The 115,343-nt window shown below is 41.2% G+C and carries 63 protein-coding genes and 2 tRNA genes (1 of these 65 running past the window's edge); 20 read left to right on the top strand and 45 right to left on the bottom strand.

Translation table 11 applies throughout. The features are described from left to right. The 24 genes from EV194_RS11350 to EV194_RS11235 form a co-directional block, all read right to left on the bottom strand. A protein-coding gene (locus tag EV194_RS11350; protein WP_132434156.1) for a glycoside hydrolase family 88 protein crosses the window boundary here: on the bottom strand, positions 1–178 show its 5' portion. 887 nt of this gene lie to the left of the window's left edge; 178 of the gene's 1,065 nt are visible here — the first part of the coding sequence; its start codon is at positions 176–178; its stop codon lies off the left edge, out of view. A 205-nt stretch (positions 179–383) separates the two neighbouring features. Continuing rightward, positions 384–1,184, bottom strand: a complete 801-nt coding sequence (locus EV194_RS11345; RefSeq protein WP_132434155.1) for a hypothetical protein — start codon at positions 1,182–1,184, stop codon at positions 384–386. A 245-nt stretch (positions 1,185–1,429) separates the two neighbouring features. After that, positions 1,430–3,157 carry a RagB/SusD family nutrient uptake outer membrane protein gene (locus tag EV194_RS11340; protein ID WP_132434154.1) on the bottom strand — a complete coding sequence of 576 codons (1,728 nt, stop codon included), beginning with the start codon at positions 3,155–3,157 and terminating at the stop codon, positions 1,430–1,432. Positions 3,158–3,365: 208 nt separating this feature from the next. Then, entirely contained in the window at positions 3,366–6,590 is a 3,225-nt protein-coding gene (locus EV194_RS11335) for a SusC/RagA family TonB-linked outer membrane protein (RefSeq protein ID WP_132434153.1), read from the bottom strand. Positions 6,591–7,479: 889 nt separating this feature from the next. Further along, a complete protein-coding gene (locus EV194_RS11330; RefSeq protein WP_132434152.1) occupies positions 7,480–7,809 on the bottom strand; it encodes a DUF805 domain-containing protein in 330 nt (109 codons plus the stop codon). 84 nt (positions 7,810–7,893) lie between these two features. Continuing rightward, positions 7,894–8,943, bottom strand: coding sequence for an AI-2E family transporter (locus tag EV194_RS11325; RefSeq protein WP_165921875.1), 1,050 nt, complete (start codon positions 8,941–8,943; stop codon positions 7,894–7,896). A 1,149-nt stretch (positions 8,944–10,092) separates the two neighbouring features. Next, the gene (locus EV194_RS11320; RefSeq protein ID WP_132434150.1) at positions 10,093–10,755 is read right to left on the bottom strand and encodes an O-methyltransferase; all 663 of its coding nucleotides are present in this window, start codon (positions 10,753–10,755) and stop codon (positions 10,093–10,095) included. Positions 10,756–11,013: 258 nt separating this feature from the next. Continuing rightward, positions 11,014–11,087: transfer RNA gene (locus tag EV194_RS11315), tRNA-Pro, on the bottom strand. 15 nt (positions 11,088–11,102) lie between these two features. Then, positions 11,103–11,189: transfer RNA gene (locus tag EV194_RS11310), tRNA-Ser, on the bottom strand. Between the two features lie 256 nt (positions 11,190–11,445). After that, the gene (locus EV194_RS11305; RefSeq protein WP_132434149.1) at positions 11,446–12,501 is read right to left on the bottom strand and encodes a VOC family protein; all 1,056 of its coding nucleotides are present in this window, start codon (positions 12,499–12,501) and stop codon (positions 11,446–11,448) included. Positions 12,502–12,528: 27 nt separating this feature from the next. Beyond that, positions 12,529–13,323 (bottom strand): SDR family oxidoreductase, encoded by a 795-nt coding sequence (locus EV194_RS11300; protein ID WP_132434148.1) that lies wholly within the window; start codon positions 13,321–13,323, stop codon positions 12,529–12,531. 71 nt (positions 13,324–13,394) lie between these two features. After that, positions 13,395–15,839 (bottom strand): DUF5686 and carboxypeptidase-like regulatory domain-containing protein, encoded by a 2,445-nt coding sequence (locus EV194_RS11295; protein ID WP_243699398.1) that lies wholly within the window; start codon positions 15,837–15,839, stop codon positions 13,395–13,397. Positions 15,840–15,879: 40 nt separating this feature from the next. Beyond that, a complete protein-coding gene (locus tag EV194_RS11290; RefSeq protein WP_132434147.1) occupies positions 15,880–16,470 on the bottom strand; it encodes a CDP-alcohol phosphatidyltransferase family protein in 591 nt (196 codons plus the stop codon). 99 nt (positions 16,471–16,569) lie between these two features. Then, the gene (locus EV194_RS11285) at positions 16,570–17,679 is read right to left on the bottom strand and encodes an SDR family oxidoreductase (protein ID WP_132434146.1); all 1,110 of its coding nucleotides are present in this window, start codon (positions 17,677–17,679) and stop codon (positions 16,570–16,572) included. A gap of 437 nt (positions 17,680–18,116) precedes the next feature. Then, positions 18,117–18,794, bottom strand: a complete 678-nt coding sequence (locus EV194_RS11280; RefSeq protein ID WP_132434145.1) for a diacylglycerol/polyprenol kinase family protein — start codon at positions 18,792–18,794, stop codon at positions 18,117–18,119. A 336-nt stretch (positions 18,795–19,130) separates the two neighbouring features. After that, on the bottom strand, positions 19,131–19,856 hold the full coding sequence (locus EV194_RS11275) for a phosphatidate cytidylyltransferase (RefSeq protein WP_132434144.1): 726 nt from the start codon (positions 19,854–19,856) through the stop codon (positions 19,131–19,133). Positions 19,857–19,867: 11 nt separating this feature from the next. Next, positions 19,868–20,665: a sulfite exporter TauE/SafE family protein gene (locus EV194_RS11270; RefSeq protein ID WP_132434143.1), complete on the bottom strand. Its 798-nt coding sequence runs from the start codon at positions 20,663–20,665 to the stop codon at positions 19,868–19,870. Between the two features lie 104 nt (positions 20,666–20,769). After that, complete coding sequence (locus EV194_RS11265; protein WP_132434142.1) at positions 20,770–21,510, bottom strand: outer membrane lipoprotein-sorting protein; 741 nt, start codon at positions 21,508–21,510, stop codon at positions 20,770–20,772. Further along, entirely contained in the window at positions 21,507–23,774 is a 2,268-nt protein-coding gene (locus EV194_RS11260; RefSeq protein WP_243699397.1) for an efflux RND transporter permease subunit, read from the bottom strand. The genes EV194_RS11265 and EV194_RS11260 overlap by 4 nt, the downstream gene beginning before the upstream one ends. Before the next feature lie 318 nt (positions 23,775–24,092). After that, a complete protein-coding gene (locus EV194_RS11255) occupies positions 24,093–27,389 on the bottom strand; it encodes a TonB-dependent receptor (protein WP_165921874.1) in 3,297 nt (1,098 codons plus the stop codon). Between the two features lie 1,386 nt (positions 27,390–28,775). Continuing rightward, complete coding sequence (locus tag EV194_RS11250) at positions 28,776–29,708, bottom strand: energy transducer TonB family protein (RefSeq protein WP_132434141.1); 933 nt, start codon at positions 29,706–29,708, stop codon at positions 28,776–28,778. 4 nt (positions 29,709–29,712) lie between these two features. Beyond that, positions 29,713–30,102, bottom strand: a complete 390-nt coding sequence (locus tag EV194_RS11245; protein WP_232468307.1) for an ExbD/TolR family protein — start codon at positions 30,100–30,102, stop codon at positions 29,713–29,715. A gap of 11 nt (positions 30,103–30,113) precedes the next feature. After that, complete coding sequence (locus tag EV194_RS11240) at positions 30,114–30,812, bottom strand: MotA/TolQ/ExbB proton channel family protein (RefSeq protein WP_079558967.1); 699 nt, start codon at positions 30,810–30,812, stop codon at positions 30,114–30,116. A gap of 68 nt (positions 30,813–30,880) precedes the next feature. Continuing rightward, positions 30,881–35,251, bottom strand: a complete 4,371-nt coding sequence (locus tag EV194_RS11235; protein WP_132434140.1) for a translocation/assembly module TamB domain-containing protein — start codon at positions 35,249–35,251, stop codon at positions 30,881–30,883. Between the two features lie 318 nt (positions 35,252–35,569). Here EV194_RS11235 and tsaD point away from each other — a divergent pair, with 318 nt between their 5' ends. From tsaD to EV194_RS11215, 4 genes are all read left to right on the top strand, one after another. Further along, positions 35,570–36,586: a tRNA (adenosine(37)-N6)-threonylcarbamoyltransferase complex transferase subunit TsaD gene (tsaD, locus tag EV194_RS11230; RefSeq protein ID WP_132434139.1), complete on the top strand. Its 1,017-nt coding sequence runs from the start codon at positions 35,570–35,572 to the stop codon at positions 36,584–36,586. A 529-nt stretch (positions 36,587–37,115) separates the two neighbouring features. Beyond that, the gene (locus EV194_RS11225; RefSeq protein WP_132434138.1) at positions 37,116–37,415 is read left to right on the top strand and encodes a PqqD family protein; all 300 of its coding nucleotides are present in this window, start codon (positions 37,116–37,118) and stop codon (positions 37,413–37,415) included. A 329-nt stretch (positions 37,416–37,744) separates the two neighbouring features. Continuing rightward, positions 37,745–37,975: a hypothetical protein gene (locus tag EV194_RS11220; protein ID WP_132434137.1), complete on the top strand. Its 231-nt coding sequence runs from the start codon at positions 37,745–37,747 to the stop codon at positions 37,973–37,975. An 18-nt stretch (positions 37,976–37,993) separates the two neighbouring features. Next, on the top strand, positions 37,994–38,878 hold the full coding sequence (locus EV194_RS11215) for a hypothetical protein (protein ID WP_132434136.1): 885 nt from the start codon (positions 37,994–37,996) through the stop codon (positions 38,876–38,878). A 523-nt stretch (positions 38,879–39,401) separates the two neighbouring features. Here EV194_RS11215 and EV194_RS11210 read toward each other — a convergent pair. The 4 genes from EV194_RS11210 to EV194_RS11195 all read right to left on the bottom strand — a co-directional run bounded on the left by EV194_RS11210 (position 39,402) and on the right by EV194_RS11195 (position 77,159). Further along, complete coding sequence (locus tag EV194_RS11210; RefSeq protein WP_132434135.1) at positions 39,402–50,129, bottom strand: glycine-rich domain-containing protein; 10,728 nt, start codon at positions 50,127–50,129, stop codon at positions 39,402–39,404. A gap of 579 nt (positions 50,130–50,708) precedes the next feature. Further along, complete coding sequence (locus EV194_RS11205; protein ID WP_132434134.1) at positions 50,709–63,974, bottom strand: beta strand repeat-containing protein; 13,266 nt, start codon at positions 63,972–63,974, stop codon at positions 50,709–50,711. Positions 63,975–64,321: 347 nt separating this feature from the next. Next, complete coding sequence (locus EV194_RS11200) at positions 64,322–74,191, bottom strand: hypothetical protein (RefSeq protein WP_132434133.1); 9,870 nt, start codon at positions 74,189–74,191, stop codon at positions 64,322–64,324. Positions 74,192–74,744: 553 nt separating this feature from the next. Next, positions 74,745–77,159: a hypothetical protein gene (locus EV194_RS11195; protein ID WP_132434132.1), complete on the bottom strand. Its 2,415-nt coding sequence runs from the start codon at positions 77,157–77,159 to the stop codon at positions 74,745–74,747. A 390-nt stretch (positions 77,160–77,549) separates the two neighbouring features. Here EV194_RS11195 and EV194_RS11190 point away from each other — a divergent pair, with 390 nt between their 5' ends. Further along, positions 77,550–78,023 carry a S24/S26 family peptidase gene (locus EV194_RS11190; RefSeq protein ID WP_132434131.1) on the top strand — a complete coding sequence of 158 codons (474 nt, stop codon included), beginning with the start codon at positions 77,550–77,552 and terminating at the stop codon, positions 78,021–78,023. Between the two features lie 434 nt (positions 78,024–78,457). Here EV194_RS11190 and EV194_RS11185 read toward each other — a convergent pair whose 3' ends face one another. The 8 genes from EV194_RS11185 to EV194_RS11150 form a co-directional block, all read right to left on the bottom strand. Then, the gene (locus EV194_RS11185; RefSeq protein ID WP_132434130.1) at positions 78,458–79,717 is read right to left on the bottom strand and encodes an adenylosuccinate synthase; all 1,260 of its coding nucleotides are present in this window, start codon (positions 79,715–79,717) and stop codon (positions 78,458–78,460) included. A 231-nt stretch (positions 79,718–79,948) separates the two neighbouring features. Beyond that, a complete protein-coding gene (locus tag EV194_RS11180) occupies positions 79,949–80,401 on the bottom strand; it encodes a Fur family transcriptional regulator (RefSeq protein ID WP_132434129.1) in 453 nt (150 codons plus the stop codon). Between the two features lie 420 nt (positions 80,402–80,821). Continuing rightward, entirely contained in the window at positions 80,822–83,050 is a 2,229-nt protein-coding gene (locus tag EV194_RS11175; RefSeq protein ID WP_132434128.1) for a RelA/SpoT family protein, read from the bottom strand. A gap of 122 nt (positions 83,051–83,172) precedes the next feature. After that, positions 83,173–84,459, bottom strand: a complete 1,287-nt coding sequence (locus EV194_RS11170; RefSeq protein ID WP_132434127.1) for a M16 family metallopeptidase — start codon at positions 84,457–84,459, stop codon at positions 83,173–83,175. A 64-nt stretch (positions 84,460–84,523) separates the two neighbouring features. Next, on the bottom strand, positions 84,524–85,765 hold the full coding sequence (locus EV194_RS11165) for a M16 family metallopeptidase (protein ID WP_132434126.1): 1,242 nt from the start codon (positions 85,763–85,765) through the stop codon (positions 84,524–84,526). A 239-nt stretch (positions 85,766–86,004) separates the two neighbouring features. Continuing rightward, positions 86,005–86,169: a hypothetical protein gene (locus tag EV194_RS11160; RefSeq protein ID WP_207916017.1), complete on the bottom strand. Its 165-nt coding sequence runs from the start codon at positions 86,167–86,169 to the stop codon at positions 86,005–86,007. Positions 86,170–86,209: 40 nt separating this feature from the next. Further along, entirely contained in the window at positions 86,210–87,145 is a 936-nt protein-coding gene (locus tag EV194_RS11155; RefSeq protein WP_132434125.1) for an NAD(P)H-dependent flavin oxidoreductase, read from the bottom strand. Positions 87,146–87,208: 63 nt separating this feature from the next. Beyond that, positions 87,209–89,611, bottom strand: coding sequence for a TonB-dependent receptor (locus EV194_RS11150; protein ID WP_132434124.1), 2,403 nt, complete (start codon positions 89,609–89,611; stop codon positions 87,209–87,211). Between the two features lie 379 nt (positions 89,612–89,990). Here EV194_RS11150 and EV194_RS11145 point away from each other — a divergent pair, with 379 nt between their 5' ends. After that, positions 89,991–90,800, top strand: coding sequence for a hypothetical protein (locus EV194_RS11145; RefSeq protein ID WP_132434123.1), 810 nt, complete (start codon positions 89,991–89,993; stop codon positions 90,798–90,800). A 159-nt stretch (positions 90,801–90,959) separates the two neighbouring features. On the opposite strand, the gene EV194_RS11140 is transcribed toward EV194_RS11145, so the two are convergent. After that, positions 90,960–91,343: a co-chaperone GroES gene (locus EV194_RS11140; protein ID WP_132434122.1), complete on the bottom strand. Its 384-nt coding sequence runs from the start codon at positions 91,341–91,343 to the stop codon at positions 90,960–90,962. A gap of 58 nt (positions 91,344–91,401) precedes the next feature. On the opposite strand from EV194_RS11140, the gene EV194_RS11135 reads away from it, so the two are divergent. From EV194_RS11135 to EV194_RS11105, 7 genes are all read left to right on the top strand, one after another. Then, the gene (locus EV194_RS11135; protein ID WP_132434121.1) at positions 91,402–93,189 is read left to right on the top strand and encodes a chloride channel protein; all 1,788 of its coding nucleotides are present in this window, start codon (positions 91,402–91,404) and stop codon (positions 93,187–93,189) included. Between the two features lie 178 nt (positions 93,190–93,367). Further along, the gene (locus tag EV194_RS11130) at positions 93,368–93,775 is read left to right on the top strand and encodes a HEPN domain-containing protein (protein ID WP_132434120.1); all 408 of its coding nucleotides are present in this window, start codon (positions 93,368–93,370) and stop codon (positions 93,773–93,775) included. Further along, positions 93,754–94,071 carry a nucleotidyltransferase domain-containing protein gene (locus EV194_RS11125; RefSeq protein ID WP_132434119.1) on the top strand — a complete coding sequence of 106 codons (318 nt, stop codon included), beginning with the start codon at positions 93,754–93,756 and terminating at the stop codon, positions 94,069–94,071. Before EV194_RS11130 ends, EV194_RS11125 begins: the two co-directional genes overlap by 22 nt. A gap of 33 nt (positions 94,072–94,104) precedes the next feature. Then, a complete protein-coding gene (gene glyA / locus EV194_RS11120) occupies positions 94,105–95,382 on the top strand; it encodes a serine hydroxymethyltransferase (RefSeq protein ID WP_132434118.1) in 1,278 nt (425 codons plus the stop codon). A gap of 263 nt (positions 95,383–95,645) precedes the next feature. Beyond that, positions 95,646–96,584, top strand: a complete 939-nt coding sequence (locus EV194_RS11115; RefSeq protein WP_132434117.1) for a serine/threonine protein kinase — start codon at positions 95,646–95,648, stop codon at positions 96,582–96,584. A gap of 1 nt (position 96,585) precedes the next feature. Beyond that, complete coding sequence (locus EV194_RS11110) at positions 96,586–97,419, top strand: SDR family oxidoreductase (RefSeq protein ID WP_132434116.1); 834 nt, start codon at positions 96,586–96,588, stop codon at positions 97,417–97,419. Positions 97,420–97,478: 59 nt separating this feature from the next. Continuing rightward, a complete protein-coding gene (locus EV194_RS11105) occupies positions 97,479–98,618 on the top strand; it encodes a metallophosphoesterase (protein ID WP_243699396.1) in 1,140 nt (379 codons plus the stop codon). A 24-nt stretch (positions 98,619–98,642) separates the two neighbouring features. Here the strand turns inward: EV194_RS11105 and EV194_RS11100 are convergent, their stop codons facing one another. Together EV194_RS11100 and miaA are read right to left on the bottom strand one after the other, a co-directional pair. After that, positions 98,643–100,043, bottom strand: a complete 1,401-nt coding sequence (locus EV194_RS11100) for an adenylate/guanylate cyclase domain-containing protein (protein WP_132434115.1) — start codon at positions 100,041–100,043, stop codon at positions 98,643–98,645. 250 nt (positions 100,044–100,293) lie between these two features. After that, positions 100,294–101,217: a tRNA (adenosine(37)-N6)-dimethylallyltransferase MiaA gene (miaA, locus tag EV194_RS11095; RefSeq protein WP_132434114.1), complete on the bottom strand. Its 924-nt coding sequence runs from the start codon at positions 101,215–101,217 to the stop codon at positions 100,294–100,296. A 277-nt stretch (positions 101,218–101,494) separates the two neighbouring features. On the opposite strand from miaA, the gene EV194_RS11090 reads away from it, so the two are divergent. Together EV194_RS11090 and smpB are read left to right on the top strand one after the other, a co-directional pair. Beyond that, entirely contained in the window at positions 101,495–102,082 is a 588-nt protein-coding gene (locus EV194_RS11090; RefSeq protein WP_132434113.1) for a YIP1 family protein, read from the top strand. 4 nt (positions 102,083–102,086) lie between these two features. Beyond that, positions 102,087–102,545: an SsrA-binding protein SmpB gene (smpB, locus tag EV194_RS11085; protein ID WP_132434112.1), complete on the top strand. Its 459-nt coding sequence runs from the start codon at positions 102,087–102,089 to the stop codon at positions 102,543–102,545. 45 nt (positions 102,546–102,590) lie between these two features. Here smpB and EV194_RS11080 read toward each other — a convergent pair whose 3' ends face one another. After that, positions 102,591–102,878 carry a hypothetical protein gene (locus EV194_RS11080; RefSeq protein WP_132434111.1) on the bottom strand — a complete coding sequence of 96 codons (288 nt, stop codon included), beginning with the start codon at positions 102,876–102,878 and terminating at the stop codon, positions 102,591–102,593. Positions 102,879–103,011: 133 nt separating this feature from the next. On the opposite strand from EV194_RS11080, the gene EV194_RS11075 reads away from it, so the two are divergent. Together EV194_RS11075 and EV194_RS11070 are read left to right on the top strand one after the other, a co-directional pair. Then, positions 103,012–103,587: an RNA polymerase sigma factor gene (locus tag EV194_RS11075; protein ID WP_132434110.1), complete on the top strand. Its 576-nt coding sequence runs from the start codon at positions 103,012–103,014 to the stop codon at positions 103,585–103,587. Continuing rightward, positions 103,575–104,975 carry an outer membrane beta-barrel protein gene (locus EV194_RS11070; protein WP_132434109.1) on the top strand — a complete coding sequence of 467 codons (1,401 nt, stop codon included), beginning with the start codon at positions 103,575–103,577 and terminating at the stop codon, positions 104,973–104,975. The genes EV194_RS11075 and EV194_RS11070 overlap by 13 nt, the downstream gene beginning before the upstream one ends. A gap of 650 nt (positions 104,976–105,625) precedes the next feature. Here the strand turns inward: EV194_RS11070 and floA are convergent. The 4 genes from floA to EV194_RS11050 all read right to left on the bottom strand — a co-directional run bounded on the left by floA (position 105,626) and on the right by EV194_RS11050 (position 110,032). Then, positions 105,626–106,630, bottom strand: coding sequence for a flotillin-like protein FloA (gene floA, locus EV194_RS11065; RefSeq protein WP_132434108.1), 1,005 nt, complete (start codon positions 106,628–106,630; stop codon positions 105,626–105,628). A gap of 5 nt (positions 106,631–106,635) precedes the next feature. Further along, positions 106,636–107,097 (bottom strand): NfeD family protein, encoded by a 462-nt coding sequence (locus EV194_RS11060; protein ID WP_132434107.1) that lies wholly within the window; start codon positions 107,095–107,097, stop codon positions 106,636–106,638. Between the two features lie 9 nt (positions 107,098–107,106). After that, positions 107,107–107,382, bottom strand: coding sequence for an ATP-dependent Clp protease adaptor ClpS (locus EV194_RS11055; RefSeq protein WP_132434106.1), 276 nt, complete (start codon positions 107,380–107,382; stop codon positions 107,107–107,109). 64 nt (positions 107,383–107,446) lie between these two features. After that, entirely contained in the window at positions 107,447–110,032 is a 2,586-nt protein-coding gene (locus tag EV194_RS11050) for a tetratricopeptide repeat protein (RefSeq protein ID WP_132434105.1), read from the bottom strand. Positions 110,033–110,275: 243 nt separating this feature from the next. On the opposite strand from EV194_RS11050, the gene bcp reads away from it, so the two are divergent. The 3 genes from bcp (at position 110,276) to EV194_RS11035 (ending at position 113,411) form a co-directional block, all read left to right on the top strand. Continuing rightward, positions 110,276–110,725, top strand: coding sequence for a thioredoxin-dependent thiol peroxidase (bcp, locus tag EV194_RS11045; protein WP_132434104.1), 450 nt, complete (start codon positions 110,276–110,278; stop codon positions 110,723–110,725). Between the two features lie 503 nt (positions 110,726–111,228). After that, positions 111,229–112,248 (top strand): recombinase RecA, encoded by a 1,020-nt coding sequence (gene recA / locus EV194_RS11040; protein ID WP_132434103.1) that lies wholly within the window; start codon positions 111,229–111,231, stop codon positions 112,246–112,248. A 323-nt stretch (positions 112,249–112,571) separates the two neighbouring features. Next, a complete protein-coding gene (locus EV194_RS11035; protein ID WP_132434102.1) occupies positions 112,572–113,411 on the top strand; it encodes a CvfB family protein in 840 nt (279 codons plus the stop codon). Positions 113,412–113,692: 281 nt separating this feature from the next. Here the strand turns inward: EV194_RS11035 and EV194_RS11030 are convergent, their stop codons facing one another. After that, positions 113,693–114,838, bottom strand: a complete 1,146-nt coding sequence (locus EV194_RS11030; protein WP_132434101.1) for a glycoside hydrolase family 26 protein — start codon at positions 114,836–114,838, stop codon at positions 113,693–113,695. Positions 114,839–115,343: the final 505 nt, after the last annotated feature.

Below are 115,343 nucleotides of genomic sequence, written 5' to 3'. Positions count from 1 at the left end.
CATGTTCCCAGTTCTGTTTTTGAGTGGTGAGCATTGCCATTTTTACCTTTTCGCGAATGGGTGTATAAAAGTCGGCAACGTCGGATTGTGATTTGACACATCCCTTTAAAAGAGAGGCCGGAGCTACAACCAAACCACCAAATAATCCTAATCTTGAAATAAAATCTCGTCTAATCATACAATTGAATGTAAGAGTTTTTGCAATTCAGAGTTATAATCAGAATTACACAAAACAACTGATTATTTATTCAACAATACCGAAAAAAGAGAATCCTGAAAACCTGTTACATACTCGCCAATTTTGACATAGAAGATTCTGCGATTGATATTAATTCATCAATCTGTTGACAGATTTTCAGGATTCCTCCTCTATCGGAAACGACCTAATCTTCAGCCGGTTTAAAAACCCAGACCCAACCGGGGCTCCAGGCCACGGGTGTATTAAATAATACAAGCCTGTCTTCGGTAAGCTCCAGTATCCGGTAGTTTTTCAGACCATCCACATGCTCTCCCCCGCCTTCAACACCAAGAATATTGGCTTCACCAATTAGCCTGAGTTCGCTAAAATCTGAGTTAAAAACCCAAGTTGTGTTACCAACAGCCTCTGCATCCGGCGAAGCAAAATAAGTGAAGTTTGGTTGACCTTCCAGGTCAAAAATCATGCGACCTGTTTCATCAGAGGGGCCATCGTCAGGTTGCCACCAAAAAGCGGCCGGATCGGCATCTGTCATATACCACCATCGCGTGATATCAGATTTGTCGAACACCCATGTTTTACTTCCATCGCCCACCAGGTTTCTCCATTGCTCAGGCACCTCATTATCGAGTTGAGTAATTTCAACATCAATGGATTTCACAACATACTCTATATCATTCATATTGTTACCAATGTAACCAGATGAGACCACATAACTAAAGGTTTGTGTTCCTGTGATGGGATACAACACTTCCACTTCATTGCTGAACCCCTTGCCTATGGTATAATCCCAGTAACCGGTTATACCCGGAGTTTTTAATTTGAGAGTGAACAGATTACTTCCCGGTGCAGAGTGTTCCACTGCCAGTTCAATATCATCAGGGTTAAAAGCATTCTTTAACAGATCCCTGTCTTCAATAGGATCGCATGCTATAACAAGAATGGAAACAGATGCGATGACAAGATATATATTTTTAAATATTTTCATTTGTCTGTTGTTTAATACAGTTAAACATATTATTTCTGTTTGAGGCTGTTATATAATAAAATCTTAACTATCCTTATCTTTCAAAATCGTAAACACTACAAAATAATTCATCACTACATCCCGGGTGGATTTTAAGCCTCCCCCAAGGGGGAGGCTTAGAGGTGTGAAAGCGTGTTTACTCACAAATTGTAATTATTGAATATGAATATTCGACAATTTAGACAGCCATATTTTCGAAATCGCTTTTACCATCCGGGATTTTGAGTATACAAACCATCGGAAAGGCGAATTTCAGATTCCGGAATTGGCACCAATCCTTTTGTTTCCGGACGATAACTTACTGAATGTACTGCTTCAACACCGTTATTGATAACAGGTGCAGCCTGTGAGAAATAGTTGTTGCCACTGTTTTCAACATCTCCCCAGCGAACCAGGTCAAACCAACGAATTCCTTCAAAGGCGAATTCATGCTTACGCTCAACTTTTAAAGCCTCCAAAGAATAGCTGACCGGCTCCAATCCGGCACGTGCACGAACTGCGTTCAAGCCATCGGCAGTTTCAGAAAGTTCAGAATGCATCAGTAAAACATCAGAAAAACGGAGGTAGTAAAAATCCTGAGCAGACCAAAGCATATAGCTATCACTGGTACTTCCGGGACGGTAGATGTAATAAAACATCCCTTTTACGCCTTCTTCACCATCATGTCGCAGCTGAATGTACTTTTTGTTGACCAATTCAGTTTGCTGAACTCCATTATTTGCATCGGGATTGTATGCTTCAACACCTTCGTCATTGGCATTAAGATCTAACACAGAACCTCGTTTCCGGGGATCATCGTTTGACCAATTGTTGTAAAAATTAGGATTAACTGTACCCCATCCCCAGCCTTGTCCATAGGGGCCAACATCCTGTCCACGAACAGAGAAAAACAAAACTGCCCAATTTCGGTATTTCGTATTGCTCCAATCGGCAAAAGCGTATCTTTTAGCAAACATTACCTCAGTGTTTCCGGTTCCAATATTTGAGTTCGGACCATCTTGTCCAGCCCATTGAAGACCTTCATTCTCAGCCCATGGCAAAACGGTTTCACCAGCACTTTGATTGATATGTGAATAGGGCCACAAATTTCTAAAATCAGAAACCAAAGCATAACCACTGTTATCAATTACATCTTCAAGATGCTCAACGACATCATTACGAGTAATGACCGTTCCATCCGGCAAAGTGATTTGAGTGGTTGGTTGATTTTCAATGTTGGTCATATAACCGGTGTAATGTAAAAATGTACGAGCCAAATAGGCTTTGGCTGTCCATCGGTTTCCATGTCCATATCGGTTAACAGAGATGGTGTTTACATCAACTTCTGCCATCAGGGTAGCTCCTTTATGAAAATCAGAGGCTATTTGGCTGAAAGTTTCTGAAAAAGAAGACCGTGGCACAAACCTATCGGCATCAGGAGCCAGAATTAAAGGCATTCCGCCAAAAAAACGTGCAGCCCTGAACATTAAAAATCCACGCATGAAATAAGCTTCTCCCAAAGCATTGTCAAGGTATGTTTCAGCATCCTGTTCTGATGCAAAATATTCAGAAAAACCGGCATCCTCACTTTCCAGGGCGGCTATAATGCTATTTGCACGAAATACACCTCTGTATGTTTCGAGCCACAAAGGATGATAAGTATCTTCTGCAGGATCGGCAAACGATGCGGCATTGTGTGCGAAAGCATCATCTGCTCCACCACCTGCAAATACTAAGTCGCTGAACATGCTGGCAGCAATGTGCTCATCGGCCAGTCCTGTGTTTGTCTGAACAAACAACGCATTGTAAACGCCGGCCATTGCTTCATCTATATCAGTTGGAGTCCGATAAAAATTATCGGTACTTTTATTGAATAGGTTTTTGGTGCTCAAATGATCATCACAACTGGTGATGAGAATTGCACCTATAGCGATTAAATACAATAATTTTCTCATAATAAAATGCTTCTGTTTTCAACAATTAAACCAATAAAGGCATCAATAGATCGTTAGTCCCGAGATATTCGGGATTAGATTACTAGATATAAGATTTAAGTAAATACCTTATCATCATCTGATTGAACAACACGACTAAATACCTATAAACACTTGACTATCTGGCATATAAAAAAGTTCAACAAGCTATTAAGGCATAAAATAGTGATTAAAAAGTCACGTTTATACCCAGCATAACAGTACGCGGCAGCGGGTACAATCCAAGGTCAATACCTGACGCCCAATCGTCCGGTGCATACCCAACCTCAGGATCCATTCCATCATACTTAGTAAATGTGTACAGATTATTTACAGAAACGTATAACGAAGCTCCCTGCACCCAATCCACAGCATTCAGATAGCGATCAAATCGGTATCCAAAGGTGAGATTGTTTATTCTTAAATAATCGGCATCATACATATAGATATCAGAAATATAATTTCCATTGGCGTTTGGCAACGCGCTCAGGCGAGGATATCTGTTAGATGTGCCTTCACCATGCCAACGGTTAAATACCGATGTTGGATAGTTTTGCATTGGTGATCCGGCAAAATCGCGATATGATTGCATAACCTGCATTCCAAATTTTCCTGCTAAAGTGGTATTCACGTAGAAACCTCTGAATTCGGCATTTAACTGCATTCCTAGTTCAAAATCAGGATGAGGACTACCCAGTTTCACTTTGTCTGCTTCATCAATAACACCGTCCCCGTTTTGATCCACAAAACGAACATCTCCAGGACGTCTTGGGGTATCAGGCTCAGAACCAATAACAATAGTAGTCCCATCGGCAGTTACATATTGATCAACTTCAGCCTGGTTCTGGAAAATACCATCGGTTTTATATCCGTAAAAATATCCGATTGGCTGACCAACCTCCACTCTATACACGTAGGAAGTTCCTTGCGACAAGACATTGGTCTCTCCGGTTATAAGACCCTCTGCATTGGCTAAACGAGTCACCTTGTTTCTATTTTGAGCTCCGCTCAGAGTCACGCCATAACGAAACTCTCCTACCCTGTCATTCCATGACAGCATTATTTCAAATCCTTTATTTTCAACATCTCCACCATTTATATATGGGGCAGATGCTCCAAATGTTCCCAAAATGGGCGCCCTAACCAACCAGTCTTTGGTTGTTTTTTTATACCAATCCAGATTCAAACCTAACCGATTATGAAGGAAATTTGCATCCAATCCAATATTCAACTGCTCTGAAGTTTCCCAGGTCACATCCGGATTTGGGATGTTTTCAGGAATAGCCGTGTTTGCAGAGACCAGTTTATCAGGACCGAAATAGTAACCACGTTCCAAATAACTGATGTTTGAAGAGTAAATAAAGTTAGGAATTGATTGATTTCCATTTTGACCCCACGATGCTCTTACCTTACCAAATGTCATCCAGTCCAGGTTATCCATAAAATCTTCGTCGGTAAATATCCAGCCACCCGAAACTGATGGAAAGTATCCCCATTGATTACCTTTCGCAAAGTTTGAAGAACCATCGGCACGTATAGTAGCATCAAACAGATAACGCTCCATATAGTTGTAAGAAACCCTTCCCATATACGACATCAACCCTCCTCTTTGAGCGGCCCAGTCAGCACCCGTTGCTGAAATATCTCCTACTGATTCAACTGATTGTACGTTGCGCAAATAAGCATGCTGTGGCAAACCAAAATCGGTTCCAGCCTTCATCGCTTCCATGCTGGTGTTTAATACATTTCTGACCATTTCTGAACCTACCAGAAAATTAAATCTGTGATTTTCCACTCTGGTATCGTAAGTCAGCGTATTTGTCCAGGTATAAACAGTTCCCTGATTCATACTCTGAGTCACATTGTCTCTGGAGCGACGGTCAAGATTGGCGCGTTCATAAACAGATTTGTATGATCTGAAATGTCCAAACCACCCGTTCAGACCAAAAGAAGATCGGTATTTAAGATCAGCCACCGGTTCAATGACAGCATAAACAGCACCTGAATAGGTATTTCCTTTCCCCCAATTATAGTTATGCCTGTCGTACATGGTTCCAATGGGGTTGTGTTGATTTCTGTCTATCCCCTCAAGCGTTGGTCCATAACCATAAGTCAAACGGTTAAGTGCGCCCATATCGTAATGAGCAGGCATCATAGGATTTGTCACAATGGCATTGTGCAAATCGTTCCAGTAAATATCGCCGGTTGCCACGCTCCTGTTGCGACTGTTGGTAAAAGTAAAGTTTTCTCCAACTGTGATGATGTCACGCTGATCGTTCTTAAACAGCACCATCTCGCTGTTAAAGCGTGCCGTTAATCTGCGATAACCGGCATCAGTTATATCTCCCCCAATAATTCCGGTCTGTTCCAGATACGAAAAACCCATGGCATAGGTAATATCCTCCGACGAGCCGGTAATATTAACAGAGTGACTTTGAACAGGAGCATTGGATTTTGTAATTTCATCCACCCAATCAGTTCCGGTCCATCCATTTTGAAGACGATTCCAAACATACTGTCCGTAAGCCTGACCCGGATTACCTGGATAGTTCTGATCGAAATAGGTATTTCCGTTGATGATCCGATTTTCCCAATTGTATGGATCTGCACCATCATTTATACGGGCTTCATCGAAAATGTACATGTACTCCTGCGCGTTAAGCACCGATGGCTTTTTGTATAGGTTTTGAACCCCAAAGTAAGCATCGTAGGTAACCCTTGTTGAAGCGCCAGGTTTACCTTTTTTGGTTGTTACAAGAATAACCCCGTTTGCAGCCCGGGATCCATAAATTGCGGCTGAGGCCGCATCCTTTAACACATCAATGGATTCAATGTCTGATGGATTTAAATAATCGATATTAGACATGGCGATTCCATCTACAATGTAAAGTGGACTAGCATTTCCAATGGTTCCCATCCCACGGATGGTAACCTTGGTACCTGCTCCTGGAGCACCGTGATTTCTTACAATGCTTACACCGGGAGCAACCCCCTGAAGAGCTTCCATGGCTGTTGCAGTGTTTTGTTCAGCAATACGATCTCCCCCAACATTTACATTGGCTCCAGTAATAAGTGCACGACGCTGCACGCCATAACCTATTACAACCACCTCATCAAGGTCGGCAAAAGAGTCACGCATAATGACATCAATTTGGGTTTGAGAACCAACCGTAATTTCCTGGGTTTCCATTCCAACAAAAGAGAAGACCAATTCTGATGCCTCTCCTTCAACATTAATGGTAAACCTTCCGTCAATATCAGTAATTACCCCGTTGCTCGTTCCTTTTTCAAGAACTGCAAGCCCGGGAACGGGCTCATTGGTGGTGTCGTAAACAACACCACTGACTCTATGCTGCGCATAAGAAGTCAGGCCCAAAATCAAGCAAAATAACAATACCAGACTTTTTCTTTTCATAGCTTCGATGTTAAATTAAATAATTGATTGGCATATAAATAGGCACACATCGTGTGCTGTCTCTCTCCTAATTAATTCTGATTAGTTCAACTCTGTTGACGATTCTCATGGCTCGTTTTATGTGTCCATAATTTGTTTTTTATTGGCTCCCGAGGTCTTGGGAGAACATCCATGAATAATCATTGGCTACGCCGATCTTCGATTCACCTGTGTGTCAATTTTCCTTAACATGGATGATTCATGCTCTTAATTTGATCCAAACCAAAATATTTATACAAAGTTGTTAATTTTTATTTTATCGTGCAAGCGTTTGCATTTGTTTTTTGTTCTATAATTCACACGCAACAAATATAAAAGTCTATATAGTGAAATAAATGTGATTTATGCCTTTATATATAAGCCCTATTAATAATGCAATTGATTGCCTTCTGTTAATTTTCTATGCAATTCTCAGAACAATCGACTAATTACACCAACATCATAATTAGCCCATGATTAACTATTGGAAGATTTTTTGAGAAGAAAAAAGCCGACATCAGGTTAAACCTGATGCCGGCTGTAAACTTTAGAGAGTGACATATATTGGGGAATAATCAGGAATAAAAAATAGCAGTTAATACATCTTCTTACTATTTGACCAAAATACCTTATCCAAGTTGAGAGGGTATATTTGTAGGACTGGAATAGCGGATAATACTTTGATGTCAATCAAAGTTTCGGTAGCGTGATTGATCAGTGAATTAGCATTCACATCGGCATGTTGAAACAGGAAAAGGGAAATAGAAGATGAATTGCAGCGGAATCATTTAAAGTGGAACAAAAGACATGAGGCAAGCCTGGAGTATGACGGCGTGTAGCACAAATTTCAAATTCGCACTAACGGATTGTCTTAAGTTGTCCTTCTATAATTCCCAATCCCTTTTGGATTAGGTCCATATTCATTAATTCCATTCTCACTGTCAGCAAATAGCATCCATAAACCGTAAAAAGGGATTATTTGAAACCACCCACTATTTCCTCTGTCGTGACATCTTTTTGATCCCTGAGCTAACCTAAACCAATATGCAGGAATTAATAGAACATAGATAATACCTTCGCCTACACCTGTAAAGCCAACAAAAAAGCCGACAACTAAAATGAACGCAAACATAATTATGACGCTTAAACCGTATTCTAATCTTCTGATACGTCCTACAAATGAGAATGGACTATTAAACATTTTTCATATTTAAATTGTAAAACTTATAATTCATGCGGATTATTCCCATTACTAAATCCTCTTCTTTACAACTGAAATCTTTTTTTAATCAATCTCACCATCTCCTGTCATCAAAATAGCAAAAGGCCTAAATCGGGGCATTTTGGAAAAGGCAACAACAACAATCACCATCAGCGGAACACTCAGAAACATACCCACAATTCCCCATATAGCACCCCACAACGCCAGAGAAAGAATAATTACCAATGGGCTAAGGTTTACGCTGTTGCCCATAACCCTGGGGTCTACAAAATTCCCTATCACAACCTGTATTGCGCCCACAAACAGTAACACAAGGAGTCCCGGCCCAAACTCCCCGAACTGCAACAAGCTGAAAAGTACGGGCAGGGAGGTAGCCACATACGAACCCAAAATCGGTATATAATTGAGCAGAAATATCAAGAATGCCCAAAAAACCGGAAAGTCTACGCCCACAGCAATTAGAACAATATAGCTCAAAACGCCGGTTGATAAACAAATAAGTGTTTTCAGCACCAGATACATTGAAACTGATCGCTCAATCTTTTCTATCATAAGGTAAGTATCTTCAAACTTTTGGGTATCGATAAAAGCCTTCTGGAGCTTATTTCTAAAAGAAGTTTCTTCAATAAAAATAAAGATGGTATAAACAATCATCATAAAGATGGTGCCTACCAATCCTGATGAAAAATTGAAAAGTGAAAAGGCTACTGAGCCAAAATCAAAATCCTGAAAATAGATTTTAACTGAGGCCAAAAGATCAATATTGAATGTTTCATTAATTCTGTTTATCAGCACATCTATATTGGTCAGATACTTCTCGTAAGAAACGGCAAGTATTCTAAGGTTGGACAAAACAATATTAACAATAAAGTTTAAAGCCTGAAGTATTAACAGAAAAGAGATCAAATTTTTAACCCATTCCGGAACTTTGCTTTTGACAAAACCGACGCGATTCATAAAAAGTCTTATCTGCTTAACAATAAGCCAAAGCAGCAGCGCAAAGACAAAGGGCATAATCAGATCCTTGCCAATAATCAGGATATATACGGTGGCCATAAAAACAATAAAAATACCGGCTAAACTTTTGAAATCTACATGTTTACTTGTCTGCATAAAGTTTTTAAATTGTGACTTGTTTTTATAATACATAGTTGCAATTAGCTGGCTGTTAGACGAAGTGACAGACAGTTTGCGGAAAAGTTAGTTATAAATTTTAAATGATCATCCATAATTATAACTAAATTCATTTTTACAGCTAACACTTACTACTAGCAGCCAAATTATACTTCTCCCTAGTCGCTGCAGTTAAATTAATTGGATATATTTAATTTATTAGATTTTAATCAAACCTGTATCAAGGCACCTACGAATTTGTTTTTCGATTATGATTTCCACTAATCTGAAACAGTGGTACAAAAAATGATGTGAGAACAATTAATTAGAATATCAAGGCTATTAAAATGTCCATCCAATTGCTAATCCTCCCCATGGAAATATAAAAGGGCTGCCCATGAAGTCATTAATATAAACTGGTGTTAAACCTATTTTACAAAACAGCCCCCTCAGGTTTCTGGTATCTATATCCGATACGAATTATCATCACCAAATCGGTACTATTAAAATCATATGCAACACCTACACCAGTCTCATAATATTGTTTAAATCCATATAAATAATTAATCTGAGGAGAAACGCTTAAAATATAATCGTATGTTAAATCTGAAGATGGAAGATATTGAGCTCCAAGACCAACTGAAGCATTATTCTTTTCTTTTGTATATATAAATCTGTCATACGAGATATTGTATAAACACCCGGCATTACCTAATAATTCAACATAAACGGAATTTTTAGTTTTGTTGCTATTATCAATATTAGTGTCAGTCTGTCAGGAAATAAAAAGGAAAAACAGCAAAATCGGTTCCATTTTTTGCCTCTTTTTGTCTTGAAAGCTTTTATGATTAATGCACCATGTATTCATTTAAGCTTAATTACATTATTCAATAAATCGTTAGTCCGGAATATCTCGGGATCAGATATTAGATTTAAGATGTGATCAAGGTTTTCATTATCAGATAATTACATTTTTGCTTACAAGTTTATATATAGCTAATAATTAGGCAAATAAAAAAAATTAACGAACTATTAATTTAAGAAATGTAATCTTACTTTGAAACAGAAGTAGAAAAAGAACTCTACGTTGGTGAAACCTACAACCTGGATCAAAAAATAAGGGAGTACATCAACCACAAGTAATCCGGACTACTTCTTTATACTAATTGAAAGCCCGTTTCCGGAATCGTCAAATGTTGTTGTATAATTTGGGTGATTAAGCAGGTAATTTACATACTCTGCCATATTGCCCGACCTCAGCCTGTCACGGTAATAAACGTTATGAGTAACATAGAATCCCCCTGAGATCAAATTTGGATCCACGGCAATAAAATAATTCTTGTACCAGTTTTTATCCGCATCACTGAATACAAAATCAAAAGGGCCTTTCAGCTCAGGAACCAGGTGATGGGCATTGGCTAGTCTGGCATCAATATACTCCGACAGGCCTGCTTCTTTAAAATTCTCAAGGGCTTGTTTGTACCGGGATTCATTTATCTCAACAGTTATCAACTTCCCCCCGGTTTTACTAAAAGCCCAAGCTATCCAAATAGCAGAATGCCCGGTAGATGTTCCAATTTCAAGTCCACTCTGAAGCTTATTTTCAATGATCAGGTTGTATAATATTTGACCATCAATGGTTGGCACATTTAAATCGCGCCATTGTCCCTCACGGCTGTCTAAAAACTTTTGCACACGGGCATCTAGTTCCGGATTCTCCTTTAATTCCTGACCGTTGGCAACAGGCATGAACAGCCAAAACAGAATCAGGATTTGCAAACCGGTTGACCGCAATAACAATTTGAACTTCATAACAGCTTAATTTTATTGACTATGCGTTTATAACCTGTAACAAACTGAAAGTTGAAAATGTTTTTGAATTTCAATAAGATCATCTTACTCCCATCCGGAAACCGGAGTGATCCGGAATTCTGCTTCTAGGATCTAGAGGTTTAAGGATTTAGATTGTTTTGACCTGGGGATTGGTTGTGAAGTGGGTGATCATTAAAACACAAAAGCCTGCAAATCATACGATTTGCAGGCTTTTGATTGGGATTGCTTTCCCTTTTGTCGGGGTACCAGGATTCGAACCTGGGACCCCCTGGTCCCAAACCAGGTGCGCTACCGGACTGCGCTACACCCCGAATTTAATTACTTAGCGGAGAGAGGGGGATTCGAACCCCCGGTACGGTTACCCGTACGGCAGTTTAGCAAACTGCTGGTTTCAGCCACTCACCCACCTCTCCAATAAGATATATGAACTTTTTAAAAATTCATTCATTTATTGCTCCGCCGCAGGCGGATGGATTAAACTCACCATATGGTGAATGTTCCTAACTTGTCATGAACGTTGCAATCTGTGGCGGAATTGCGAGTGCAAATGTATAAAATAGATTCTATTCTCCAAAAGAAATACTTTAAAAAAAGAGAGAATAATATTTTTTTTGTGCCAACTATTTTACTTGACGTTCATTTATAACCAGATAGCCAAAATCACTTTTTTTAATCCCTGATTCGTTTTAACTGCATGGTCTTAATCATCCACGCAGGAAGAGAGCTTTCAGGATCCCGCTCTTTAAGGTTCATATACCATCCCAGATTTTTTATAATTGGTAATTTATGTGCCTCCACAAATTCAATTGGCGTTCCATCGGGGTCTGAAATGTATGAAAATTGCCCGGCAGCTTCCCCCATATCAAAACTATCGGCACTGTTTACGGTAAACGGATAACCCTTTTGCGTACACTCTTCTTCCAGCAGGCTCATACCCTTTACATCAAAACAGATGTGTATAAAGCCCAATTCGCCCCAAATACGGTCTTTAAAAATATATCCGGGTTCTCTGTCCAAAGCCTGCACCAATTCAATCTGTCCGGGGCCTAAAAGCTTACTAAACGAGCCAGAACGAGGCTTGTGCTTTAACAATACCCGGCGGCACTTCTGTTCTCCTCCCGGAATCATTGCCCAATCCTGAAATACCCCGCTTTCATCATATACCACCTCATCGTAATTAAGTATATCGGAATACACCTCCCTGGCTTTTTCAATATCCGACACACCAATAACCGCTCCGTAAACTCCTCCCGTTGGAGATTTCTCTTTTTTGAAATACGCCGGCTCTTCAACAATTTCAAAAATGTTGTTGTAGGGGTCTCTGAGGAAGTAGTGTTCTCTTCCGTCGGGTGTTTTGGTTATTTCACCAATCACACCGGCATTTTGTTCGCTGTGCACCTTGTAAGCCCGGTTAATGTTACGGGTCTTCATTTTGCAGATAAAAATGCCGCAATCGCCCAAACGAACATCAAAAACCGGAGGTTTTGGCGTGAAGCCCGTGTGTTGCCACACTTCAAATCCTCCGCCGCCTTCCATATTCAAAGCGATGGCTGCATATCTCTCACACTCCTGTCCGTTGGTATAATGAAGCATTAATTTGGCTACAGCGGTATCCTCCAGTACATTGATGTCCATTCCAAAGGTTTTTCGGTACCATTTCCATGCTTCGCGTGCATCCTTCAGTCCAATTCCTATTTGTTGTATTCCGCAAATATTTTTCTTCATAATTCTGTTGATTATTGGTTTTGGGATTCAGTTCTTAACCTTCGATGCCAGTCGGTAAAAGAGCCAAGGAAAAAATCGGCGAATATAAACCATCACGACTTCCATTTTTCCTATCAGCACATCTTTTTTTCTGTTTCTGATGGCTTTTATGATTTTTTTGGCACACAAATCGGCTGGCATGCCCTGAGCCTGACCATCATCCATTTTCTTGTAGGATTCGCCCGTATGCGTTACTGCATTTATTGATATGTTGGTATGGATTCGCCCGGGTGAAACAATGGTCACATCAATATTGAACGGCTGCAATTCAAAGCGCAGTGCTTCAAAAAAACCCTGAAGCGCATGCTTGGAGGCTGCATAAGCCGTGCGAAGGGGGAACCCAAATTTCCCGACCACACTGCTGATGACCACAAGGTGCCCATTTTCTCTTTTTACCATAAACGGGAGAAGCAATTTTGTGAGATGTATGACTCCGAAAAAATTAAGTTCCATAATCTCCCTGTCGATGGAAACGGGTGTATCCTTTGCAAGTGAACGCTGGCTTCGACCAGCGTTGTTGATTAGCACATCAACTTTTCCTGTTTGGCCAACCACCGATTGAACGATGGCATCCATCCCGTCAGGATTGCTTAAATCCATTGGTTGAACCAGGCACACATCGGTTTTTTCAAGGCATTTTTTCTTTACGAGTTCAAGTTTCTCCCGGTTTCGGGATGTTAAAACAAGGCTTGCGCCTTCGTTGGCGAAGGCGTAAGCCAGCTCTTCACCTATTCCCGAAGATGCTCCCGTAATCCATATGACTTTATCTCGAAAATTGTTCATTATCAAAACTTAAACTCAAAACTTTAAATTTAGCATTTACCCCCGACAATCCAAAAAGAGAAAACAAACTATTAGAAACTCATCTCCGCCCTCATCCGAAAGCCGCTGGAGTCTATAAAATCTAGACCACGATAGGTTCCTCCCAACTGACGCACGTACTCCAATCGTAAAAATTTAAACACATTGGTAACACCAAAACCTATTTCAGCATAAGGTTTTGTAAAATCAGTTGAAAAATAGTCCGGAAGGTCGAACACCCCATTATAGGCACTGTTCAATGTTCCGTAATGGCTTTTTATGGATACGATTTCACGCAGCTTCAAATCCCTGATGAGTGGAATGCGGTTCAAAATGATGCCGCCTCCATTAAAATGGACGTGGGTGTTGGTGTAGGCATTGTGCGCAAAAGAGGCATGATGCAACAGGTTATACCTGTCGCGGGAAAAGCCCAAAGACATGGAGCCCACCGGCTGATTAAGCAACTCATAGGGAGCATCTCCAAATAAATATCCGGCATTAAACAGGTAATTCATAAATATTTGCCCCATGTTAATCCGCCCCTGAATGGATCCATGAAAATGGGTGTACAGTCCCTGTCCCCCATCTCCGGGAATATGAACCTGTCCCATATCCATACTGAGATTTATAACAGGAATGGGACTGACATAATATATACGGTCGAAAAAGAATTTGTCGTAATGCTGACCAAAAGGAATTCTGAAATTCATCAACATTCCGTAGTTCCGATAGTTTTCATGGTCAACACCATCGCTGGTAAAACGCACAAAGGGGGTGGCCGTAGTTGAGTGATAGTATGGCGAAACCTCCAGGTGCATGTCATTGTCGGCATTGAACTCAAAATGCATGTCAAAATTCTCAACCTCCTTGAGATATGGATTGCGCTCCCGCTGTGTCATAATGGCAATAAAATTGCCGGTTCCCCTGTTATTGGGGTTATTTTTGATGTATCGCAGATATTTTTCGTTGGAGATGAGCAGGTAGTCGTTGGCATAACTAAACCGGAACAAAAACCTGTCGGTATCTCCTGGTTGCCATGCAAAATTGCCACCGTACTTAAACTCCTCGCTTTTGGTTCCATATCCAAGAAAACCACCCACCGAAAAGTTTTCCGAAACTTTTTCGCTGGTTCTCAGGGGAACCGAAAACCTGTGGCCTTCAATAAGGTTTGAGCTGTAAATATCGAACACCGGTCCCACATCTAGTTTTCCCACATTGAAGAATCCGGTTAAAGCAACCCCTCCAACGGCATCAATACCTTTTACCAGGTTCATATCGCGGATTTGTCCCACGCGATAGTAATTCTCCTCATCAATTCGTCGGGAACTGAATTCCGGCTGCCGGCTCCAATCTTGGACCCGTATGTCGTCCAACCGGTCAGATTTAGAATACTTGGTGTGTTTATTAATCAGCCAATTCCCACTTGAAACTACATCCACCCTTTCGGATGTATATTTCGCCACCGAATCACGATTAAGGGTCAGCGACATATTCATTCTGGTCTCCTGTTCATCGTAAAAAATACGCCCGTCGGGAAGGCGGTGGTAGGCAACATATGCACTGAAACCATTAACAAAATTAAGGTTGGCTTCGCGTGAAATATGGGCCTCAATTTCCGTGAGCGCGTAGCTGCCGGCTTCAATGGTGAGATTTCCGGTAAACAAAGGATTGTATCTGTTCCGCGGTACAAATGAAAGATTAAGATACAGCTGGTCGTCAACAAAAATGGAATCATTAAAATAGAAATTGTAATAGAGCATGGCAGAACTGTTCAGCGGAGAAATAAACCCGCGATCGAGCACAAAAATCTGATCTCGATAAAAATCCAGTTCAACCATGGTATTATTGAGAATGTAGGTTTCAATAAACGGCACAATACGTGGAAAAATGCTCTCTTTTTTGGTGTGAATCACCCGCTCGTCTAACGAAGCCTCTTCGGCCAGATAAACAGGCGTATAACGAATTCGTTCATTGTCGGATTCAACAGTAATCTCCTTAATATTGCCCGATAATCTGGAAACTCTCGAAGCGGTATCAATGGCCATAAAAACCGAAGTATTGGCAAGTGAACGGTAATCTGAAACACCGCGTATTTGTGCGATGTTTGTTCGCTTGTTTTCCTGAATTTTGTCGAAAATCTGCCTGGCCAGTGGCACATCAGGTCTTACCGTAACCTCCCCTATTTCGGTAATATTATTTGTGAGATAAACAGCCAATTCATTAATGCGCCCATGGCTTATGGGAACCTCTTTGGGAAGATAACCAACTGACGACACCACTACGGTGTCGCCCCCGGCTACCGGAAGGTTAAACCTTCCGTCTTCATCGGTCAACATTCCCTGCAAAGTTCCTTTTATCCAAACGCTTGCAAACGGAACCGGTTCACGGTTATCCGCATCTTTTACATAACCGCTCACCTGCTGCCCAAACAGGCCAAATCCTGCAAGCAGAAAAAACAACAAAGTGAATATTCCCCGTCCGCACATTATCTTTTTCATACAATATAGCACCATCATATGGAATGTCGCCGCTAGAGAATTATTTACCAGACTCCTTCAAAAGCCAGTACAAACCTTTTACTCCAATCCGGATGTCATCCAGCTTAAAGAGAACAAAAACCTTTTCAATATAGGCAATGGTTCCCCATCCCAAAGCGAGGTAATACATCCATGGATAAAACCCGAAAACAAACAGGATAAAAAAGAATATCCCCTGAATATATCCTGCTGTTACAGCGGAATAAAGATGTAAGCCCGGAATTTTACCGAAACGAGCAAAAGATACGATGTAGCTGATGACAAACACAGATAAAAACGCCCACAGAATCCATGCGTGAGGCTCAATCTCTGTCCATTTAAACAGGAACAATCCCAGCAAGGCAAGAATGTATGTCAATATATCTCCAAGGTTATCGAGAGCTGCACCAAAGTTGGTTTGCACCTTCATTAAACGAGCCAGGTTGCCGTCCAGAATATCGCTCACAAGACTGATGCATAAAAATATCACAAACAGACTCTCATGTCCGGTCAGCGCAAAATACAATATAACCGGTGCAACCAACACTCTGTATAAACTAATGAGGTTAGGCAGGTTTACAACGTTTTCACCATTAATTATTAATTTCTTCATTATGAGGAAAATTATATACTGTTTAAGTTTAATTGGAACATTATCTCTTTCGGCACATCAGAACAAAACCGGAAATTAGAGCACATATCCCTCTGAATTTCAAGCTTCGGCTTTAATTCTTTTCTTCTTTGGCCTTGAAATATCATTGATAAAATACTCTAGCATGTTATATACGGACTGTTCGTTGATTTCATGGCCATTGGGCGCCATTACCTGGTCTTTATAGGTGGTATCAAAAGCCAGATTGGTATCAATATAGGCGCCCGTAAAAGACATCCCGGCCGAAATAACCCGCTCTACGGCACTCATATCCTCACGGCTCAAATGCCTGACCGGCTTTAAATTGACCGGCAACAATTGGTTCAACGAGTTAATAATAAGGTGATTGCTGGTAGATGTTTTAGCCACCAGATTGACAATGACCGGTAAGTTGTCCAAATCAACGGTTCTCATCAAAAAATTCACAACAGTATCAATTGGAATCAGATTTTGCGATGATTTGGGGTCTACATCAACACGGATGGTTGCATCGGGGTACCTTTTTGCCAATCCGTAAATGCGTTTGGCAAAATCAAAAATGCCGTAATCGGTTTTAACGATGCCCGTTTTATGTTCTCCAACCACTTGCGACAATCGCAAAATATGTGCATTTAAACCGGTCTCTTCAATTTGTTCACGCACAATATTTTCAGCATATCGTTTGGACTGTTCATAGTAATTCCGAAATGCAGAAATATCCTGATTCTCATAAAACTGCTCCTTAAATACTGTTGATGTTTTACCGCAGGAATATGCGGTGCTGATGAAAAAAAACCTTGAACTTTTATCTGAATACCGTTTAAAAATATCCAGTGAATTTTTCACACCATCAATATTGGTGGTGAAAATCTCTTTCTTTGATTTCTCATCGTATTTTAAACTGGCCGCAAAATGAAAATAATCAACATTACCTCCAAATATTTTGTTTAACTCCACCGGAGTTAATGCAAAATCATTATCAAACAGGGAATAATCAAACACTTCAAGATTTTCATATTTAGCAGACTGATTGTCGGTTAATCTGGCCAAAGCATTCAGCATCTTTTTTCCGGCAGTCTCATTCTTGCCTGAACGAACCAATGCCATTACATGATAATCCTTATCAACAAGACTTTTAATAAAATTCGATGCCACATACCCATTTGCGCCATTAACGACTATTTTCTTCATATTTTTCCTTTTCAGTGTTTACATCAGTTGAAATATATGATAGTATAAATCAATATTTAATCAAGTAAATTTACTAACAATTGTTCAAAATAGCATGGTTATTATTTTGGAGTGGAATAATAACCGCTTAAAGCGCATAAAATGAGCTTTAAACTCGTTTCATATTAGGATTCTCAAGTTTAGTGAAATCAATATTATATAAATGCTCAAGCCGCACGGACTCTTACTTTTTTTCAATAGCAAAAAATGCCACCGCTGACATGAAAAAGGCTAAAAATCAATGTGATTTTCTAAAAACCGTGAACTCGCTTCGCTCAAACAACACGGTTTTCTTAACGAAAAACCCATCGATTTTCTTAACACCTTTTTCCTGAGGCGGAAAGTACTCTCCCACTTTCAAAAGCTAAATAAGCTAATACACATATCGGTTATCTATTTCATAAAAAGAACAACAACATCAGCAGCACGCTAAGGGGGATGCTCAGATTATCAGAACCTCTCCAACTAAACAGCTCGGCAAATGTGCTGACAATTGCAATCACAGCTGCAATCCAAAATGTCTTAAAATCGAATAACTCTCTGTGAAAATATAGTGCAATCAGGCTGATTACGAAACTTGTCACAAAAAAGGCTCCAGAACCAAGCCATGTTTTCTCCAGCTTTTTGCCAAGAATCTTTATTCTGCCATTTCCATTTTTTATATTAATTCCTAATATGGCGGCCATGGGGTCGCAAATGGCAAGAATCAACATTGGCAATATATATAGAAATTTACTATCCAGTAAATTAGATATCAAAAAAGTGACATAAATGGATAATGGCAGCAAATAACTTCCAATCGATTTTCGTTTGATACCGTGAATGGAGTTCAGATATTTTTTACTGTACTGCGTAACAAACAACCCAATAAAAAAGAGTGTTGCCAGCACCAAAATGTGCCAATGCGTGGGGAATATATAGGGAAAAGGAACGGTTGCCAATGTGGCAGTAAAATGTGCAAACTTACGGGTAATCTCTCCGTCAATTTTTAACCTCCGGTAATTCAACTCATTAAAAACCAACAGCAAAATAATTCCAACTAAGTAAACAAACGATAGTACAATGATATTGTCCATTTATGATAGATTTTGTCTTAATTTCTGATGTATATAGTATTTATATTCTTGTGTCAGGTCAAATGCGAATAGTCTCCTTGGCTCACCCCTAACCCCATAGGAGAAACCTCCAAACGCATCAGGTTAACCCGATATTTAATAATTAATTTGACACTTGTAATAGTTCGTTATTTTCTTATTCACCTAGTTATCATGCGTTTAAGAACCCCTCATGGTGTTGTGCAATCAACTGAGAATAAGAAATTACTTATGTCTAATCCCGCTGAGCGGGACTTCGCTGTGCTCAGTATTTTTTTAATAATCTAAAAGTCTAACGAACTATTGACATTTGTCCAATTATCCTGTAATCAACATAAAGAGTGCAACCCAGGCTCCTCCTGCTATCAAACTATCAAACCTGTCAAGAAATCCTCCGTGACCTGGAATCATGTTGCTAAAATCCTTCACCTCGAAGCGGCGCTTATAAAATGAAGCAGCTATATCGCCCCAAAAAGCAAAGAAAAGCACACCTGTCGAAAGAACATAAAGCTGCATAATAGTGCCGTCAAAAAGCGTTCTCATTAAAAATGCACTTATTAATGCCACAACAGCACCGCCAACAAGACCTCCAAGGGTCTTGTTGGGACTCACCTCAGGCATAATCTTCCGCTTGCCCCATAACTGACCGGTTATCTGACTAAAACTATCAAAAATAGAAAGAATCAGGAAACTAAACAAAATCAACTCTTTATGAAGCAACCCAAACCACAGAAACCCTCCAGCAACCAATAAATACACAAACAATGATGTATAAAAAAAGGTTTTATGGATAAATCTATTCTTAACAAACAACCCGAATATTTCAAACATCCCAACCACTACAATCACAATGGATAAAAGTCTGAAAACAACAGGTTCTATGGTGATTCCAAAAAACAGAATATGAATAATGATAAAATAGGTGAAATACTTGGTATAGCTTTTACGTGCAGTTTCTTTATCGCGCTTGCGATTTATGAGATAAAACCCGAATCCACCAAGAATAAAATAGATTAGAATTATGAAATAAATGGTCTGTATCATGTTGTTATATATTATCTAAGTATCATTAAGATTCCCAGCAATACCATCACTGCTGCGTATATGTATCTGATTTTGTTTTCCGATTTATCAACACTCTGAGAACTATTGAGAAAAAAGGGTCCCAATACCGCACCAATGGCCGAGCCACTGGTTAGAAAAAACACCAGGGTTAAATCAATCTGCCCCAGTAAAAAATGGGCTCCAATGGCGAAAAAAGTATTGACCAAAACCACCATCAAAGAGGTGCCAATCACCATTTTTAAAGTCATTCGCATGGAAAACAAACCAGCCAAAACAGGAGCCGTACCACTTGTTCCAAATGTACCGGTAATAACACCGGCGAAAAAACCCAGGAAACCACCTCGCACATTGATGCTTTTAACCATGACACCTGTTGCTTTCCCTTTCAACTCGTTTCGCCTTTTGCGGAGCGTATCAAAAAATATATTGAGAGCTATCACAACGGAATAAACACCAAATGCCATTTTTAACTGCGCACCACTGATGTACCCGGCAATGGCAGCTCCTGAAAATGCTCCAACTACCCCCACCATTGAAAACAGTAATCCGGCACGCAAGTTAACATTTCCTTTGCGGAAATGAGCAACTGCACCTACCAAACAGATGGGTAGCGTGGCTGCAAGGGAGGTAATTACAGCCGTTTGTGTTGGCGCTCCAACAACAAGAGTCAACAACGGCAGAAACACAAATCCGCCACCTCCTCCAATCATGGTTCCCAAAAGACCAACGATAAACCCGATAATGGGAAGCAGGTAGTAAACCGGTTCTATGGAGGAATAAAAAAACACTGTTTATTTTCTTATATTGAGCTGATGAAATATTTATCTGTTGAGTTAATGAGTTGTTGAATAATTGAGACTGGAGAAATAATCTCTGGTCAATCAAACATCTGTCAAAGCGTATAATCTTCCTTGGAAGGATTAAGAATAGGTTGTACCGAACGAATTCTCATCACCGATTGTTCATTGCTCTGCAGATTGGTTGATTGAATCTCACCAGGAAACAATGCTCCGCTATGATGGCTCACAACATGATAATCTGACATTTCTGTCACCATTGATTTTACGCCCGCAGCGTTAAATCGCTCTATGCGATTTAACAAAACCTCATCAACTGATATCCAAACATAAAACCAACCTTCATCATCGGTTGACTCCAACTTCAGTTTATGATGTTCCAATCCATTCAACATCTCCCTTGTTTCCATCGAAAATCCATAATTTTTATAAGCATCAAAATTTAACTGGTCAAGGGGAATTTCACTCCCCATAACCGTTGGGTTGTCGTACGAACGCAAACGTTGAACCCTTCCGGTTGCAGGCATAAAAATCTCAACTGTCCCACGATTCTCTTCACTTCCCGAGGTAACAATTTTAACTCCTTTCACCTCATCGGGTGAAAGCAATTCAACTTTTACATAACGCACATCATCAATATTGGATGTAAAAACATCCATTTCCCTTACCCGACTGTTTCCTCTGCGATTGGTGGATTCAAGTTCAATTTCAAGATGGATGTTCTGCCTGGCAATTTTTTCTAACGACTCGCGAAACAACTCCTTTGGAGTTTGCGATTGCAAACTCCAAAAATTGCAAAACAGCAATGCAGCTATAATTAGAATTAATCTGTTCATTTTGATTTACTTTGTTTTTGTAAAAAAGCCGGATTTGTGAGTGTTATTAACGCAGGAATCAACAACAAGGCACTCATCAGGCAGGCAAAAATTGAAACCGTTACCAACACACCGAAAAAGCGCAATGGTGCGAATCCCGACAACATCAACACAGAAAAGCCAACCATTACCGAAAAAGCATTATAGATAATGCCTCTTCCGGAGGTAACGAGAGTGTTGTGAATGGCAAGGGAATTATCAGACAATTTAGCAAACTCTGTTTTATAACGCCATAAAAAATGTATGGTGTAATCAATTCCAACTCCAATCATAATGGACGAAAGAAGCGCGGTAACAATATCCAAAGCAATTCCCAAATACCCCATCACACCAAACAAAAACAATACCGAAAGCAGCAAAGGCAATATGCCTTTAAATCCGGCAGCCGGTGATTTAAAAATCACCGATAACAGAATAAGTATGATGAGCAAAGCCAGTGCAAGTGATGCTATCTGACCGTGAATCACCATTTCGGCCATCTGAATTTTTGACAACCCCGGACCTGCAATGGCCACCAGCCGAGGGTCGTTTAATGTGATTTGATGCAGTGCATCAAGCACTTTTTTCCCTGTCTGATTGCTGCCATCGGTCATGCTAATCAGCATCCTGGCATTGCTGTAATCAAAATCAACCAGTTGGGAAATCTCCCCCTGAAATCCAAGCATGGATGCAACTTCAAGATACTGAATCGCTTCAGCATTTGACTGAGGGAGCGCTCCGTATCCGGCTTCATCAGGTTCGTATAACCCATGACTTAACTCCCGAAAGAAAACGGATGGAGAAATAACGTGGCCAACTTCGGGAATATCTGATGCGGCAGAAGCATACTGCTCCATTTTTCCAAGTGCATCGGGTGACAATACATCACCGTTGAACAATACGGATACGTATTGTGACCCTCCAAATTTTTCGTTCACCAACTCAACACTTTTGCTGATGTCTGATTTCCCTAAAAAATAACCTTCGATGTTGGTATCAATTTTAATAAAAAAGATGCCAAAAGTACTAACAACGGCAATAATGATAAACAATGCCACAACACGACGTGGATATTGTATAACCCACCGCGCAAACTGCAATAATATGCGGTTGATGAATGTTTCTCTTTCTATCTGCACCTTTCTTTGTACGATTCGTCTTTTCCCGTAAAAACTCAGAAGCACGGGAATCAGAAAGATGCTCATTAAAAAGGCGAGCAAAATCCCCAAAGAAGCAAGCACTCCCAACTGAGCAGCCGGAGCCATTTTGTGGGTAAGTAATCCAAGCATTCCCCCAATTGTTGTCAGTGCGGTTATTAAAATTGGCTTGCGCAAGTCACGGTATATTTCCATGGCTATGGCTCCCATGCCGTTGAAATTGCCAGTGCGGCATTTTTCCTGATACAGGTTGATTAAGTGAATGCCATAATCGTTGGCAATGGCTATCAACATAATGGGCAGCAAAACCGACACCAATGAGATTTCCCACCCCATAACAGCCATAAAACCGAATGAGAATAAGATGGACAGAACAACCACCGAAAAAGGGAGCAAAACCCCTTTCCACTCTCTGAAAGAGAGATAAAGCATCAGCACCATTAATGCCAACGCCGTTGGCAGCAACAATTTTAAATCGCGATTGATGTATGATTTAATGGAAGTCCGCAAATACGGCAAGCCTCCAATATAAACAGCCTCCCTGCCGGGATTCTCTTCAATTACATCCATCAACCCCGCCACCAACTCATCATCAACAGCACCCACTGTTTTAGTCACAATAATGGCAGTGGATGTAAAATCCGCAGAAACAAACCGTCGTGCAGCCTCGCTATTTTGAATGGCGAACTTTAATGCATTTAGTTCTTTATTTTCAATTTGCTCTTCATCAATTATTGGAATCTGAGTGGTATATCCATCCACCAAGGCAAGGGTAAAAACTTCCTTTATCGAAGTGGCATTCTCAACCCCATCCAAAGCGATCAGGCCTTCTGTTAATCTTTCAATTCTATCTAGCGTTTCTTGGTTTAGAATGATTTCCTCACCGGTAAGTATTACCATCAATTTTTCATTGCCACCAAAAATACTGTCGAGCACGTTCATATAGGCACGGTTGCCAACCTCACCGGGAATGTAGTCGTCAAATCCCGGATTAACCTTTAATCGGGAAAACTGGGTAACCGCCAATACGGCCAAAATAAAAATGGCAAGAACAAATAAAAGCCGGTATTTCCCAATTAGTTTATCCACGTTAGATGATTTTATTAATGTGATTAACAGTCACATTTCACCGGTTTTTGAACCCGGCAAAATCAATGAAAACTAGTTTGGTAATCAGAAGAAATTCGCAACAACCTGATGAATGTTACAAAAATATTAAATGAATTTTGAGAAAGGGCAAATGTAGCAATAAAAATGAAAGTGAGGAATTGAATTGAGAAGTATAAAGTGGGAGGTAAATACAAATAGGTGTTTTACAATCTGATAAATATTTTAGAACTTTGCTATGAATATAACAAAAAAGGCCCGCATGGTTTGCAGGCCTTTTTCCGTCATTTAAGTGATCTATTAGAAAAAATATTTTGCACCGATTTGGAGTTGCCAAACCTGACTTCTGTGATAATATGTTGAGTATGTCTCTTTCAGGAAATTTCCATCAGAATCCCGAACCATAGAGAAGCTGGGGACCCTATTTTCGTCCATTCCTTCATAAGTAAGGATTTGGCCGCTATTTCCAGCAAACATATTTTTGTAAACACCCCATTTATTGTTGATTAAGTTTCCAAAATTAAGGAAGTCAAGTGTCAGCTGCAAGGTATTCTTTCGCCCACTAACGTCTATACTGAAATCCTGAGTGAAACGCAAATCAAAGCGGTGCGCCCATGGTGCTCTGGCAGCATTAGCTTCTGCGTAACCGCCTTGGTTGTTGCTCAAATATTTATCTTGTGCAACAAAAGCAAAGAAAGCATCTTCATCTTCCCGACTCACAAAATTGATTTCACCTCTTTCTCTGGGAATATAAATCAAGTCGGTTGCAATGCCATCACCATTCATATCATTGGTATAAGTAAAACTGTTGCCATATGGTGAAGAACCGGTATAAAATAGATTCACTGAAGTTGCCATGTGATTCCTTGCATAAGGAATTCTATAGGATGCTGAAGCAATAACCTTAGAGGGAACTACAAACTGAGAGCGCTGTAACTTTGGCAGATGAGGACCATCAACCTGAATGAGTCCGGAATAAGCTGAGCTTGCATTACTTCCCGGCATACCTGAAATTTCTTTTGATTCGGTAAGGGTGTATGCAAACATCAGGTTTAAATTTTGGATTGGCTCTGCAAAAACAGAGATATTCCCAATAGCTCCCCATCCTTCACTGGTATTTGAAAGAACGTATGCATTTCGAGACGCATAAGTCAAGTCGTTACTTGCGGGGTAAATATACCTATCATCAGCACCACTGAAACGTTGCCAATTATCATCAGGTTGTCTTAGGTTATAATTCTTAAGCATTACACCGTTGATGGTTTTTGTATATATACCTTCCAAACTTACTGATAGCGGGAATGTTGTGGGAAGATCAAAGTCTATCGCTATGGATGTTTTCCAAACCTGAGGCATCTGAAAGTCAGGATCTATTGCATTAACATCACGCGGAAGAACACCATCTTCCGGGGAGATGGTATTTGGCAGACCCAATGTGCTGATCATTTCATTTACATCTGTGATTATTGGTCCTGCGAGTCTTACCAGATTAGGGTCAACACGATCGACGTTTCCATCGGAGTCATATGTTGTAACGGCAGCATAACTACCTTGAACCATTCCTGAGTTAGTTGGCATGTTGGTAAAAAACACTAAAGGCAACCTGCCTGCAAACATACCGGTACCACCACGGAACTTTATGCTTTGATCTTCAGTTAAATTCCAAACAAATCCTACACGTGGCGAAAATTGAATATTTGCTGAAGGCCATTCACCTGTATCAATTCTTTTACCACCATAATCCAACTCATAAATGGCGTTATTACGTATGATATTATCAACATACTTCATATAATCAGCACGCACGCCAAATGTTAACTTTAAGTCAGGATTAACGCTCCATTCATCTTGTACATAAATTCCAAACTGGTTAAAAGCAACTTCTGCAGCCGGATTCTTTTCACCATCATAACCATACGTAAGTGCGAAGTCCCTCGGAGCTGCCTGATTCAAAAAATCATCGATACTGGCATAACGGTAATAACCGGTTCCGTTTCTCATGTATGCGTTATTCGCCATCTGATATTCATAGCTTGCGCCAATGGTCAATTTATGGTCATTCAGATATACATTTGTATTATTTACAATATTGAAGATGTTATTGTTAACACCATTATTCCAGGTAAACAACTCATAGCCAGCAGACATGTATGGTTCGAGTATTTGCGAACCATCTTCGTTTACACCGTACATAATATCAATGAAGGGAAAAGGGCTGGAATTAGAACCACGCATATCCTGAATTTCAGTGTAAGTTACTAAGAATTGATTGGAAATATTGTTTGACAACCGACTGTTCAGATCAAACGAAACTGAATTCACGATATTATCAACGGAATAAATAGAATTTGAAAAAGCCATGGAGTGTTGTGAGATTCTGTTCATAACTCTGTTACGAAATCCCGCGTCGGTAGAATTTCCATTTGTTTGGCTCCATGTTTGGTTTTTGGTATGATTATAACGCACACTTAACTTGTGTGCGTCATTAATATTCCAGTCCAGGCGAGCCAAAAACTTCCTGTTGCTTTTATCGGCAGGATAGTCCGAGTAAGAACCCGGATCATACCCGTAATTGTCAATCAGGTGCTGCCTAACACGTTGCATATCGGCTACACTCGTGCGCGAAAGCATAAGATCGGTATTGGCAACTCCATTCTCTGAGGGTCTCCAGAACACAACCTGTTCAGGTTGTTTTTCATATTCAGCGTTAACAAAGAAGAACAACTTGTTTTCGATGATTGGACCTCCTAAGGTTGCCCCATATATGGTTCTGGATTCTTTATCACGATCACCAAAATCAACATCGCCAATTCTATTCCCCCTCATATCCTGATTGGTGTAATAAGTATAGGCTGAACCTCTAAAGGTATTGGTTCCTGATTTTGTAATTGCATTAATCCCACCACCAATAAAATTAGTCTGGCGAACATCAAACGGGGCAACAACAACCTGAATTTCCTCTATGGCATCCAATGAGATTGGATTGCCTCCTCCTGGTAGATTTGCACTCAAACCAAAATTATTATTGAAGTTGGCTCCATCTACGGTGAAATTGGTTGAGCGACCGTCGCCACCTGCAAATCCCATACCATTGGCATAGGGAGAAATTCGTGCAATATCCGAAATACTCCGATTTATGGTTGGCATCTCGTTCATCTGCTGGTTAGAAATATTGGTCATTGCACCCGTTTTGTCAGTTTGAAAAGCAGAAGCTTTTCGGCCAACAACCATTACTTCACCAAGTTCATAAGTTCCCTCTGTTAAAACAGCATCCAATGAAAATGTTTGACCTAGATACAAAACTATCTCAGAAAACGTTTCCTTAGGATATCCAACAAAAGAGTATTCTACACGGTAAGGTCCCCCCGGGCGCATACCGTGCAGGTTATAAAAGCCTTCGGAATTAGTGGTAGCACCATATTGTGTTCCTGATGGTTCGTGTAAAGCAACAACTGTTACTCCAGGTAGTGGCTCATTGTTGTCATCAAGTACCCTTCCATTTATCCCCGAAGTTGTAACCTGACCAGTTAAAGGCTGAAAAAGCCATGACATCACAAGGATGCCAAACAGTAATGCAAAAATCCTTGAATTTCCCATTTGATTAAAAAAGTTTAATGAATTAATTAAGTTTGGAAAAAATAAGCTATACCTGGTTAAATCTTTCGCAATTTAAACCATTCTTTATTATTATTCCATACCTCAAAGATACCGGCATTCCAATGTTACATGGTTAAAATATTTACAAGAAAAGATTAAAGAAAAATCAAATCAGAATAAACATTTGATATTCAAACACATTTAAGATACGTCTGTTTTACAAGACTTCAATCGAAAGCTCCAAACTCCTATAAAATAATGATTTAAATCATATTAATTCAACACAAACAACAACTGTTTAATGTATGTAAGTAGTTTGATCTTTATTTATAATATAGAATAAGTAACTGATAAAATTTTGTTTCTTAAGAATTCCATAGATCTATAGAATTTAGAAAGATAGGATAGATTAGAAAGATGAAACGAATCCCGAATACCTCAGGATATAATCTAAAGATCTTTTTAATCAATTCAATATAATATTAAACAGTCTATAAAAGTGGCATTGTAAGCATTCTTGCCGTTGATAAAATTTCAAACTACAAGGTAAGACCAACCTTACTATTAATCATGAAAAACTTATTAAGCAAGCTGAAAGAGAAGGATTTGCAAGCTAACTGAACGACACAGCCCGTCCAAAAAAAGGATATAAAAACAGAAACGGGACCGCCTCGTTTGACGTATCCCGTTTCTAACCTTAACCCTAACCCAAAATTATGAAAAACCTATTTTATTTAATGAAACAAATAAAATACAACTTTAGTTGAAATTTGGGATTCAATGAGATTGAATCCCAAATATTCTTTTTACCCTAACCTTAAAATTATGAAAGAACTTTAATCCTTTAATCTGTGTCATTCATCAAATTATACTGCAAGTTTATCAAATTTGTTTCAATCACAGATTGATTTTAACAATAATTAACCGCAATAAATGATCACTTTTTTCAACCGCTTCTAAACCTGTGAATTCATCAACAAACACATCTTACATAAAAAGTATCAAAAAAGATAATTTTTAAAAATTGTAAAAAACGTAACCTTGTCAATAACCAATAAAAACAAGAACTTCGACATATTGACAAGAATCCTGTCTAAACACCCATGGCTCTAAACTTTACATCTCCACAGAAAGTTCGCAAACCTGATGATAAAATCTAACACCAGATGCAGCAAATCAATGATTTTTGTCATAAAATATGAAATCCTCATTTTAAAAATAACCCTCTTTTAATTCATTCCAAATTAAAAATGGTACATTAACATAGAATTAACAGGAGGCATTGTTCACAAAACGGTTTGGACAACTAAATGGTTACGGAATAAATATGCAAAAGGGCTTCGCGGTTGCGAAGCCCTTTTAATAATAACTTATGAAGCAATTGTTCTAATTAAGAATAAAATGATAACTTATGGTTCCTGTTTGAAACGCAGGAGCATTTGGATCACGGTTAAAACGGGCTTTCATGGCAGCTTCCCTTGCTACCCGCCACAAGTAAGAATTTTGAGTTGTTGTTCCTCGCAGAATAGGCTGAGCATTCGTCACGACCCCATTCCTGTCAACGGTGATTTCAACCACAACGATTCCTTCCTCCTGTATATTATACTCAGGTCTGGGTAACGCTCCTGACAAGCTCCTTCCGGAAAGACTAAATGACGAACCGGATTGGCCTAAACCTGTGCCTGTTGTACCGGAGGCAGAAGGATCACCGGATAAATGTCCCTGTGTTCCAATGCCCTGTGTGTCTCCCTGCGACTGGTCGGCTCCACCGGTACCACTAAATGCCCTGCTTGCAGCGTCCCGGGCAGCCTGCGCCTGTCGTTCCTGCTCTTCACGTCTTCTTCTCTCCTCTTCTTCTCTTCGTTGGCGTTCCAGCTCTTCCTGCCGTTGCCGTTCTTGTTCTATTCGTCTTTGGCGTTCTTGTTCCTCACGTCGTCGTTGCTCCTCAAGTCTTTCCCTTTCCTGTGCTTCACGGCGTGCTTTCTCCTCGGGAGAAACAGCAGGCGCTTCATCTACATTTTGAGTCATCACCTGTTCCCTGCTTGGCTGAGGACTAGAAGGCACAGGAGGTGAAGCAGGAGGCGGTGGAGTAGCCTGAGATGCAGCAGGTTGAGGAGTTGGAGCAGTCCGAGGTGGAGCAGATGTTCCCATTCCAATCTGAGAATCACCAAGCGCCACAAGAATACCCTCCTCTTCCTGAACAACGGTGGTTAAACCCCATATCAGAAAAAGCAATAACAAAACGGCATGGAAAATAATGGTTCCTACCATTCCATATGTTCTGTCACTATTTTTTTCCAGTTTGTCCTGCTCTTCCATATCACTACCTGGCTCTGGTTGCTAATATCACCCTATAATTATTGTTTCTGGCAATGTTCATCACTTTTACCACTTCTTTCATTGGCACATTCTCATCCACATGTAATGAGATGTATGGTTCTTCCTCACCTGCCAGCCGCTCCCTTAGAACACTCTCTATCTGGTTAAAACTTACCGGCTGGCGTTCCACATAATAATTTAACTCCCTGGTTATTGAAACCGAAGTAACAGGCGACGCAGTAGCCTGTTGCTGGCTTTGTGGCAGCATCAGTTTGATAGCATTCGGGTTGACCAGTGTTGATGTGATCATAAAAAAGATCAACAACAAAAACACAATATCGGTCATCGACGACATGCTAAATGTTGCATTTATTTTACTTCTTGATTTTAACATCACAAAAAGATTTAGCGTGCCGGTTCATTTAAAATATCCATAAACTCCATGGTTCTGGCTTCCATTTTGAAAATAACTTTTTCAACCTTTGCCACTAGAATATTATAGGCAAAGTATGCCATGATACCTACAATCAATCCGGTTACCGTTGTAACAAGGGCGGTATAAATACCGCCTGCAAGCTGTGCTACTTCAACACTTCCCTGTGCTTCAGCCATCTCCCAGAACGATTTAATCATTCCAATAACCGTACCAAGAAAACCGATCATGGGTGCTCCTCCGGCCACAGTTGCCAAAGTTGGCAAGCGCTTCTCCATCCGACTGATTTCAAGGTTACCAACGTTTTCGATGGCAGTGTTGACGTCATTCAGAGGCCGACCGATGCGAGTGATTCCTTTTTCGATCATTCGGGCTACCGGATGGTTGTTTGAACGGCAAAGCGACAAGGCTGAATCGATTTTCCCATCGTGAATGTAGTCCTTGATGCGATTCATGAAAGTGGTGTCTTCAACTGCAACACGCTTGAGCACCAAATAGCGTTCTATAAATATATAAACCGTTATGATGGACAGAAAAGCAAGAGGAATCATAATCCATCCGCCTTTTAACACCAGCTCGAAAAGCTGAATGCTCTCCTGAGCAACTTCACCGTCCAGGGCATCGCCGTTTAAGGCCTCGGCTCCTGCCTGCATCATTAATAGTAAGTTCATAAGTTTAATTCTTTATTAGTCATTACAAGTTGCTAAAATATAAAAAAAGAGTGAACATTCAACATTTTCTAATCCTCTCGTCTACCGGCAATAATGCGCCAATACTTTTGCATCAACTCCCTAAAATGATCAAACTCCTCCTTAAAGGAAAGACCAATTCCCTGGGTGGTTGGAGATGTTTCATAAAGTAAATCTTCATTTGAACGGGTATAGGCTTTGGCACGGATGGTACCGGTTCTGTTGAGCTTGACATCCACATCAAAATCACCGATCATTTTACTGGTGTTGGTTTGATATTTACCGTACCCCACGTTTCCATTGATGCTGACCCTATTGTTAAACACCTGGGTAGAAAGCGCCAACTCAAACTCCTCGCTGGTAATGTTATCGCCGGGACGGTAGGCTACGCCCACATCAAAATCGCTGCTGATGGTTGAAAACCATCGGCTTATTTGTGAAGATAACATCTCCGTGGTGGTTAAAAGGGCTGTGTTTTCATGTCTCATGGTGTTTGCACCTGCACCTCCCATTCGCATGTACTCAGGGGTGTAAAATCTTCCTAATACCAAAAGCGAAAGAACCTGCCGGTTCATCTCCTCTTCGGAGGAGATGTAATCCAGAATAAGTGATTCACGAGTTTCGTCCAATGTCGGCATTTCCAGTCCAAAACGGATAACAGGCTGCTGTAACATATCCGTTAGGTGCAGATTACAATGTATCTGAACTCTGCGTTGCAGATCTGAAGCACCGTTGGCTCCGGAACCAACGGATGTTGGCTCAAATAGATCACTTAATGAAGCACGCAATCGATAAACAGCTGTTATATCAATATCGGCATTATAGGGATCACCCTGCCATTTAAGAGTACCGCCCTGATTGATGACAAACCTTTTGTTGATGAGATTCTGAAGTGAAAACAGATAATTTCCTTCCTGTATGGTGTAATCACCATAGAAACGAATCAGCCCCTGACGGTTAATTCGTATTTGTATATTTCCGGCTCCGGAACTTTGAAGAATATCCCCTATTCGCTCATCAAAAATAATCTGAACCTGAGCATCCGGGGTAATTTCAATATCCATTTCAAGATTTACACCCGAAAGATCAACCGTGTACTCCTGAGGTTCAATGGTGGGTAAACCTGGGACATAATCAGCAGAACCTACAAAACGGATAAAATTGGACTCGGAAGCTTCCGTTGCCGACTGAATTGGGATAAAGAACCTTGTATTAGGACGCGTACGTCCATTTATTGTCAGATTTACATTTTCGCTTGTTCCGGTAACCAAAAATGTTCCGGTTCCAAACACCCTTCCGTAGTAATATTCATTGTGCACTGAATTGGTGTTCATTACAAGCATATTATTGGCATCCAGACGCAGATTGTAAATCATATCGGAAAATGCGCCATTATGAAATATTGATCCGTGAAAACGACCTTCTCTGTGATGACGGTCGCTTAGTTTCATGCTCCGAAACCTGATTTCATTTTTATAAAAATGTACAGAATCTGAAAGAGCATAGGAGGTGTTTAAAAAATCAACATCAAAATGGCCATTGTTAAGATTTACCTTTCCTGTGAGACTGGGATTCATTACATCTCCCTTCAAAAACATTTGTCCTGAAGCAGTACCCGTTATGTTTTGAATGACATTCTCTAAAAACGGGTTTAGAAAAGCGATATTCAGACTGTCGAGACCAAACTGAAAATCCAGGTGTTGCTGCTGGGGATGAAACAAACCAAATCCCTGCAACATTCTTTTGTCATCTTTTTCGATGGATGCATTTACTGCAAGAGCCTCCAGTTCGTTATTCCAGACACTTCGTAAACGCAAATCTCCAAAACCCACATCATTAAACTCAAAATTCAGAACATTAACATTGCCTGACAACAATGGTTCCCGAAAATAGTCACGAAGTACCATTTCTCCATCTATAATTCCGGCAAAAGAGATGTCACTCTCCTGTGTGCCTGTAAGGAATCTTGACAGATCAAGACGATTGAATACCAGGTTCAAGCCATCTTCGGCCTCCTGGTGCAAAAATCCATTTAAATGCACAAACTGTCCGTCGTTCTCAATGCGGAAACCTCGTACGCTAAATCCTTTGGGATATACTGAAACAATGGTTTCATGTATATTCCAAAGAGTATCGGCCATAATGACTGATGAGGGATGAAGAATAATACTTGTAAACCGTTCTCCTTCAGAATCTCTTCTGAAAGAAGAGGTTGAATATAGTGCTCCGCTATAGGTGACCTCGTCCCAATTGTTCCAAAACAAATTGGTTTGAAGCGTATCCTTTCCTGCCTTTTGATGAATGGATATATTACTGAAATCAACAAACTTACCAACGCCTGCACGATCAGCACGTGCAGTCATGGTTAAATCCTGATCGCCATTCGAATGAGCCTGTATCTCCAAATTCTCTGAACGGAAATTTTTATAATTGACATAATCAAAAGTGGCATCCAACTCCATTTCCGATCTGGCCGGAGCAAATTTCCCATTGATGAATCCCATGTCGGATATTTGCAGTTCTGGGTAAATAAGAGTAAGTAAATCGCTCATATCCAAAACTTCAATATGAAATTCAAAGTCGTTTGGGTTAACAGCATTTTCAACGGAAGCGGAAACCAGTGCCGGTAGAAAAAGCCCGAGATACGCATTGATGGTTTTTCGGAAATTTACAAATGAGTAATTCCCTGCCAATTCCCCGTTTGCAAACGGGGAATTAAGAACCAGTCGTTTTTTGCCATTCTCCCGGCTGGCACGCAAACTAACAGAGTCAAAATCCAAGGACAATTCTGAAGAAGTCAGCAAACCCTCAGTTAAGATAATTTCTCCAACCAAATCATCCAGATTATCACCTTCAAAATTGGTGTTCATCTGCAATGAAAGGACAAAATCAGCTTCTTCAGACATCAACAATAATCTGTCCAGGCGAGCGTTGCGAATAGCTGCGTTAAAATCAAAATAAGGCACAGCGCCCGACATATCAACCTTACCCATAAAATCCAATGAGCCATTTACATCATCAACATCTATTCGTCCGTCGAACATCTGATGGGTTAGCAAACCCTGTACACTGATGTTGTTATAAAGGTATTTTCTGAACTCCATTTCAGAGATGCTTCCATCCATCAGCAAACGGTAATCGGTTTCAGATTTTCTCTCACCATCTATGGCCATGTTAAGGGCAATCCTTCCCATCTCATCCTCCATACTCAAAAGTCTCCCCAGATCAAAGTCGGAGGTTCGTAAATCTCCTGAAAACACAAAGTGGTTATCCGGCATAATTTTCAGCCCAACATCAGTACTAACAGTTCCTAAAGGGCTGTTAAAGGTGCCATACGCAACCATATCGTTTATAAATCCTGTAATATTACCTCTGTATTGTATGGTTTGAAACTCGTTAAGAAATGCAGGGATCTGAGGTGCTTCCCCGGGTATTAATAACTCCAGATCGGTCACATTGGTCTGAAACGACTCAATGTTCATATACACAAATGCGTTGTAAAAATCGGATAAACCATCCACATCAAAACTGGTAACCAATTGAGTGTTTCGACCAAAACCTGCCGAAAACTGTCTGCCCTTTAAATTATTCAGACTGCCATAAACCAATCCGTTTATGAGTATTGGGGTTTCAATGGCCGGAAATTCATTCTGGTACAACCTGATATCGTGGGGCGAAACAATAAGTTCATTGATCATTGCACGAAATTCCACATCAAAAATATTACCGGCACCAAAATTTATATACACCTGATTTAGGGAGCAAAACGAGTGGTCTGTTTTAATCAGCATTTCGTCAATATTCAGACGATTATCACCCAAAGCGCCTGCTAGACCAAAATCGGTAACCGACAATCCTGTTTTTTTACGAAAACGACCGTTGTAGAGATTAAATCCCAGAGTATCTGACCGGTTAAAATCAAAAGCCAATGTGAGGTTGATCTCCGAGACATCCATTGATTCCCTGGGCGGATTCATTTGGAGCAATTGAGAGTGTTGCAATTTCATTTGGCCATTCACCAATCGAAGCCCCTGAATACTGTAATCCCATATTACGGAATCGGGTCTGTATTTTTGAAGCGAATCCAATAAAAATGCAAAGTTCAATTCATGGCTTTCAAGTTCCCTGATATTCATCTGCGGGTTTTGAACCCGCACATTGCCAAACCCAAGATGTTTTTGTCTGATAGAAAACCGATCGATGCCCGTTTTTAAGTTTCTGGCGTAAAAAAGCGTATCGTTTTGTTGATCGAGCAATAAAAAACCGGAAAGCGTGATTCCGGAAAAAGGAGAAATATGAACCCGGTCGATGCCGATGGTGGTATTTAAATCAGAGGATAATCTTGCTGTAACCAGTCTTACCAGACTGGTTTGCACTCCCGGAATCATCAAAATGGTGGATATGATCAATGGAAATCCCACCAGAACAATGAGTGCTGATAATAATATTTTGTGTATTTTTTTAATACTTTTGCCCTTTATATTTTGATGTCGTAGAACGACAGATTTTAAGTTTGTATGAAGGTTTGGTTTAGAGATATAGAATTATAGAGCTCAGACAAAAAGATTAGAAACAGCATAATTTACCTCAGTTAGTTAAACAATCAACTGTAAAAAAAGAACTCACTAAAACAATCTAAATTTCTAAAATCTACTATTCTATTTATCTATTTTTTTACAAAAATATAGAACTTAAATCGAACAGCAGCCAGATTAAGGCTTTAAAATATTTTTTTTGTTATGTCAACCATCATTCTCGGAATTGAATCCTCATGTGATGACACCTCTGCATCTATCATCAAAAATGATACCATACTATCTAACGTAATAGCCGGACAGTCGGTTCACGAGGAGTATGGCGGTGTGGTTCCCGAACTTGCATCCAGAGCTCATCAACAAAACATAATACCTGTTGTGTTTAAGGCATTGAAAGATGCCGGCATCACAGCTGAGGATGTAAATGCCCTGGCATTTACGCGTGGTCCCGGACTGCTGGGATCTTTATTGGTGGGGACTTCCTTTGCTAAAGGATTTGCTCTGGCTCGTAACATTCCACTCATTGAGATCGATCACTTACAAGCGCATGTGTTGGCTCACTTTATTCAGGAACCGGACAGCAGAAAAAAAACGCCCGAATTCCCTTTTCTATCTCTTTTGGTTTCGGGAGGCAACAGCCAAATTATTTTGGTACGCAATCATCTGGATATGGAAATCATTGGCCAAACCATTGACGATGCTGCCGGTGAGGCTTTTGATAAATGCGCCAAAACCATAGGATTACCCTACCCGGGAGGACCACTCATCGATAAATATGCACAGCAAGGAGACGCCAATGCTTTTACCTTTAACAAACCTAAAATTCCGGGACTTAATTACAGCTTTTCGGGCTTAAAAACCTCTTTCCTCTATTTTTTGCGCGACCAACTGAAAGAGAACCCCAAATTCATTGATGAAAATATCCCCAGCTTGTGCGCATCTCTACAAAAAACAATTGTGGAAGTGCTCATGGGAAAACTGATAAGAGCCGCTAAAGAGACCGGCATAAAAGAGATTGCACTTGCTGGCGGTGTTTCAGCCAACAGCGGACTAAGAACAGCCATAGAAATGGAAGCCCTAAAACGAGGATGGCAAACCTACATTCCCAAACTGTCTTACAGTACCGATAATGCTGCCATGATTGCCATAACAGGGTATTATAAGTATTTGAAAGGGGAGTTTGCAGGGCAGGATGCGGTGCCGTATGCGAGGAATAGATAAAACGGGAGACAGGAGACGGGAGAACGGAAACAGGAAAACGGAAAACGGAAAACGGGTTTAGGGTTGGAAGGTGACAGGGTAAAATGGAAACAGGAAACCGGAGAACGGAGAACGGAGTCTCGCAAGACGGAATAAACCATATTAACCACATAAGACACATAAGGTTTTAACCACAATGGCACAAAGAAGGCACAATGTTCACTAAGAAACCCGTAGTGTACGTTGTGTAAATCTTTGTGTACTTTGTGGTTGTAAACCATAAACTCAAAACTTCCCCCTATAAACCTTGTCACCTTCCAACCTTAAACATAGAACATCGAACCTTAAACTCAAAACCTCGAACATAGAACCTCGAACATTAAACATAGAACTTCGAACCTCAAACTAAAATCTGCTTAACCAAAAAATCAAGTTGTTTCATAAAAAAAAACCACACTTTCGTCAAATTACGTTAAACCACAGAAGAATCAAGCATTACAATTCCGCATTTTTTTTCATCTTTGCATGTTGCAACTTTTAAAATAATGACATGTCACTGAATATGGGTGCTGTTTTTCGGTTAAAAAGTGATAACTTTGTGACCCGAAAAGTTGGGGATGAGATGGTTCTGGTTCCTTTGGTGAAAAGTGTGGCAGACATGACACGAGTGATTACTCTGAACGAAACGGGAGCCGCCATTCTGGAATTACTGGACGGGGAAATGACACTCAACCAGGTGTCCACGAAACTTTTTGAATCTTTCGACGTAGAAATGAGTGTATTACAAGGAGATTTGGAAAAATTCATTTCCGAAGCCATTGAAAAAGAGATTATTGAAGAAGTTGTTTAGAGAACAGATATTAGATTTATAGATATTAGATTATTTGACTTTAAGATTATTAGATATTGAGCACAGCGAAATCCCGCAATGAGGGATAAGATATTTGAACCGATAGAAAGAAAAAGAACAAAAATGCCGAACCATTGGGAGAGATGTCTCTAATTATCGTCACTAACTATTGCATCTGTCTCTAATCTGTATTTTTTTGAAACTAATTTAAATAGTTACTTAGATAATCAGATAGAAGCACAATACTCAAAGAAAACATTGTACATTGGAACAACCGGTATCATTACGTAAAGCAGCGAGTTACCGGAACAGGAAACAAACATTAACGGGTGAATAGAACAAACCTAAATATAACTAAAAGACCTTATCATAAGCCGGCCATTGAGGAGGTGGTGATTGATATGTCCATCTCTCTGAACTCACCAACTGATGGGGAAGACGAGTTTGACCCTTTGTCTACAAGCGATCTTGACGAAAGCTCGAAAAGCCAACCTGACTATGGCTCCCATCAATACCGAGAAGCTTCAAACCCTTTTGGAGGAGATAGGCCTCAATATTAGAAAAACTTAAATCAATTTATGGATTTGTTTTTAGGTCCTGTTAAACTCACCGTACTCAACAAAAGCAACCAACTGGTTTTTAAACTACTGCCCTCTTCGGGCTATACAAAACCAATTATACAAAGCAGCGCTCATTATAAATGCCATTACCATACAACCAATAATTTACCCCCGGTAAATTCATACCAAAAAAAACTCACAGGCGAATCAACCGATAAAGAGATGATGCCATATAACTGGCACATACTATATGGCAACGGAGAGATCGTAATTAATGTTGATTATTTAAAGCAAAATGAGGCAATAGAGGAGTTGGTGGCATTTGTCAATAATGACAAAAAAGAGATAAACATTTGGATAAAGCCGACAACTCAAGAGGCATTAATCATTGACCCCTTATTTCAGCCTTTAGGCTCCTTACTGATGGTTTATCTGGCATACTATACAGGCGGTTTTTTAATACATGCCTCGGGTGTTACGCTGAATCATCATAGCTTTCTATTTACAGCGGTTTCAGGTACTGGCAAATCAACCATGGCCGGATTATGGAAAAAAGCCGGCGCCGATGTAATTAATGACGACAGACTTTGGCTACATAAAGTCAATGGCATTTGGCATATGTTTAATACGCCTATGGTGTTCTATGCTCAAACACCGAAGAAATCAAAAATAGATGGAATCTTTTTGTTAAAACAATCAAAAACAAACGAGCTACACCAATTAACAGGATTAAATGCTTCCATGAGGGTTATGGCCAACTGCATTCAACATTTTTTTAACCAAGAAATGACCCAAGAGCATCTGGACAGGGTTTTAGACTTTACAACCAACACCCCAATTTACGATTGCGGATTTAAACCAGATGGGGAGATTGTGGAGGAAATTAGGGGGTTGATGGTTTGAGGGGTTATGGTTGGATGGTTACAGGGGGGACACGGAGACAGGAAACCGGAAACCGCAGACCGATAAACGGAGACCGGAAATTGAATGCAATGAAATTGCGATAGGTTTTTAGGTTAAGGGGTCGATAGGTTATTAGGTCGATAGGCTGATGAAAATCAGAGACCGGAGGATGTCAATTGCAGGGTACTTTTGGAACGATAGGTAACGCCGCCGTAGGTGGCAGTTAAACCACATAAGGCACATAAGTTTTTTAAACACAATGGGCGCTAAGAAACCATTGTGTGCGTTGTGTAACCCATAGTGAACTTTGTTATAAGGCATATAAGATAGGGTTAACAGCCTTACAGACTGAACCATAAACCATAAACTCCAAACTTTTCAACTTTACCCTTTTGCCTAATGATCCATCAACCTTGCCACCTTTCAACCTTCAAACCATTAAAACAATAGAGGCCCCCACAAACTGTGAAGCCTCTATTGTTTTAACTCTTAAATTATTCTCTGCGTCTTTGCGCCTCTGCGTTTAATTCCGAACTCCTACTACCCGTTCACTCTTCACCACATCCCCGGCAGTTACACGCACGATGAATATGGCACTGGTGCGTGGAAGCACAACCAGAGTACGACTGCTTTGCGCCTTTGTTTCGCTTACTTTCTGACCTTCTATGGTGAACACCTCAATGTTGGCATCGCCCATTTGAAGCAATTGCGAATCGATGCTCACCAAGGCTTTTCCGGCAACGCCGTTAATACGAATACCTGCAGCGGCACTTGGATCTTCCATCTCCGGTTCCAGATCGGTGGAGACCATGTAGAAGTGAAGCACGAACCGATCATCCCTCTCACCTGATTCACTAACCGTGTAAACATACTCGCCTCCGACAGTAACATGTATAAATGCTCCTGTATCGCGATCCTCCAGGTAAACGGAATGCATTCCATAGTAATAACTCATATCGAACGTGAGCGTTACATCACCTGAAACCCGATTACGAACAATCAGCGGGATGGTTCGAGTTGGTTGGTTCAGCTCAGGTAATCCGTTAATAGCCAACTCAATTTCACCTACTCTGGTAAATATTTCAGGCACACGATCATCGCTGTTACGATATTTTTCAGAGTCGCCCTCATCTATATCTTCAGTTGCATTACGAGTAAAATAGATCACTGCGCCATCACGAGAGAGTCCGTTATCGGCCGTGATACGAACAACATCCCCATAGGAACTTTCACTGCTTTTAAGATGTGAATCGGCTACACCATGAGAACGAGCAGCGTTATCTAAGGTAATGGTGCGATTGGCTCCCAACGGACGAACATAAACCGACTGCATAGGTGCAATTAGACCCATCTCCTCTTCGTTGTAACTCTCTTCAGTAGGATAAAGAGCCACTCGGGCTCCGGAAACAGCTGAACGGTTGTAGGTCACAAATGTCATCGCCTCTCCAATCAATGCCCTGTACCAAATGGTTGGCTCAAAATGCTCACGGCTCCAGCCAGTATTGCTTTGCCAATTAATAAAACTCGGGAATGGATTGGCCATCAACTGATAACGATTTTCTATAAAGGTTCTATTTATTTCGCCCGTGTTAAGAACCCCGGTATAAGACAGCTCCATAAAGTTATCCTCCTCGTTGGTTTTATGGTAGTGCACAGCAACTCCTTCCATATCTCGCATTGCGGTTCCATGGTGTTGCGTGAAAGTAGAATACCAACGATCGCGATAAACATTGACCAAGGTTCCTGAGCCCTGTGCTCCGGGATTGAAATTGCCAAAGGTGGCATTCTGAATGGAACTGCCCAAATAGAACCACTGCTCCTTAGGAATGGTAAGTTTCACATTGGTTTCACCGGTAATACTTCCATGAGTTATCAATGAGGACATACCTCCAGAACCAGTTTGATTCTCTAATATCAAACCACCAGGCTCGTCAATGGTTAAATTGCCATTGATGGTCGTGCTGGATCCTGGAGACAAAATAACGTTAGCAGATGGTTCAATCCTGATATTGCCTATTTCTGTTTCGCTATGCAAAATCATTGGGTGCACAGATTTGGACGAAACCAACAGATCATTGGTAACAGGTACAATTCCATTACACCAGTTGGCCGGGTTATTCCAGTCGCTGTTTGTGACACCGGTCCAGACACCGTCTGCATTTGAGGTCGTCATGGAGATTACCGGGCTTACTCCGGGACATCCAACTCCATTTAAAACACTCACATAAACCTGAGAACCATTTGAAAGTTCATTGGTTGCAAACACATTATTTGAACCACTTTGCATTTCAAAATCATCTATATAAAAAGCATAATGATCAAATGAAGCATTGGCTGTAAATATGACTTCTGTACCAACGCAGAATTGATTATCTACCGCATCGCTTGCCAATGACACAACTAAAGGAGCTGATACAGAAATTGAAGGAACCGGAATTTCCAGTTCACACGCTAGGTTAAATGCAACCACCACCAAGTTGTATGATTGATCGTTATACAAATTACCCGTTGGCAATAATAAATCACCACCTATACCACCTTCTGATGGTCCCATGTATGCTCCATTTGCAAGATTCCTGAGGCGATAGGAAACATTCAACTCAGAAGATTCCACCCTAACATAAGTACCACCTCCATCACAAACTTCTGTGTCTGTTACAGATATATCGCGAGCATTCACCGCAGGGCTTATAACTAAATCAAACGAGGTCTCACCTTGTACACTTGTTGTTCCAATTCTCTCCTCCACACTAACACTTCCATTACCGGGAGTGTCCCACAACACAGTTATTGAGTTCCCCCCGGATGCAACATTTCTCCATGTTGTGGCATTTGACGTTTGAATGGTGCCTCCTTCAACAGTCCAACGGTATTGATTCCCTGATATGGCTGCTGTGGTATAAGTTACAGTAGCTCCCTGACAAATATTAGGTTCCTTAGGATCAATGTCTGGTACAGGAATATTCGTCACTTGAATCTCAAACAATGTAGAAACCTGACAACCGGATCCGTCAGTGGTTTCCGTTACCTGTAGCTGATAAGTTCCGTTACTACTTCCAAAATTCACATTGGTTGAAGCTGCATTAGGTGATTCAATTGATCCAGCTGCTGCCCCAACCCAACTCCAGACATAAGTATTGGTTCCATTTTGTGGAGTAGAATAGCTGCGGGTTTCATTCTGCCCAACCATGGCAGCTCCTGAAATTACCGGTACAAATGTCTCCTGAACAGTTAAATCAACCGAACCAGCGTTGGCAATACCTGCAGCAGATTGGTCTGAGACAGAAACCAAAGACACAGAATAGTTACCGGCACCTGCCAAATCATCCCCGGTTAATTGAATCATATAATTAGAAGAGGTAATACCTGTTTGCGTAAAATTATGAGTTCCTGAACCATTCACACGATAAGTTAATGTCCATGGTGCAACCCCCGTTAAAGCAACAGGAATAGAAGCCACTTCCCCGTTATTACATATTTCAACTGAAGTAAAGTCAGTGATGGTGGCTGTTACCCCACTCAATCCAAGTGTAAATATATAATCATTGGTGGAAACACGATTGGTAGTAGAAACCGTTTTACCTGATGCGCTAACAGTTTGTCCTCGTTCGCTCCACTTGGCCTCTGCGTTATTGTATTGCACAACCCTCAGTCGGTTTCTCAATGAAGCATCTGATGTAACACCCGGATAAGAGATGTCATCCCATCGCAATTGAACATTCGCCGAAGCACCTGTTGGACGCGTTACAACCCAATGTTCGTTATTACTCACCGATGTAATTGGGGTGTTGAGGTTCTCCTCATCACGTGGTAACGGATTACTATTGATGTATCTCACCGTCCAGTCGGCAGGAGAAGCCCCACCCTGGGTATTCATCACGGCCATAAGGCCGTGGCGGCCATCATTTCCTACATGGAACGTAAAAGAGTGACCCGACAAAATACGTTTAGTAAGTGGCCCATCAACATAAGAATTACTATTCCCACCTGATACGGCATTCGATGCCGTATTGGTGATGTGAACCACATTATTGTCATAGCTGTGAATAACACCACGTGTTAAGTTCAATCTATTTGAGACAACCAACGAAGCACCGTCTGAACTCTCCATCAAATCAAGAATACCTGTGGTATTCTTGGTTAAATTATAGAAGTTCTCGTTAACACGCACGTTAAAGCTTTGTGTACGATTACCATCGAACACAACGGTACCGCGCCCGGCAATGAATCCTCCTTCGGAAGTGTTTTCATTAATCCAGTCGCCACCCACGTAGATGGTTCGATTATGATTGGAATTATTTAATACCGCTCCATTACGAATAGTCAGATTACCATTAATCTTCATATCCTCAGCACTGATATTCTTAACACCGGAGCCGGAGAGCACCACATTTTGATAAGGCTTATAAACGTTACCCGGTTTTAGCGGAAGGTTGGCAGTGTTATCTCCCTTAAACTCGATGGTAGTTGATGAATTCTCAAAGAAATCATCAAATCGCCCACCGGGAAGAACAAATATCCCTTCTGATGTTGAATTAAGAGCCAGGGTTCCATCACCAAAAATATGACCTAAGTTGTGATAAAGCGTAGTTCCTGCATCTAAGGTTCCATCAATCTCTACTGAATATGAATATGCATTATCTGCATCCAATGTCACCACATGGCCAGAGCTTATGATAACCGGATTTCCATCAGGCGTTAAACCACTAGCAGTGCCACCCGGAGTTTCTGACCAAGTATTGACATCGTTCCAGTTACCTGATTGACGGCTGTACAAAATGGGTTTGGTGACAAAATTAGGAGAATACCCGGCAGTATATTCACCGGTAATGTAATCGCCGGTAAATGCAATGGTGTTGGCAGACGCGTCCACCACGTCACCTAAATTATACCATGTATAATTTTCATAGTCATATCGCCCACCCACATACTGGGATTCGTCAGCCCTTACATCATCCTGATTATAATGGTATCTGTGACTCACCGACAATCCTCCAAAGCCTTCTGCCCTCACACTCCAGTAGTAAGCCAGTTCATTGGCGTCAGGGTCATTTACAGCAGCGTGCTTTTCATTCACAGTCCTGATGGTAATTGCTCCCGGAGCATTATTCGCCAACAGGGTATAAGCTGCCGGGGTATATTTTCCATGCACACCAATTGGGAACAGAAACTCTGAGGAGGCAACTGCGGCAAACAGCTTGCGAACACCCTGGTCGGAAAGAACTCCGTTGAGCATCACCATGCGGCGATTGTCAGGCGTTCCTCCAATTGAAGCACTCTCGCCAAAGGTGAGAAGATAATCATTGATATAGAGTGAACCGGCGGTAAAAGTCAACAATCCATTAATACGAATGTTGTTTACCACATTGACTCCATTGTTGTTGTTCATTAACACATTCCCGAACACAGCATTGTTGCCCGAGATGGTTTGAGCCTGAGCACCTTCAAAAGAAATTCCACCAGATAAAGAACCACTAACATGGTTTGCAACATTATGGACATTTCGTGATACTGCAACAATATTGCCTCCATCGTTAAACTCACCCGAAAAGAGAGATAAATTATTGTTTACATATATTGCTGAATTTGAAGCCAAGGATAAATTGGTAGAACGCACTTCAAGGTTGGCAAAATTGGTAACATTGGTTCCAATGCCTTGTATTAATTGATTGTCTGTACCATTGAAGCGTGTGATTTGAGTGTTTGACCCCGGTCTGAAACCTCCTTCGTTTAAGCCGCGAGAGGACGAAATATTATGATTAACCAGATGACCTGCAAATTCCACATCCAGACCATTGGCCATAAATACAGAATTACCTGCAATAGTCAACTCATTCTTAATAGTCAATGGCAACACTGCCAATGAAGCCGTCTGCCCTGTATTGGCTCCAACCGTCATATTCCACAACGGAGCTGAAGATTGAACAGCAAAGCTGTAACCAGCTGCATTACCAGTGGCTCCAAGCTGAATGAGGCCTCCTTTTACATCATGCGCTTCCGGACGAAGATATAAATCTCCAAAAGTAGTTGCAGCCGCAGATGGACGCATCAGTGTAAGTGTACCTCCAGATGTATTGAACAAACTTCCTGAATTGGCAATTTCCAGCAATCCGCGTGACGCCATACGGTTGCGCCCTGCAACTATAACCTCACCTCCTGTTTGAATGTAATTGAGCGAACCACTGGTGGTTGTAGCCGGACGACGAATCTGCCCATTTACATACAATGTACCACCTGAGACATAGACCTCAGGCCTACCGGCAGCAGCATATTCAATGCTGTTATTTTGGTTTTGCGTTGACTGGCCAATCTCCATCAATCCACCCAATACCTCTAATCTACCTGCCAACAATAAATTGGCATTGTTGTTACCATAAGCCACCCGCACCGTTCCGGCATTAACCGAAAGTGCAGCAGTTGATGGGATGGAAAAATTGGTAGTTCCATCGGTAACGGTAACCACTAAGCCTTCTCTATCAACACGGAATGTTCCATTCAGCAAAGTAAGGAATGGGTTAGAAACAGCTGTAGTAATATTCGATTCTAATGTAAGAACAGGGGTGGCATCCGAACCTTTATCAACAAACAAACTGTGAAAGTTGAATGTGGCACCGGAACCTTCAATAGAAGCGTTTTGTTCGCCTCTGAAATAGGTCACCGTATTGCGTGTACCATTAACCATGTTAAAAGTACCGTTATTAATAAGGCTACCATATATCTCCAAGGTGTTGGTGACAACTGTTCCATTGTTTCTAACTGTAAATGAGGCTCCTGAGTGAATATTCAAATCTCCATAAACAATAATACCTGTTGCTCTGTCATTTCTATACACCAGAGTTCCTGCTTCAATAACCAAATTACCATTTACAGTATAAGTCCTGGCATTGGTCTGATTAGTTCTTGTTTGATTAGCTCCTTTGATCTCTAAATTCTCATAAACAGTGAAATCGGTATTTGGAAGTATTATGTTTGCTCCTGAAGCATTTATTATCAAATTTCGATAGTTTGTAAGCGGTATTCCTGTCACATCAGAAGAAACAGGAATGGTGTAAGCATTACCTCCGGAAACATAATACTCTACAGTACCACCATTAGCTCCAAGAAACTCACCAAAATCACCTCTCGGGAAATAACTTCGGGCAATTCGCAAAGTTCCACTACCGGTAACAGTCTCTTCCGGTAATGCTGCAAAGTTATGTCCGGTTGTACGTACTAAATCAAGAGTAGCACCATCGGAAATAAACAGCGCACCGGCAGAAGCGTTATTGGCAGTCATGGTAACAGTATGCCCCTCGCCTATAACAACTATTGTGTTGGCAGTGGGTTGAACCGAGGCAGCATCACCGTCGTGACCGGTTGTACTCCATGTATTGTTCTGATTCCAATTTCCACTGGCACGTGAATACAATACCGGAATATCAGCAAAAGCTGCAGGCAGTCCTGCTGTATAATCACCATTGGCATTACTTTCTGCATTAAAGGTGATTACGTTGGTAGCCTGATTAACCAGGTTTACATCGTTGATGGTACGCCAGGCTGTTCCATAATTGTAAACGGCAGGAATATAATTATCTTCATTGCCCTGTACAAAGGCATTGTTATAACTATAGGTATGTACCACCGAGTTAGCCGGAATGCCCTCAAATCCACTGCTATTCGTTTTCCAGTAAGCTGTTAACGCATTGTTTGTTCCCTGAGCCAAATGGTGGCGACCATTAACCGGGCGCGAAGTTACGGTTCCCCATTGCGTTGGTGCTGAACTAAAGCGAATGGTTGCAGGCATGTAATAGAATGTACCACTATTTACAAAACCAAATGGGAAGAGAAACGCATCGGTATTAGAAAACTGCTTTTGAACCCCACCGTTTGACATTAAACCTCCGGTTACAATCATCTTGTTATTGTTAAATGCCTGAGCAGTACCTGTAGCTGCACTATAAATATTAGCATCAGTACCCAATTTTAGCAGATTGTCCCCAATGTTAAAGCGGTGATTGCTTACAAGTCGTAAATCACCATTAACGCCCATTGTGGCATTCATAGTAACGGAGCCTCCGTTTTTATTAACAGAGAGATTATTAAACACACCATTGCCATCGCCCGATAACACCTGTGCTGCATTTCCGGTAAGTTCGATTCTACCGGCACCGGATACTGGTCTAAAATGCGTACCGCTGTTGCTGATATTACCTGCCACGGTGACGGTACGACCGTTATCGCGCAAGGTGGTCTCACTACCTAACGTTAAACTACCCCGTATGGCAAGCGTTGCTGCCCCATTTAAAGTTAAATCGGATTTACCGGCCAACTCAAGGTTGTTGAAACCATTGGTAAGAGTCCCGTTATTGGTAAATGCCTGTGGCCCATTGCCATTAAAAATGGTGGTGTTGGTGCCGGGGGTGTAAATTGTGTTGTTGTTAATAACAAAATTTCCTCCTACTATAACATCTGCATTGGCATTACCTGATGTAAGCACGCCCCTGTTTACTAGTGTAAGGTTGTTCTTAACAACCAAAGGCTGCACAGCAATACCGGGTATGGTGGCATTGTTGGCGTAAGCTCTGGGTTGTGCCGAATTGTTATTGGATGCGGAAATTATATTTAAATCCCAAAGAGGAGCTGTTGAAAGAACAAATGCGTTTCTGTTATTCGGAACTGTTAAATTAATCTCACCTCCTGTAATACTTACATTATCAGGGTTGGCACCAATTAGAAGGCTGAAATTAGTTCCGGAACCACCTGCTATTGTATTAGGTGAAAGAATATTTATAACGCCACCAGAAATATTAACTGTATTATCCGGATAAGGCAATGTCATTGCCGGATAAACATTCATACCACCCAGGTTAGGCAAATCAACCGCCCGAATGGTTAATTCTCCACCCGACATATTAAACGCACCGCGATGGACGCCCTCTTGATATGAAGTACGAACACATTCGGTAGAAACCTCACCACCTTCAATAATAATTGAGGCAGTTGCGCGACTCACGATTCCCTGTTTACTGTTATCGTTTAATACAGAATTACCTGTAACCTTTAATGCTCCATACAACAATAATGTTGTACCATCTCCAGTATTTCCTGCGCCGAAAGTAACATGCGCACCATCCAGCCATAACATGGCATCCTCATCCACCGTATAGGTTGTACCTGTGGCCAATGATGGAATCACTATGTTTTGCCCTAACCTAACAGTACCTGCCTGAAGCCCCAAAGCATGGGGGTTGAAAATATTTGGTGCATTTGTACCAGGGACGATGTCATTTCGACCAAACAATCTAAAATTACCTGATGCTGTTGCATCAATATTAAGGACAAAAGTCTGGTCAACACCTTTTTCAATCTCGATGCGATAAAAGTCACTTTGCCCGGCCAAATATAAATTCTGGTCAGCCATCGGGTTGTTGAATACCACATCGGCACGACCATCGTTGGGCGTGCCTGTGTAATTAGGATTATTCTGATTTGTAAACCGAACTATTCCATAGTTTGAGAAATCGCCATTCACAACAAATCGGTGGTTGGCATTGCCTGTACCTAATTGAATTCGTCCATTGTTATCGACCAAAACATTGCCGTAAATTTGAACAGTTCTTGCTGCGTTATTGTTCCCAATCTGGAAACGACCTCGTGGTATATTCAGATTGCCATTTACAGTTAAATCCCCTGCTAAAGTGACCGTTCGTGCAGTATTGGCAAAATTGAACGTCAGATTGTTATACTCCAGTCGTTGTAAAGTAAAATCACCAGCAGGATTATAATACTCCACCGTACCGCCACCTGCCGATGTAAACAAGCTAAAGTCACCAGTGGGGAAATTATTGGTTTGCAGACGCAAGGTTCCCTCACCGCCCACATCACCAAAATTGTGCCCGGTAGAAGAGCGTAAATCAAGTGTTCCTCCGTTCTGGATTTCTAAGGAAAATACCGTTCTATTGTTGTTCGGTATATATACATCACGACCGTTGAGAATGGTCACATAATCATACTCCCCGGGAACACCAGGATTTACCGACAGTGTTCCGGAAGGATCCTGCGTCCATGTATTGGCTTCATTCCAATTGCCAGATTGATAACTGTAGTAACGGTTTACAACTGGGGCTATGGTAATGTCCTGAGATACAAAAACAGTATTGCCGGGACCGCAAACTCCATTATTATTTCCAAACCAACATGCCCCTTCATTTACTACATCGAATGTAAGGTTATCAGTCCCCAATGCCATTGGAGCTGTAACCGTAAGCTCATAAGTACGTGTTTCACCGGGAGCTAAGTTTCCAGCATCTGTTCGGACAAGATAATCAGAATCTGCATTCCATTTTATCCCTATATTAATATCGGGATCACTGTCTGTCCAAACTGCTTGTCCTGAATTGCGTACGGTAACTGAAACTGTTCTGGTTTCACCTGCCTCCCATACTTCATCGCCAATATCCATTGAAATAAATTCAGCCTGATATGCGGGAACATAAGATATACGAATTAGGCCGGGTGCACCGGAACCGCCGAATCTTGAATCGGGTTGTCCCCAGCCTCCTCTATAAGATGCTCCACTACCACCTCCTCCATAGTTAGATCCAGAATTTCCATTGCTTCGATCAACAACGCTATTTCCTCCCTGACCACCGTAATCATTTTGACCACTGCCTCCAGATTGCCCTGTAGCATCATAACCATTTCCGATACTACCTGCGCCTCCTCCACCTGGACCTGAAAAATCTCTACTTAACCATCCTCCTGTTTGACCACCTGTAGCTCCATTTCCTCCTCTATATCTATACTCTCCTAATGACTCCTCAATAGAGCCACCAAGCGCCCCATTCTGATTATTGTTTGATCCACTGCGCCCCCCAGCTGCTAAGACTATTTCTGCACCAAAAATCGAAGAACCTCCATTAACTCCAGAAGTACCTCCTTGTCCAATTTCAATATCAAAAGAAGTATTAGGCGTAACAATAACAGTACTTCTGGCATAAGCACCGCCGCCACCACCTCCAGCAAATCCATTACTAGTTCGATTCCCCCCACCTCCACCTGCACCCCAGGCTTCCACGGTAATTTCTGTTACACCGGGCGGTACTGTCCAGGTTCCACTGGTAGTAAACTCCTCAACGACTTGCTCCTGCGCAGTAACGACTGCTCCAAAACCAAACAAAAACAACAGAGTAACAACAAAACCTGCTGTTTTGGATACAAAAATTCGGTACATCTGCCCGATGGTAATAGATGAGTGGTAGAATTTATTCATATAGTTTATATAAAAATACAACACGATAAAATCAACAAAATTGAACAATTAGTAAAATCCGTCAAAATTAAGAAATAATTGCTACTTAAGAATATTAACGGATATGTTATTTTGATAAATTCAATTAATAAACAGTAACTTAAAAAGCGTAAACATTACAATATTTTATACGCAGGTAACAAAAAAGAAGTTTTAAACATTGAGTTAAAATGAAGAAATCTTTTGACGAAAGAGTATTTTTTAGTGACAAATGGGATTGACAAAAGGAAAAACAGAGAATTTCATGGTGATACTTTCTTGTTTATTACACCATATTAAGGGATAGAAGGTTTTAACCACAATGAGCACAATGAAGACACAGAGGTCACTAAGAACTCTTTGCGGGCTTTGTGTAAATCTTTGTGAACTCCGTGGTTAGGTTTTACCATATAAGGCATATAAGATAAGGTTTAGGGTTTAGAGTTTGAAAGGAACTGAACTACAAACCATAACCAAAAACAGAGAGCCCCACATAACGTGAAGCCCTCTATTGTTTTAACTCTTAAATTATTCTCTGCGTCTTTTCGCCTCTGCGTTTAATTACCGCACTCCCACTACCCGCTCACTCTTCACCACATCGCCGGCAGTTACACGTACGATGAATATGGCACTGGTGCGTGGAAGCACTACCAACGTACGACTGCTTTGAGCCTTTGTTTCGCTTACTTTCTGACCTTCTATGGAGAACACCTCAATGTTGGCATCGCCCATTTGAAGCAATTGCGAATCGATGCTGACCAAAACTTTTCCGGCAACGCCGTTAATACGAATACCTGCGGCTGCATTTGGATCTTCCATCTCCGGTTCCAGATCAGTGGAGACCATGTAGAAGTGAAGCACAAATCGATCATCCCTCTCGCCCGGTTCGCTCACCGTGTAAACATACTCGCCTCCAGCAGTAACATGAATAAAAGCCCCAGTGTCGCGATCCTCCAGGTAAACAGAATGCATCCCATAGTAATAACTCATATCGAACGTGAGCGTTACATCTCCTGAAACCCGATTGCGAACAACCAACGGAATGGTTCTGGTAGGCTGATTCAGTTCAGGCAAACCATTGATGGCCATCTCTGTCTCCCCTACCCGGGTAAATATTTCAGGCACACGATCATCGCTGTTGCGATATTTTTCGGAGTCGCCCTCATCAATACCTTCCGATGCATGGCGAGTAAAATAGATCACTGCGCCATCACGAGAGAGTCCGTTATCGGCCGTGATGCGAATAACATCACCATAGGAACTTTCACTGCTTTTAAGGCGTGAATCGTCAACACCATGCGAGCGGGCAGAATTATTGATGGTAATGGTGCGATTGGCTCCCAACGGACGAACATAAACTGACTGCATAGGTGGAATCAGCCCCATCTCCTCCTCGTTGTAACTCTCGCCTGTAGGATAAAGTGCCACTCGGGCACCAGGAACTGCTGAACGGTTATATGTCACAAATGTCATCGCCTCTCCAATTAATGCCCTGTACCAAATGGTTGGCTCAAAATGCTCCCTATTCCAGCCCGTATTGATTTGCCAATTAATAAAACTGGGATATGGATTAGCCATAAGCTGGTAACGATTCTCCAAGAATGTTCGCTCAATTTCTCCGGTATTAAGAACCCCGGAGTAGGATAATTCCATAAAATTATCCTCATCGTTAGTTTTATGATAATACACAGCCACTCCTTCCATATCTCGCATAGCGGTTCCATGGTGTTGCGTGAAGGTTGAATACCAACGGTCGCGGTATACATTGACCAAGGTTCCTGAGCCTTGTGCTCCTGGACTGAAATTGCCAAAGGTGGCATTCTGGATGGAACTGCCCAAATAGAACCATTGCTCCTTAGGCACAGTCAGTTTGATATTGGCCAATCCGGTAACTGCTCCCTGGGTGATGATGGAGGCCATATTCCCTATGCCAGTTTCACTTTCGATAGTAAGTCCTCCGGGCTGCTCAACAACCAAATCACCATGAACCGTTAATTGCGCGCCTGGTTTTACGCGTAGAATGGCATCTTCCCTGACGACCAATCCACGGGCATTAGCCAAAGAAGAACCTTCAATAACGGGATCATTGTCACTTTCATCAACAACCACGTTAACCGAAGCATTGGGAATAATACCCTCATCCCAGTTACCTCCTACAAACCAATTATTGTCTATATTCCCAGTCCAAAAATAGGCCATTTCTTCTATGGTTCCCAAAATAAATCTTTGAACGGCTCCATCGTGGGCAATAGCAGGATTAGAAGTTACACTTCCCTCGTTTCTATCACCTGTAATGGCAACTCCTCCGGTAGCAGCTTCCCATGCAGAACCATTCCACCTAGCAACCCGTAAACCCTGTAAATCAAATGTTTTAGTCACCACCGGGTCGACAGGATTTATAGGCAATGTAACATTTGCCGTGCGTGCTCCAGGGCTTTGAATCAGGTAATGTTCAAGAGTACTTACCCGTTCAATTTCGCCGGCAAGCTCTTCATGTTCATAACCTGAGTCAATATACTCAACCGCCCAATAAGCAGTTCCTCCTGATCGATTGGTAATGGAAACTATTCGATTTTGTCCGTTTTTACCAACATTGAAAACAGCATGGGCGCTACCACCAACCATATTTCTACTCAAAACCCCTTCCACAAAACTATTGACTGAAAGCGGATTAACCAGTCCATCGGTTTTGCTCAAAACAAACTGATGTCCATCGGGCACAACTACATTTCCATTCACATTATGAAAATAGTTGGCCACTTCGGCACTGTTATCAAACTCAACACCGGCTGGGTTAGAGATTTCCAAATCGAAGAATCGCTGATTATTACCCGACAGTTGTCCGTAAACATATTGCCGTTGGGAACCATCAAAAATAAATCGTTGACCACTGAATTGATTTCGGAAATTCCCGGTTCCATTTTTGGTTAAGTTACCTTTAAGATATATATGCTCATTGGCATCAGTTTCAAGAACAGCTCCTGCATTTATTATTAAGTCACCATTAATAAAGGTATTCTTTATGGATGACCCTAAACCAAAATGTGATACTTTAAGCGTTCCTGAGTTGACCTCCAAATCTTCACAAATGGTAATGGTGGTATTTGGCAGCGTCTTAATTCCACTACCGCTAATAACCAATCCTCTCATGAGCGGATATCGGTCGCTGATGGTAAAATTGGCAGCCCCTCCGTACTCCATAACCCCTCCGTCGCAAGTGAAAAAATCTTCAAAACGGCCTGCCGGAAGCTGATTAGAATGCAATGAAAGCGTTCCTGATCCGGTAACAACACCCAGGTTATGACCGTAGGTTGTACCAATCTCAAGTTTACCATTCAGTTCTGTGGTATATACCCTGCGTGAATTTGAACTCATGGTAATGGTATGGGCAGGTTCTATGATGACACGATGTCCGAAAGGCCCATTGGCCGGCACGGAGCCACCTCCATCACGTTCCCAAACTCCAGGATCAGTCCATAGTCCCGTTGACACAGTTCTGAAAAGAGGCACCTCATCAGGGATGGCTAAATCGGCTCCGGCGGTGTAATCGCCGGATAAAGAGGAGACTCCGGAATAGGAGATGGTGATGGTTTTTTCCACATCATCTACCACATCTAAGAACTTGCTCCACTCAAATCCTTGTAAGCGTGCACCCAAATACTCTGACACATCACCACGAACATCTGAATCCACGTAAGTAAACAGCACCTCCCCGCTATATCCATCCAAACCTGAACTTGTTACAACCCAGTAATATTGAAGAACCTGATCGGGATCTTCGGCGGTGGGGTGATGTTGATTAATGGGTTTTACCATCATCTCACCCTGAGAACTGTTGGCGGTAGTTACAACCTCCACCGGTGTGTATTTTCCAACGGTTCCCATAGGGAACAGGAACGAGGAACTACCAACCGGTATCATTTTTTTCACACCACTGTTGTTACCAAAGGCGCCATCGGTGACAATCATGTTATCTGCCGAAAAGTCCACTGTAGAGACCACCTCTGCGTTTACACCCAAAGTGAGAGTGTGCCCCTTAATATTAAGAAGTCCGTTGGAAAGAATCAGATCATTAACAAGTGTAATGTCGTTTTCAATGGACGCTCCTGATAAATTGTTAATCTCAACAAGACCAAAAATTCCGGTTCCGGAAATTTTTTGAGCCATACCTCCCGTGAGTTTTAATCCTGAATTCAAATTGGAAGGATCGGAACTGACCCAAACAGCCTCGTTGGTCACATCCCCTGATATAACCACAGGATTGCCACCATCAATAAACTCACCGGAGATAAAGTTCATGTTTCCGGCAACACTCATTGAGGAGTTGGAAGCCAGAGACAGATTATTGGCCACATCAACCACCCAATGATTGATTTCAAGATCACCATGAATCGACTGTGAATCGCCATTAAAAATCACAGCATCATCTGAATGATAATTCCAGCCGCCCTGGAATAACAAATCACCGGCCAAATATAGATTCCTGTTATTGGAGTTAAACCTTGCCAATGAGTTTTCAAACTCAAAAGTGCCATTTACATACAACGGCAAGTTCATCAAATTTAAAGTCGCAGTTCTATTGTTATCCGGATTACCGGCAATGGTTAAATCAGAAAGCGGAATGGAACTGTTGATTCGATAGTTATGATGAGCATTTATCGACTCTTGCGAAAATCTGATTTCACCACCGGTAATGCTGCCGGTATTTGGCACCAGATAAAGATCCCCAAAAGAGGTTCCACCGCCGCGTCTGATAGATAGAAGCCCATCTGTCATAGTAAACTCACTTCCAGAGTTTACCACCTCCAGTTTGGCTCGGCCCTGGCTTGGGTTTCGACCATGAATAATAACCTCACCGCCGGTTTGACGATATTTAAGCACACCGTTAAAGGTGTTGGTGGCTCGTCTTATTTGACTTTGAACCTCCAAGCGGCCATTGTCGGCAATTTCCAATTCAGCCCCCGCACCTTGATATTGAATGAATATTCGATTGTTGTTGGCATCTGTTCCAAAAATGGCCTCTCCGTTGTTATCCACCCGAAGTTTCCCGCGTAAATCGACCCCGGTATTGTGTGTTGTAATATTAACACGCCCCTCACTAACAGTAAGAGAGGATGTTGAAGGTATTGCAAACATTCCTCCACCTGAGGTCAACTCCAAATCAATTCCGGGATGATTAAGCACCATTTTTCCATTTAACAAATTCAGAGCCTTAACGGCACTGTTGGTTGGTGCACCAAGCGTAAAGGCATGGTTGGCTGTAACAGTGGCATTGGGATTCTCGTCCTTATCTACGACCAAACGGAATAGATTCAGATCACTTCCTCCGTTTACATTTAGATAAGAATCATGCTCCCCTTTAAAAACAAGCTCGACATTGCTTCCACCTGTATTGTTGGTAAAAAGATCTATGCTACCGTCATTTTGCGTTAAGTTATTCAGTATCTCTAAGCGATGGACTACACCGCCCTCGGGAACATTCTGAACCCTTACAAAATTAGAAGATCCTGATTCAGTATCAACAATAATGAGATTATTGCTTAAGAAACGTCGCGAACTGCCTTCGCCCGGGAACAGCAGACGACCAAATTGGTTTCCACCAATTTGTGTATTCCCTAAAACATTAATATCGCCGGAACCTCCCTCATTCAAAAGAAGAGTTGCTCCCCGGTCTATGCGCAGAGTCCCTCTAACGGTAATATCATTAGAAATCACAGCAAAACGATTTCCAGAAATATCACCTGAGGCTTCGAAACGCAGATTTGGGTAATTACTTGAAATAGATGGAATAACAGATACGCCATCATCAATAACATCATAAATCACAAAACTTCCATCCTCACTCAAGAAATCGCCCCAATCAGCTGATATTTCAGGTATCTGATCTGATGCGACCCTAATTAAAACAGTTCCCTCTCCTGATACCCTATTAACGTTGACAGCTCTATCTTGAGGAATAATTAAACGAGCAGCCCATACACCTGCTGGTGCTGATGTAAAAATTAACTCACCAATATTGATATCTGTATCAGCCAAGACCCAATGAAAGTTCCCCCCGCCGCTTAAATTACAACCGCCGCCATTCCCAATATAAACAATATCTCCGGGTCCCGGAATCTCTCCGGCCGGAGCACCTGTGTGCGACTCAGTAGACCATGTGTTAACATTAGACCAATTTGCTCCCCATGAACCGCATAAACGACTATAAAACACCGGCACCAATCCATCAAACCTGTCGGGATGAGCGGCAGTAAAACTACCTTCACTTAAAGGCTGAGATGTAACAAATTCTATAGTTTTATCATCTGTATCTACACCATCATCAAGCTTAGTCCTTGTGGTTCCCAAAACCATTCCGGGAACAAAAACAAGATCATCATCCTCTTCCAATAAATCGTGAACGCTGTATGTAAAAAGAGCCGAAACAGATGGAACGTCGGTAAACTCCTGATGGCGTAACCTCCAGTAATATTGCAGAGCCGGCTCTTCACTCTCCTGATTTAACAGAGGCAGCTCCTGAGCAACTGGATTTATTTGTATCCAACCTGCATCTTCAAAATCGGAGACAGTAATTTCCGCCGGGGTATAACGCAATTCGCTTTCGGCATTTGCTCCAAATGGGAATAACAAGGATGTATTGTCGTTTACAAACAACCGAACTCCTTTGTCGGAAGATTGCCCTCCGGTAATAATCATTCTTTCGGTAGAGAAGTCCCCTTCGGGAATTATACCCCCTTGCACCGACAGACCATGACTGCCCAAATCGAAAATGCCGTTGGTCATTTTCAAAGTGCCATTTACCATTTGATCCGCCACAAATAGGTTTTGAGTTGAAACATCCTCGTCCAACTCCAAGTTTTCAAATATTCCGGAACCATCGCCTCCGATGACCCTTCCGGTGGAGTTGGTCAATAATATTTTTCCATCTCCATGGTGAACACCGGAGTTGTAAAGATTTCCATAAACACGAATGGTTTTTCCGTTGTCATTAAACGTACCCGATTCAATCTCTAAATCGCCACGTAACAAGATCTCATCAACAGCCGATGGAGTCACCATTGTTAAACCATCCTCTTGTTTATCAACAACCAAAGAATAAAGGTCTGACTCCAATGTTCCGTTAATAATAAATTGAGACTCGCCTTCACCATAAAATCGGGTCACGTTATCGTAAGCATTGTAAGAGGCCTCTTCATCGATAAGAAAATCGCCCGATATGCTAACCGAATAGTGATTAGACCCATGAGCTGCTCTAAATCTGGTAGGCCCTAACAACTGCAAATCCCCGTTGATGTTCAGATCGCTCATTAACCGCACCCAGCCCAATTCAGAGGAGTCATCACGACGAATGGTTAATCCCGGGAAAGTACTATTGGGCACCTGAAGATCGTAATTGGTATTCCTTAGCAGATGAATGGTAAAATCACCGCCCGACACATCTAAATTAGACGCATCAGACAATATCCGGATGGCACGTGATGTACCCCCTCCAGAAGTATTGAATATATCAATTGAACCTCCCGACATAATGAATATATCGGCAGTAGAGACCCAGTCCAAGGCAGCAGAACCACCAAGACGAGCACTGGTATGCACATAATTATAAGGAACGCTTCTTAAATCATCAATATCGTTGATGGTTCCGGATGTGTCAAATGTAAAACCACCCAGGATGTCAATGTGCCCGCCACTCATAGAGAATGTTCGTGGACCGGTACTGGAAGATCTAATCTGGCGAGTAGCGATATGCCCTCCATTAACAATTAATTCTCCACTGGCTGTATTAAAAATAATACCACCCGAGAAACGGGTTGACAAATAACCATCGTTCATAACTAAACGTCCACGGACATGTAGTTCCTGTGCTTGATTTTCGGCATGTACACCGATGGAATTAACACCCCACGCAGCCATCACCTCTTTGGGGTCATCAGCAGTTACAAGCACCGTAACATTAGCTCCGTCTAAAACCATTGCACCATTGCCCGGAATAACATAAGAAGAGTTATTGGTTCCGCCCATACCTTCGGTCAGCGAAACTATGGTTGTGTAACCGCTCATTCTCAAAGTTCCGTTGCGAATCCATAGAGACTTTCTCAATTCCGGATTGATGCCCGATGAAGCAGCATTGTATATATTTGCCCCAAACAAACGGAAATGATGTGGATGAGAAACATCCAAGTGCAACTCAGCAGATGGATCTGAGCCCTTATCAATTATGAGATTATAAAAATCGGTTGTTCCGTTACAAATAAGATCGCGGTTTTCTAACCCATAAAAACGGACTGTAGCAGCCCCCCGTGTGGTTAAGTTGGCAAAATCTATTTGAGTAATATCATCACTGATGAACTTAACCATTCCGTTATTAATCAAACTACCACCAATATTTACTTGATGATAAACATCGTAATAACGCGGAACCAATGATCCCGGAGTGGTCCCTGCCACGGGCAACAACCCGTTATGGGTTGATGCTGTACCTATGGTTATTGAACCATTGGCAAACACCTCAATGTTATTAACAACATCTAAAGAGATGGGCACATGAATATCGTCCGAGGCATCGTCTATATAAATTTGGAAGTTCCCTTGCTGTACTTGTAAAGTCCCATGAATGGAAAGGTCATTTACCAAAACTGCTCTGTGCGAAGCGTTTGGTAAATTTATGATCAGGTGGTTATACTCCTGCTGATCATTCAATTCAAAAACAGTCTCATTAACGTTGTACTCAATAACACCACCGCCCGGCTTAACCATTGAATTAAGTGCAGTAAGAGGCATTTGATTACTGGCCAGCCTAAGCAGTCCTTCGCCCTGGATAATGGATACCGGCTCTATAAATGCTTTATCGGTCATATCAAGCACCCCGCTCTCGTTAATGGTAATGATGAGTCCGCGAGTATCAATATCATCATCTAAAACAACTGTTTTGGTTGGGAGAATGACGATGTTATCGGAATTTTGAGGAACATCAGGATTCTCAAGACTCTGCCCCGAAGGATCTGTCGTCCAGGTATCCGGATCGCTCCAATCACCATCTTTATAAGAATATAAAGTACGTCGAATGGTTTCGGGGTCGTAGGCGGTAAAATCATTGTCTATAACCGAAGTCCCGGCGGGAAAAGTCATAACCGTTGTATTAACCAAAGCATCGTCCGGGTTTACAAACTCGGTTCCATCCCAGTAGTAGGCATTAAACTTAAGCGGATCTCCAATAACCTCAAGCGGATTTATGACAAACTCCATGTGAGCCGTAGGATTTACAATGGTTGACGATATTTGCCAATGCCGCAAGAGTGCATCATAAGTAAATGGAACACTCGGGTGACGCCCCTCGAGAGCACGCACGCCAAGTTCGCGAGTACCGGTACCCGAACCGGCCAATGAAACTATGGTAACCGGACTGTATTTCCCGATTGACCCAACCGGGTACAAACCGGTTAAATATGCGTACGGAGCAGACATAGAGCCACTCCGGCGAATCAACATACCCTCCCCATCGGTTACGACCATATTGCTGTTTGAGAAAGATCCTGTTATGGTTCCGGGATTATGAATGATTAGATTATTATCGCCTAAAGATACAGTTCCCGAAATAATCCGGAGTTCCCCACGTATTTGAGTTTCAAGTTCAAGCCACTTATTACTACCACCTGCAATTTCAACATTGCCATAAAAATCTCCGCTCGATGGAGAAAATATTTGTTGGTTAATACCCGAGGCGTAACGAACCGTGCTATTAGGAGCCGCAGTAAACCTGTTTACCTGGTTCACAACCCCATATAGCTCGAGAAGATGCTCATGTCCACCTTCGGACATATTAATGCGCCCTCCGGTACCAAACAGTTCGCCAAACAAAGTAAAAGTTTGAGCCTCGGTATCGTCAAAGACCAATGTTCCTGTGGTAATATTAAAAAAGCCATTCACGGTTACATCTCCCGTAATGGTTTTATTCCCTGCTCTAATAATGGATAAATTTTCATAAACAGGAACGTGGGAAAGATCTTGTGTAGTTCCATTATAAGAGACCAAACTGATGGGATCAAACTCAATATTTTCACGGATAAAACCGACAGGAAATGAAGGAGAAGGCGTTGTATTGGCTCCAATTCTCAACTCCGAAAGTTCTTCCATTATCAGCTTTCCGGTTGGGGTACCGGTAACCTGGTATCGCTCAGTATAGAATAAATTGTCTTCTCCAATAATCAAATCACCATTCACCGAAATATCACCCACCATGGTTCTTGTTCCTCCACCGCGTACTATTAGATGATGATAAACAGCATCTTTTATACTTTGGTCATTTTGCTCACGGGCATAAATCACGAAATTTCCAGATTCGGAGGAATCAAGCAAACCCGTAACCATGGGTGCATTATCGCCATGATACTCTAAAACCCCTTGGTTTATCCAAATAGAGGAGGCGTTGCCTCCGTTAAGACGGGCTGCAATAAAGACCCCCTCTTCATTGTCATTAACCGAAATGGTATTGGTTACTTCTACATCTTCATTAACAATAATATTCCCGTCATTGAAGTAGAGAGGGTTATCTCCAGACAATGTGGTATTGCCTGTAAAATAGACAATTCCGGAACCTTGCTTGGTAAAAACCCCATTGTTTACGACAGAGCCACTGATATTAATTACTGAATTTGATGTAGGATTAAAACTTCCGTTTTCATGAATGGTTAAAACACCATTAAAACTATTGGTCCCACTGTTATTGGTATCGACAAAAGAGCCATTGACAATGTTGGTGCTGTTGTTGACCACGATGCTTCCCCCACCCGCATTCAATAAGCCTTGGTTAATGGTAAAATCATCGGTTTCGAGAAGGTTCCCAAGAACCATTTGCCCCGATGCACCCCTGTTCAAGGTCACATCTTTAAAAAAGTTGGTTTCGCCAGGTATGGCATCATCAAAATGAAAGGTAGAGGTAAAACTACCACTTCCATTGATAACCAGTGATGAATTTTCGCTGCCCCTGATGCGACCGTTGCGCGTTCGGGTATGGTTTCCGTTTAAAGTCAGGGTGTATCCATTTACATCTAAATAGTTGGAGCCGGTATTCAAATTGAAAACAAGATTTCCATTAATGGCTAAATCCCGCCCCATAACAAGGTTGGTGCGGGTATTTGCTCCAACCTGAAAATTGGCAAGGGTAATTCCTCCTGTCCCACCCAAGTCCCATGTCACATCATGATCGCGAAATATAAAAGTGGCATTGGTTGCAGTAAAATCCCCGCCATTATTGGTGAAAGAATGGTCGCCTTCGGCACCGGAATAAAAATTAATATTGGATGACGTATTAAAGGTTTTTGCTGATGTATTAGATAGAAGCAAGCTGCGGAAAGTATAATTACCATTTCCTTGCAGAACTGTCCCCGAGCCGTTAAAAACAACATCGGCATAACGAGCATTGGCATTTCGCATATTTATGGTGGCTCCCGAATTAACGGTTAATGCACCATTTATTGTCAGCAAATGACTTTGTGCACCGGAACCGGAAATCAAAAATTGTCCGGAAACTCCTCCCCCAACAATCAAATTATTGACAGTGATGTTGAGAGAATCATCATTCATCAAATATACAAATGTCCGATTATTAATCCGCATGAGATTAGAAACCGAAAACTCCTTACTAATAAATCGATTGCGACTGCTGGCAGTTTCTGAAAAGATAAGATTATAAAAAGTAACCGACCCTGTGCCATCGCCCTCTATAAAGGCATTCCCCTCTCTGGTAAAGAAAACATTACCGGAAGTAGCATTAAAAGCCACATCGTTATCACTATTTACAATAAAATCTTGTTGGACAGTAATATTATTTGCCAATGTAACAGTACCTGCTTTTGCTACCAAAGTCCAGAAATCGTGTTGGCCGCTACCGGCAATGGCAATGGTTTCGTCGGGTTTATTAAAAATGGTTGAATTTGCCGTTTGAAAATACCTCCCATCATTTAAGTAGCTGTTGGTTATGGTGAGGTTAGAGGATGATTGCAACTCTCCGGAGCTGATGCTAAAATCGGCAACAGTTAAAGGGGTTGCAATGTTGTAAAACAGTGCATCATTGGTAACATTGTGATTAAGTTGAGCCAAAATCTGATAATCAGGTTGGAAAGCAATGTTTGGAGCTGTCCCTGTCAGCTCATTTCCGTTACCGATGTTTAGAACCGAGGTTGAAGACCCTCTAAATTGTCCGGCATCTTGGCGGTAAAATCCACCATGTACATTTAAAGTGTATCCATTCAAATCAAAATACCCGGTAGCAACCGTGTGCCTTAGGTGAAGCAAGCCATTAACGGTAACATCTCTGTTAAGGGTAAGCACCACCGGATTTGTTCCGCTGGTAGTCCCAACTCTTAAATCGTTAAAAGTGACATCACCTGAACCCTCTATGCTGAATTCCGATTGATCATAGAAACGGAAGGCTCCGTCAGTTGCAGTAAATGCACCACCATTGTTGGTAAAAACGTTATCACCAATACTGCCTCCAAAGAAATCTATATCTCCGTTATAAGAGATCGTTTTAGCCTCTTCGTTGGTAAAAGTGAGATTGCGAAGATGAAAAACAGAACCCGATCCACGAATCAGATCTCCCGCGCCGGTCATTACTAAATCACAATAGCGGGTGTTGTTTCCATAACGCAAACGCACCTCGCCTCCATTGGTCTCTAAATATCCGTGTATGGTTAGGGAGTGTATGACATCATTAGTGTCCTGAGTTCTCAGCCAGGTATTTGAAGTTTCCAATATTACATTTCCATGAACCACAAAATCTTTTTGTCCCAACCCCAAATTTGTAATACTTCTGTTTCCTATAAACCAATCGCCCGCTATATTAATTGAAATTGTTGCATCTTCAAAATTTTTACTTCGGTTAGAGTCAAAGCCATTGGTTCCTAAAAAGAGATGATGGTAATCGGTGGCTTTTAATGTTTGATTGGTATTCCCATTATACCAAACCGTATTATTGTCAGCTGTTGCATCTAAAACACCGGTTGCCATAGGCATTGTGCCGCTGTGGTATTCTAAGGTACTGTTTTCATCGTTGATCCATGTTGCATCTGCGTTAAGCCCGGTTAAAACGCCCATAATCCGCGTGTGACGGTGATTGGTAAGAGTCACATCATTGGCAATGCGAACATTATTGGCAAAACTCAACAGACCGGCACCTGTACCGGATATGCTTTGATCATTTTCACTAAAGGTAGCTCTACCTAACAACATATTCTCTGAGGAGTTATGAAAGATCCCATTTTGAAATAGCATTCGGTCATCAGATGTTACTGCGGTTGAAGTAAAAGATCCACTGCCGGTTAAAGTGACAGAGCCTGTAAATGTATTAATAGCATCATTGTGATTGTCAAGAAACGAACCCGATATTGTAGTTGCCCCGGTAACCGTTAGATTGCGCCTGGAGACCTGAAAAGATCCTGATACATTAAGATCCCCTCCTATGGTTATGGCCCCGCCATTAGTCCCGTTCCAGAAGAGTTCTCCCGGGCATTCCAGGTTATTACTAACATTTAAAGCCACATTGCCCGACCCAACTAATCTGCCCTCCACGCTTAAAGCAGATATTATTACGGCAACATTATGTGTTATCTCTGTACCTAATGCAATTTCGACATGTTCAGTTGCTCCATTACCTGGATGATAGGTTGCTGCCTCCCAGTCGGTTCCGTTAAAGCGCTCCCAATTAGCTAAAACTGTCCAGTTACCGTTGGCAACAGAACGAAAATCATGCTCAGATTGAGCACTGCTTAATTGAATATTATATGTAAAGATAAATAATAAAGCAACAAGGTAAAGATTGACTTTCATAACAGGCAATATTAGTTAAACCTAAATAGGTAACTTTTTTACGGTATTTTGGGGTGTTTGGTTGTATAATTTAGTTTTTTTAACCAGTATAATCTGCGCTTTTGCGTCTCTGCGTTTAATTGCAAAGGCACATAAGGTTTTAAGCACAATGGACACAGAGAAGACACAGAGGTCACAATAAAGTCTTTGCGAACTATGTGGTTAGAATTTACCATATAAGTTTGATGTTCGAAGTTTGAAGTTTAATGTTTGAAACCTAAAACCTTGAACCTTGAACAAAAACAGAGAGCCCCACATAACGTGAAGCCCTCTATTGTTTTAACTCTTATATCATTCTTAGCGTTTAACTACCGCACTCCCACTACCCGCTCACTCTTTACCACATCACCGGCGGTTACTCGTACGATGAATATGGCACTGGTGCGTGGAAGCACAACCAGAGTACGACTGCTTTGCGCCTTTGTTTCGCTTACTTTCTGACCTTCTATGGAGAACACCTCAATGTTGGCATCGCTCATTTGAAGCAATTGCGAATCGATGCTCACCAAGGCTTTTCCGGCAACACCGTTAATACGAATACCTGCGGCTGCACTTGGATCTTCCATCTCTGGTTCCAGATCGGTGGAGACCATGTAGAAGTGAAGCACGAACCGATCATCCCTCTCACCTGGTTCACTAACCGTGTAAACATACTCGCCTCCGGCAGTAACATGAATAAAAGCCCCAGTGTCGCGATCCTCCAGATAAACAGAATGCATTCCATAGTAATAACTCATATCGAACATGAGCGTTACATCTCCTGACACCCGGTTACGAACAATCAGCGGGATGGTACGAACAGACACATGCAACTCAGGTAAACCATTGATGGCCAAATCAACCCCATTTACTCGCGTAAATATTTCAGGCACACGATCATCGCTGTTACGATATTTTTCAGAGTCGCCCTCATCTATATTTTCAGTTGCATTGCGAGTAAAATAGATCACTGCACCATCGCGAGAGAGTCCGTTATCGGCAGTGATACGAATAACATCCCCATAGGAACTTTCACTGCTTTTAAGGCGTGAATCGAAAACACCATGGGAACGAGCAGCATTATCTATGGTAATGGTGCGATTGGCTCCCAACGGACGAACATACACAGACTGCATAGGCGGGATCAGACCCATCTCCTCCTCGTTGTAACTCTCGCCGGTAGGATAAAGTGCCACACGAGCACCGGGCACTGCTGCACGGTTATAGGTCACAAATGTCATTGCCTCTCCAATCAATGCCCTGTACCAAATGGTTGGCTCAAAATGCTCCCGATTCCAACCCGTATTGTTTTGCCAATTAATAAAACTGGGGTATGGATTAGCCATAAGCTGGTAGCGATTCTCCAAGAATGTTCGCTCAATTTCTCCGGTATTAAGAACCCCGGAGTAGGATAATTCCATAAAGTTATCCTCCTCGTTGGTTTTATGATAATACACAGCCACTCCTTCCATATCTCGCATTGCGGTTCCATGGTGTTGCGTGAAGGTTGAATACCAACGGTCGCGGTATACATTGACCAAGGTTCCTGAGCCTTGTGCTCCTGGACTGAAATTGCCAAAGGTGGCATTCTGGATGGAACTGCCCAAATAAAACCATTGTTCTTTAGGAATTGTCAGTTTAATATTAGTTAATCCGGTAACCTCTCCCTGGGTGATGATTGAGGCCATATTGCCTATTCCGGTTTCACTTTCTATGATAAGTCCGCCGGCACTCTCAACATCCAGATTCCCATTAACCGTCAGCTTTCCTCCGGGTAAAAGCGTTAGTTGCCCTCCTTCTGAAATGGTCAGATTGTTAACCTGAGCAACCGAAGTTCCCGAAATGGTTGGGAATGGTGTAGCTGTTCCAATGGTTATATCCGAACTTCCTGAAGGAATTGAACCACCTGCCCAGTTTGCAGCATTGAACCAGTTATTATTGCCTCCTGAACCAGTCCAGCTATAGGTTGGAATCGTTATGGCTCCAAAAGCAACGTAATTACCTGCAGCATTGGCGTTAAAACTCATGAGAGATGAAGTTCGGGCGCTGCCGGCTGATTGAGTCCCGGTAACATTGGTTAGAATCACCTCGTGCCATTTATCAGTGAGCCATTGAACGCCCCGTAATCCCGTTTCGGCAGGGTTAACCCCACTGGAAGCATCCCAACGCATTGTAACATGAGCTGTTGCCGAGGCAGGCGCTTCAATATTCCAATATTCATTTGAACTGACAAACTGCACGGGATCTTCTTTGCTGGATGTAGGCAAACCAGCACCATTGGGCGAACTGTTAAAGTATTGAACACGCCACATACCGGATGTATTCACATCGGAAAGAACCAAACGACCATACCTGCTGCCATTACCCACCGGGAAATCGAATGATGAACCGCTGTTAATCCTCTTGTATAAAGCGCCATCGATAAACCTTTGAGAAGAAGCTCCAACTATAGCAGCTGATGAGGCATTTAAAACACTAAAAGATACGCCATTTTCAACTACAAGCCGTCCGGCAGAAAGCGTTAGAATCTGATCAACATCAGCATCGGTTCTGAATAAGACGTTACTATTATTACTAATTTCCAGACGATGGAACTTACTCGCCAATGTGAATGAATTACTGCCTTCTACCAACTGTTGAGAAGTACCGTTGAACACCACCCTGGAATTTGCACCGAAACCGGCATCAAAACTTCCTGAATTAAATAACACATTTCCTCTAACCGAAAGAGTTCTGTTGTGTTCATTTCTTAATGATACACCGTCAATGGTTAAATCTCCCAAGAGCTGTAAATTCAGGTTTGGCAATCTTCTTTGTCCAGCACCTGAAAAAATCAGATTATTAACTACGGTAATATCACTTAAAACATCATAATTATCGCTACCGGTAAACTCAAGGGTACCACCTGTGGATGAAAAGAATTCATCATAAACACCTGCGGGCAAATCCCCTCTTTCAATACTCAAAACACCATTCCCGGATACTTCTCCCAACCTGTGACCAAAAGTTGTACCTATATTTAGTTTTCCGTTGTTGTTAATGGTAGTACGGTAAGATGAGATAAAATTACCCGGCACATTTACTTCATGTGCGACTATTACCATGGACCCTCTTGGCCCTCCGCCGGGAACAATGCCTCCAGACTCAGGGTAGGTATCCCATGTTGAGGATTGATTCCAATCACCTGCCTTGGTAGAAATATAAGTCGGCACCTGATCCGGGATGGCAGCATTTAGCCCGGCTGTATAATCACCGCTGATGCCATCGTCATTAGCACCAGAAAACGAAAACACCAATTCATTACCTGGGACATTGATGGCTTCATCGCCGGGAAACTTATTCCAGTCTCCTGAACCATCAGAAAGAAGTCTGGCTGCCCAATAGTTATCAATATTGGCTATTGTTGGCTTAACATCAACCGGATAATAACGCATACGCGCCGTTCCAGTGAAATCTAACAAACCGTCAGCTCGTAAAACCCAGTGATAATGTAACACATTATCGGGATCGGTAACACTTGGGTGATGCTCTCCGGCAGGTTTAACCAACAGACTTCCATTGGATGATGTAGTGGATGTTGCATCAATGGTTACCGGGGTATATTTCCCTGATGAACCCATCGGGAAAATATATGTTCCTGATCCTGATGGCAAATATTTCAATACACCATTATCGGTAAATGAAATATTGGTCTGAATCATGTTGTTTACTGAGAATGGCTCTCCAGCCTCTACCTCAGCATCAACTCCTAATACCAAGAGATTACGTCCAATATTAAAGACACCCCTTTCCAATCGTAAACGATTGGAAATTGAAAGCTGATTTCCAATGGGAACATCAACTCCCGAAGGATTATTGATTGTGAGCATCCCAAACACACCTGAACCGGTAAGCCTTTGTGTTTCCAGTCCACTCATAACAATACCCTTGGATGAACCTGAATGAATATAAACGCCATCGAAAAACAGGTCGCCTTTAACTTCAATTTCATTGTTATTGCCAATTAAATTGCCTGAACTAAAATTGAAAATATTATTGATTATAATATCTGTGCTGTTTTCAGATAATATTAAATCAGACGATCCCTGCTTCTGAAGATTAAAGAATTGCGCATTACCTGTTATATGCTGGTCTTTAGCACCTGTAAAAACGGTGGTATTTTGCGACGGAATATATTCGCCAAAGCCATCAAAATCACCCAAGAGGGTTACAGTGCGACCATTGGCTCTTAACGTTGACCCGGCGTCAATAATCAGATTGTCTAACGAAACATCTACCGTATTGATATTCAACACAGGGTTGTTTTCCGATTGATTATCAATGTGCAGATCCTGCAATTCAACGGTTGAATAGATTCCGAAGGTTTGCGACTCATCAGTTTCAGCATCACCAAAAGCAATTGTTGACCCAACTCCAATGTTGGCCTGCGATTCGTCAATATTAAACAGTAATGAAGGAGCTGTAGCATTTGGAATAGCGTTTACGATACTCATGCGGGCACCTGCTGCCTGATAGAACGTTGATCCGGGCGAAACCATTTCAAACACGCCTCTGTTTGCAGCACCTCCCAAATGGGCATTAGTTCCAATTTTAACGGTAGAGTTGACCTGATTTTGCCTAAATGTCAACACACCTTCCTCTGCAAGCTCAGACCTTCTGATTTGTGAACCCACAAGTAGAGTAGCCTGATGCAGGTTAATCTCGGAATTACCGGAAGAGGTATATTCGATGTAATTATTAATCCCCTCGTTTATAAACAGATTGGTATTAAAACCTGCGGTAAGAGTACCATCCAGCCATATCCCTGTATTATCACCGGACACCCTTGCCGTAGCTCCGGAGCCAAGATACAAACCTGTACCTGATGGAATTCTGAAATCGGCACCTCCGGATGATAACATCACATCAATTCCGCTGTTCCATAGCCTCAATGATCCACCACGCAAATCGATGGCCTTATGATCACCATCTGTTGGTCCTCCAAGCGTAAATGCATCGCGGAAAGTGAAGTTACGATTGGATTGCTTATCCATAATAATTCGGTAGAATGAAGCAGCTGTTCCTCCTGTTCTGGTATATTCTCCATTATTATCACCTGTCAGCCTTAAAACGACGTTGTTCCCTCCTGTATTGTTGGTGAATAGATTGATTGAACTATTATTTCCCTGAATGAGATCACCTCCTAAATTAAGAACATGGACAAGATTTGAAGGAGTCGTATTTAAAACTCTGATTTGGTCATTATTACTATCATCCATAATTATATCACCATGGACAGTTAACGTACGTTCATAGCCTGTACTTGGGAACTCTAATATATCAGCTCTATCGTTTATAGTGAAATCAATATTTCCGTAAACCTCCATATCCCCAAACTCGTTGCCGCTAAGACGTAATGTAGCGCCTTGCCTTATGGTCAAATCCCGTTTAATCAAAACATCTTCATTAAAGATTAAAACCCGGTTAGTTCCATTTTGCCCTTTAACATGAACATTTGGATAAACACTTGGGAAGTTAGAAGGCAAATAAACAGCTGAATTATTGGAAGTGTATAAGTCGTAATCGAATCGGGAGTTTAAGTTATTAGCAAAATCATTAAAATCTCCGCTTATATTTGCTGTTATTGTATTAGAAACATCCGGATTCGCATTACAGCTGGTACAACCTATTCTGACATTAAAAGTACCCTCACCTTTAACAACTGCAAAATTGACATTCAAAGCTGCGCTGTTATTTATTATAATTTGCGGTAAAAATGATGAACTGCGCGGAACAGAGACTCCATTTGCATTAAGCACCTCATTTGCAAACACCAACATTGCGACATCAACATCCTGGTCAACAAAGAACCAATGTGAGCGCTGAGCATTATCCACTGTTGCAGTTGGATTGGCTAATCCAAACCCAATAATGGCAATATCTCCTTGTTGTGGATAAGTTCCCGTATTAGTTGTGGAATAATGTCCAACCGTTGACCATCTGGATGCATCGTGCCATTTATCTCTTTCACCAAAATTAGTACTATTATTCGCATTCATTAATGTTGAATAGTAAATGGTTGGGTTTTTAAACGTACTGTTATTTCCTATGGTATATTCCCCTTCGAGTTCAACACTATAAGGGAAGTTGATTCTATTTCTGTTTTGCACTATATTGTTAAGAGAGCTCCACGTATAATCCTCGTAATTCAGCCATGCACCTCTGTTTGCAGAGGGAGATGCATTTACAGGTGAAAAAAAAGTATATTTAAGATTCTCTTTAACAAGAGTTGAGAAATCATCTGTTGTAACGATCCAGTAATATGGCACTGTGTGATTTGAATTACCGGCTTCAAGAGTAGGATGATAAGCGTTTATGGGTTTTGCAGTAATTGAACCATCATCGCTGATTGTTGTTGATTGAGTGACTATTAAAGGTGAATAACCTGTTTCAGTACCAATGGGGAATAAATACTCCGTATCAGCAGATCCTTGCGACAAATCAATAAACCTTGTAAGACCTCCATTACCAGGACTTCCCGCCGTCTTAAACATCCGTGTCTGGCTAAACCCGTCAGCCGGGATGGTTGCCGGAGAACCTTCAACCCTAAGATTGTAGGTATCCAGGTTCATTACACCTTGTCGTAAATAAATATCAGAAACGGAAATATTGCTTAGCAATTTGGCACCGTGGCTGTTATCCAGCTCAATATTACCAAAACTTTGCTGTTGGGTAAGAGCACCTTTTAACGTTTGCTCTGAATCAGAACCATTGAGCACAATGCGCCCAGAATTGGTTGCATTGGCAAGAATACGCCCGTCAACTATTTCAATATTTCCACGGTGTGAAACTTTATACCTGAATGTGTTGAATTCCCCTCGGGTAATCTTCAGATTACCCTGAATTTCTATTGCCGTATTATTTGCTTCTTCCGGATCGGTAGTTCTACCGGTACTGCCCAAAGATACCGACCTGAATACAGAAGGGTTCCATGCCTGATCTTTCATAATATTGACATGATTAAACACCAATGGTGCCGGAACAGAATTATTTCTTGCGAGGATATTCCCCGACTGAGTCCCATAAAAATGAGTGGTATTATCTCTTGCGTTGTACTGACCTCCGTTACGCAGGTCGAAATGTCGGCCAATGTATAAATCAAAAACATCACTTCCACTTTGAGCATCTAACAAGGAATTGGCATTGATTATTAAATCACGTCCAACCTTTAAATCATCTTTTAATAAAACAGTAGCAGTACCTGAAGTATTATACCTGCGAACCTCAAGATTCCATAAATTAGCATTAGAAGAAATCTCAAAAGTTCGATTGTTTGGAACATCGACAATGATGGTTCCTCCCGTAACATTAAAGTTGCCTTCGGTACTAGGGATGTATAATCCATTTACATCTCCTCCACCTGTATCATTTAAAATAATCTGCCCACCAGACATGTTAAACACCGAGGTTTCACTATCGAAACCAAATATGGCATAGCTTGAAGATTTCTCAGCTGGCTCTGTGATATTTCCACGAACCCTAAATAAACCACCTGTCTGCGTAAATGATGTCTTACCCCCACCAACTGCTCCACTTCTGAATTGGGCAACATCAATTTCTCCTCCATCAATGCGCACTTGGGCATAGGCCTCTGCCCAGAAAATAAATCCTGCACTGTTACGTGTTCCAAAAAAACCATCAGAGATCCTAAAAGCACCATAAACAGACATAGCCTGATTACTACCGCCTGTAGTAACACCTGCCGCAGTTGATTCAAAGCCGGGGATTTGATCCTGATTAGAGGCTGTTGAATAAACTGCAACCCCGGCACCGGCAATCCATAATGCTCCATTTTGCCCAATGGCATAATCGCCGTTGCCACCAGAAGCATTACCCTCAGTAAGTGTAGGGATATGTATTTCACCAGTCAGTTTAAGAGTTCCGGACCTAATCCATAATGCTTTCCGAACTTCCGGATTGGCAGCAGAAAAAGGACTGGAAGTTACACGGCCTGCATTGTTGGGGCCATATAAAGTAAAAAAGTCATTACTATCGCTATATACTTCTAAAGTATAAGTACGGTCGTTCCCTTTCTCCAAAATGAGGTTATACAAATCAGTAGTACCATAAAGTTCCATGGAGTTGTTTGTTTCTCCATAGAAACGCAATGTAACGGCTCCATTTGAAGCAAACTGATTGTAAACCGGAGCGGTAAGATTGGTAAATCTTACACTACCTCTGTTTATAAAATCACCTCCAACTCTGAATTGATGGTAAATACTATGATACTGACCAATTGGAGGCATTGTGCCTCCAATGGAATATGAACCTATGGTATTTCCGGATCCGGTTGAAATATTTCCCTGATTCTCTACATATACATTACCCTTTACATCAATATTAAGAATTGAAGTTGAGCTGTTATCATTAATTCGAATACCACCTCTGTCAATTTTAAGATAACCTTCAACAGTCAGGTTATTCAGAATTGTGAGGGTCTCCGATGGATTTGACAATTCCACCTGAACATCATAAAATGTTCGGGCATTGGTAATACTATAACTGCCTCCATAAAACTGAACCGTACCTTCACCTCTTCCTTTTCCGGTAAAATGAGATGCGTCTCCATCCGGAAAATTATCGGCAGCCATAAGAATACGCCCGGTACCTCTTATTTCTCCAAAAGTGTGTCCCTGAGTTGTTCCCATGTCTAACCGCCCCTCAACAACGAGGCGACTACCAATCAGATCATCCTGATTTACAACTACTGTTCGCCCATTGCGAACCACCACATTGTCACTGGCCTGTTGTGGATAGCTATTAGTAGGATTATTGGGCAACATTCCGGCCGGATCGAGCGTCCAGATTTGTGGGTCGGTCCACTCTCCGCTCACAAGCGTGTACCACGTAACTCCATCTTTTCCAATTACAGGGCTTGCAAACTGATCCGTAGTTCCTAATGTGTAATATCCATCCTGAAGAGAAGCATCAGGCACATCAAACTTAACCTGGGTATTGCTTCCAAAAGAAGCATTAACCCCCGGCACAACAGCATAACTGCCTGAGGCAGTTGAACGATATAAAAGCACATAATTCTCAATATCTGAAGGATAGTTTCCATTTAAAATCCCTTCAGACAAGTCAAATATTACAGAAGCATTAAAACTTCCTGTTTTCTGAAGATATATATCCTGTTTCCAACGCTCTTCTACTCCCGAAGGCAAATCGGTAAAAACAGGTGCATCATTTACCTCATCATTAACAGAAATAAAAAGATAATCGCCATTGTTAAAGCCACCGTTTTCACGGATGTAAAAACCATTCACAGAGGCTTCGGTGTGAAAACCATCGGATTCCCTACCTATTCCGGCCATATTTTCACGATAACCGGCTGGTGGCGTAAAAAGGTTGTTGTTGATGGTAATATCATACTTTAAAGAGAGATATTGTGAAATAATCTGCATTTGAGCTGTATTCAAAGCAGATCGATAAATTATAAACTCAGCGACATCAACATCATGGTATCCTGTATTATATCGACCTAACGCTGCTCCATTCCATGTAGTGAGCTGATTTGCAACATTTCTGGCTCCCAGAAAACTGTTATTTTGAAAGTTTTTACGGTGTGCAGTTGAGAGTGATGAGTTTAATGAGGTGGCAAAAATTCCATAAGTATTGACAGCCCGGCCTCCTGAGTGGGGCTGAGCCGCTGCCACCATGTTTGTCTGGAGGTCGTTTCCCCAGTGGTGTGAACGTATCTGAGTATCGTTGAACCAATATACGTGTAGGTTGGTATTTGCTCCACTACCGGTTCCCCCAAATAGTGCTTTAAAAGTACTATTGCTTCTGCGTTTTCCAACAAACAGCACCGTATAATCGCTGTTGGCTATAACATTTCCATCAAATGGCAGAAAATCATCTGAGCCATCAAAAAATATAGCAGGTCTATTGTTTAGCTGATTTACACGAAATTGTGGCCGAGAAGTTTCTACAGACTGTTCGGCATGATTACTATTTCCTGATATATCAGGCCAAACTTCCAGAAATTCGTTATGACTAAGGTTCAAACTACTTGCATCATACCAAATGATGTTTTGCGGCTGCCCATTTTCGCCCGATGCATTTCCAACACCAGCAGGACCGGTTTGCGCAAACATTCCGGATACAACTAAAACAAGCACCAACGCTAAGAAAGAGTATCTTTTGTATAAATTTTTCATGGTGCAAAGATTATATAAAAATTAGAACTTTAAATAATTCAGACAACGAAACTGGTATTGAAATACCTTTTTTATTTCTACGTAACATAAAAAAGAATAGTTACATAGAATAAGCTGAAAAACATCATATTCACATATTTTAATATATACGCCCGACGTCTGTTCGAGTCCAGGAGAAAGGAGAAAGGAGAAAGGAAACCGGAGTTCCGTATGGCGGGATAAAGCACATAAGGTTATAACCACAATGAACACAGAGAAGACACGGAGGTTACTAAGTAACTATCGTGTGCTTTGTGTAAAACCATAGTGAACTTTGTGGTTAGTCTTTACCATATAAGTTTGATGTTCGATGTTTTAAGTTCTATGTTCAGATGCTGTCAACCCTTGAACTATAAACCATAAACTCAAAACTCTTCTACTTTACCCTTTTGCCTAATGACCCATCAACCTTGCCACCTTTCAACCTTCATACCATTAAAAAAACAGAGAACCCCACAAACCGTGAAGCCCTCCATTCTTTTAACTTTTAGCGCCTTTTCGCCTCTGCGTTTAATTACCGCACCCCCACTACCCGCTCACTCTTCACCACATCACCGGCGGTTACTCGTACAATGAATATGGCACTGGTGCGTGGAAGCACTACCAATGTACGACTGCTGCGTGCCAATGTTTCACTTACCTTCTGACCTTCTATGGAGAACACCTCAATGTTGGCTTCACCCATTTGAAGCAATTGCGAATCGATGCTTACCAAAGCTTTTCCGGCAACGCCGTTAATACGGATACCTGCGGCGGCTTTGGGATCTTCCATCTCCGGTTCCAAATCGGTGGAGACCATGTAGAAGTGAAGCACGAAACGGTCATCCCTCTCGCCCGGTTCGCTCACCGTATAAACATACTCGCCTCCGACAGTAACATGTATAAATGCTCCCGTATCACGATCCTCCAGATAAACGGAATGCATCCCGTAGTAATAACTCATATCGAACGTGAGCGTTACATCTCCTGAAACCCGATTGCGAACAACCAACGGAATGGTTCTGGTAGGCTGATTCAGTTCAGGTAAACCATTGATGGCCAACTCTGTCTCCCCTACCCGGGTAAATATTTCAGGTACTCGCTCATCAGTGTTGCGATATTTTTCGGAGTCGCCCTCATCAATACCTTCAGAAGCATTGCGAGAAAAATAGATAACGGCTCCATCACGAGTAAGTCCGTTATCAGCCGTAATACGAATAACATCGCCATAAGCGTTGTTACTGCTCTTTAATTGTGATTCAGGCAAACCATGTACCCTCGCCCTATTGTTTACAGTAATTGTTCGATTCTCTCCCATTGGACGAACGAAAAACGATTGCTTGGGTGGAATTAAACTCATTTCCTCCTCAGTATATTCTCCCTTATCAGAGAACAATGAAACACGAGCACCAGGAACCGCAGATCTATTAAAGGTAACATATGTCATTGACTCTCCTATCTTGGTTCTGTACCAAATGGTAGATTCAAAATTTTCTCGCTCCCAACCTGCATCATCTAACCAGTTAATAAAGCTTGGGAAAGGATTAGCCATTAATTGAAACCTATTTTCAGCAAAAGTTCGACTAATTTCACCAGAATTCAACTCACCTGTATATGTAATCTCCATTAAATCATCCGATTCAGAAGTTTTATGATAAAAAACGGCTACCCCTTCCAGCTTTCGCATAGCCGTTTCATAATGTTGAGTAAAAGTGGAATACCAGCGATCACGATAAACATTAACAAGCGTTCCCGAACCCTGGTCTCCAGGGCTGAAATTACCAAAAGTAGCATCTCGGATGACACTTCCAAGGTAATACCACTTCTCTTTGGGTAGGACTAATTTGACATTCGCATGTCCGGCAATTTGGCCATGAGTAATTAATGAGGCCATACCGCCTTGCTCATAGCTATTTTCAAGAACCAATCCTCCTTCATCCTGAATGGTTAAATTACCATGGACAGTTAACCGCGCACCGAGTTTAAGGGTTAGAATAGCCCCTGACTCAACAAGAAGATCATTAACCTCAACCAGACCCGAGTTTAATGTAATTTTCGGATTGTCATTCGATGCTTTAATCCGCACATTTGAAGTTGGATTGGGAAGACGATTCCCTGTCCAGTTACTTGCATTCTCCCATTCATTGTTCCCTTTATTCCCAACCCACTGGAAACCTGAAAAAACGGGAACTACTACAGCTTCAACGATATCTTTTAACTCACCACTTTCCTTGTCGTTGAACTCCTCCAAATCTCCGTAATTATTAGGGTTGTCTATGATAGACCACCCTGGAGCAGTTATTACTGCATCCGGATTTATAATATAAATCTTTGTATCATTATTGCCTTGTGTATTAAGACCTCCTCCATGATGAGTAAAATCGCCACCTACGACCAGCTTTCCGGTATTTCTAATTGTTGTGCTTGAGGAAGTACTAAAACTACCGGCAACAACTAAATTACCATGAACATTAACACTAGCACCAGTTGACTCAAGATTTCCATGAACAATTAATACTCCATTATTTTTAACATCAATAGCTGCACTACCTGTTAAATTGCCAAATATTTCCAATCTGCCACCATTCTCAACTGTAACGCCTCCCCATTGGTTGTTAGCATAATCGCCATACACTTTAAATGTTCCGTTTACAGTAACAGTAACCGGGTTTAAATTTCCATTTCTGGTTATTGTACTGTTGGAACTAATTGTCATAGCCTTATCAACATTTCCATCTTCAGGAGGATATGCCATACCCCACGATGAAGGATTCCAGTTGGAATTGTCTTCGTAATCTCCCACCCTTCCTGAAATACTTACGTAGTTACCAAAGACATCAACGGAAGAAAGAAGCATTATAATTAACGCAATAATTCCAGAGAATATCCAGGAGCGTTGGAAAATATTTCTAACGCTACTATCATTTTTTTGGTGGTATATCTTTTTCATAAATAGATTGTTTAAACAGAATCAATATCAATAAAAGCATCAGACCTTGTACAACATATTATTCACTTTGTTGTTCAGATTGTCTGTTTGAGGTTTGTACGGAAATAATGATGTTTTGTTTCAGTTTAAAATGTTAAAATCAAAAAACATTCAACAAATGGTCTAAAAATTGATGCCTGCAATCATTGAATCTATATATCACTGTTTTACTGATCATTATCAGCATCTATAATCAAGGAACAATTCTGAATCTCGCACTATTAGGCAGACTGTTTAAGTTTTTGATTTACATATTATTTTCACTGTTGATATTTTTTACGCAATCTTTTACCTCATTGTTACAAATAGGTGGTAACTTTTTTATATTATTGTGGACTGAACCACAACAACATGTCGCCATTCACAGAAACAGAATATTTATCATGGCTGGAGGAGCTGCTTAAACACGGTAAAACGGTGCAAGTGCCGGTTAGTGGTATGAGCATGTTTCCATTTTTAATGAAGGACGATGTGATACAGGTCAGCCCCATCGAATATGGTGATTTAAAGCCCGGACAGATACTGATTTTCAACAGAGAAAGCCGATGGATTGCCCACCGTTTAATTAAATCTGAAAATGGCTTTTGTTATACCCGTGGCGATGGAAACAGAAAAGTAGATGCTGCAATACCCTTCAGGGATGTTAAAGGTGTTTTAACGGGGATAAGCTCTTCACGCTGGATATTGGCAAAATACAGTTATGGCAGAATAGGGAAAGTTCTAATCAGAACAGGAATGGTTTCGGGACCGATTTTCTGGTTTTTGGGAATGATCTCGTATGAGATTTTGTGTTGGTGTAGAAGGGTTTTTAAGGTTGGAGGGTGACAGGGTGAAGTTGAGACGTTTTGGGTTTATGGTTTTGAGTTCAAGTTCAAGGGTTTGAGTTCAAGGTTCAAGGTTTTAAGTTTTAAGTTTAAGGTTTCGCAGCATAGCAAAGTCCCGAGAATCGGGATAGGTTCAAGGTTTTGGGTTGATGGTTTATGGTTTTGCAATTAAACGCAGAGACGCAAAAGCGCGAAGTTATTATATGAAGGGTTTTACGTTGAGAAAACCTCTTGGCCTAATAACCTAAATCATCCCCTCCCCCATTCGGCTGAGTGTTCGACTGAGACTTCGGTGTGAGCTCAGTCGAACACTCACACCGAAGCCTAAAAGGGAACTTCAATCACACAACATTAAACTTTGAACCTAAAACATTAAACTATCAACCCAATTCTTATGTGCCTTATGTGGTTAATATGGTTAATATGGTTAAAACTTTATCGTACAATCGTCTGTTCTCTATCCGGGCCAACAGAAACAATGGTGATGGGGATTCCAAGTTCACGTTCCAGAAAATCGATGTATAGATTTAATTCCTCAGGGAACTCATTTTCGGAACGAACGCCGGTGAGGTCACATTTCCAACCCGGTAATTCTGTGTAAACAGGTTCCAGATTATCGGGCAATTCGTAGGGAAACTCTTCGATGATTTCATCACCAATTTTATAGGCAGTTGCCACTTTAATGGTTTCCTGATCACTAAGCACATCACCCTTCATCATGATGAGTTTTGTAACGCCATTGATCATTACGCTATACTTAAGTGCCACCAGATCGAGCCAGCCACAGCGGCGCGGACGGCCGGTTGTTGAACCAAACTCGTTACCATTTTTGCGCAGATTTTCACCCACCTCATCAAACAGCTCAGTGGGAAATGGACCACTACCTACACGGGTGCAGTAAGCTTTAAATATACCGAATACCTCACCTATTTTATTTGGGGCAATACCCATACCTGTACATGCTCCGGCGCAAACGGTGTTAGATGAAGTAACAAAAGGATAGGAACCAAAATCTATGTCGAGAAGGGTGCCCTGTGCACCTTCAGCAAGGATTGATTTTCCTTCTGTGATATATCGGTTGATCTCATGCTCACTTTCAATCAGCTTGAACTTCTTGATATTTTCGATGCCCTCCATCAAGCCGGCTTCGAACTCTTCAATGTTGAACTCAAAATTGTACATTTCGAGCAAACGCATGTGCTTCTCTTTAAGAGCCGCATACTTTTTATCAAAATCGTGAAGGATATCACCAACCCTTAAACCATTCCTACCGGTTTTATCCATGTAGGTAGGGCCAATTCCTTTTAAAGTAGATCCTATCTTGGTATCACCTTTTGAGGCTTCAGATGCAGCATCCAAAATGCGGTGCGTTGGCAGAATTAAGTGAGCTTTCTTTGAAATATAAAGATTTTTAGTCAGGTCGAAACCTTTTGCTGATAGTCCGTCAATTTCTTTTTTAAAACTGATTGGATCAAGCACGACACCATTGCCAATCACATTAATGGTTCCCTCCCGAAAGATACCGGAAGGAATATTATGCAGAACAAACTTCTGGTCATCAAACTCCAGTGTGTGCCCGGCATTTGGACCTCCCTGAAAACGTGTTATCACATCATATTTTGGGGTCATCACATCCACCACTTTGCCTTTTCCCTCATCGCCCCACTGCAATCCTAATAAAACATCTACCTTCATTATTTCTATTTATTTGGGCTGTTAGCTGGTAACAGCCGGAAAACTTTTGGACAATAAAAATCGGAAAACCCTCCCATTCAGGGATGACTTTCCGATGTGTAAAATTAGATATTATAAATGGGATAATGGCTAAAAAAACTATTTATTTTTCAATCAGAGTATTCAAAACCATCCCTACTCCCGAACTGTAAAGGATTTGAGATTTTCAGTTTTTCGTAAAACGAGAAACGGCTACTCCTGATCCTGGCAAGCCGAACAAGTGCCGTAAATATAGAGACTGTGGTGAGACACCTCAAAATTCATGACTTTGGCAGCATTGTTCAACACCATTTGAACGGTTGGATCACAAAATTCCACCACATCGCCACATTTCATACAGATGAGATGGTCATGTTGTTTCGATTCAAAAGCCTTTTCAAACTGCGCAATGTTCTTTCCAAACTGGTGTTTGATCACCAGTTTACAATCGAGCAAAAGATCGATGGTGTTATAAAGCGTGGCACGGCTCACCCGATAGTTTTTATTTTTCATAAAGATATAGAGTGATTCTATATCAAAATGACCGTCACGGGAATATATTTCATCCAGAATGGCGTACCGCTCTGGTGTTTTCCGGTGTCCGTTTTTTTGAAGATATTCAGTAAAAATTTGCCTTACGGCATCTTTTGGTTTAACCTTATCCATAATTAATCCTATTAAAAACAGAGAGCTGCAATATAGGAATTTTTCAGAATATCTGGAAATAAATAAAAAATTGGGGAAAAGGACAAAGGGGAACAGGGTTGGAGGGTGAAAAGGTTGATAGGGTTGGAAGGTGACAGGGTTCAAGGTTTTAGGTTCAAGGTTTGATCTTTAAACTTCGAACATTAAACTTCAAACTTATATGCCTTATATGGTTTAGCCAAGGACAAAGTTCACAATGATTTACGCAATGTACACGAAGGTTTCTTAGTGCTCCCTGTGTCTCCTTTGTGCCCATTGTGGTTTATCCCGCCTTGCGTAACTCCCGTCTCCCGTCTCCGTTTTCCGGTCTCCGCTCACCCTTTCTCCTTTCTACCTTGTCACCTTCCAACCATTGACCCTAAAACCATTTCGCCAAAAAAATCATGCATTAATCCGCTCCTGTCGCGAAACATTATGCACACCTTTTATACGTGAGATATTAAAAATGAGGTTATTCAAGTCCTCAGTATTATGGATATAGAGGTAAATGGTACCTTCAAATATACCATCGTGACTCTCGAAATGGATGGAACGCATATTTACATTCTGGTCGTCGGAGATGACTTTGGTAATTTTGCTAACGATACCAATTTGGTCAATGCCCGAGAGATTGATAACAGCCAAAAACGACAGTATTTTATGTGACTCCCAACTAGCAGAAACGATGCGATTACCGTGACTAGACATCAGTCTGATGGCGACCGGGCATTTACGGCTGTGCAGAATTAATTTCTCCTTATCGTCATGATACCCCACCACATCATCGCCGGGAATGGGATTACAGCAGGGAGCAATGAGGTAACTTTCATCGTCCATCTGATCTGAGACCACCATCTCGTTGGGTTTAGATGCTTTCTCGGTGCTGCGACGGCCGGATCGAACCCCACTTTGATTTTTTCCAAAAGATAAACGCCAATACCTCACCCATTTGTTGGTGGTTTTATCGCTGAGAATTTTTTGAAGATTATCCAGCCTTATGAGATTTCTGCTGATTTTAATATAGAGCTCTTCCTTGTTGGGAAGGTTATAAAAAGTCTGAAGTTTCTTCAGAATTTTGGCATTGATGGTCAGCTTCTTTTTCTTAAGTGCATCTTCCAAAACACTTTCGCCTCGCTTAACCATGTCTTTACGCTCTTTTTTGAAAGCATCTTTAATACGCGTTTTGGCCTTGGCTGTGGTCACATAGTTCAACCACTCATATTTTGGAGTCTGCTTTTCCGAAGTTAAAATCTCTACCTGGTCGCCACTTTTTAGTTCATGGCTCAATGGAACCAGTTTATAATTAACCTTGGCACCTATGCATTTATAGCCGATATTGGAATGAATTTCGAAGGCCAAATCCAGGGTGGTTGCACCCTTCGGCAATATTTTCACGTCCCCTTTAGGAGTAAAAATCATCATTTCGGCACTGAAGAGGTTCAGTTTAAAATCATCCAAAAACTCCAACGAATCGGAATCGGGATTTTCCAATACCTCCCGGATTCGTTTTAGCCAATTATCCAGTTCGGACTCTTTGTCCGTTTGTCCTTTATATTTCCAGTGCGCAGCAAATCCCCTTTCGGCAATTTCATCCATACGGGCACTGCGAATCTGTATTTCGACCCACTTGCCATCCGGCCCCATAAAAGTGGCATGCAACGCCTCATATCCATTGGCTTTAGGAACACTTACCCAATCGCGCAAGCGATCGGGTTTCGGTTTATATAAATCGGTTATGTAAGAATAGATATTCCAACATTGCGATTTTTCAGGAATGGCAGGTTTGGGATGAAAAACGATGCGTAAGGCCAACAGATCATAAATTTCTTCGAAAGGAATCTGTTTCTTTTGCATTTTAGTCCATATTGAAAATATGGACTTTGGACGCCCTACAATATCAAACTCATATCCCTCCTTCTTGAGTCGGTCAATAATCGGAAGTGAAAAACGATTAAGCAGTTGTAGATTTCGCTCCTGATACTCTTTTAGTTCATCAGAAATCTCCTGGTATATACCTGGATGTTCATATTTAAGGCTCAAATCCTCCAGTTCAGTCTTTATTGCATAAAGGCCTAAACGGTGAGCCAATGGAGCATAAATAAACAGGGTTTCTCCGGCAATCTTGAGTTTTTTATGCTCCGGCATGCTGTCCAGAGTACGCATGTTATGAAGCCGGTCGGCCAGTTTAATGAGAATAACGCGTACATCCTCAACCATGGTGAGAAGAAGTTTGCGGAAATTCTCGGCCTGCTTGGACTGAGTCTGATCAAAAGCGCCTTCCAGTTTGGTGAGGCCATCCACAATATTGGCAACGGTATCACCAAAAATTGTTTTTATGTCGTCAACAGTATAATCGGTATCTTCCACCACATCATGCAGAATGGCAGCAGAAATCCCTTTTGGTCCCAGACCAATCTCCTCAGCAACTATACGCGCAACAGCCAGGGGATGAGTAATGTATAACTCTCCCGACTTACGGCGCACTCCCTTATGCGCCTCCAATGCCAACTCAAACGCCTTTTGAATAAGCCGGTAATCTTCCGGTTTCTGACAACGATTACAAATTTTCAGAATCTCATCCAGCTCCTGCTTGGCTTCCTGCTCTTCCAGTTTAAGTGTTTCCTCCGACATACGTTGCACTGTTAGATATAAGACTGATAGAATTTAGATTTTTAGATGTTAGACTGTTTGATTTTTAGATATTAAGCCAATCAGCGGGATTAAAAAATAGCAATTTAGTCCCTTATGTTCAACTATTTTCCGGCAACGACGACATAAAAGTCGTCAGGATTAAGATACTTCTTTGATAACTCCATGATACGTTGCTGATCGATTTTGGTTATCTCCTCCACCATCTTTGCATAAAAAGTAAAATCCAAATCAAACTCCCACAACGATCTATATATATCCGCTGTTGAAAAAGGCCCGTCGAAATTACGCATCAATTCGCCCAACATGTAATTCTTGACCACCTCAAGTTCATTATCCGGTACCGGCTCTTTCGTTAATCGAACCATTTCATCGATGATGGCACCAACGGCAGCCTGGCGCATTTCACCCATCACCTCTGAGCCTATAACCCACATCCCACCATTTTTATAGGCTACAATATTTGAACCAATTCCATAGGTAAGGCCTTTCTCTTCGCGAACCGAAGTCATTAACCGCGAACCAAAATACCCTCCCAATATGGTATTCACAATTTGCAGCGGGATAAAATCAGGGTGATTATTATTAAACAGAGGACGACCTATGCGAAGAGCCGATTGCAAAGCCCCTTCCTTTTCTATGAGATGCACCTTTTGTTCCAAAGGCTCAATTTCGCCAACACCATTTAAATTAAACGTTCCGGTAAGCCACTGCGAGGAACCGAAATGCTTGACCAATAAATTGCTGATATCGCCTCCCGGTTGGCCGGATACAATGATTTTACCTCCTAAAGGGGTATAGGCATTTTTGTGAAATGCAAACAACTCATCCCGGGTAAGCTCATCAAAATGAGACAACTTCAGAGTTTTTCCATAAGGATGGTTTGCTCCGAAAACAACCTCCGGAAATCGTCGTGCAGCAATGGTTTTCACCTTTTCTGAGTCGAGAATATACTCTTGTCGTCGCTTATTGATATAGATATCTGTTTCACGCTCATCGAAAGCCGGATTTTTGATAATGTCTTCTACCAATGGCAACAAATCCGGGAGTTCTTTGGTCAGGCAAATCAGCGTAACCACCGTGTTGTGGTAAAAAGTCTGGGTGCTAAGGTACGCACCATAAAAATCGAGCATACCGGAAATCTCCTGAGAAGTCCGACTCGTGGTACCTTCCATCAGCAGATTGCCAACAGTAGATGCCAGCAAAGGCTTACCCGCCTGCACAGCTCCGGCCGGAAACATCCAGTCGATTTTAGTCACATCCTGACTCCCCGCTGTAATAAGCGAAACCTCAATGCCGTTAGGCAAGCTCTGGCTGTCAACCGGTAAAAACCCTATCTGGTTGATGGTTTCAAAGGCCGGTCCTTTCGACCGGTCTGGTTTTATCTGCATATAAATTTTCTTTTTCTGTTTGTTGAAGAAAGCTAAACTTACCGTTTGTTTGAATCCCGATTCATCATGCCTTTTCGGCCAGGTAATGAAGGGTAGAGCTGTTTTCCTTACGGAAAACGCTACCGGCAGTTGCCTGAATCTGCTCTGCTGTGACTGCCCTGTAATGCTCTATTTCACGATTGATATTCTCCGCATCACCCATCAATTCATACTGCGCCATGTTCATGGCCTTGTTTAAAAAGCTGATTTCAGCGAAAACAAGATTGGATTCAATCTTGTTTTTAACTTTCTGCAACTCCCTGTCATCCACCATTGTGCTAGTAATCGAATGCAATTCGTTCCAAACGGCATCTTCCGCATCTTTCATGTTTTTCCCCGGCATCAATCTCCCTGTAACGGTAAACAAACCGGGATCCATATCGCCGGAAATATATGCATTTACATCTGAAAACAGTTGCTTATCCTTTATGAGTGACTGAATCAATCGTGATGAAGGGCCGTTGGATAAAATATCAGACAACAAGTCGTTGATATAGAAATCATCATCCCGACGTGCACCGATGTGAAAATGAATATTGAGCAGATGCGCCGGCACATCACGTTCCACTTCCAGAAACCGTGCCTCCTGCTGCGGCAATTCACGTGGGATGTTACGCACCGGAACATCCCTGCGGGGAATGTCACCAAACCATTTCTCAGCCAGTCTAAAAACCCTGTCGGGCTGCACGTTACCGGAAACCGCTAGCACCGCATTATTGGGAGCATAGTGACGATAAAAGAAGTTCTTTACATCGTCCATGGTGGCATTCTCGATGTGGCTGATGTCTTTACCAATGGTTGGCCACTGATATGGATGCTGTTTGTAAGCCATAGGCCTCGTAAGAAGAGGGATATCGCCATATGGTTGGTTCAGATAACGCTGTTTGAACTCTTCAATTACCACCTTTCGTTGCACTTCAAGGTTTTTATCGGTAAAATTAAGCTCCAGCATTCTGTCAGACTCGAGCCAAAAAGCAGTTTCAATATTGGCTGCCGGCAAAGTCACGTAGTAATTGGTGAAATCATTGCTGGTCCAGGCGTTGTTCTCACCTCCAACCCTTTGCAAAGGCTCATCGTAGGATGGCACGTTCACACTTCCGCCAAACATCAGATGTTCAAACAAATGTGCAAATCCTGTCTTATCAGGGGCTTCATCTCTCGCACCCACATCGTAAAGCAGGTTCACAGCAACCAAAGGTGTTGTGATATCAGGATGAACCACAATTTTTAACCCATTTGCCAACTGATGTTTGTATATTTCTATCATAGAGTTTTATCTAATTTTTAATGATTTCTTATTTCAGCAGTTCGTTAAACTTTCTTATTTTACTAATTTAATGACAAATAAAATAAGACTGACAAGTTTGAAAATTGCATAAAATCAGAAATTTGCTTTTGTCTATCATCTACTAAAGTTTCGCTCTTTCTTATTTTTATACTATTCAACCCGTTAAGGGTTGACTCTGAATATATAATTTACTTTTATCCCCTGGTCAGCACCCGCAACTATTTATATTTAAGCCTTTTAGGCTTATAACCATATAAACCGTCAAACAAGTAGCGATGAATTTGTTGTAAACCTTTTGTTGTTCCTACTTCAATATTGTTAATGTCGCCTGTCTCAAAAAGGCGAAAAGCATTTTGCAGGCTTATCTTATCAATATTTTTCATATTCAACAAAATTCTTTTACAGTTGACGATGTATATGCGATTAAATCCTCAACCGCGCTTCGTTATAACCTGATTTTAAATCTTCAAAAATATCGGCCACACTTTGAAGTTTATCTACCAATGCAGCCACCTGACCTATTTCCAGTTCACCTTCATCCAAATCGCCTTCAAACATGCCCTTTTTTGCTCTGCCACGCCCCAAAAGCTGCGACAACTCCTCCGGAGTTGCCCCGCGTAATTCTGCCTCGCGAACAAGTTCGAAAAAACGATTGCGCAATAACCTCACCGGTGCCAACTTTTTTAATGAGAGCATGGTGTCCCCCTCTTTGGCAGCAATGGCGTATTGTTTAAAAGCCTCATGCGCCGATGATTCAGCGGATAAGGCAAATCGGGAACCAATCTGCACCCCTTCAGCACCCAGAACCATAACAGCCAAAACCTGTTCGCCTGTGCCAATGCCTCCGGCGGCAATCAATGGCAACGATGTTGCCTTACGGATTAAAGGAATCAGTGTTAGCGTGGTGGTTTCTTCGCGTCCGTTATGGCCGCCTGCTTCAAAACCTTCGGCAACAATGGCATCGACCCCGGCTTCCTCACACTTTGCTGCAAACCGGCTGTTTGCTATCACATGAACCACAGTAACTCCGTGAGATTTTAGAAAGCCAGTCCATTTGGCCGGACTTCCCGCCGAGGTAAACACTATTTTCACCTCCTCCTTCACAATGATATTCATCAACTCATCAATGTTGGGATAGAGCAAAGGAACATTAACACCCCAGGGGTTTGAAGTTGCCTGTTTCATCTGACGAATGTGATGCTGAAGTACATCGGGATACATACTTCCGGCGCCCAGCAACCCCAAACCTCCACAGTTACTCACTGCCGAAGCCAGTTTCCATCCGCTACACCATACCATTCCTCCCTGAATCACGGGATACTCTATATTGAAAAGTTCAGTAATCCTGCTTTTTTGCATTTTAATTGTATTTTGAACCTACAAAGATAGAGTTAATTAAGACAAAGAAGAACGATCGGGGTCTTAAAACTCAAGGATGACTCCAATAGAAGGCAAAACAGTTCCCGAAGAGGTTCTCAGCTCCCTCAACTCATATCGTGGTCGGGAATCATTTTCAGCAGTGAAAATGATGGGAGCATCATTTTCATCCAATGCCTGAACCAAACGTGCAGGGTTTCTGCTCTGGAAATTATACACATTTTGCACATCCAGATACAAACTTAAAGAGAAACGTTCGAAAAAGAAGGTTTTATCCACCCGCAAATCAAGTTGATGAAAGGCGTCCAACCTCTCCTGGTTAAATCTTGCGAAGTCCAGATACTCTCTTCCCCGCACATCCCATGCTTCCACAAGTTCTGAAGTGTTTCTGTCAAAAGGAGTATAAGGCAATGCCCCTATGTATCGCCACTTGAGGCCGGCATCCCAATTGCGGTTAAAGCTTTTATTAACGGTTAAGGTGAGAAGATGGCCACTATCCCATGAGGATGCTACATAATCACCTGAGGCATCGGTAAATTCACTGTTCACCCAAGTGTAGGCTAAAATATAGCTCAACCCTTCGGGTGAGCGGCGCTGAATCAAAAATTCAGCACCATAAGCGCGTCCTTTACTGTCGGGAGTTACCTCCTCATCGCCCAGCACCCCAAAATCAGCTCCCTTACTGGCAAGCGAAATGCCTTCGTTTACCGATAGTGGATAGTCGGCATATCGTTTTCTGAAACCTTCGATGGTGGCTCGTGTATTGCTGTTTATTCTGTATTCGAAACCGGCAACAAAATGGTCGGCACGGATATACTTCAGATTGTTGAAACGGTTTTGCAACACCCCGTTTTCGTCACGAAAACCAAGTGTGGTGTATGGTGGCAGCTGATAATACCTGCCTACAGAAGCATTGACCAAAAACTCCGGGAGCAAAGCGTAGGAAGCAGAGGCACGCGGACTTAACTGCTCCAACGGATTTCGCATGGAACTGCTGTAAGAGTTGGCATCAACTCTTACTCCTCCCGAGAGGCTTAAACGCTCTTCCAACATCCGACGGGAAACCGACCCGAAAACCCCATATTTGAACAAGTCCAGATTCGTTTCATAATCAATTAAACGAGAAACATCGTTTACAAAAATACGATTGGTGGTGCGGTTATAATAATTGGCGTGCTCAAGGTTAAAACCTGCGCTTAAACGGTATTCCCCCGGATTGGCCACAAATTCGAATCTTAATTTATTCTCAATTTCATCCGAAACATAATCGTTTAAGAGGTTATCGGGGGAACTGTCATCATTATCAGCATATTTGAAAATGGTATTGTTTAAATGGTTCCGACTGAGCGCGACTAAAAAATTGTTGCTGCCGATAAACCGCCGATAAGAGGCACCCAGCGTGTAATTCCACTGTTCATTAACCGGCAGATAGCTCAAAATGTAACGGTTCTCTTCGGTGTCATCCGGTGATGGGTTTAATCGAAATTGGTCCAATGCACCCACACCCAGGAATGTAATCTCATCGCGCCTGTTAAGTTTAGTTTTGGTCACAAACTGAAAATCGTTAAATGTGGGAAGAAACGGCAATCCCAATTGGTCGAATAAAAATTGCAGATAGGAACGGCGCACAGAAAACAACCCAGAGGTGTTTTCTGTAATTGGCGTATTCACAGACAACGAGAGTTCCGAAGCTCCTACTGTAGCCTTAAAAGCAGGTCTCTCTGGGTTGGGGTCAATCTGTCGGAATTCGAAAACCGAACTCAACGCGTTGCCTCTTGAGGCCGGAAACGCACTGCTGTAGAAATCGACCTCTCTGATAAAATCCACATTTAGAATCCCTACCGGTCCTCCTGAGGCTCCCTGCGTAGAAAAATGGTTCAGTACAGGAATCTCAATGCCATCGAGGTAAAAGCGGTTTTCGGAGGGTCCTCCGCCACGCACAATCAGTTCGTTTCGAAAAGAGGTAGTGCTGCCCACCCCGGGAAAACTCTGTAACACTTTTGAAAAATCACGACTGGCGCCTGCACTTCTTTCAATCACATCGAGTCCAATGCGCTGAAGCGACAAAGGACTCTCAATTCTTTGAGCAAACGGACTGGCAACCACTCTCACCTCCTCCAGCGAGGTAGATGTTGGAGTTAAAGCTATTTCCACGTAATTTGGCCTCACCGCCGATAACAAAATCTCCTCAGAAATAAATGGTTCGTAGCCCAAACTCGAAACCTGAAGACGCACAAAACCAACATTCAATCCCGTAAACTCAAAACGTCCATCCTCGTTGCTCGAAGTTCCGGTTGTTGTATTAAATATGATGATATTAGTAAAAGGCAGTAATTCATTGGTATTGGCATCCTTTATGACCCCTGTAAGCGTGGTGGTTTGTTGAGCCGATGAATAACTGAAAGCCAATATAAAAGCCAAAAGTAGTGTTGTATGATATCTCTTCATAAGTTTATTGTTTAGCAAATTTCGTTTTGTTGTTAAACAAAACAAAAATCATTAAGTTCAGATGCAAAAAAACAACATCTTTGGCATATTACTTGCAGTTTTCACATCCGGTTGGTAAATTAATAGAAAAGTTTGTTTTAACAATAGATCGTTAGATTATTAGATCTTAGATTATTAGATATAAGACATAAGTAAGTTTCTTATTATCAGCTGATTGTGTAATATCACAACAGACTCATAAACGTTTGATAATTAGGCAAATAAAAAAAAATCTTAACGAACTATTATTTTAAAGCAACAGATTGTTTGTCCCTCCAACGAGGGACAACCTGTCTCTTAAAACAGAAAGCAATGTGCCGATAAAAACAAAACATAACACATGAAGCGAATCTTATTTCAAATTTCGTTACTAACCTTAATCCTGCTATCATCCTGCTTGTCAACAAGTCAAAAAGAAGAATCCAGCGCTGCTGTGGTGCAAAACCCGGTTACGTTTTCTTTGGCTGAACTGGACAGTTTGGTGGGAAGAAAACCATGTTCAACCGGCCTATGGACAATGCCTGAAGTGGAATATTTCATGACCAAAATGATGGGTGATGAAAAATATATGGAATTTCTTTTCCTGATGCAGGATGCATCGGCTCTGAAAAAAGACCGCGTCATATACTCCATAGGTGTTTTGCCTGACGATGCCATTCAGGCACTCGGCATCATCATGTTCGACACCAACCACAACAGGGTTTATGCCGAACTGGTTTATCCCGGATTACGCGAAGTATTCACCTCATCAGAAAGTTCTCCGGTTCTGCCATCGGAGGTGATGTCACGTAGAGCAGCTTTTGGCATTGAACATCCCGAAATTGTAGCCCGCGAATACCCGGTTCATTATACTGGGAAATATCCGCATACAGATGGCGAAGGCATCCGCATGAATCTTCATTTAGACCCCATTAATATGAAATATATTTTATACACGGGAAAAATTGAAGGTTATGGGGAATCAATCAGAAGGGAAACCGGATTATATGAGATTAAACAAAATAAGGAACATGAGCTCCTTGTTTTACTGCCAAACGATAAAATGATCCAGGGACACACTTTTACCAGAAATAATTCCGGGTTATCAATTCCGGACGATACCATCATCCGTCAAACACAAATAAAAGGAATGTTGCTAACAAGACGATAGAGTCAAGTCAAATCGGAAGTGCCTCCCTCGCTCACCCCTAACCCCGTTCGGCTGAGACTTCGGTGTGAGCTCAGTCGAACACTCACGTCGAAGCCAAGGGGGAAGCTCCAAGCGCACCAGGTTTACCCAAAACTTAACGGTTGACTTGATACTTGTGTGTTAATCAAAAAGGCCTTCGTCCCTGATTAGCATCAAAATCGCGGAATGAGGCACAATGACATACTTCTCGCTTTTAAATTCAATTTCGATGGCACTGTTTTGCATGTAAACAGCCAAGTCCCCTTCCATTGGCTGAAGAGGAACATATTTTACATCATCCCCTTTAGATTTCCAGGGTTCATCGGCCTCGGCAATGGCGGGAATGGGATATCCCGGCCCCACTTTCACCACATAGCCTGATAAGACTTTCTCTTTTTCCTGAATATTGGGTGGCAAATACAAACCCGACTTGGTTTTGTTTTGAGGTGAACGCGGTTTAATCAAAACCCGGTCGCCCACCATGATAAAATTCTCTAAATCTTTTCCTTCTATCCCTAATGACATATCTTTTTTTTTGCAAATATATAGAATATGGTCTAAATTCGCAGCCCAAATTGGAGCTATGCAATTTCTAACGGAAAAAATATCAAAACTCTTTGGTCAGTTTCTTATCTGGCGGGTTCGGAACATCTCCCAACAAAACTTTGTGCTTATACTTGCCATGCTGGTTGGTCTGTTCAGTGGTCTGGCAGCGGTCACACTGAAAAACGCCATTCATTTCATGCATGACCTGCTTACAAAGGGGTTTGACCTCACCGACTGGAACTATATGTATCTTTTATATCCCATGATTGGGATATTTATTACCATGATATTTGTCCGTTATATTGTAAAAGACGACATCAGCCACGGTGTGACCCGAATTTTGTATGCCATCTCAAAGAAAGAGAGTAACCTGAAGGCGCACAATTCGTTCACATCCATCATAGCCAGTACGTTTACCATTGGATTTGGAGGTTCAGTTGGAGCAGAGGCACCCATTGTGCTTACTGGCTCATCCATAGGTTCATCGCTGGGACGGCTGTTCATGATGAACTATAAAACTGTCACCCTGCTAATTGGTTGTGGTGCTGCCGGTGCCATTGCCGGAATTTTTAAGGCTCCCATTGCCGGCCTCATGTTTACCATGGAAGTATTGATGCTTGGACTAACAGCGTCATCCATCGTTCCGCTGCTTTTATCAGCCGTGGTAGCCGCCTCTGTTGCCTATTTCTTTTTGGGTGAAGGCGCAGAATTCACTTTCCTGCTGGAAGCTCCTTTTGAACTCAACAACCTGCCTTTTTATATTCTTCTTGGTGTTGTTGGCGGAGTGGTTTCACAATATATGACCTGGGGAACACTCAAACTGGAAAAAAGAATGGGAAAAATCACCAATCCATACTATAAATGGCTGGCCGGCGGATTTGTCCTCAGTGTGCTCATATTCCTGTTTCCCCCGCTATACGGTGAAGGATATGATACCATCACCGCCATGCTATCAGATGACTCCTCTGCCATTGTTGAAAACAGCATTTTCTATACCTTTCGAAGCAACAACATTGCCATACTGGTCTTTTTAGTGTTGATTATACTGTTTAAAGTAGTGGCGTCCACGCTAACCAACGCCAGTGGTGGCGTTGGTGGGATTTTTGCACCCACTCTATTTCTTGGTGGCGTCACAGGCTATTTCCTGGCACTTTTAATGAACGAACTTGGTGCCGACCTACCCGTTTCTCATTTCACATTGGTTGGAATGGCAGCATTGATGTCGGGTGTGATGCATGCACCTCTCACCGCCATCTTCCTCATTGCAGAAATCACCAACGGGTATGCGCTTTTTATTCCTCTGATTACTGTATCGGCCATATCCTTTTTAACCAATAAGTATTTTGAACCCCACACCATCTATACCAAGCGACTGGCGCGACGTGGAGAGTTAATCACCCACCACAAGGACAAAGCAGTGCTAACCTTGATGCGCTTAAACAAAGTGATTGAAAGGGATTTTCTGACTGTTAAACCCCACCACACATTGGGCGAATTGGTGAAAACCATTGCCAAAGCCAAACGAAATCTGTTTCCGGTGTTGGATGAAGAAAAACGATTGATTGGAGTTGTTACTTTGGAAGACATCAGGGAAATCATGTTTAAAAGCGAACTATATCAATCCACCACAGTTCAGCAATTGATGACTGTACCGCCGGCATTCATCCAAACCACCGACCACATGGATGATGTCATGAAAAAATTTGAAGATACAGGAGCCTGGAATCTTCCGGTTATTGAGGACGAGAAATACATTGGATTTGTTTCCAAATCCAAAATCTTCTCTGCGTACCGAAGAGTGCTGATACACTTTTCGGATGAGTAGTAAATTGTTATTGAGCCTGAAAAGCATTACATTTGTCATGGTTAAACACTAAGCACTTTTGGTTAGGAAACAGTTTTCAAATTGGGCAGAATAAGGTCAATTGCGATTAAAGCATCTATTTTCATTAGGGCAAAAATAGCATCCCGTTTATGTTGCAAAGGATTCATACATTTCGTAAATGAATAAAAAACAATCAGATATCGACATAACAAAAATTGTTAATCATTGGGTTGAAACATCAGAAAACGATTTTCGAACCTCCGTGACTTTGTATGAATCTAAATCTTATAGTTGGGCACTTTTTCTAGGACATATATCTTTGGAGAAGCTATTAAAAGCAGTTTTTGTAAAGAAATTCGGGAAACATGCACCATTCACACATAATCTTTACAGATTGGCTGAGCTTATCGAAGTCGAGATATCCGAAGAGTACTCAGATTGGCTGGATGAAGTAACCTCATTTAATTTAAATGCGCGTTATGACGATTACAGGAAAGAGTTCCACTCAATTTGCACTCGTGATTATACTGAAAGATGGATAAATAACATTATTATTCTAAGAAAATGGATAAAGGGGATGTTATAAAGATTGCAACAGAATATGCCATAGCATTAAACCATAAATATAGTGCTGTCAAAGTAATCCTATTTGGTTCCTATGCAAAAGGCAATTATCATGATGAGAGCGACATTGATATAGCTGTTGTATTTAAAGATTTCGGCAATCTTGTGGAAACCCAATTGGAGCTTATGAGATTACGCAGAAATATAGACAGTAGAATAGAACCTCATCCATTCAGGGAGTGTGATTTTAATGTTTCGAACCCAATCGCAAATGAAGTAATTAAATACGGTCAGGAAATCCTAAACAACGTAGCATAACATTCTAATTACAATAAATATAATCAGATACTAATGAAAAGAGACCAGCAAATTTTTGAACTTATTCAAAAAGAGCATCACAGGCAGATGGATGGCATCGAGCTGATTGCCTCCGAGAACTTTGTCAGTCCCCAGGTTATGGAAGCCATGGGCAGCGTATTAACCAACAAATACGCTGAGGGGCTTCCCGGAGCGCGTTACTACGGAGGTTGTCAGGTGGTTGACCAGAGCGAAAGTCTGGCCATTGAGCGGCTAAAGGAGCTTTTTGGTGCTGAGTGGGCCAACGTACAGCCACATAGTGGAGCTCAGGCCAACATGGCCGTTTTGATGACCGTTCTGGAACCGGGAGACAAATTCCTGGGATTGGATTTGGCTCATGGCGGACACCTTTCGCATGGTTCTCCGGTGAACAGTTCAGGACTCTGGTATCAACCCATTGCTTATGGCGTTAAAGAAGATACCGGGCTGGTTGATTACGACATGATGGAGTCGCTGGCCTTGGAACATAAGCCAAAATTGATTATTGGCGGAGCATCAGCCTACTCTCGCGATTGGGATTACGAGAGAATGCGCACCATTGCCGATAAGGTAGGTGCAATTTTGATGATTGACATGGCACACCCTGCCGGTCTGATTGCTGCCGGATTGCTCAACAACCCGGTAAAACATGCGCACGTGGTGACATCAACCACTCACAAAACCCTTCGCGGGCCACGTGGTGGTATCATTCTCATGGGTAAGGATTTCGACAATCCATTTGGAAAAACCACTAAAAAAGGGGTTGTTCGTAAAATGTCTTCATTGCTCGATTCAGCCGTATTCCCCGGAATACAAGGTGGACCTCTGGAGCACGTTATTGCTGCCAAAGCTGTTTCATTTTTCGAAGCTCTGCAACCTGAGTACAAAGCCTACCAGTCGCAGGTAAAAAAGAATGCAGCTGAAATGGCTCGTTTGCTCATTGAAAAAGGCTATAAAATCATCTCAGGTGGAACCGATAACCACAGTATGTTGGTTGACCTACGCACCAAATTCCCTGATTTAACTGGAAAGAAAGCAGAAAACACACTGGTAATTGCTGACATTACCATCAATAAAAATATGGTGCCCTTCGACGACCGCTCACCATTCCAAACATCCGGAATCCGCTTGGGAACTTCAGCACTGACTACACGTGGTTTAAAAGAAGAGCACATCACTCCTATTGTTAATTTTATTGATGAAGTGCTTTCAAATCCTGATGATGAAAAAGTACTTGCAGATGTTCGTAAAAGAGTCAATGCTATGATGAAGGAATTCCCGCTATTTGCGTAATAGGTTTTAACGAAATGGTTACGATAAAAAACAAACGCAAAGACGCAATGTCGCAAAGCTTTTTTTTGAAGCAGATGTGACCGACTAATATATTTTAATTAAGAGACTTTTTTCATGTATTTGAAAAAGTCAAAAAAGGGATTGATACATAAGAATCACCAAAAAAGGCTGCCGTAAACGGGCAGCCTTTTGTTTTACACTTAAAAGTTTCTATTTTCACATAGCAACATACCAAAAATTTGCGAACCATCTTAATAGAAACAATGGGTGAAATCAATGACCAAATCAAGAAGCTGAATTTTCAGCCACTAAAACTGCTATCAACCGGCAAATTTGGTGAAGTATGGAAGGCAAAAGACATCTGCACAGAGCAGATTGTCGTCATAAAACCTATCCGCAAACAAATAAACCAGTCTATTTACAAAACTCTAAACACCATTGAACATCCCTCCTTGTCCACCAAATCAAGAGTTGAACAAATAGAAGACCAACACTTTATCATTCGCGAGTTCCTGGAAGGGAAAACCCTTAAAGAACTGATTTTTAAACCATGGTCGAGGAAAAAACATACACGAAGATTTTGGCTCAAAGCTTTCTCTCATTTGTTGGGTGGATTAGAAAAATTGCACCAAAATAACATACTCCATCTGGACATAAAACCATCGAACCTCATCGTTAACAGCTTAAATGGAGAGCCGGCACCGGAAAGCATTAAACTGGTTGACTTTGAACAGGCTGCCATCTATCCCATTGAAGACAAATGGCTTCGCAGACCTTTCGCCCTGGGATATTCACCGCCGGAACAGCTCCTGAATATTAACCAATTGGCTTCTCCTGCAACCGATATATTTGCATTGGGCGTTACCCTATATGAGACACTCACACAAAAAAATGGGTTTTATTACCACGACCCAGAAATGATGATGCACCTTCAACTAAATGTGCCATTATTAAGAACGACAAAACTTCCTGCAACACTATATACTATACTATCAAAAGCCACTGCAAGAGTGGCTTTTCATCTTCCTCCTTCCCGACTGTCCCAAAATCAAGCCGAAGAAATAATTCAACAGGGGATTCAAAAAAGATACACATCAGCAGAAGCATTCAAAAATGCCATTGATGAGTATCTTGATAAAAACAACGACCATCGAACAAATTGGTTTGAAAAGTTGTTTAACAAACTCAAGCAAAAACATTAACATGACCAAAAAACCAACTGTCTTTATAACCGGGACATCGTCCGGCATTGGAAAAGCCACTGTTGAATTGTTTCTTCGTAAAGGATGGCAGGTGGCAGCCACCATGCGAAACATTTCAGTACCCATCGAATTTTCAAATTTGAAAGATGTGAAACTCTATCAACTGGACGTGACCAATTCTGAAATGGTTAATGAGGTAGCAAAAAAAGTGTGGGAAGACCATCACGGCATAGAAGCCGTTATCAACAACGCCGGTTATGGAGCCATCGGGCCACTTGAAGGTGCCACTGAAGAACAGATAGCCAAACAGATGGATACAAATTTCATGGGAAGTGTACGTGTAATGAAGGCATTTATTCCTTTTTTCAGAGAAAAAAGAAGTGGCGTTTTTGTCAACGTTTCATCCATAGCAGGACGAATTGGCATGCCTTTGTACAATATTTACCATGCCTCAAAATTTGCTCTCGAAGGTCTTACCGAAAGTCTCTATTATGAGCTTCGTCCTTTTGGGGTGAGAGTTAAACTGGTGGAGCCCGGACCTGTAAAAACGGAATTCAACGGGCGTTCCAGAGAGGATTTAACCATCAACGAACAGACAGGCTACAGTGATATAGTCTCAAAAGTAAACACCTTATACGGCGACTTTTTTGAAAAAGGAGACCTTCCTGAAACTACAGCCAAAACAATTTACAAAGCCGTAAACTCCAAAGGAAGCAGGTTAAGGTTTCCATCGGGAATATTGGCAAAATTTTTGATGGTTACCAACAAAATCCTACCGGGAAACTGGCTAAGAGTCATCACCTCCAAAATTGCCGGCATAAAATCTGAGATATAAAAAGATTAAATTTCTCATTGTGTCCCTTGTTTGATATTAATAAAACAACTTAAAAAAATATGATATTCTTCTTCATTGTTCTGGCTGTTCACACTGTTGTCAATTTATACATCGCCATAAGGGGCTGGCAGGCTCTGGAAGCAGCTGCCAATTTCAGACCATGGTTTATTGCCTTTATGATCTTAGTTTACGTTGCCTACCCGGCAGGGCGGATTCTTGAAAGGATATGGTACCATCCGGTTCCCATAACCCTACACTGGATAGGAGCATTTTGGTTTGCAGCCATGCTTTACGTTACCCTGTTACTGTTTTTAACCGATATTGGCCGCATTGCAAATCACTTTTTCCCGTTTTTGGAGAAGATTGCAGGGAACAACGTTCCTGCAATTAAACTTAAGCTTTTCATGGCTGTATCGGCTATTTCAGGTTTAATTATTCTCTTCGGTCACATCAACGCCTGGTATCCAAAAACATCACGCATCGACCTTGTCATTCCAAAAGATGCAGGAAATTTGCAGTCACTAAGGATTGTTGCAGTAAGCGATGTGCACCTGGGAACCATCATAGGCCCTCGCAAAACAGGTAAAATGGTCGAATCCATTAACAGATTGAACCCCGACATTATTTTGTTTGCCGGCGACATTGTGGATGAAGATGTAAAGCCGGTGATAAAACAGAATCTGGGCAGAAATCTGCAACAGTTAAGAGCTCCGCTTGGAATATACGCCTCCACGGGTAACCACGAATACATTGGCGGTGGCGACCCATCCATCAATTACCTGGAGCAAAACGGGATAAGAGTATTACGGGACACCGTCATCTCCATTCATGACAATTTTTATGTGGTAGGTCGTGAGGATTTACATAAAAAATGGGTAACCGGAAACCCTCGTAAACATCTGTCCGAGATACTGAAGGATATTGACCCTTCAAAACCTATTATTTTGTTGGATCATCAACCGTACGATTTGGACGATGCCTTGGAGGCAGGCGTGGATTTGCAAATTTCCGGACACACCCATCACGGACAGCTATGGCCTTTTGGATATGTTACCAATAGAATTTTTGAGGTAAGCAGAGGGTACAAACAAAAAGGGAACACCCATTACTATGTAAGTACCGGATTTGGAACCTGGGGTCCACCGGTGAGAACCGGAAACCGACCGGAGATAGTGCTGATTAATTTATATTTTGAATAAAACCGGGTGTTTTATTCAAATCAGCTATTCAATCAAAGTACTTTCTTTAATCAATTGCTCCAACCTTTCAATTTGCTGCTGTTTATTTACTTCCCGCAATTGGCGGGCTGTTTTAGTGAAATATTGATGTTTGCGAATAAATTTGAGTTGTAGTTTGTTCCATTCACTCCAGGAGCCTATCATATCATGCTCATGAAGCTCCTTATAAAGTGTGTTTGAAACAGGTATAAAATCAGTACGACCTAAGTAATCAAGATCCGAATCACAAATAATTTTTTCAAGTATATCAGAAGGATCTGGTGGCATTTTGGTGGCCATAATTAATCTGCAAACTGTTTCGATCTGCTGAGGAGAAAAATCATAACTGGCCAGCTTTTCACGTGCCATTACCGTTCCATAGTGTTCATGATCTTTATAACTGATGGTATGACCTGCATCGTGAAACAATGCAGCAAGTTTAAGCAATAGCACATCTTCATCACTTACACCTTCGGCCCAGCCAATCAACTCCACTTCAGTAACCACATCAATGGTATGTTTAATGTTATGATAGTAAAGATCAGCAGGTAGTTTTTTCTCCAGGTAGTCCAGCAACTCCTCCTGAACATCCATAAACTGAAGCGTTGAGTATTTCAATTTGAATTTTTCATTTGGGATACCCGGCTCTGTCTCGTTTTCTAATTCAGGAATTATTCCTCTAATCTGATATACACCCAGATTCCCTTTATACTTTACAGGTATTTTCCCTATTAGGCGGGTATCATAAAACTCTTTAATTAACTCATAAGTCATTACTGTGGCACCAATAGAGGAACCTGAAACAGCTTCCCCAACCCGACAAGCTATATTTATACTATCTCCGGAGAAACTGTATGTTGAAACTTTATTTCCATTTGGAACAGCAGTTAACGGACCTGTGTGCAGACCAATTCTCAATCGCCAAATGCTCAGGCTGTTCTTCTTTTTAAGTCTTTTAACTGCCTTTTGCATTTCAAGTGCCACCTGCACTACATCAATGGGGTTGGTTCTGTTCTCTGTCTGCAAACCTGCCGCATAGATGTTTACATCTCCAACAGATTTAATCTTTACAATGCTATTCAGGAAGGCAATTTCATCAAGCGCAAGATATAATTCATCCAGAAGGTCAATCATTGGGGCCGGATCATCAAATTTATACAATTTATGAAACCCTCTTACTGAAACATAAATCAGGGATACCATTCGCAACCTTTTGGCGTGCTTCCGGGCATCTTTGGGCTTTTTCTCTGCATCCAGCGAAAATTTTGAAAGCGCATCCTGATAACTTTTATTCTGAGTTTCAATGGCAGAAAAACGCGCAACAAGATCATCCAGTTGGCTTTTAAGCTCTTTGTTCCTGTTGGCTAAGCGTTGTATCCGGTCGATATAACTTTCTGGTTCTTCCATAATTTTAGAGAGTTTGCTGACAGGATTAACAAAACCCCGTTTGATTATCAAAAAATACGATAAAAAACCGGTAAGGTTTTGTAAAAAAGAGAAAAGTTTAGAACCATTTTAAATAAAATCCAGAAAAAAAACAGCACCATACAACCATAAACAGCTAGCTATATGAGCCTTTCGCCGTCCTATGCAATAATCTAACGAAGAATAACCTTTCCAATAGTTTTGACCAATAGCTCTTTTTTTATGATAAATGTTAATTCAACATTTCAATCACATTTTCTATTCTTCTCTCAACAGGATCATTCACATCCATCCAGTTAATATGAAAGCCTCTGCGCTTTTCCATTCCCCGGAACCATGTCATCTGCCTTTTTGCAAACTGGTGTATAGCTATGTTCAACTGATTGAACATCTCCTCATAGGAAATTTCCCCAATCACATAACGAGTCACAAACTTGTATTCCAACCCGTAATATATCAGATCCTCGGCAGGAATACCCTCATCAATCAATCCACGAACCTCCTCAATCATGCCATCTTTTAACCGCTGTTCCAATCGGCGTGTAATTTTTGCCCGACGTTCATCCCGGTTAATGTTTAAACCAATAATTAAAGGTCGCACCTCAGGTAGTTCCACTACAATCTCGGGATGGTTCTGATAGTATGTTTCTATTTCGATGGCACGTATGGCTCTTTTTACTGTATCGGTATCGGTATTGTTGTGTAGTTTACGAAAAGAAGATAAAATTGCTTCTAGTTCATTCAATGATTTATTCTTTAATGATTCCCGCAATGATGGATTTGATGGAACATGAATCATTTTATATCGCTGTAAAACAGCTTCAATATACAATCCTGTGCCTCCGCACAGGATGGGCCAGACAGATTTTTTATTCAACTCCTCAAAAACCCTGAAAAAATCGGTCTGATATTCATACACATTGTATTTATACCCGGGTGCACGAATGTCGGTCAAATGTGCGGGCACTTGATATTCATCCACATTGTAATCATCATAATCTTTACCCGTTCCCAAATCCATCCGTTTATATACCTGACGAGAATCGGCACTGATGATTTCACCTTTCAGAGCTTTTGCCAGCTTCGCTGCAAAAGCTGTTTTCCCGCATGCAGTTGGACCCAACACTACTATCAGGTTGTAACCGTTGATTTTCATGTGTCTATAATTTGTATTTTAAGGTCACATGGAACTCGCCATATCACTCATCCCCCTGTTTGAGAGCTTTTTGACTTCGTCGATCTGACGATTCTCATGGCTCGTTTCATGTGTCTACAATTTGTTTTCAGTTGATCCCGAGTACACGGGAGAACTGGTTGTGATGTAAAGATACTTCCAACCGCAACAAACTGAAAAAATATTCAGCTTTTTATTATTAATCGCCGCTTTTTATATTTTTGCATGGTAATTGGGAATCGTTTAAAAGGATGAAGGCATGACGGAAAAGGAGACTATTACCACGGGAAAACTATACAGCAATCTCTTTATGAGATTGAAGAACCTCATCCTGCAACCCGGAAAAGAGTGGCAAATCATAAGGAACGAAAACAAAAACATCAATGATATCATCACTGAATTTTCCTTGCCGCTCATCGCACTATGCGCTCTGGCTACATTTTTTAATTTCACAGTAAACCGACAGGGGTTTAACCTTGAACTGGCCATAAAACAATCGATCATTACCTTTACTGCGCTTTTTGGAGGACTGTTCCTGGCATGGATCATACTCAAAGCATCGCACTCCAAACTGCGCATTGAAAACAAAAACAACCTGGCCTTCAAGATAACAGCATACGCTTCGGGGTTATTATACATTATTTCATTCATAACCAATCTGATACCCGAACTTTTTCTGTTTCATCTGGTTACATTTTACAGTTTATTTATCATCTGGAAAGCCATTGAACCGGAAAAAATGCCGGGAACTGAACAAAAATCAATTATCACCATATACATCGCTGTTTTAATTCATTTTATTCCTTACTTTGTAAGATATTTATTAATCAATCTGATCATTCTTTAATAACATGTCAACCCCCAATAGGATCAACATAAAAAATAAACGTGCATATTTTGATTTTGAACTGATTGAAAAGTTCGTTGCCGGTATTCAGCTTGCCGGAACCGAGATTAAATCTATCAGACTTGGAAAAGCAAGTCTGGTTGATGCATACTGTTATTTTATAAAAGATGAACTTTGGGTAAAAGGAATGAACATTGCCGAATATTTTTACGGTACCTACAACAATCACCAACCTGCCAGAGAGAGAAAATTACTACTTCAACGAAAAGAGCTTAATAAGCTGCTGAGAAAGACCAAAGAAAGTGGCCTGACCATTGTCCCACTTCGTATGTTTCTTAACGACAGAGGATTTGCCAAGATAGAAATTGCGCTTGCTAAAGGAAAAAAACAGCATGATAAGCGGGAAACCCTGAAACAGAAAGATGCCAGCAGAGAACTGGACAGGATAAAAAAGAGTTTCTAAAATTTCAAAAAACACGCAACCAACTTAATTTATTGCATCATCTGTTTAGGAGAAAGAAAACCGGAAATCGGAAACCGGGGACAGGAGACAGGAGGTGGAATGAACGCAGTGAATGAAATTTCGCACAGTGGAACAAAAGCTGACACTTAGTACCGCAAATTGGTATAAAGCATAAAGAAACTTGGTGTAGCGAAGGTTTGGTATGAAAGGTCTTGTGTTACGTGGAATTCTCCATCGCTTAAGCGACGGAGAGGATATTGGCGATAGTTGATGGAAGCCATCTGTGAACGAGTCTCTTTGCTCTTCTTTCTTTAATTCTGGGTGAGGTTTCATGACGCAATCTGTTTTACATTACAGAAAACCGTTCAACTTCACCTGTTAAATATAGATTCAGATCATTCGGGTATGTTTTTTGCTATAGAAATCTGTTTTTGTTAATCATTAAAAAAAATCATTACAACCTGTTGTGTCAAGGCTGAATGAAATAATACCTGCATGCCGGAATGGTGATCGTAAAGCTCAGAAGGAGCTTTATGAATTGTTTGCACCCAAAATGTTTGCTGTTTGCATCCGATACAGTAAAAACAGGGTTGAAGCAGAAGATTATTTGCACGAGGGTTTTATTAAAGTTTTCGAAAAAATTGATCAGTACGGGAACAAAGGATCTTTTGAAGGCTGGGTAAGAAGAATCATGGTTAACACCATTCTGGAAGGATACAGAAAAAACAAACAGATGGTGGTTTTGGATGAATCGCAGTTAAAGGATGAAAATACGGATCATGAAGCAGATGAGCCGACCGATGAAGAAGCTTCCGTAAAACTTGAGGAGGTTATGACCATTATAGAACAATTACCTGAAAAATACAGCCTCGTTTTCAACTTGTACGTTCTCGAAGATTATTCCCATGAAGAGATTTCCAAAAAACTGGGAATATCAATAGGGACAAGTAAATCAAACCTTTCCAGAGCCAGACAATGGATTAAAAAGCGGCTAAGTGAGGAAAAAAAAACGGCATCAGTTAACGAAATATGGCAAAACTAAGTAAAATAGAAACCAAATATCGCCAACACATCAGGGAGATGGAAGCAGTTCCGCCTGCACAAATGTGGAGTAGGATTGAAACTTCCCTTGATAAAAAAACTTCCCGTAAAGGAATGGTATGGCTTTGGCGGGCAGCTGCCGCTGCTATGATTGTCGGTTTTATTAGTTTGGGAGTTTATTTCCTGATTCCTGAGAATCAACATGTAGAGATGTACTCATTTTCGGAAAAACCGGAGGTTTTTTCCAACGAAACCAAAACTCTTGAAAAACAGAATATTGAAGAATCCTCAACCCAATATTCTCCTCCAATCGTTACCCATGTTGATGAATCTCATCATGATCCCATCACCAAACCATCAATGCAATCTAGTGACAGACAACTTGCGTTATTAAAACCGGATTACCGCACAAAAGAGGAAACCACTCACCTAAGCCATACGCCCGATATTCCTTTCTTTTCATCGAGGAAAGTGAGGGTCAATAAACTGATGGCTCAAAGCAATCAGGAAAACTGGAACGATCGCTATAATGTCAATAATCATATTTGGTATAATGAGAATTATACAAACAATGACAAACCTGAAAGGAGATTTCATATTGGGGCATCTGTTTCTCCGGTTTATAGCTACAGACAAACGTCCGGAAGCCAACCTATGCCAATGGGAACGCTTTACGCCAGTGATCAATTCAATGAGAGAGGTGTAGTAAACGCCGGAGGAGCCCTCAACGTGAATTACCAATTTCACAATAGATGGGCGGTTGAATCGGGCGTGAGGTTCGCCAGAATGGGACAGGAAGTAAGAACAAACTTTCAGCAAGAAAATATTTTCGCTATGGCCGAAACGTCCTATAATCAAGCCAACCAGACAAACATTAAAAGTGTACCGCTGAATAACTCAATGGGAACAATTTCACAACCCCATTCCCCCGAAAGATCGGCGGCTCCAAGCAGAACAGAGCTTTCTCAATCGCCACAAAGCGTATTAATGGACGTTAACAGAGTTGAAAGCATAAACAACGAAGCACGCTTTGAGCAACTCATCGACTATGTGGAGATTCCTTTTACCCTCCGCTATTACATGATTGACAGAGAAATTAAAGTGTCTCTGGCCGGTGGTGTAAGCACCAACTGGCTCGTTTCAAACAGGGTTCACCTGCGCGATGGAGATGACCGCAACAGCATCGGAAAAACTGAAGGTCTCTCTACCTTAAATTGGAGTACCCATGCAGGTTTGACATTCTCAATTCCGGTATTTGGTCCACTTTCATTTACTATGGAGCCCAGGGTAAATTATTTTCTTAACGAAATCAATCAGGACTATCCGGTCAGATACAAACCATACTCCTTTGGAGTTTATAGCGGAATTCAATATACTTTTGGGGAGTAAATAGCCTATATCATTAAATAGAAGAGTTTATAAGTTGATGGTTCGATCTGATCACTATGCCTTTCGATATTTGGCTGAGCAATACTTCGGTTAAATTAATGGTATATAAAGATTTAATCTTGTTTATAGGTAAAAGGAATGCTTCTCTATTTTGTCAATTTCACTGAGGCCAAAATAGAGATCCGATATGGCTAGTAGCAATCAATATTTCCCAAGTACATGATAATTATAGAAGATCGTGGGTATTTTGATTTCACTCTATTTATAAAGGAATAAGCCCACTTTTGCACTATCTCATAAAAGTTTCGGATAAAAGTAGTGAATTAATTAAGTTTGGAAAATATAATCTAATCCTGGTTAAATCTTTCGCAATTTAAACCATTCATTAATATTATTCCACACCTCAAATAAACCGGCATTCCTATACTGGATGGTTAGAGAATTTACAAGAAAAGATTAAAGAAAAATGAAATCAGAATAAACATTTGATATTCAAACACCTTCTAAAACAACTGGATTACAGGACTTCGATTTAAAGCCCCAAACTGCTATGAATCTATGATTTAAATCAAATATTTCCCCGTCAATCCATCAAAAAAGGGGCAACCTTAATGGTTTGCCCCTTTTCAATGAAAAAAAAATAATTATTGCTATTTCTTATCTGAACCTTTATCAGTTTTAGACTCTCCTGATTTAGATGGTTTAGAAAGGTTATCGCGCATGGCAGTATCAGCCTCTACGTTTTTATAACGAACATAGTCCATTATACCTAAATTTCCGCTTCTGAATGCTTCAGCAATTGCCTTTGGCACTTCTGCTTCAGCCTGAATAACATTCGCCCGGGCTTGCTGTGCTTTGGCTTTCATCTCCTGTTCTTCGGCGACAGCCATGGCACGACGTTCTTCAGCTTTGGCCTGAGCAATCATCTTATCCGCTTCGGCCTGATCAATTTGAAGTTCAGCACCAATGTTTTTACCAATGTCGATATCAGCGATATCAATAGAAAGAATCTCGAATGCGGTACCTGCATCCAATCCTTTACCCAAAACCACTTTAGAAATTGAGTCGGGATTTTCAAGAACTGCTTTATGAGAGCTAGACGAACCAATTGATGACACAATACCTTCACCCACACGGGCAAGAACGGTCTCCTCTCCTGCTCCACCAACCAATTGTTTAATATTGGCACGAACAGTCACCCTGGCTTTAGTGATTAGCTGAATACCATCCTTTGCAACTGCTGCTACAGGAGGCGTATCAATCACCTTTGGGTTTACCGACATCTGTACGGCCTCAAACACATCACGACCGGCAAGGTCGATGGCGGTTGCCATTTGAAACGACAAGTCTATGTTAGCTTTTGATGCAGAGACCAAGGCATGAACCACTTTTTCGATGTGACCACCGGCCAAAAAGTGAGCCTCTAGTTCGTCACGTTTAACATCGTGAAGTCCGGCCTTATGCGCTTCAATCATGGCTCTTACAATAACTGATGGTGGTACTTTACGAATGCGCATCAACATCAATTGTAATAAAGAAATCCGAACGCCGGTAACCAGTGCCGAGAACCACAATATTACAGGGACATAATAAAGAACAAGAAAAAATAGTACAACTATGACTCCTATCAAACCAAGAGTTCCAAAGTTTTCCATAAATATTAGTTTACAGGTTTAACAATTACATATGTTTTATATACTTTCAATACTTCAATTTCTGTTCCGGGATCAACAAATTGCCCGGGACATCTGGCTTCAACGTCCTCATCATTGATTCGTGCCTTTCCTATGGGATTTAACCGGGTAACGGTAAAACCTTTATCACCTTCGTGAATGGTTTCGTCGGTAACTGTTTGTACATTCCCGGTAATTTGGGTGTTAAGCATTAGTTTATTCCAAGTTTTCCCTCTCAATGCCAATCCTAAAACCAGCAAACTGGAAAAGATTGTTATGAATAGAGTCCAGTTTCCAACTTCTGAACCGTATCCGTTATAAGCCATGTATATGCCGGCTGCCATCATGAAAACACCTCCTATGCCGGAGATGGTCATCCCGGGAAACACAAAAAACTCAAGAACCAGCAGCAGCAAACCGGTGAGAATGAGCAGAATAATAATAGTCATAATTTGATATTAATCAATTGTAACATTCAACTCCTTTTCAATTAATAACATTTGCATTTGCTCCAATTCTGGAATAACTCCTCTTTTAATTTCACAAAAGCCCTTAAAATGGGTAATTAGTGCACACTGCTCGGCCTGTTCCTTATCGTGTTGGCAAACAGCTTGCAATGATTCGATAACGTGAGCAAAGGTATTTATTTCATCATTATGAAGAATGAGCAGTCTCTCCTCCAAAGGCTGATTACCGGCATTTTCCTTTTCACTTCTTTTATCAAAAGGTACCATATTCAATAATTTTACTCAAAGTAAATAAAATATCCGAATAAAAACATCAATGTGGTGATGTTTTTTATTCTAAACTTTTGGCTTTTTGCACGGTAATCAACTCCCCATTTAGAAATGCAACCACGTATGCACCCGGGAATCCGGCATCTATTATAGACTGTACCTGACCTGCTGCTTCCTGATGTGTTCTCCAGGATCCGCTATAATAGCGGCTTAATCCACGGTCGGGCAGATACTCGCTGGTAACCGGTGGTATTTTTGCCAAAGCTGCGGCGTTTGGTTCATTTCGAAAAACACCAATTTGAATACGGTATTCAGGTCTTTCTGATGTCTGTTGTGTTGGAGGGGATTGAGCTTCCCTGTTAACAACAGGTTCTTCAACAACCGATGCTTCTGCGGGTTGGCCAAAGGCGGCTGCAACCATCTCCGATGGTTGTTGCCTGCTCTGCCGCACAGCAGATTCCGAACCTCGATGAATAGCCGGATATGAAGGTGTTGTTGCTCCTGCATTAAAATCCATAAATCTGGATGAAGTTTCTCTCTGTGCTACGGGCTGGTCAGGAACGCCTGCCAATTGCATTAAAAAACTCTCTTCCATCATATCAACACCATGCCGTTTAAGTGCAAGATACCGTTCAGTGCGCTCAGGGTTATATGAGTGAATGGCATCAAGTCCCCTTTCTGCCTCTGAAAAATTACTGCGTGCCTGACTCAACATATGCTCACTTCCTGCTCTGTGACTGGTCCCTCCTATCTCCTGCGCCTTTGGATAGTATATGGAGAACTTTTGATCCAACGCCAATTCATATAGTTCCAAAGATCGCAATTTTAATTCGCGGGATTGTAAACGCAATGATTGAACCTTATAATCAATCTCATCTTGAATATTGTTATTGCCTGTTATTCTGTCCCTCAGACTAGCCGGCTCTATGGCAACATTTTGTGTTCGTTCCAACAATCTTGCTGATTCAAGTGATAGAATATTGGCCCATACATAAAGTGAATCAGAACGAAGTAATTCGTTCTTTTGGTCTTGATTGAACAATGCATTGTACATTTGCTTCAATCTCTCCCTCCGTCTCACAAACTCATCATCCGAATAAAAAGTAAGATCACTTTTGTTGAGATCACTCAATGCTCGCTGATTGACACTTACAAAAGCCTGTTTCGCAGTTGCCACTGTGGTTGGTCTGTACTCTCCACGTGCTTTCAATTCATTAATTTTTTCTAATTCACGCCTTCTCGCATTCAGATATATTCGGTTAATCTCCTCTTCTAAACCATATACTTCGCGCTCTATTTTTATTATTTCATCTATCAGGCGCTGTAATTCGCTTTGGTTATAACTCTGCGCATACCTTCTGCGCATGTCATTCATCCTGTTATATAAACTGTCTTTTTTGGCTTCTAGCTCCCTGCCTTGCTGAAACAATGACAATGCCTGCTGACTCATAAAATGGTCATAACTGGTATAGATAAGGGTGTCATTAATAAAAAAACGAAATCCCGGCTCATGATCCTCTGTTTCATAAACATCAGATCTGGCATAAGTGGTGCTACTAGCACGAGCACGAGCTGATTCTGACACTGGCAGATAGGCTAATGATCGAATTTGATTTATATCCTCCGTGAAATGACGTACCACACTGTTGTCCCAGACGATTTCAACCACAATTACCATGTCCTCACCTACTCCCCGGTTAGTTGTAAACCACGCTTTACCTTCATATACATCAGGTACTAAAAGAAAATCATCATCTGGGGAGTTAAATGGGGGCCCCAGATTTGATGGCTCAGAAAAAGTTCCTGTAACAGGATCAAAAATGGTTTGATATATGTCATACCCTCCCATTCCTCCGGGTCGATCTGAACTAAAATAAAGAGTCGTGCCATCGATCAGCATGAATGGATAGGAGTCATTATATTCGCTGTTTACTGGTGCATCAAAAGCCTCAGCATCGGTCCATGAATCAAGTAATCTCATAATCTTATGCAGATCATAAGTTCCTCCACTGCCAAGAATTGGGAAGAAAACTTCATCTCCTCTTTCAGTGCGAAAAATAACTTGTTCAGGGTTAACTCCTACTCTGAAAAAATCGCCAGCTCTCATCAATTGACCGGCATCTTTCGACAATTTGTAATGATTCAACATCTCATTGCGAGGAACCGTATCCTTCCTAATGACTTGCAAATCAAAATATTTATTTATCAGCACATTAGAAGCCTCGCTATCCTCAATACCTCTTTTTGCAGTCTGAACCATAACCTCACTGGCCGATCTCTGAGTATTTAAAAACCTTTCGAAGGAAGATTTCGCCAAATCAAACTCGTAGGCACGTTGGTAAAGTTTACCCAGATAGAAATGAACATCGGGCGATGGTGGCCGATTAGCAGCCAAGCGCAGCCTTCTGATGGCTTCATCAGGACGTTCGTTGGTTTTATAAAGAATCAGACCGTAATAGTAATTTAATGCATGATCGCGATTATTACGTTCCAACAGTCGCTCATACATCTCTTTTGCTTCGGCATATTTCCCGTCATTAAAGAGAGAAAGAGCGTTCTGTGCCGACACTTGTGTTTGTTGTGCAAACACAAGATCTCCAATTCCTACTAATACCAATACAACACTCCATAGTAAACCTTTAACCATACCACCAGAATTATATAATTATCACCAACCAATCAAACCCAAATAATACAGAAATAAATCACAAATCCTATATGTCAACCTTTTACACAAAGTGTACCATTTTCATATTACGCATCAAATTTAATCAAACCAAATTAAAATCCCACTTTACAATGCAATGATTTAAAACAGTAAACATTTCGTAAGGCTTGGGTGTTTTGGATAAAAGACTTATCATTACTAAAACAACTAAAAACAGATACCATGGCTAATTTAAAAGAAGGCGATATAGCACCTGCATTTAAAGGGAATAATCAAAAAGGTGAAACCATATCATTGAGTGATTTTAAAGGGAAAAAAGTCGTTTTATATTTCTACCCGAAAGACAACACACCGGGCTGCACTGCCGAATCATGCAACTTGAATGACAACTATGGAGCCTTTCAGGCCAAAGGATACGAGATCATTGGCGTAAGTCCTGACGATGAAAAATCCCATCAAAAATTTGCTGATAAATTTGGCCTACAGTTTAACCTGATTGCAGATACAGAAAAAGAAATTCTTGAAGCATATGGAGTTTGGGGAGAAAAGAAAATGTACGGCAAAACCTACATGGGTGTTAACCGCACGACTTTTATTATCGATGAAAATGGGGTTATTGAAAAAATCATCGCTAAGGTTGATACTAAAAATCACGCGTCTCAAATTATTTAGATACTATAAAGTAACTGTTTAAATTTAGTTTCTAAAGATTTTTTATAGATTATAGATCTTTATCCCGAGGCTTCGGGATAAGACAGATAGAATAGATTTGAGAGATGATTTAGACATCACTGGTTTTCTATTTTGTCTTGTCTGTTGGTCTAATCCCGAAACCCTCGGGATAGCATCTAAAAATCTATCTATTTTATTCGATACAAATTTAAACAGTTTCTCATAGTTGTGATAAAAACATTTAGATGACAGGGCTACGCCCCTTATGTTTTACCAAATAATTGTTTTCTACGAAGATTACAGGGCTAGCGCCCCTTAGTGATTTTAATACAAATAAATTAGGGGCGTAGCCCTGACATCTTAGAATTATTAATTGACCGCACACAACTAAATTTAAACAGATACTGAGCATCTCATCTCTAATTTTCTAAAAATCTAAAAAAATACTGGTAATTTTTCATTATCTTCACGAGGCAAAAATCAGATAAAACAGATAAGATAAAATGTCAGAACAAAAAGAAAGCAAAGTCAATCAGGAGAAGCTGAAAGCACTTCAGCTGACCATGGATAAAATTGATAAATCATACGGCAAAGGCGCCATCATGAGAATGGGTGACACCGTTGTGGAAAACGTTCCGGTTATACCATCGGGATCCATTGCGTTAGACTTGGCTCTTGGAGTTGGCGGTTATCCAAGAGGAAGGGTTGTGGAAATTTATGGTCCTGAATCGTCAGGTAAAACCACCCTTGCCATTCATGCTATTGCCGAAGTACAAAAGATGGGTGGTATAGCAGCCATCATTGATGCAGAGCATGCTTTTGACAGGTTTTACGCCGAGAAACTCGGCGTAAATATTGAAGAACTGCTAATTTCTCAGCCTGACAATGGGGAACAGGCGCTTGAAATTGCAGACCAGTTGATTCGCTCGTCGGCCATTGATTTGGTAGTTATTGACTCCGTTGCTGCTCTTACGCCAAAAGCCGAAATTGAAGGCGAAATGGGCGACAACAAAGTTGGTTTGCAAGCACGTTTGATGTCCCAGGCATTGCGTAAACTCACTTCAAACATCAGTAAAACTCATACCTGCTGCGTCTTCATTAACCAGTTGCGGGAAAAAATCGGCGTGATGTTTGGTAACCCGGAAACCACCACCGGTGGAAATGCGCTTAAATTTTACTCATCCATCAGGTTGGATATCAGACGAATTTCGCAATTAAAGAACGGCGACGAAGTAGTTGGTAGTCAAACTCGTGTAAAAGTCGTAAAGAACAAAGTGGCTCCACCATTCCGGAAAGCCGAATTTGACATCATGTACGGCGAAGGCATCTCCAAAATTGGAGAAATCATTGACATGGGTGTGGATTTGAATATTATTAAAAAGAGCGGAAGTTGGTTCAGCTATGGTGAAACTAAACTGGGACAGGGACGCGAAGCTGTTAAAGAATTGATAAAGGACAACCCTGAGCTTTCGGAAGAGCTGGAAACCAAAATTGTAGCAGCTCTTAAAGAACAAAAGAAATAAGACTAAGTAACTGTTTAAATTTAGTTTCTAAATATTTTTTTAGATTATAGATCTTTAGAATTTAGACAGATAGAATAGTTAAGAAAGATGATTAGACTCAACTAGTTTTCTTTTTTATCTTGACTATCGGTCTAATCCCGAATGTCTCGGGATAACACCTAAAAATCTATTTAATTTATCGATACAAATTCAAACAGTCTATAAGTAAAAATTCGTTGAGTAACGTAAACCCTGAAAGCAAAATTGCTTTCAGGGTTTTTTGTAAATGCAAAATACCTCAACAATTAGTTATACTTTTGTCATATCAACAAAAAACTATTTACATGCAAGTAGAAATTGGAAAAACCAACAAATTAAAAGTTCTCCGCAAAACATCCGTAGGTCTGTATCTCGATGGTGATACCATTGGAGATGTATTGCTCCCAAACAGGTATGTGCCCGAAAACGTCAAAGAGGGTGATGAAATTGATGTATTTGTATATCTTGACTCCGAAGATCGCCTCATAGCCACCACCGAGACTCCTTTGGCCATGGTAGGAGATTTTGCTTTTCTGAAAGTGATTGAAACAGGACGCTTTGGAGCATTTATGGATTGGGGATTAATGAAAGATCTGTTGGTTCCCTTCAGAGAACAACACGAGAAAATACAAAAAGACAGAAGCTATGTGGTGTATGTCTATCTGGACGATGAAACAGGCCGAATTGCTGCATCATCAAAAATATTTCGTTTTCTGGACAACACCTCCCCAAAATACAATCCCGGAGAAGAGGTTGACCTCCTCATAGCCGAAGAGACAGAATTGGGATATAAAGCCATCATCAACAGTCTTCACTCTGGAATGATATATAAAAATCAGATTTTTAAACCAATACAAATTGGTGATAAAATAAAAGGATACATCAACAAAGTGCGTGAGGATGATAAAATAGATCTTTTGCTGGAAAAACCAGGCCATGATAAAATGGACGAACTTTCAAAGAAAGTTCTGGACATCCTCAATCAACACAACGGACAAATAGCCATTTCTGATAAGTCATCTCCCGAAGAGATTTCCTCAGTTTTTGAAATGAGCAAAAAGAATTTCAAAAAAGCCATTGGCACCCTGTACAAAAACCGGCTGATTTTGATCGAAGAAAATGGAATTAAAAGAGCGTCTCAATAACAGTTGCCCTCCAGTAGATATTTTTGGGGTTAAATTCCAAACATTATGGATTTCCCCTTTATCTTTATATGGTTCAAAAAAAACTTTTTTATCTGAACAACCGTTTTGATTCGCTCCTTTCCGCTTCGACTAATTTTCTCTAAACTAAACCCGTCAAAAACGGGATGCCCTTAGCTCTTAAGTTCCTTGTATTTTTTCGGCGAGATGCCAAAACAATAGACTATGGAGCCTGGGGCTATTGTCATCGCCAACAAACTCTTGTTATATTGTCCTTACTTCTCTTATAGACTATTAAACCTATAAACATCAATTTCTTTTAAATCATTTTCAAATATTGTAAAAGGGTCGTTATAGAACTTAATAAAATTGGGCGCACTGACCTGTCCCGGAAATGGGGCATAATAATGTGTGGGACTGTGTACATCATTCCTCCAAACCAGAACGTAACTCATTCTCATCCCCTCTGTTTTAAGTATTTCCAACAAAGTATCTGTCCACCAGGTGGTATCAGGAATTGATTCCAGACCGGTTTCTGTAAAAGCTGCAAGTTTCTGGGCCGACTGTGCGTAGTCCGATACGATTAGAAGCTTACGCGCAGCGGTTTCAAGATCGTATCTGTCGCGTCCAAGATCGCCATAATTGTCCATACCTACTATGTCAACCCACTCATCACCGGGATATCTTTCAAGAAACTCCTCCTCTGTTTCGAAATGGTTGTCAGGAGAGAATGCGTAAAGAAAGTTATTAACATTCAGTGAATCTCGAAGATATGATACAGTAAATTGCCAGAGTGAAATAAAATCTTCACGGGAAGTGTGTGCTTTTCCCCACCAAAACCAGTCGCCATCAAATTCATGGAAAGGTCTGAAAATAATTGGCACCAGCGCGCCATCTTCACCACTTATGCTGTGAGCCCATTCGGCAATATCTGCAAGAATTTCTTTGTAATCCTCGTGAGCATAACCTCCCGGAATTATGTGTTGCACAGCTGCTACAGAAACCGAATCAACCCAATAAAATCGACCTTCCGATACCGGATTGTGAAAATGCCAAGTCGCTGTTGTTATGCCGCCACGATTATAGGTGTCAACAACATTCTTTCTCAAACGTTCTTTTTCCGATTCTATATCTTCTCTGGAACGGTTGCTCAGGTGCATGAAGTCGATTCCAATTACCGCTGGATGTGAACCAGTAACAGATTTAATATCAGAACGGTCATCGTCACCATACCAGCCATGACCATATTCGGTGGCATGCTGATGTCCAAATAATACATGGTTTTCAGAAAGTTTCATTAGATTTAGAAAAAGATCAACTGTTTCTGGTGTAGCATTTTTATCGATTGGCCGGGCAGATTCAGTGATTTTGTCACATCCACAGAAAACAATTAATATCAAGGCAATGAGGCTGATAGGAATTCTATGCATTTTTTTTGTTTTAAATGTCTGTGTACTAAAATAGTAATATTTGTGTAATATGCAGCGATGAATCAAACATAAGTTAGCGGGTTAATCCTAGGCGATAAAAATTTCTCTTTGGAGTGTTGAAAAGTGACAAGGTTGTTAGGGCATTAGGTTGAAAAGTTTTGAATTTAGAGTTGATGGTTTTGAGTTGATAGTTGTCAAACTATAAACCCTAAACTATTAACTCTATCTTATATGGTAAAAATCTTATGTGGTTTAGATTTAAATGCGGAGGAGCAAAGACGCTGAGAATTATATAAGAGTTAAAAAATGGAGGGCTTCAGGATATGTGGGGCTCTCTGTTTTTTGTTTATGGTTAATAGTTTATAGTTTTTTGTTGATGGTTGATAGTTGATAGTTGATGGTTTGCAGTTTGTCTTTCCATGATATAAGTTGACAAGAAAATTGTTAATAACTTTTTAATTGGACAACAAACATGGGAACAAACAGCAATGAAAGAATCCGTACA

Source organism: Natronoflexus pectinivorans (genome assembly GCF_004345615.1).
GTDB lineage: Bacteria > Bacteroidota > Bacteroidia > Bacteroidales > Marinilabiliaceae > Natronoflexus > Natronoflexus pectinivorans.
This window is presented reverse-complemented; position numbering and strand designations above follow the sequence as displayed.

Bases quoted from the DNA above. Each gene is read 5' to 3' on its own strand.
- EV194_RS11345 (WP_132434155.1), bottom strand. From the start codon at position 1,184: ATGAAAATATTTAAAAATATATATCTTGTCATCGCATCTGTTTCCATT.
- EV194_RS11340 (WP_132434154.1), bottom strand. From the start codon at position 3,157: ATGAGAAAATTATTGTATTTAATCGCTATAGGTGCAATTCTCATCACC.
- EV194_RS11335 (WP_132434153.1), bottom strand. From the start codon at position 6,590: ATGAAAAGAAAAAGTCTGGTATTGTTATTTTGCTTGATTTTGGGCCTG.
- EV194_RS11330 (WP_132434152.1), bottom strand. From the start codon at position 7,809: ATGTTTAATAGTCCATTCTCATTTGTAGGACGTATCAGAAGATTAGAA.
- EV194_RS11325 (WP_165921875.1), bottom strand. From the start codon at position 8,943: ATGCAGACAAGTAAACATGTAGATTTCAAAAGTTTAGCCGGTATTTTT.
- EV194_RS11320 (WP_132434150.1), bottom strand. From the start codon at position 10,755: ATGAAGTTCAAATTGTTATTGCGGTCAACCGGTTTGCAAATCCTGATT.
- EV194_RS11305 (WP_132434149.1), bottom strand. From the start codon at position 12,501: ATGAAGAAAAATATTTGCGGAATACAACAAATAGGAATTGGACTGAAG.
- EV194_RS11300 (WP_132434148.1), bottom strand. From the start codon at position 13,323: ATGAACAATTTTCGAGATAAAGTCATATGGATTACGGGAGCATCTTCG.
- EV194_RS11295 (WP_243699398.1), bottom strand. From the start codon at position 15,839: ATGAAAAAGATAATGTGCGGACGGGGAATATTCACTTTGTTGTTTTTT.
- EV194_RS11290 (WP_132434147.1), bottom strand. From the start codon at position 16,470: ATGAAGAAATTAATAATTAATGGTGAAAACGTTGTAAACCTGCCTAAC.
- EV194_RS11285 (WP_132434146.1), bottom strand. From the start codon at position 17,679: ATGAAGAAAATAGTCGTTAATGGCGCAAATGGGTATGTGGCATCGAAT.
- EV194_RS11280 (WP_132434145.1), bottom strand. From the start codon at position 18,794: ATGGACAATATCATTGTACTATCGTTTGTTTACTTAGTTGGAATTATT.
- EV194_RS11275 (WP_132434144.1), bottom strand. From the start codon at position 19,856: ATGATACAGACCATTTATTTCATAATTCTAATCTATTTTATTCTTGGT.
- EV194_RS11265 (WP_132434142.1), bottom strand. From the start codon at position 21,510: ATGAACAGATTAATTCTAATTATAGCTGCATTGCTGTTTTGCAATTTT.
- EV194_RS11255 (WP_165921874.1), bottom strand. From the start codon at position 27,389: ATGGGAAATTCAAGGATTTTTGCATTACTGTTTGGCATCCTTGTGATG.
- EV194_RS11250 (WP_132434141.1), bottom strand. From the start codon at position 29,708: ATGGAAGAGCAGGACAAACTGGAAAAAAATAGTGACAGAACATATGGA.
- EV194_RS11245 (WP_232468307.1), bottom strand. From the start codon at position 30,102: ATGTTAAAATCAAGAAGTAAAATAAATGCAACATTTAGCATGTCGTCG.
- EV194_RS11240 (WP_079558967.1), bottom strand. From the start codon at position 30,812: ATGAACTTACTATTAATGATGCAGGCAGGAGCCGAGGCCTTAAACGGC.
- tsaD (WP_132434139.1), top strand. From the start codon at position 35,570: ATGTCAACCATCATTCTCGGAATTGAATCCTCATGTGATGACACCTCT.
- EV194_RS11225 (WP_132434138.1), top strand. From the start codon at position 37,116: ATGTCACTGAATATGGGTGCTGTTTTTCGGTTAAAAAGTGATAACTTT.
- EV194_RS11215 (WP_132434136.1), top strand. From the start codon at position 37,994: ATGGATTTGTTTTTAGGTCCTGTTAAACTCACCGTACTCAACAAAAGC.
- EV194_RS11210 (WP_132434135.1), bottom strand. From the start codon at position 50,129: ATGAATAAATTCTACCACTCATCTATTACCATCGGGCAGATGTACCGA.
- EV194_RS11205 (WP_132434134.1), bottom strand. From the start codon at position 63,974: ATGAAAGTCAATCTTTACCTTGTTGCTTTATTATTTATCTTTACATAT.
- EV194_RS11200 (WP_132434133.1), bottom strand. From the start codon at position 74,191: ATGAAAAATTTATACAAAAGATACTCTTTCTTAGCGTTGGTGCTTGTT.
- EV194_RS11195 (WP_132434132.1), bottom strand. From the start codon at position 77,159: ATGAAAAAGATATACCACCAAAAAAATGATAGTAGCGTTAGAAATATT.
- EV194_RS11190 (WP_132434131.1), top strand. From the start codon at position 77,550: ATGTCGCCATTCACAGAAACAGAATATTTATCATGGCTGGAGGAGCTG.
- EV194_RS11185 (WP_132434130.1), bottom strand. From the start codon at position 79,717: ATGAAGGTAGATGTTTTATTAGGATTGCAGTGGGGCGATGAGGGAAAA.
- EV194_RS11180 (WP_132434129.1), bottom strand. From the start codon at position 80,401: ATGGATAAGGTTAAACCAAAAGATGCCGTAAGGCAAATTTTTACTGAA.
- EV194_RS11175 (WP_132434128.1), bottom strand. From the start codon at position 83,050: ATGTCGGAGGAAACACTTAAACTGGAAGAGCAGGAAGCCAAGCAGGAG.
- EV194_RS11170 (WP_132434127.1), bottom strand. From the start codon at position 84,459: ATGCAGATAAAACCAGACCGGTCGAAAGGACCGGCCTTTGAAACCATC.
- EV194_RS11165 (WP_132434126.1), bottom strand. From the start codon at position 85,765: ATGATAGAAATATACAAACATCAGTTGGCAAATGGGTTAAAAATTGTG.
- EV194_RS11160 (WP_207916017.1), bottom strand. From the start codon at position 86,169: ATGAAAAATATTGATAAGATAAGCCTGCAAAATGCTTTTCGCCTTTTT.
- EV194_RS11155 (WP_132434125.1), bottom strand. From the start codon at position 87,145: ATGCAAAAAAGCAGGATTACTGAACTTTTCAATATAGAGTATCCCGTG.
- EV194_RS11150 (WP_132434124.1), bottom strand. From the start codon at position 89,611: ATGAAGAGATATCATACAACACTACTTTTGGCTTTTATATTGGCTTTC.
- EV194_RS11145 (WP_132434123.1), top strand. From the start codon at position 89,991: ATGAAGCGAATCTTATTTCAAATTTCGTTACTAACCTTAATCCTGCTA.
- EV194_RS11140 (WP_132434122.1), bottom strand. From the start codon at position 91,343: ATGTCATTAGGGATAGAAGGAAAAGATTTAGAGAATTTTATCATGGTG.
- EV194_RS11135 (WP_132434121.1), top strand. From the start codon at position 91,402: ATGCAATTTCTAACGGAAAAAATATCAAAACTCTTTGGTCAGTTTCTT.
- EV194_RS11130 (WP_132434120.1), top strand. From the start codon at position 93,368: ATGAATAAAAAACAATCAGATATCGACATAACAAAAATTGTTAATCAT.
- EV194_RS11125 (WP_132434119.1), top strand. From the start codon at position 93,754: ATGGATAAAGGGGATGTTATAAAGATTGCAACAGAATATGCCATAGCA.
- glyA (WP_132434118.1), top strand. From the start codon at position 94,105: ATGAAAAGAGACCAGCAAATTTTTGAACTTATTCAAAAAGAGCATCAC.
- EV194_RS11115 (WP_132434117.1), top strand. From the start codon at position 95,646: ATGGGTGAAATCAATGACCAAATCAAGAAGCTGAATTTTCAGCCACTA.
- EV194_RS11110 (WP_132434116.1), top strand. From the start codon at position 96,586: ATGACCAAAAAACCAACTGTCTTTATAACCGGGACATCGTCCGGCATT.
- EV194_RS11105 (WP_243699396.1), top strand. From the start codon at position 97,479: ATGATATTCTTCTTCATTGTTCTGGCTGTTCACACTGTTGTCAATTTA.
- EV194_RS11100 (WP_132434115.1), bottom strand. From the start codon at position 100,043: ATGGAAGAACCAGAAAGTTATATCGACCGGATACAACGCTTAGCCAAC.
- miaA (WP_132434114.1), bottom strand. From the start codon at position 101,217: ATGAAAATCAACGGTTACAACCTGATAGTAGTGTTGGGTCCAACTGCA.
- EV194_RS11090 (WP_132434113.1), top strand. From the start codon at position 101,495: ATGACGGAAAAGGAGACTATTACCACGGGAAAACTATACAGCAATCTC.
- smpB (WP_132434112.1), top strand. From the start codon at position 102,087: ATGTCAACCCCCAATAGGATCAACATAAAAAATAAACGTGCATATTTT.
- EV194_RS11080 (WP_132434111.1), bottom strand. From the start codon at position 102,878: ATGAAACCTCACCCAGAATTAAAGAAAGAAGAGCAAAGAGACTCGTTC.
- EV194_RS11070 (WP_132434109.1), top strand. From the start codon at position 103,575: ATGGCAAAACTAAGTAAAATAGAAACCAAATATCGCCAACACATCAGG.
- floA (WP_132434108.1), bottom strand. From the start codon at position 106,630: ATGGAAAACTTTGGAACTCTTGGTTTGATAGGAGTCATAGTTGTACTA.
- EV194_RS11060 (WP_132434107.1), bottom strand. From the start codon at position 107,097: ATGACTATTATTATTCTGCTCATTCTCACCGGTTTGCTGCTGCTGGTT.
- EV194_RS11055 (WP_132434106.1), bottom strand. From the start codon at position 107,382: ATGGTACCTTTTGATAAAAGAAGTGAAAAGGAAAATGCCGGTAATCAG.
- EV194_RS11050 (WP_132434105.1), bottom strand. From the start codon at position 110,032: ATGGTTAAAGGTTTACTATGGAGTGTTGTATTGGTATTAGTAGGAATT.
- bcp (WP_132434104.1), top strand. From the start codon at position 110,276: ATGGCTAATTTAAAAGAAGGCGATATAGCACCTGCATTTAAAGGGAAT.
- recA (WP_132434103.1), top strand. From the start codon at position 111,229: ATGTCAGAACAAAAAGAAAGCAAAGTCAATCAGGAGAAGCTGAAAGCA.
- EV194_RS11035 (WP_132434102.1), top strand. From the start codon at position 112,572: ATGCAAGTAGAAATTGGAAAAACCAACAAATTAAAAGTTCTCCGCAAA.
- EV194_RS11030 (WP_132434101.1), bottom strand. From the start codon at position 114,838: ATGCATAGAATTCCTATCAGCCTCATTGCCTTGATATTAATTGTTTTC.